119 protein-coding genes, 2 tRNA genes and 2 pseudogenes (1 of these 123 cut by a window edge) are annotated in these 110,998 nt (G+C 63.0%); 52 read left to right on the top strand and 71 right to left on the bottom strand.

The features are described from left to right. Both YUA_RS0131945 and YUA_RS0131940 read left to right on the top strand, forming a co-directional pair. Nucleotides 1-552, top strand: the 3' portion of a protein-coding gene (locus YUA_RS0131945) for a C1 family peptidase (protein ID WP_027534353.1). Its footprint begins 135 nt before the window's first position; only the last 552 of its 687 coding nucleotides appear in the window; its start codon lies off the left edge, out of view; it ends in the stop codon at nt 550-552. Beyond that, complete coding sequence (locus YUA_RS0131940; protein WP_027534352.1) at nt 524-1,306, top strand: hypothetical protein; 783 nt, start codon at nt 524-526, stop codon at nt 1,304-1,306. The genes YUA_RS0131945 and YUA_RS0131940 overlap by 29 nt, the downstream gene beginning before the upstream one ends. Here the strand turns inward: YUA_RS0131940 and YUA_RS45610 are convergent. Genes YUA_RS45610 through YUA_RS0131925 form a run of 3 tightly spaced genes read right to left on the bottom strand, consistent with a single transcriptional unit; the run spans nt 1,279 to nt 3,361 of the window. Next, nucleotides 1,279-1,986 carry a uracil-DNA glycosylase gene (locus tag YUA_RS45610; RefSeq protein WP_035972325.1) on the bottom strand — a complete coding sequence of 236 codons (708 nt, stop codon included), beginning with the start codon at nt 1,984-1,986 and terminating at the stop codon, nt 1,279-1,281. The two genes, YUA_RS0131940 and YUA_RS45610, sit on opposite strands and share 28 nt — an antisense overlap. Beyond that, nucleotides 1,983-3,158: a nucleoside triphosphate pyrophosphohydrolase family protein gene (locus YUA_RS0131930; RefSeq protein ID WP_027534351.1), complete on the bottom strand. Its 1,176-nt coding sequence runs from the start codon at nt 3,156-3,158 to the stop codon at nt 1,983-1,985. Before YUA_RS0131930 ends, YUA_RS45610 begins: the two co-directional genes overlap by 4 nt. Then, nucleotides 3,155-3,361, bottom strand: a complete 207-nt coding sequence (locus YUA_RS0131925; RefSeq protein WP_027534350.1) for a hypothetical protein — start codon at nt 3,359-3,361, stop codon at nt 3,155-3,157. The genes YUA_RS0131930 and YUA_RS0131925 overlap by 4 nt, the downstream gene beginning before the upstream one ends. A gap of 308 nt (nt 3,362-3,669) precedes the next feature. On the opposite strand from YUA_RS0131925, the gene YUA_RS0131920 reads away from it, so the two are divergent. Next, nucleotides 3,670-4,491, top strand: coding sequence for a hypothetical protein (locus YUA_RS0131920; RefSeq protein ID WP_156947380.1), 822 nt, complete (start codon nt 3,670-3,672; stop codon nt 4,489-4,491). Between the two features lie 109 nt (nt 4,492-4,600). Here the strand turns inward: YUA_RS0131920 and YUA_RS47180 are convergent, their stop codons facing one another. The 7 genes from YUA_RS47180 to YUA_RS45595 form a co-directional block, all read right to left on the bottom strand. Next, nucleotides 4,601-5,026 (bottom strand): hypothetical protein, encoded by a 426-nt coding sequence (locus YUA_RS47180; protein ID WP_051383480.1) that lies wholly within the window; start codon nt 5,024-5,026, stop codon nt 4,601-4,603. Between the two features lie 63 nt (nt 5,027-5,089). Next, the gene (locus YUA_RS0131910; RefSeq protein WP_027534348.1) at nt 5,090-5,557 is read right to left on the bottom strand and encodes a hypothetical protein; all 468 of its coding nucleotides are present in this window, start codon (nt 5,555-5,557) and stop codon (nt 5,090-5,092) included. A 297-nt stretch (nt 5,558-5,854) separates the two neighbouring features. Further along, nucleotides 5,855-6,997: a P63C domain-containing protein gene (locus YUA_RS0131905; protein ID WP_084292998.1), complete on the bottom strand. Its 1,143-nt coding sequence runs from the start codon at nt 6,995-6,997 to the stop codon at nt 5,855-5,857. Nucleotides 6,998-7,347: 350 nt separating this feature from the next. After that, nucleotides 7,348-8,337 (bottom strand): DUF2971 domain-containing protein, encoded by a 990-nt coding sequence (locus YUA_RS0131895; protein ID WP_027534346.1) that lies wholly within the window; start codon nt 8,335-8,337, stop codon nt 7,348-7,350. 10 nt (nt 8,338-8,347) lie between these two features. Continuing rightward, nucleotides 8,348-9,232, bottom strand: a complete 885-nt coding sequence (locus tag YUA_RS51280; RefSeq protein WP_051383479.1) for a hypothetical protein — start codon at nt 9,230-9,232, stop codon at nt 8,348-8,350. Nucleotides 9,233-9,246: 14 nt separating this feature from the next. Next, nucleotides 9,247-9,528 (bottom strand): hypothetical protein, encoded by a 282-nt coding sequence (locus tag YUA_RS0131870; protein ID WP_027534343.1) that lies wholly within the window; start codon nt 9,526-9,528, stop codon nt 9,247-9,249. Nucleotides 9,529-9,532: 4 nt separating this feature from the next. Then, the gene (locus YUA_RS45595; RefSeq protein WP_035972320.1) at nt 9,533-9,808 is read right to left on the bottom strand and encodes a helix-turn-helix domain-containing protein; all 276 of its coding nucleotides are present in this window, start codon (nt 9,806-9,808) and stop codon (nt 9,533-9,535) included. Between the two features lie 514 nt (nt 9,809-10,322). Between YUA_RS45595 and YUA_RS0131860 the strand changes: the two genes are divergently transcribed. Continuing rightward, nucleotides 10,323-10,976, top strand: a complete 654-nt coding sequence (locus YUA_RS0131860; protein ID WP_027534342.1) for a helix-turn-helix domain-containing protein — start codon at nt 10,323-10,325, stop codon at nt 10,974-10,976. On the opposite strand, the gene YUA_RS47170 is transcribed toward YUA_RS0131860, so the two are convergent. From YUA_RS47170 to YUA_RS0131840, 4 genes are all read right to left on the bottom strand, one after another. Next, nucleotides 10,969-11,847, bottom strand: coding sequence for a hypothetical protein (locus YUA_RS47170; RefSeq protein WP_051383478.1), 879 nt, complete (start codon nt 11,845-11,847; stop codon nt 10,969-10,971). The two genes, YUA_RS0131860 and YUA_RS47170, sit on opposite strands and share 8 nt — an antisense overlap. A 20-nt stretch (nt 11,848-11,867) precedes the next feature. Continuing rightward, nucleotides 11,868-12,746, bottom strand: coding sequence for a toll/interleukin-1 receptor domain-containing protein (locus YUA_RS0131850; protein WP_027534341.1), 879 nt, complete (start codon nt 12,744-12,746; stop codon nt 11,868-11,870). A gap of 178 nt (nt 12,747-12,924) precedes the next feature. Continuing rightward, nucleotides 12,925-13,572, bottom strand: a complete 648-nt coding sequence (locus tag YUA_RS0131845) for a DUF1780 domain-containing protein (RefSeq protein ID WP_027534340.1) — start codon at nt 13,570-13,572, stop codon at nt 12,925-12,927. A gap of 24 nt (nt 13,573-13,596) precedes the next feature. Continuing rightward, nucleotides 13,597-14,040 carry a hypothetical protein gene (locus YUA_RS0131840; RefSeq protein ID WP_156947378.1) on the bottom strand — a complete coding sequence of 148 codons (444 nt, stop codon included), beginning with the start codon at nt 14,038-14,040 and terminating at the stop codon, nt 13,597-13,599. 381 nt (nt 14,041-14,421) lie between these two features. Here YUA_RS0131840 and YUA_RS0131835 point away from each other — a divergent pair, with 381 nt between their 5' ends. Both YUA_RS0131835 and YUA_RS0131830 read left to right on the top strand, forming a co-directional pair. Then, the gene (locus YUA_RS0131835) at nt 14,422-14,982 is read left to right on the top strand and encodes a hypothetical protein (protein WP_156947376.1); all 561 of its coding nucleotides are present in this window, start codon (nt 14,422-14,424) and stop codon (nt 14,980-14,982) included. Then, nucleotides 14,942-15,400, top strand: a complete 459-nt coding sequence (locus YUA_RS0131830) for a hypothetical protein (RefSeq protein WP_156947374.1) — start codon at nt 14,942-14,944, stop codon at nt 15,398-15,400. Before YUA_RS0131835 ends, YUA_RS0131830 begins: the two co-directional genes overlap by 41 nt. A 217-nt stretch (nt 15,401-15,617) precedes the next feature. Here the strand turns inward: YUA_RS0131830 and YUA_RS0131825 are convergent. Both YUA_RS0131825 and YUA_RS0131820 read right to left on the bottom strand, forming a co-directional pair. Further along, nucleotides 15,618-15,692, bottom strand: a tRNA-Glu gene (locus YUA_RS0131825). 102 nt (nt 15,693-15,794) lie between these two features. Continuing rightward, nucleotides 15,795-16,139, bottom strand: a complete 345-nt coding sequence (locus YUA_RS0131820; protein ID WP_027534336.1) for a hypothetical protein — start codon at nt 16,137-16,139, stop codon at nt 15,795-15,797. Between YUA_RS0131820 and YUA_RS0131815 the strand changes: the two genes are divergently transcribed. From YUA_RS0131815 to YUA_RS0131805, 3 genes are all read left to right on the top strand, one after another. After that, entirely contained in the window at nt 16,138-17,145 is a 1,008-nt protein-coding gene (locus YUA_RS0131815; protein WP_027534335.1) for an RluA family pseudouridine synthase, read from the top strand. The genes YUA_RS0131820 and YUA_RS0131815 overlap by 2 nt on opposite strands. A 219-nt stretch (nt 17,146-17,364) precedes the next feature. Continuing rightward, complete coding sequence (rpoH, locus tag YUA_RS0131810; RefSeq protein ID WP_027534334.1) at nt 17,365-18,264, top strand: RNA polymerase sigma factor RpoH; 900 nt, start codon at nt 17,365-17,367, stop codon at nt 18,262-18,264. A gap of 183 nt (nt 18,265-18,447) precedes the next feature. Further along, a complete protein-coding gene (locus tag YUA_RS0131805) occupies nt 18,448-18,789 on the top strand; it encodes a hypothetical protein (protein WP_027534333.1) in 342 nt (113 codons plus the stop codon). A 55-nt stretch (nt 18,790-18,844) separates the two neighbouring features. Here the strand turns inward: YUA_RS0131805 and YUA_RS0131800 are convergent, their stop codons facing one another. The 4 genes from YUA_RS0131800 to YUA_RS0131780 all read right to left on the bottom strand — a co-directional run bounded on the left by YUA_RS0131800 (nt 18,845) and on the right by YUA_RS0131780 (nt 22,370). Further along, nucleotides 18,845-19,465, bottom strand: a complete 621-nt coding sequence (locus YUA_RS0131800; protein ID WP_035972318.1) for a peptidoglycan recognition family protein — start codon at nt 19,463-19,465, stop codon at nt 18,845-18,847. A gap of 37 nt (nt 19,466-19,502) precedes the next feature. Then, the gene (locus tag YUA_RS0131795; RefSeq protein WP_027534331.1) at nt 19,503-20,705 is read right to left on the bottom strand and encodes a GGDEF domain-containing protein; all 1,203 of its coding nucleotides are present in this window, start codon (nt 20,703-20,705) and stop codon (nt 19,503-19,505) included. A gap of 588 nt (nt 20,706-21,293) precedes the next feature. After that, nucleotides 21,294-21,905: a LysE family translocator gene (locus YUA_RS0131785; RefSeq protein WP_027534330.1), complete on the bottom strand. Its 612-nt coding sequence runs from the start codon at nt 21,903-21,905 to the stop codon at nt 21,294-21,296. A 90-nt stretch (nt 21,906-21,995) separates the two neighbouring features. Beyond that, nucleotides 21,996-22,370, bottom strand: a complete 375-nt coding sequence (locus YUA_RS0131780) for a response regulator (RefSeq protein ID WP_027534329.1) — start codon at nt 22,368-22,370, stop codon at nt 21,996-21,998. A gap of 130 nt (nt 22,371-22,500) precedes the next feature. Here YUA_RS0131780 and YUA_RS0131775 point away from each other — a divergent pair, with 130 nt between their 5' ends. Further along, the gene (locus YUA_RS0131775) at nt 22,501-23,346 is read left to right on the top strand and encodes an SDR family oxidoreductase (RefSeq protein WP_027534328.1); all 846 of its coding nucleotides are present in this window, start codon (nt 22,501-22,503) and stop codon (nt 23,344-23,346) included. 44 nt (nt 23,347-23,390) lie between these two features. Here YUA_RS0131775 and YUA_RS0131770 read toward each other — a convergent pair whose 3' ends face one another. Continuing rightward, nucleotides 23,391-24,197 (bottom strand): lytic murein transglycosylase, encoded by an 807-nt coding sequence (locus YUA_RS0131770; RefSeq protein ID WP_027534327.1) that lies wholly within the window; start codon nt 24,195-24,197, stop codon nt 23,391-23,393. Between the two features lie 809 nt (nt 24,198-25,006). Here YUA_RS0131770 and YUA_RS0131765 point away from each other — a divergent pair. Further along, the gene (locus tag YUA_RS0131765; RefSeq protein ID WP_027534326.1) at nt 25,007-25,243 is read left to right on the top strand and encodes a hypothetical protein; all 237 of its coding nucleotides are present in this window, start codon (nt 25,007-25,009) and stop codon (nt 25,241-25,243) included. Between the two features lie 442 nt (nt 25,244-25,685). Then, nucleotides 25,686-26,843 (top strand): pentapeptide repeat-containing protein, encoded by a 1,158-nt coding sequence (locus YUA_RS0131760; RefSeq protein ID WP_027534325.1) that lies wholly within the window; start codon nt 25,686-25,688, stop codon nt 26,841-26,843. Between the two features lie 129 nt (nt 26,844-26,972). Here the strand turns inward: YUA_RS0131760 and rpoD are convergent, their stop codons facing one another. Further along, the gene (gene rpoD, locus YUA_RS0131755; protein WP_027534324.1) at nt 26,973-29,129 is read right to left on the bottom strand and encodes an RNA polymerase sigma factor RpoD; all 2,157 of its coding nucleotides are present in this window, start codon (nt 29,127-29,129) and stop codon (nt 26,973-26,975) included. 373 nt (nt 29,130-29,502) lie between these two features. Beyond that, nucleotides 29,503-31,533, bottom strand: coding sequence for a DNA primase (dnaG, locus tag YUA_RS0131750; RefSeq protein WP_027534323.1), 2,031 nt, complete (start codon nt 31,531-31,533; stop codon nt 29,503-29,505). 332 nt (nt 31,534-31,865) lie between these two features. On the opposite strand from dnaG, the gene YUA_RS51985 reads away from it, so the two are divergent. The 3 genes from YUA_RS51985 (at nt 31,866) to YUA_RS0131735 (ending at nt 33,274) form a co-directional block, all read left to right on the top strand. Further along, the gene (locus YUA_RS51985) at nt 31,866-32,186 is read left to right on the top strand and encodes a BrnT family toxin (protein ID WP_063627833.1); all 321 of its coding nucleotides are present in this window, start codon (nt 31,866-31,868) and stop codon (nt 32,184-32,186) included. Nucleotides 32,187-32,205: 19 nt separating this feature from the next. Then, a complete protein-coding gene (locus tag YUA_RS51980; RefSeq protein ID WP_035972341.1) occupies nt 32,206-32,442 on the top strand; it encodes a BrnA antitoxin family protein in 237 nt (78 codons plus the stop codon). Between the two features lie 268 nt (nt 32,443-32,710). Next, nucleotides 32,711-33,274, top strand: a complete 564-nt coding sequence (locus YUA_RS0131735) for a chlorite dismutase family protein (RefSeq protein WP_027534320.1) — start codon at nt 32,711-32,713, stop codon at nt 33,272-33,274. On the opposite strand, the gene YUA_RS0131730 is transcribed toward YUA_RS0131735, so the two are convergent. Then, a complete protein-coding gene (locus YUA_RS0131730; RefSeq protein ID WP_027534319.1) occupies nt 33,271-33,669 on the bottom strand; it encodes a gamma-glutamylcyclotransferase in 399 nt (132 codons plus the stop codon). The genes YUA_RS0131735 and YUA_RS0131730 overlap by 4 nt on opposite strands. Nucleotides 33,670-33,714: 45 nt before the next feature. Then, a complete protein-coding gene (locus YUA_RS0131725; RefSeq protein ID WP_027534318.1) occupies nt 33,715-34,626 on the bottom strand; it encodes a transglutaminase family protein in 912 nt (303 codons plus the stop codon). Nucleotides 34,627-34,718: 92 nt separating this feature from the next. Between YUA_RS0131725 and YUA_RS0131720 the strand changes: the two genes are divergently transcribed. Beyond that, complete coding sequence (locus YUA_RS0131720) at nt 34,719-35,540, top strand: N-formylglutamate amidohydrolase (protein ID WP_027534317.1); 822 nt, start codon at nt 34,719-34,721, stop codon at nt 35,538-35,540. A 24-nt stretch (nt 35,541-35,564) separates the two neighbouring features. Here the strand turns inward: YUA_RS0131720 and YUA_RS0131715 are convergent, their stop codons facing one another. The 3 genes from YUA_RS0131715 to YUA_RS0131705 are packed head-to-tail and all read right to left on the bottom strand — an operon-like array spanning nt 35,565 to nt 38,227. Beyond that, entirely contained in the window at nt 35,565-36,182 is a 618-nt protein-coding gene (locus YUA_RS0131715) for a LysE family translocator (protein ID WP_027534316.1), read from the bottom strand. A 51-nt stretch (nt 36,183-36,233) separates the two neighbouring features. Further along, nucleotides 36,234-36,779 carry a hypothetical protein gene (locus YUA_RS0131710; protein ID WP_027534315.1) on the bottom strand — a complete coding sequence of 182 codons (546 nt, stop codon included), beginning with the start codon at nt 36,777-36,779 and terminating at the stop codon, nt 36,234-36,236. Between the two features lie 2 nt (nt 36,780-36,781). Continuing rightward, complete coding sequence (locus tag YUA_RS0131705) at nt 36,782-38,227, bottom strand: LVIVD repeat-containing protein (protein ID WP_027534314.1); 1,446 nt, start codon at nt 38,225-38,227, stop codon at nt 36,782-36,784. Between the two features lie 115 nt (nt 38,228-38,342). Here YUA_RS0131705 and YUA_RS0131700 point away from each other — a divergent pair, with 115 nt between their 5' ends. Genes YUA_RS0131700 through YUA_RS0131690 form a run of 3 tightly spaced genes read left to right on the top strand, consistent with a single transcriptional unit; the run spans nt 38,343 to nt 39,629 of the window. Continuing rightward, complete coding sequence (locus YUA_RS0131700) at nt 38,343-38,657, top strand: helix-turn-helix transcriptional regulator (protein ID WP_027534313.1); 315 nt, start codon at nt 38,343-38,345, stop codon at nt 38,655-38,657. Beyond that, on the top strand, nt 38,650-39,120 hold the full coding sequence (locus YUA_RS0131695) for an SRPBCC family protein (protein ID WP_027534312.1): 471 nt from the start codon (nt 38,650-38,652) through the stop codon (nt 39,118-39,120). Before YUA_RS0131700 ends, YUA_RS0131695 begins: the two co-directional genes overlap by 8 nt. Next, nucleotides 39,117-39,629, top strand: coding sequence for an SRPBCC family protein (locus YUA_RS0131690; RefSeq protein ID WP_027534311.1), 513 nt, complete (start codon nt 39,117-39,119; stop codon nt 39,627-39,629). The genes YUA_RS0131695 and YUA_RS0131690 overlap by 4 nt, the downstream gene beginning before the upstream one ends. Nucleotides 39,630-39,671: 42 nt before the next feature. Here the strand turns inward: YUA_RS0131690 and YUA_RS0131685 are convergent, their stop codons facing one another. From YUA_RS0131685 to YUA_RS0131675, 3 genes and pseudogenes are all read right to left on the bottom strand, one after another. Next, nucleotides 39,672-40,445, bottom strand: a complete 774-nt coding sequence (locus YUA_RS0131685) for a DUF2189 domain-containing protein (protein WP_027534310.1) — start codon at nt 40,443-40,445, stop codon at nt 39,672-39,674. A gap of 94 nt (nt 40,446-40,539) precedes the next feature. After that, nucleotides 40,540-41,194 (bottom strand): annotated as a pseudogene (locus YUA_RS45575) (AMP-binding protein); the annotation flags it as partial. A 114-nt stretch (nt 41,195-41,308) separates the two neighbouring features. Next, nucleotides 41,309-41,764, bottom strand: coding sequence for a GatB/YqeY domain-containing protein (locus tag YUA_RS0131675; protein WP_027534308.1), 456 nt, complete (start codon nt 41,762-41,764; stop codon nt 41,309-41,311). 230 nt (nt 41,765-41,994) lie between these two features. On the opposite strand from YUA_RS0131675, the gene carA reads away from it, so the two are divergent. Both carA and YUA_RS0131665 read left to right on the top strand, forming a co-directional pair. After that, nucleotides 41,995-43,185, top strand: coding sequence for a glutamine-hydrolyzing carbamoyl-phosphate synthase small subunit (carA, locus tag YUA_RS0131670; RefSeq protein WP_027534307.1), 1,191 nt, complete (start codon nt 41,995-41,997; stop codon nt 43,183-43,185). Nucleotides 43,186-43,314: 129 nt separating this feature from the next. Further along, nucleotides 43,315-43,839 (top strand): cupin domain-containing protein, encoded by a 525-nt coding sequence (locus YUA_RS0131665; protein ID WP_027534306.1) that lies wholly within the window; start codon nt 43,315-43,317, stop codon nt 43,837-43,839. Nucleotides 43,840-44,017: 178 nt separating this feature from the next. Here YUA_RS0131665 and YUA_RS0131660 read toward each other — a convergent pair whose 3' ends face one another. After that, nucleotides 44,018-44,542, bottom strand: a complete 525-nt coding sequence (locus tag YUA_RS0131660; protein ID WP_027534305.1) for a Dps family protein — start codon at nt 44,540-44,542, stop codon at nt 44,018-44,020. Between the two features lie 104 nt (nt 44,543-44,646). Between YUA_RS0131660 and YUA_RS0131655 the strand changes: the two genes are divergently transcribed. Continuing rightward, nucleotides 44,647-45,342, top strand: a complete 696-nt coding sequence (locus YUA_RS0131655) for a class I SAM-dependent methyltransferase (RefSeq protein WP_027534304.1) — start codon at nt 44,647-44,649, stop codon at nt 45,340-45,342. Between the two features lie 168 nt (nt 45,343-45,510). On the opposite strand, the gene YUA_RS0131650 is transcribed toward YUA_RS0131655, so the two are convergent. Beyond that, a complete protein-coding gene (locus YUA_RS0131650; protein ID WP_027534303.1) occupies nt 45,511-45,861 on the bottom strand; it encodes a helix-turn-helix transcriptional regulator in 351 nt (116 codons plus the stop codon). 110 nt (nt 45,862-45,971) lie between these two features. Between YUA_RS0131650 and YUA_RS0131645 the strand changes: the two genes are divergently transcribed. The 4 genes from YUA_RS0131645 (at nt 45,972) to YUA_RS0131630 (ending at nt 51,980) form a co-directional block, all read left to right on the top strand. After that, the gene (locus tag YUA_RS0131645) at nt 45,972-47,141 is read left to right on the top strand and encodes an MFS transporter (protein ID WP_027534302.1); all 1,170 of its coding nucleotides are present in this window, start codon (nt 45,972-45,974) and stop codon (nt 47,139-47,141) included. Nucleotides 47,142-47,284: 143 nt separating this feature from the next. Beyond that, nucleotides 47,285-50,749, top strand: coding sequence for a carbamoyl-phosphate synthase large subunit (gene carB, locus YUA_RS0131640; RefSeq protein ID WP_027534301.1), 3,465 nt, complete (start codon nt 47,285-47,287; stop codon nt 50,747-50,749). 227 nt (nt 50,750-50,976) lie between these two features. Then, nucleotides 50,977-51,450 (top strand): transcription elongation factor GreA, encoded by a 474-nt coding sequence (gene greA, locus YUA_RS0131635; RefSeq protein ID WP_027534300.1) that lies wholly within the window; start codon nt 50,977-50,979, stop codon nt 51,448-51,450. Nucleotides 51,451-51,581: 131 nt separating this feature from the next. Continuing rightward, nucleotides 51,582-51,980: a DoxX family protein gene (locus YUA_RS0131630; RefSeq protein WP_084293002.1), complete on the top strand. Its 399-nt coding sequence runs from the start codon at nt 51,582-51,584 to the stop codon at nt 51,978-51,980. A 33-nt stretch (nt 51,981-52,013) separates the two neighbouring features. On the opposite strand, the gene YUA_RS0131625 is transcribed toward YUA_RS0131630, so the two are convergent. Continuing rightward, a complete protein-coding gene (locus YUA_RS0131625) occupies nt 52,014-52,493 on the bottom strand; it encodes an Lrp/AsnC family transcriptional regulator (protein ID WP_027534298.1) in 480 nt (159 codons plus the stop codon). A gap of 267 nt (nt 52,494-52,760) precedes the next feature. Between YUA_RS0131625 and trxB the strand changes: the two genes are divergently transcribed. The 4 genes from trxB to YUA_RS48950 all read left to right on the top strand — a co-directional run bounded on the left by trxB (nt 52,761) and on the right by YUA_RS48950 (nt 56,639). After that, a complete protein-coding gene (gene trxB, locus YUA_RS0131620; RefSeq protein ID WP_027534297.1) occupies nt 52,761-53,726 on the top strand; it encodes a thioredoxin-disulfide reductase in 966 nt (321 codons plus the stop codon). A gap of 5 nt (nt 53,727-53,731) precedes the next feature. Further along, nucleotides 53,732-54,655: a LysR family transcriptional regulator gene (locus YUA_RS0131615; RefSeq protein ID WP_027534296.1), complete on the top strand. Its 924-nt coding sequence runs from the start codon at nt 53,732-53,734 to the stop codon at nt 54,653-54,655. A 447-nt stretch (nt 54,656-55,102) separates the two neighbouring features. Next, nucleotides 55,103-56,011: a 4-hydroxy-tetrahydrodipicolinate synthase gene (locus YUA_RS0131610; protein ID WP_027534295.1), complete on the top strand. Its 909-nt coding sequence runs from the start codon at nt 55,103-55,105 to the stop codon at nt 56,009-56,011. A gap of 481 nt (nt 56,012-56,492) precedes the next feature. Beyond that, nucleotides 56,493-56,639 carry a hypothetical protein gene (locus YUA_RS48950; RefSeq protein WP_198029538.1) on the top strand — a complete coding sequence of 49 codons (147 nt, stop codon included), beginning with the start codon at nt 56,493-56,495 and terminating at the stop codon, nt 56,637-56,639. A gap of 77 nt (nt 56,640-56,716) precedes the next feature. On the opposite strand, the gene YUA_RS0131595 is transcribed toward YUA_RS48950, so the two are convergent. Continuing rightward, nucleotides 56,717-57,394, bottom strand: coding sequence for a ParA family protein (locus YUA_RS0131595; RefSeq protein WP_027534294.1), 678 nt, complete (start codon nt 57,392-57,394; stop codon nt 56,717-56,719). Nucleotides 57,395-57,803: 409 nt separating this feature from the next. Next, nucleotides 57,804-58,163, bottom strand: a complete 360-nt coding sequence (locus tag YUA_RS0131590; protein ID WP_027534293.1) for a hypothetical protein — start codon at nt 58,161-58,163, stop codon at nt 57,804-57,806. Nucleotides 58,164-58,458: 295 nt separating this feature from the next. On the opposite strand from YUA_RS0131590, the gene YUA_RS0131585 reads away from it, so the two are divergent. Beyond that, complete coding sequence (locus YUA_RS0131585) at nt 58,459-59,385, top strand: AEC family transporter (protein ID WP_027534292.1); 927 nt, start codon at nt 58,459-58,461, stop codon at nt 59,383-59,385. Nucleotides 59,386-59,491: 106 nt separating this feature from the next. On the opposite strand, the gene YUA_RS0131580 is transcribed toward YUA_RS0131585, so the two are convergent. Then, a complete protein-coding gene (locus YUA_RS0131580; protein ID WP_156947372.1) occupies nt 59,492-59,788 on the bottom strand; it encodes a hypothetical protein in 297 nt (98 codons plus the stop codon). A gap of 527 nt (nt 59,789-60,315) precedes the next feature. Here YUA_RS0131580 and YUA_RS0131575 point away from each other — a divergent pair. The 3 genes from YUA_RS0131575 to YUA_RS0131565 all read left to right on the top strand — a co-directional run bounded on the left by YUA_RS0131575 (nt 60,316) and on the right by YUA_RS0131565 (nt 63,100). Continuing rightward, nucleotides 60,316-61,551 carry a hypothetical protein gene (locus YUA_RS0131575; RefSeq protein ID WP_156947370.1) on the top strand — a complete coding sequence of 412 codons (1,236 nt, stop codon included), beginning with the start codon at nt 60,316-60,318 and terminating at the stop codon, nt 61,549-61,551. A 208-nt stretch (nt 61,552-61,759) separates the two neighbouring features. Beyond that, on the top strand, nt 61,760-62,095 hold the full coding sequence (locus YUA_RS45565; protein ID WP_198029537.1) for a hypothetical protein: 336 nt from the start codon (nt 61,760-61,762) through the stop codon (nt 62,093-62,095). Between the two features lie 432 nt (nt 62,096-62,527). Continuing rightward, nucleotides 62,528-63,100, top strand: coding sequence for a PEP-CTERM domain protein (locus YUA_RS0131565; RefSeq protein WP_027534289.1), 573 nt, complete (start codon nt 62,528-62,530; stop codon nt 63,098-63,100). A 317-nt stretch (nt 63,101-63,417) separates the two neighbouring features. Here the strand turns inward: YUA_RS0131565 and tenA are convergent, their stop codons facing one another. From tenA to YUA_RS0131550, 3 genes are all read right to left on the bottom strand, one after another. Further along, complete coding sequence (gene tenA, locus YUA_RS0131560) at nt 63,418-64,092, bottom strand: thiaminase II (protein WP_027534288.1); 675 nt, start codon at nt 64,090-64,092, stop codon at nt 63,418-63,420. Nucleotides 64,093-64,333: 241 nt separating this feature from the next. Then, a tRNA-His gene (locus YUA_RS0131555) sits at nt 64,334-64,410 on the bottom strand. Nucleotides 64,411-64,753: 343 nt separating this feature from the next. Beyond that, nucleotides 64,754-65,188 (bottom strand): phasin, encoded by a 435-nt coding sequence (locus tag YUA_RS0131550; protein WP_027534287.1) that lies wholly within the window; start codon nt 65,186-65,188, stop codon nt 64,754-64,756. Between the two features lie 663 nt (nt 65,189-65,851). Between YUA_RS0131550 and YUA_RS0131545 the strand changes: the two genes are divergently transcribed. Continuing rightward, nucleotides 65,852-69,202: a PAS domain S-box protein gene (locus YUA_RS0131545; RefSeq protein WP_027534286.1), complete on the top strand. Its 3,351-nt coding sequence runs from the start codon at nt 65,852-65,854 to the stop codon at nt 69,200-69,202. Here the strand turns inward: YUA_RS0131545 and YUA_RS48945 are convergent. The 13 genes from YUA_RS48945 to YUA_RS51275 all read right to left on the bottom strand — a co-directional run bounded on the left by YUA_RS48945 (nt 69,199) and on the right by YUA_RS51275 (nt 81,465). After that, the gene (locus YUA_RS48945; protein WP_084292994.1) at nt 69,199-69,462 is read right to left on the bottom strand and encodes a DUF1127 domain-containing protein; all 264 of its coding nucleotides are present in this window, start codon (nt 69,460-69,462) and stop codon (nt 69,199-69,201) included. The genes YUA_RS0131545 and YUA_RS48945 overlap by 4 nt on opposite strands. 196 nt (nt 69,463-69,658) lie before the next feature. Next, complete coding sequence (locus tag YUA_RS0131540) at nt 69,659-71,203, bottom strand: FAD-dependent monooxygenase (protein WP_027534285.1); 1,545 nt, start codon at nt 71,201-71,203, stop codon at nt 69,659-69,661. 275 nt (nt 71,204-71,478) lie between these two features. Then, nucleotides 71,479-72,651 (bottom strand): acetyl-CoA C-acyltransferase, encoded by a 1,173-nt coding sequence (locus YUA_RS0131535; protein WP_027534284.1) that lies wholly within the window; start codon nt 72,649-72,651, stop codon nt 71,479-71,481. A gap of 219 nt (nt 72,652-72,870) precedes the next feature. Then, the gene (gene serA, locus YUA_RS0131530) at nt 72,871-74,460 is read right to left on the bottom strand and encodes a phosphoglycerate dehydrogenase (protein WP_027534283.1); all 1,590 of its coding nucleotides are present in this window, start codon (nt 74,458-74,460) and stop codon (nt 72,871-72,873) included. Between the two features lie 174 nt (nt 74,461-74,634). After that, a complete protein-coding gene (locus tag YUA_RS0131525; RefSeq protein ID WP_027534282.1) occupies nt 74,635-75,807 on the bottom strand; it encodes a phosphoserine transaminase in 1,173 nt (390 codons plus the stop codon). Between the two features lie 79 nt (nt 75,808-75,886). Further along, entirely contained in the window at nt 75,887-76,078 is a 192-nt protein-coding gene (locus tag YUA_RS0131520) for a hypothetical protein (RefSeq protein WP_245285309.1), read from the bottom strand. A 173-nt stretch (nt 76,079-76,251) separates the two neighbouring features. After that, nucleotides 76,252-76,716, bottom strand: coding sequence for a GNAT family N-acetyltransferase (locus YUA_RS0131515; protein ID WP_027534280.1), 465 nt, complete (start codon nt 76,714-76,716; stop codon nt 76,252-76,254). A 45-nt stretch (nt 76,717-76,761) separates the two neighbouring features. After that, on the bottom strand, nt 76,762-77,352 hold the full coding sequence (locus YUA_RS0131510) for a glutathione S-transferase family protein (protein ID WP_027534279.1): 591 nt from the start codon (nt 77,350-77,352) through the stop codon (nt 76,762-76,764). A 73-nt stretch (nt 77,353-77,425) separates the two neighbouring features. After that, the gene (locus YUA_RS0131505) at nt 77,426-78,250 is read right to left on the bottom strand and encodes an outer membrane protein (protein ID WP_027534278.1); all 825 of its coding nucleotides are present in this window, start codon (nt 78,248-78,250) and stop codon (nt 77,426-77,428) included. Nucleotides 78,251-78,419: 169 nt separating this feature from the next. Then, entirely contained in the window at nt 78,420-79,301 is an 882-nt protein-coding gene (locus YUA_RS0131500) for an outer membrane protein (RefSeq protein WP_027534277.1), read from the bottom strand. A gap of 124 nt (nt 79,302-79,425) precedes the next feature. Further along, on the bottom strand, nt 79,426-79,674 hold the full coding sequence (locus YUA_RS48940; protein ID WP_198029539.1) for a hypothetical protein: 249 nt from the start codon (nt 79,672-79,674) through the stop codon (nt 79,426-79,428). Between the two features lie 60 nt (nt 79,675-79,734). Then, nucleotides 79,735-81,078, bottom strand: coding sequence for a phosphoglucosamine mutase (glmM, locus tag YUA_RS0131495; protein WP_027534276.1), 1,344 nt, complete (start codon nt 81,076-81,078; stop codon nt 79,735-79,737). A 219-nt stretch (nt 81,079-81,297) separates the two neighbouring features. Next, nucleotides 81,298-81,465 carry a hypothetical protein gene (locus YUA_RS51275; RefSeq protein ID WP_198029536.1) on the bottom strand — a complete coding sequence of 56 codons (168 nt, stop codon included), beginning with the start codon at nt 81,463-81,465 and terminating at the stop codon, nt 81,298-81,300. A 102-nt stretch (nt 81,466-81,567) separates the two neighbouring features. Here YUA_RS51275 and YUA_RS0131485 point away from each other — a divergent pair, with 102 nt between their 5' ends. Next, complete coding sequence (locus YUA_RS0131485) at nt 81,568-82,710, top strand: alpha-hydroxy acid oxidase (protein ID WP_027534275.1); 1,143 nt, start codon at nt 81,568-81,570, stop codon at nt 82,708-82,710. Nucleotides 82,711-82,857: 147 nt separating this feature from the next. Here YUA_RS0131485 and YUA_RS0131480 read toward each other — a convergent pair whose 3' ends face one another. The 7 genes from YUA_RS0131480 to YUA_RS0131450 form a co-directional block, all read right to left on the bottom strand. Next, nucleotides 82,858-83,484: a hypothetical protein gene (locus YUA_RS0131480; RefSeq protein ID WP_027534274.1), complete on the bottom strand. Its 627-nt coding sequence runs from the start codon at nt 83,482-83,484 to the stop codon at nt 82,858-82,860. A gap of 56 nt (nt 83,485-83,540) precedes the next feature. Then, entirely contained in the window at nt 83,541-84,380 is an 840-nt protein-coding gene (locus YUA_RS0131475) for a shikimate dehydrogenase (RefSeq protein WP_027534273.1), read from the bottom strand. 66 nt (nt 84,381-84,446) lie between these two features. Further along, a complete protein-coding gene (locus tag YUA_RS0131470; RefSeq protein WP_027534272.1) occupies nt 84,447-86,189 on the bottom strand; it encodes a SulP family inorganic anion transporter in 1,743 nt (580 codons plus the stop codon). A gap of 98 nt (nt 86,190-86,287) precedes the next feature. Next, the gene (locus YUA_RS0131465) at nt 86,288-86,560 is read right to left on the bottom strand and encodes a helix-turn-helix domain-containing protein (RefSeq protein ID WP_027534271.1); all 273 of its coding nucleotides are present in this window, start codon (nt 86,558-86,560) and stop codon (nt 86,288-86,290) included. Between the two features lie 303 nt (nt 86,561-86,863). Further along, a complete protein-coding gene (locus YUA_RS0131460) occupies nt 86,864-88,912 on the bottom strand; it encodes an elongation factor G (RefSeq protein ID WP_027534270.1) in 2,049 nt (682 codons plus the stop codon). 168 nt (nt 88,913-89,080) lie between these two features. Beyond that, nucleotides 89,081-89,560: a DUF992 domain-containing protein gene (locus tag YUA_RS0131455; RefSeq protein WP_027534269.1), complete on the bottom strand. Its 480-nt coding sequence runs from the start codon at nt 89,558-89,560 to the stop codon at nt 89,081-89,083. Nucleotides 89,561-89,724: 164 nt separating this feature from the next. Beyond that, nucleotides 89,725-90,927, bottom strand: coding sequence for a pyridoxal phosphate-dependent aminotransferase (locus YUA_RS0131450; RefSeq protein WP_027534268.1), 1,203 nt, complete (start codon nt 90,925-90,927; stop codon nt 89,725-89,727). 544 nt (nt 90,928-91,471) lie between these two features. Here YUA_RS0131450 and YUA_RS0131445 point away from each other — a divergent pair. From YUA_RS0131445 to YUA_RS0131420, 6 genes are all read left to right on the top strand, one after another. Beyond that, nucleotides 91,472-92,122: a glutathione S-transferase family protein gene (locus YUA_RS0131445; RefSeq protein WP_027534267.1), complete on the top strand. Its 651-nt coding sequence runs from the start codon at nt 91,472-91,474 to the stop codon at nt 92,120-92,122. Between the two features lie 155 nt (nt 92,123-92,277). After that, entirely contained in the window at nt 92,278-92,454 is a 177-nt protein-coding gene (locus tag YUA_RS51270; protein ID WP_198029535.1) for a hypothetical protein, read from the top strand. Between the two features lie 73 nt (nt 92,455-92,527). After that, nucleotides 92,528-92,686 carry a hypothetical protein gene (locus tag YUA_RS48935; RefSeq protein WP_084292992.1) on the top strand — a complete coding sequence of 53 codons (159 nt, stop codon included), beginning with the start codon at nt 92,528-92,530 and terminating at the stop codon, nt 92,684-92,686. 129 nt (nt 92,687-92,815) lie between these two features. Further along, nucleotides 92,816-93,628: a PAS-domain containing protein gene (locus YUA_RS0131430; RefSeq protein WP_027534266.1), complete on the top strand. Its 813-nt coding sequence runs from the start codon at nt 92,816-92,818 to the stop codon at nt 93,626-93,628. A gap of 73 nt (nt 93,629-93,701) precedes the next feature. Beyond that, entirely contained in the window at nt 93,702-94,157 is a 456-nt protein-coding gene (locus YUA_RS0131425; RefSeq protein ID WP_027534265.1) for a GNAT family N-acetyltransferase, read from the top strand. Between the two features lie 260 nt (nt 94,158-94,417). Beyond that, nucleotides 94,418-95,359: an aldo/keto reductase gene (locus YUA_RS0131420; RefSeq protein ID WP_027534264.1), complete on the top strand. Its 942-nt coding sequence runs from the start codon at nt 94,418-94,420 to the stop codon at nt 95,357-95,359. A gap of 3 nt (nt 95,360-95,362) precedes the next feature. On the opposite strand, the gene YUA_RS0131415 is transcribed toward YUA_RS0131420, so the two are convergent. The 3 genes from YUA_RS0131415 to YUA_RS0131405 all read right to left on the bottom strand — a co-directional run bounded on the left by YUA_RS0131415 (nt 95,363) and on the right by YUA_RS0131405 (nt 98,623). Further along, nucleotides 95,363-95,686: an antibiotic biosynthesis monooxygenase gene (locus YUA_RS0131415; protein ID WP_027534263.1), complete on the bottom strand. Its 324-nt coding sequence runs from the start codon at nt 95,684-95,686 to the stop codon at nt 95,363-95,365. Nucleotides 95,687-95,822: 136 nt separating this feature from the next. Beyond that, nucleotides 95,823-97,040, bottom strand: coding sequence for a DUF1501 domain-containing protein (locus tag YUA_RS0131410; protein WP_035972333.1), 1,218 nt, complete (start codon nt 97,038-97,040; stop codon nt 95,823-95,825). A 2-nt stretch (nt 97,041-97,042) separates the two neighbouring features. Beyond that, complete coding sequence (locus YUA_RS0131405) at nt 97,043-98,623, bottom strand: DUF1800 domain-containing protein (protein WP_027534261.1); 1,581 nt, start codon at nt 98,621-98,623, stop codon at nt 97,043-97,045. Between the two features lie 114 nt (nt 98,624-98,737). On the opposite strand from YUA_RS0131405, the gene YUA_RS51975 reads away from it, so the two are divergent. Beyond that, nucleotides 98,738-98,941, top strand: a complete 204-nt coding sequence (locus YUA_RS51975) for a cysteine-rich CWC family protein (protein ID WP_084292990.1) — start codon at nt 98,738-98,740, stop codon at nt 98,939-98,941. Here YUA_RS51975 and YUA_RS0131400 read toward each other — a convergent pair. The 3 genes from YUA_RS0131400 to YUA_RS0131390 form a co-directional block, all read right to left on the bottom strand. Beyond that, nucleotides 98,938-99,636 (bottom strand): glutathione S-transferase family protein, encoded by a 699-nt coding sequence (locus YUA_RS0131400; protein ID WP_027534260.1) that lies wholly within the window; start codon nt 99,634-99,636, stop codon nt 98,938-98,940. The two genes, YUA_RS51975 and YUA_RS0131400, sit on opposite strands and share 4 nt — an antisense overlap. Nucleotides 99,637-99,735: 99 nt before the next feature. Next, nucleotides 99,736-99,966: a hypothetical protein gene (locus tag YUA_RS0131395; protein ID WP_027534259.1), complete on the bottom strand. Its 231-nt coding sequence runs from the start codon at nt 99,964-99,966 to the stop codon at nt 99,736-99,738. Next, nucleotides 99,963-100,742 (bottom strand): sulfite exporter TauE/SafE family protein, encoded by a 780-nt coding sequence (locus YUA_RS0131390; protein WP_027534258.1) that lies wholly within the window; start codon nt 100,740-100,742, stop codon nt 99,963-99,965. Before YUA_RS0131390 ends, YUA_RS0131395 begins: the two co-directional genes overlap by 4 nt. Before the next feature lie 140 nt (nt 100,743-100,882). Between YUA_RS0131390 and YUA_RS0131385 the strand changes: the two genes are divergently transcribed. The 4 genes from YUA_RS0131385 (at nt 100,883) to uvrB (ending at nt 105,481) form a co-directional block, all read left to right on the top strand. Continuing rightward, on the top strand, nt 100,883-101,794 hold the full coding sequence (locus YUA_RS0131385) for a LysR substrate-binding domain-containing protein (protein WP_027534257.1): 912 nt from the start codon (nt 100,883-100,885) through the stop codon (nt 101,792-101,794). Between the two features lie 107 nt (nt 101,795-101,901). After that, the gene (locus YUA_RS0131380; protein WP_027534256.1) at nt 101,902-102,129 is read left to right on the top strand and encodes a hypothetical protein; all 228 of its coding nucleotides are present in this window, start codon (nt 101,902-101,904) and stop codon (nt 102,127-102,129) included. A gap of 61 nt (nt 102,130-102,190) precedes the next feature. After that, nucleotides 102,191-102,421 carry a hypothetical protein gene (locus YUA_RS0131375; protein ID WP_027534255.1) on the top strand — a complete coding sequence of 77 codons (231 nt, stop codon included), beginning with the start codon at nt 102,191-102,193 and terminating at the stop codon, nt 102,419-102,421. A gap of 93 nt (nt 102,422-102,514) precedes the next feature. After that, nucleotides 102,515-105,481, top strand: coding sequence for an excinuclease ABC subunit UvrB (gene uvrB / locus YUA_RS45555; protein WP_084292989.1), 2,967 nt, complete (start codon nt 102,515-102,517; stop codon nt 105,479-105,481). Between the two features lie 123 nt (nt 105,482-105,604). Here the strand turns inward: uvrB and YUA_RS0131365 are convergent, their stop codons facing one another. Next, nucleotides 105,605-105,841 (bottom strand): hypothetical protein, encoded by a 237-nt coding sequence (locus tag YUA_RS0131365; protein WP_027534254.1) that lies wholly within the window; start codon nt 105,839-105,841, stop codon nt 105,605-105,607. 466 nt (nt 105,842-106,307) lie between these two features. Here YUA_RS0131365 and YUA_RS0131360 point away from each other — a divergent pair, with 466 nt between their 5' ends. From YUA_RS0131360 to YUA_RS51265, 4 genes are all read left to right on the top strand, one after another. Then, nucleotides 106,308-106,748, top strand: coding sequence for a nuclear transport factor 2 family protein (locus YUA_RS0131360; RefSeq protein ID WP_027534253.1), 441 nt, complete (start codon nt 106,308-106,310; stop codon nt 106,746-106,748). 211 nt (nt 106,749-106,959) lie between these two features. Further along, nucleotides 106,960-107,874: a hypothetical protein gene (locus YUA_RS0131355; RefSeq protein ID WP_027534252.1), complete on the top strand. Its 915-nt coding sequence runs from the start codon at nt 106,960-106,962 to the stop codon at nt 107,872-107,874. A gap of 174 nt (nt 107,875-108,048) precedes the next feature. Beyond that, nucleotides 108,049-108,474: a hypothetical protein gene (locus YUA_RS0131350; protein ID WP_027534251.1), complete on the top strand. Its 426-nt coding sequence runs from the start codon at nt 108,049-108,051 to the stop codon at nt 108,472-108,474. Between the two features lie 282 nt (nt 108,475-108,756). Then, entirely contained in the window at nt 108,757-108,894 is a 138-nt protein-coding gene (locus tag YUA_RS51265) for a hypothetical protein (RefSeq protein WP_187437467.1), read from the top strand. Nucleotides 108,895-108,959: 65 nt separating this feature from the next. Here the strand turns inward: YUA_RS51265 and YUA_RS51260 are convergent, their stop codons facing one another. The 3 genes from YUA_RS51260 to YUA_RS0131330 form a co-directional block, all read right to left on the bottom strand. Beyond that, entirely contained in the window at nt 108,960-109,106 is a 147-nt protein-coding gene (locus YUA_RS51260) for a hypothetical protein (RefSeq protein ID WP_027534250.1), read from the bottom strand. Between the two features lie 201 nt (nt 109,107-109,307). Beyond that, nucleotides 109,308-109,787: a MaoC family dehydratase gene (locus tag YUA_RS0131335; RefSeq protein ID WP_027534249.1), complete on the bottom strand. Its 480-nt coding sequence runs from the start codon at nt 109,785-109,787 to the stop codon at nt 109,308-109,310. Continuing rightward, complete coding sequence (locus tag YUA_RS0131330) at nt 109,787-110,239, bottom strand: MaoC family dehydratase (RefSeq protein WP_027534248.1); 453 nt, start codon at nt 110,237-110,239, stop codon at nt 109,787-109,789. Before YUA_RS0131330 ends, YUA_RS0131335 begins: the two co-directional genes overlap by 1 nt. Nucleotides 110,240-110,398: 159 nt before the next feature. Between YUA_RS0131330 and YUA_RS0131325 the strand changes: the two genes are divergently transcribed. Beyond that, on the top strand, nt 110,399-110,695 hold the full coding sequence (locus YUA_RS0131325) for a DUF4282 domain-containing protein (protein WP_027534247.1): 297 nt from the start codon (nt 110,399-110,401) through the stop codon (nt 110,693-110,695). Between the two features lie 158 nt (nt 110,696-110,853). On the opposite strand, the pseudogene YUA_RS51970 reads toward YUA_RS0131325, so the two are convergent. Then, nucleotides 110,854-110,998, bottom strand: a pseudogene (locus YUA_RS51970) (IS701 family transposase); the annotation flags it as partial.

The following is a 110,998-nucleotide window of genomic DNA, read 5'->3' as shown; positions in this document are numbered from 1 at the left end:
TCCTGCGAATATGCCTTCTTTCAAGCACAGCGGCGTGCGGGCCGGATGCCGAACACCGGCGCACTGTTGTCCTCGATGCTGGAGGCGCTCCGTGAGGACGGGCAACCCGAAGAGAGCGCCTGGCCCTATCTATCGGCAACGCCCGCAGATGCAGCGTCATGGGCGCCGCCACGCAAGATCGGCAAGCTGTTCGGCCGCAACGGCGCGGCCGCCACCCACTCGATCGACCGCGTCATGCAGGAATTGGATCAGGGGCGCCCTGTGATCGTCCTGACGATGCTGTCGCGCGCCTTTTATCAACGGAACCCTCAAGGCGTCGTCGATCCGGCGCCCGGCGAGCAACCGGAACCTGACCGACGCCATGCCGTCATTGCGGTCGGTCACGGCAAGGTTGACGGCCAGCGTGCCGTCCTGGTGCGCAATAGTTGGGGGCCGAGCTGGGGCGATGCGGGTTACGGCTGGCTCACGGAGCAATTTCTTGGCCCACGCATTTATGCGGCCGCAACTTTGTTGGAGGAGGTCGATGTACCTGCCGATCCCATCGCAGCCTGACTGCGCGAGCGCTTGGCGCGAAGCCGTGCGCGCCGTCGATGATCGACCGGGCCACTCGGCCTACAATGTGATCATCGACATCGCAAATCCGATCGCCCATGCAACGCTGGCGGATGCCCGAATAGCGGTCGTCGACGGGTTCCTGTCCGACTGCGACAAGTCGGTGGAGACGGTGGCGAACACCATTTTTCCGGTCGGCCTTTATCGCCGCTACGGCGCACCTGCCTTTTTCGACATTTTCCGCGACAATGTTCTGAAGAAGGTTCGGCGAAGCGAACGCTGGTCCGGTTACTATTTCGAGCGCATGATTCAATACCCGGTGGCCGAGGGTGACGCGCCCAATCAGCTCTGGGATATCGTCGGACGCCTGAAAAACGAGGGCGTGCGGGCTCTGAACAAGTTCGAACTGTCGCTGTTCGATCCGGTCAGGGACGTCGATAATTCGCCTTATGGCGGACAGTGCCTCAGTTTCATAAGCTTCAAGGTCATACCTGGCACAGAAAAGACGCTGACCTTGACCGCGATGTATCGCAATCACTTCTATATCGAAAAGCTGCTGGGCAACCTGATCGGCCTTGGCCGCCTGATGGACTTTGTCGCTCACGAGGCGGACTTAAAAGTCGGCGGGCTCACCGTCATTTCCACCCATGCCGAAATCGACCAACCCCGCCGCAACGGAAAGGCCGCGAGCCGGTCCGACATTACTGCGATGATCGCAAAGTTCGATCAGGCAGCAGTCCCTCTTGCGGCTTGAGGCTCGCAGAAGGGAAGCTCGAGCGTCTGTTCGTCGTCATCGTCGGCTGCGAGACCGTAGATGTGATTGACGCCCGAGATGAACTCGGCCTGGCCGCCATAACTTGGATGGCGGATGATCTCGACCGCTATATCAAGCCCGTTTAGCGCCATGCCGGCGTCGCGGCCGATCGCGACAATCCGGCGCGGCTTGATCATTGCAATGAGAGCCGTGAGCAACGGCCACGTGGCTTCGCGCTCGACCCTTGTGTGGCAGCGATTCGAGAAGGGGTCATCGGCCTCGTGCGGATGAAGAGGAAATATATTCCACAACACGGCGGGTTCGCCGATTCGAGTTAGCACGCTCCAGACGATGGCGGCGGTCCGCTCAGCAACCACCGGACCTTTTGTCGCGCGATCCAGTACTATCCCGCCCATCAGCGCCGCAGCCTGGGCCAAATGGACCTCGTCGGTCAGCGGTACGCCCGTTCTGCGGCCGCCGCGATAGCCCAAATCGCGGGCGATCCAGATCGTGTCGACATGCGCTGTCAGGGCTGCGTCCAGACAGCGCACAAGATTCCGCCGCCGGATGCGCGCCGCATCTGCTCGATCATGAGCAGGACAACAATCGGCATAAGGGTTGAACACCGAAGGGAGGTGGGTTTCGGCGAGGGCTTGCGCAAAGGACTTCGGCGTTTTCAAGGTAGTGCCTCGATTGTCAGGCGACGGTTATTCGTATCGATGTGGAGACGCCCGCGCCGATGCTCGCGCAGGAAGCGGAAAGCGGCATAGCCCTGCAAGATCGCCTCTTCCCAAAGCCACAACGGAATGTGCTCCGCTTCATACCCGGCGACGAACTGGCGGACATGCTTGAGCATGTCGAACGGCAACTCACCAACCTTGACGTCGGCGAAGCAATTCAGGGCCACGGCTTGCCCAAATATCCATGTCGTCACGCCCTCTTCGATCAGCGTGGCGCGTGCTCCATCCTGTGCCTCGTCGATCTTGGGATCGCTTTTGCGCTTGAGGCGGAAAAGACTGCGGACGACAGGTGACCACGTCAAGACCGCCACGTAGGCGTAGTGAAAAACGTCGTGAAAGCGGTAGTCATCGGCGGTCATGGCGTTGTCGGTCAGACGATCGCCAATGTTCAGGCCGTTGCAGCGTTGAAAAACGTAGGTCTGGCCACGAACTTTGCGTTCGAACACGTCGACGTAGAGGTCGCGGGGCAACTGCTCCTCAGCTTCCGCGGACTCGTCAAGCGGCGTCGGATAGATACGTTCGCGAGGCCAGCGATCGAAGATCTTATTTAGATTCTTGATCGCCGCCGCCTCAAGCGTGACGCCCGCTTCGTTCGCGGCCTGAATCAAAGTTCGCATGATCGCAACCAGGCGGCCCGCCAAAGCTGCTTGGTTATTGGTCAAGCGGCCGGCTTCGTGGTCGGTCACCAACAGGCCGACTTCGCCTGCGAGCTGGAGCATGGTCTTCTCGAATTCCGGCGACGGCTCCAACCGGCGCGTCATTATCGCGGGTTGGAGGGAGGCGAATGAAAGCGGACCATCGGGCGCGTGTTGCCAGTCCGCATATCCTCGATTTAGATTCCCGGCGATATCGCCGAGAGACAGCCCGCCGCGCGCGGCTACTGCAGTGAGATACCAAAGTACGTCACCCAATTCCTCGACGACCGCGCCTGCATAGCCGAGATATGAGGCTCGATCTCGCTGCTTCTTCTTGACCTCGCTGAGTAGGCTGCCGGTCTCGCCAAACAGACCGAGCAGCGGAAACGTGAGCGAACCGCTGTCGCTTCGCTGGTCGGTGGTCGACGCCTGCGAGACGTAGTCCTGAATGCTGAGCGGGGTGAACTCGTCCGTCATGCCGGCCGCCTCTTTCGACGGTCGGAGATCGCTTCGTCGGGGACGGTCACGCCATACGCCTTGAGCGCACGAAGGACGACGACCCGGATCGGCTCGCGCGTCTCCGCAGCCCGAATGCCGAGGTGGTGCTTCGTGACCGACGGCACCTGAATCTGCAGGTACTCATCGATCTCGTCGCGTGACTGCGAGAAAGTCGCTTTCATAAGATCACAATACCATATATTTCATGAAATTACTATATGATGAAACTATAAATTCTGGCGTTATCAGAGATTGAGGACCAGCTGGATGCTCCGAGGGCTCAGTTGCTTTTGCCCCAAGGAGGCGGCGAGTCACGCATGCGGGCGACCGGCCCGGCCGTAGCGAGGCGTCGCGAAGGGATTGCACACGCGCGACATCCATATCTCTGACTTCGTGTTTGACGCGACCAAGGTCAGGGTACAGGACCGCAGATGAGGGAAGCTCGCGTGGGTCGGGTCAGCAGATCCGCACCACCGAAGAGGGGGAGCACATGACCGATAAACGGCCCGAAATGGACGGCGATTCAATCACAGGCGCTATAATGAAGGGCGACGTTGTGGGGATCCGAGACGCACGATTAAATCAAATCATTCACGATATAACCGAATGGGCTCGGCGTCGTTGGACCGCTGAGGATTCGCCGAACCTGGTAACATATGAAATCATCGAGCTCACATACAGCTACCCCAAACGCGCGCATGACCTTATTGAAAGCATGCGCGCATTGATGCAGGCGGATCGCGTTGTCCCGGCAGTCATTCTGGCGAGAGCGCTTGTTGAAACGATTGCAATGGGCCGACACTTCATCGACAAGATGGAGAAAAGTTTGTCTGATGGAGACTTCTCTCGATTGGAGGCGCAGTTCTTCAGGTTCTATGCAGGCTCCAAGCTCGGGGAGGCAAAGATCAAGTCGGTCCATGTCAATGATGCACTTCGCGAACTAGAGTCTGCGGATGTCGACTACGTCTCCCATCTTGTCAATAAATATCCATTTCTTTGGAGCATGGCGGGGCCGAACCCAACCGAAGCGTTCAAAGGCCAGGCGTCGCTGCTCCAGACCTACGACAAACTGAGCGAGATTTCTCACCCCAACGGCCTCGGAACTCAATACCTCTATCCGGCTGACGACGCGCCGGACAATTCGGAGGTTATGGCTTTCTATCGCTACATGACCGGTGCTGCGATTTGGCAGGCTCATCACCTGCTCGCTGCACTCGATCGGATGGAAACATTCCCAGATCGTTTCATCGCGAAATTCCCCGATAGGACCCAGTTCTCCGATGACAATCCGCTCCGGAGCAACTCGGGCTAGCAATTGTGCTTACGCATCCTGCTGGCGGCATTTAGCTGGGTATGTCAGCGGAAATCCGGCGACACTGGCGCTCAAAGGACCGAATCTTCTGTCAGATTCTTAGGCGTGATCAATCCTGGCGAATGCCGCGCGGCTTCGGCAATTCGTTCACTATAGGCAGTGTCCGCGAGGGCAATGATCGCGCGCCCGGCCGAAAGATGCTTTCTGCCGCCAAGGCCGATGCTTCGGCAACTCCGGCACTGATCAGCGAACCGGCTACGCCGCCCACGGCTCCTCCCGTGATCGCGCCGGTCAGCGCGGCGGCGACCGGCCCGACAACGAGTAGTGGTCCGAAACCGGGAATCACCAGCAGCCCTAGACCAGCGAACAACCCTCCCGCCCCGCCGGCGAGCATCGAAACACCGGCGCCGACTACGCCGCCGACATCGATGTGATGATCGAGCGCGGCGTCCTGCCGACGATCACGCGCGGGTTCTGAGAGTACAAAGAAGACAAGGCGTTGCTTCGCCGGTTTGTTACAGAGTGGCGATGACAAGCGTCATATTCGCAAAATCGGCCTCATCGCCCTCGTTCGCCTTCGGCACGGCAGTGGTGCTTCCTAAGCCGCGTTAGCCAGCTTCCTGGCTGCGTCTGCCTGGGAATTAATTGCAGGCCGGCGCTTCCGAATAAATCTTCCCAGATGCGTATACGTGGTCGGACTCCGAATCGATTGCTCGATATCGTCGTGCCACTGGGGCGTGATCATCACTTCAACTATCGAGTCGACGATCTTGTCTTCGACGATTTCGCGCGCCACGCCGACCAAGAGCTTGGTGTTGACCGCAGCAGCATAGATCTCAAGAAAATTCATGAACTCAACGAACGCGTGACGCTGCTTTGCGAGATCATCCTTCGTCGCGGAAAGCGCCGCCTCGCGTTCATTCATCGCTTTCATGAATTCCTGAAGATGCTGCAGGGTAGCAACCTTCCGACCTCGCCATGCCTGATACGCGCTGATCCACAAGCCCAAAGCGGCGGCGATGGTACCGACCGCTTGTGCATATGGGAGCAGACTGGACGCGGACAACTACGTCTTCGATGCAGGCGGCGCGCTGGGCGCGGGCGCCTGTTGCGAAGCCTGCGTCGGGGCGGCCGGGCGGCTGGCGAGAGCAGTTGCTAGATTAGAAGACGATGCTCCCCGTTGCTCAAGCGATCCCCGGAGATTGCCCGAGCTTACCCCATTCAAGCTGGTGGCCGGCTGGGCGGTGCCTGTCGTGCCCGGTCGAACGGACGCACCATATTCCTTGGTCATGATTGCACCTTAGAACTGCTTGCCGGTAATACAAAGCTGCTGAACGACGCGTCCGCACTCATCGCATTTCTCTCACGCCGCTTTCGAAGAATTTGCCTGTTTCTCCTCGCCAAGGTCGAGTGTTAGTTGCTTGCCGAAGACACGTTCCAACAAGATTTGAAAGGTCGCCTTGTCAGGCGAGGCACGCAGAAGCGTCATCACGCTCACGACTTGTGTCTTGAAGTGCTCCAGCCCGATCTTATCCGTCAGGAATTGATGATGCTTGTACTTGCGGCGATGTTTCTCATTCGAGGGATTGCGCGCATCTAAGGCCGGCAAAACGGGAGACGGCATCTTCTCGTAGATCAACTTTCGAATGAGCGTTCCCGCATAGCGGGGGCCGCGATTATTCGACGTATGCTTCCAGCCGTGGACCCGATGAAGTTCTTTCATGAAGTCGGGCGGGATCGCGGTGGTCCATGGGCGATGCTCGGGAAGAACATAGGCTTCCAGGATTCGCTGAAGCTCGTCGCTCTCACGCTTGTACTGGTATCCCGTCGCCTCATCGATCAGCGCGATAAGACCGATCCGCGTCAGGCTTGAGGTGATCAGCCGGCATTGAAATGCGATGGCAGACTGCTGGCGTTGCAGGACGCCGGCGCCGTCGGCACGGATCACGGCCTCCGCAATGTCGATCAACGTGTCGGAATCGAAGCCGTAAGCGACAACTCGGTTGATCTTGAACTTTACCGGATTGCGAACCCTCTCCAGCAGATCCTCGGAAACGAAAGACCTAATGAGCTTTCCGGAGACAAAAAGCTCAAGTCGGCTCATGCCCTTCTTCATCGAGCCGCCGCGGGCGATGTTCAGGGTGTCTGTCATGCCGGCCGTTGTTATCACCCGACGGCCATCGTCCAGCACGTAGCAGGGGACTTTGGTGTCGCCGATCCGGATCGGGCGGTCTGGGCTTCCGAAGACGGCCTTCGGCGCAGGCTCCCAGCGCGAGTTGGCGGCCTCCCGGGCAATGGCCACGCGCTCTTGCGGGCTCAGACGCTCCGCCCGCAGCTTGCCGCCTTTGCTCTGAGGCGTCTCGGGCAGCGGCAGTGCCGCAGCGTCGTCTTCGTCACGCCAGGCCAGTTTTTCAGCGGCCCGCAACAAATCGTGGTCGTCCGAATGCATACGCCCCTCCAGTGCTTGCTGGTCAGTGGATAGAAATGCTTGCTGATTCGCAAGCATGAAGGGAGGTTTCCACCCAGATGCTTGCTGACCGCGCCGCACTGAAGGCGAGCGTCTGGCCGATATTTACGGTCCTTGTGAACCACCCTGCTCAGGCGCTAGCGGTTGTCTTCGCAGAGCAAACATGCCCGGTTGAGAAGGCGTAGGCGATGACGCCTGCAGCCTATCACTCGGACGAATGTCCACTGCATACCGTCGAAGGTCGGGTGTCCCGCCCCGCGGAAGTGTCAACCAATGATATCGCGCGGAGCTTCTTGTCTTCTTTAGCCAAGGACCGCTCAACGCTGGGACATGCTCTGGCGATCGGCGATTGAACGCCCTTCCCCCGTCTCCATACTTCCCGGACCGGCTTAAGATGCCCTGTATGGAATGTCGGATCGGCTGATCGGGAAGTTCCAGTCGATGCCGGTAGAACGGAGCATGGTGCGCAAAGTCCGCTCCGTATCAGGCGGCGCCGCGGGACCGACAACGATTTCGGCGATCTTGTGCTGGACGCGGAGCGGCATTGGTTGGGCGATGTAGGGAACGATCTCGCTGCCGCGAAAGCGCGTAGTAACGAAGGGCGAGACGACAGTCGGCGTTCCCATCATCACCAGGCGGACTTCCTGCTCGTGTTCATAAGCGGGGTGCTTCGAGGTCAGGCAGTTCCAGACGAGCGGCGAAGCGATGATTTCGCGGACGAACTGGTCCATGAAGGGGATGCCGATAGATTTTTCAACCAATAGATCGGCGTTGGCGTCAGCGGCCGCGAGAAAGATCGCCGCGGCTTCTTCGAGACAGGCTTCATGCCGGCCGCATACATCGGCGAGACTGTAGCGCACCGGCCCGACAAACTCCGGGAGTTGACCGTGCGGCGGGGCATCGGCGACAGCGAACAGCGAGGGGGAGAGCCCGATTGCGACGCCGCGTCCATTGTCCGCATAGGCGCGCCACTGCCCGAGATCGTCCCGTGCGCGGCTGAAACAGGCGATGAAGAATTCCAGGTTCGGTGCAAAATTATCGTGCCGAAAGAGATCGAGGAAGTAGTCGAGAAACAACCGGACCCGGCCATCTGCTCCGGTGACGATGTGGTGCACTACATCGCGGGCCATATCGATGCCGTGGGTCAGTTCGCTGGGATCGTTGAGGTGGCGGTAGTCGGTGAACCAGATCTGTCCGGTTTCGAGGATGCCCTTAAGGCCGCGCACGTCGGTGTAATGATAAAGTGTCTGCGTAATCGTGCTGTTGTTCTGCTCGGATAGCAGATGCTGGCTCGTCCAGCCCTTGAAGGTCTCGATGGCCTGTTGAAGCTGCGGCGGCAACGGCACACGGCTGTAGTCGGGAGGGTTGGTTTCGGACATGGGATCGCCGTCAAGTTGCTGGTGTGAGGAGACGGCCGCTGGCGTCCATCTCGAAATGGATGGGGTGGCTGATCGCCGCGAGGTCGAAATAGCTCCGGCCATCGACCAAAACCGGCCAGGCGTACCAGGGCGACGTGCAGGTCGAGACCAAGTAGGTCTCGTCCGGAGCGTCGGCGCGGACGGTGGCGAGCGGCAGGTAAGCCTCAGTGACGATGGAGACATTGGTGAGCTGCACGTCATTGTCCTCGAACACGAGAACGGTCCGGGCGGCATCCGACTGTTTCCAGCGGGCGAGCTTGGGAAACTTCTTTTCGCAGGCGCGCGCGATGCGCTCTACCCGTGGCGTCTCGACGCCGCGCGTCAGACGCTTGAGCTGGAAGCGGCCCCCCATGCCGGCGATGCCGTCGAACCGCACCAGTGACACCTGGAACGGCACGCCGGTCGGCTGGGCTGTCGTCAGCGTGCCCCGATAGTCGGCATAGCGTCGTGGCGGCAGCGTCGGCGCGGTGGCGGTGATCCATGTGAGCAACGCGGTCTGAATGGCGCGGACCTCGGGCATCTTGCGGTTCGTGAAGGCGTCGATCGGCAGATGCATTTCGATGACGACGCCGTCGGCCAGCATGGCGCTCAGCGATGCAGCCGCAGCCGCCTGAAGCGGCGCGAATAATGACGATCCGCGATTCTGGTGTGCCATGAAGCCGTCGAAAGGCTCGATGCCGGTGTGCTCGAGGGCATAGAGCTGGCCGCCCAGACGGAACGTCATCTCGACGCGGGCATCCGCCGACGTCTCGCTCCCCCGGTCGCGGATCTGCACGTCCGAGCGCGGTACGCGCTCGCGTTGCTCAAGGTGCTGGATGATGCCCTCGCACGTCTCGGTTTCGTGAAAGGCCAGCATCGCCCAGCCCCTCCTCACTGACGCTGGAAAGTACCGGGCTGGTTGCCGCGATTGCTGCAGACGTAGGTCCGCCCAGTGGACTCGCTAGAGATCATCACCGATCCGCGACGGGGCTGCAGTGCAGCGCGGATCGCACGCTTGAAATCGGTCCACGACATATCCTCCGGCCGCTCGATCCGCAGCGCGGTCTTGTGCGGAATCGATTCGGCGTCGAGACCCCAGGATCGCAAAATTCTCTTTGCGTTGCGGATGCTGTCGCCGACGACGCGGTTAAACTCTCCAAAATAGGTACGCATGACATCACTCCTCATCTGAATCATCGGCGGCAAAAGCGATCGACACCGTCGCCAAGCCGTTGTTGCGGCTGAATCCAATCAAGACCCCTTCCCGATTCAGGGCAAGACGGATTGCTTTCAGGGTCTCAGGTCTGGAATCCCGCCCACGCTCGACGTTGGAAACCGTGCCTGCAGAAATGCCGGCTTGGGCCGCGAGCCCTCCTTGATCCAGACCCGCCATCATACGCGCGGCCGCGTAGGTGCGGCCGAGCGCCTGGCTATTGGAAAGATTGAGCGGCATTTCCCATCCTCGGTTCCACTTAAATTTTATTACCTTAAGTATGGCCAAAATATGGCATATATCTTATAGCTAAAGTTTAGGACCGCTATGGGCTGCGTCTGCAGATCTCATCAACGGCGGTCCCCTTCCCGTCCAGTCTGCTCGTTGCTACTTGGCAAGGATGGATGACGACAGCGCCCTGCGCGGATGTAGCGCCCTATCACAATCGCCAGATCGTGGTGCTCCGATCCGAAGATTGGGCGGCTTGGATTCACCCCACAAAACCTGAGGACGAACCGCTTCGACCGTTCACCGCCGGCTCGCTGGTGGTCCAGACTGTACGCGAGGGGCGCGCATGAGCTTTGAGTTTCCCACGCCTGAAGGATTTTTCGGGCTCTTTTGGCCGGCGAGGATCGTGCATCCTTTCGGCCATGAAAGGAGCCCATGCCGATGACGACCCAAGACCTGTTGGACAAGATCACACAACTACCGGAGAGGCCAATCGACGTCCCGACGGCGCCGCCCGATCGAACTGGTGGCGTTCGTGGTGCGCTGGAACCGCGGCCTGCGGCAATGGAAGACGACGACACTCGCCTACTTCGCGCGTGTCTCGGTCTCGACCGTGGAGCGCATCGAACGCGGCGAGCGCGTGAGCGACGACGCCCTGGACAGGATCGCCCAGGCATTCGGCTATGAGGCGGGATATTTCACGACGCCCCGCCTGCCATTGGGCGCCGAGCAAGCGGCGGCCAGCCTGGTGGACACCTATTCCCATCTTGAAATCGTCCCGGTTGGGCCGATGACGACGCATCGCGCCGTTCGCGACGCTGCGCGTTGTGATGCCGTCCTGATTCATCGTCCGGAGGGGTCCGACGTCTATGACGATGACATCGCAGGTTTGCAGGAATGGCTCGATCTCGCGTCATTTATCCTGTCCGATCCCCCGCCGTCCGAGCGGGGTCGGCGCGACCTCTACAACGACATCCTAGCCTGTGTCGCCGACCTCGAACGACGGGGCCTGACCGTCCTGTCGGGAGTGATGCCGGCTCCGCAAGATCGTTTGCCCGACTGGAAGGTCGCGGTCGTCTCGATCACGCCGCGGCTCACCGACCCGGGCGCGGCGAAGCGGCGGCACCTGATGGTCGATCGCCGCGTGGTGACGTTACCGTCCGGGCCGAAGACTACGTGAGGCGCCGGCCTCTCCGGCCGACGATGATTGCGAGCATGTTCACGACCGACCAAGTCCCTTCGGCGCAGAGCGCGGCGGTTCTAAAATCGGCGAACCGCTTGTGCTGGAGCGCCAAGGCCAGGCGGACCGCCGCCTTCGCGTGAGCGCGGGCCTCTTCGTTGCTTGAGCCTTTCAGCTCCGCTTCGAAAATTGCCTCTAGCATCCGCTTGGCGTCGGTGTCGCTCGGGGTCTTGTCGTCGATGAGCGGATGCCGGGTGGGATCGTAAACCTCCTGCGCCACGGAGATCAGCGCCTCGCGGCAGAGCAGCCCGACGCCTTGATATTGCTCCTCCGTCTCGGCGCTATCGAGCCGAAGCCGCATCTCCTGGAGCTGGCGGTCGACTTTCTGCCAGCCAGTCGGCTCCTCGAAGACGACCGCGCGGCGGGCGGATTGCGCGACAAAGATCGGTTTGCCGGAAATGGTCTTTCCGGCCACCACTTGATAGCCGTCAGGCGTCAACGCCTCGTTATAGACACGCACGAGCGTCGATACTTCATCGTCGGCGGGCCGTACGACCGGGTGCACGGTCTCGCAGAGAAAGCGGAGAAATTCGGCATCCGGTCCGTACATCAAATTGAACCGGCGATCGTAGAAGACCCAGTCGCTCTCCCAGTCGCAATTGCGTACACAGTGCTGATAGATGTCGCCGGCGGCATCTTGATAGCGATGGTCAAAGGACGGCAGCTTCGATAAGTCGTAAAGCCTTGCCAGAAATTCGTCGTCCTGCAACCGGCCGGCCCAACTCAGCTTCGCAATGCTGAAATGGTCGATAACGGCGCGCCGCGTAACCTCCGAGAGTTCCTTCGGCGCTTCATCTACATCGGAGGTCATCGGTGTCCTGTCCATAGTGACTAGGCGGGGGCAAGCACGGCCAAGCGCTCGCAGATGAATTGTGCGATCTGCGCAGGGCTGAACCTGCGCGCGTCGACGTAGCCGTCGGTCTTGAAAACGCCGTCGACAGCGCCGTCGTCGGTTCGCACGAACATGATGCGGGCATTGTCCCGCTCCATGATGATCTCCCTGATCGCCCGAAACTCGATGCCGCACCAGTCCTTCCTCTGATAATCGGAGCCCAGGAACACGACGATGAGCTTGGAACGATGCCGATAGATCTCCTGCAATAAGGTGTCGAGCGATGGCCGCGCCAGTTGCGACACGTAGTTGCTGTCGTAGAAGTAGGAGTTCGGGCCGATTCTCGCCTCCAGCTCGCGCGCGACTTGTTCGACGATCGCTCTCACCTCTCCCGGAAAAGAAAGAGCCACGTCGAAATTATGCCTGGTGATATCGACAGTCTTGGTGGCCTGCCCGGTCCATGACGGCAGCGTAATACGCCGCGCGGCATGCAATTCCTTCGCAAGATTGACGTCCTTGACCGCCCAATGCGTCCGGTTCATCTCCCAATTACCGATGTCGAGCTCGAAGGTGAGCTGTTCCAGATCGTCGGCGGACAGAAATGGATCAATCGCTTGGAGCTCGTATTCGATCCGAACCTGTCCCTGCCGTTTCGCGATATCACGGATCAGGCCGAATTTCGGCGCGAGCTGGTTGAATGCTTCGTAGGCGAAGATACACGGCAAACGTTTGAGTTCCGAGACCGCGGCCTCGTCCAGTGCTCCGAACCGCTCGGTGATCGCGTTTTCGGTGTATTCGCGGACACAGCGCGAGAATTCGATCTGCCAGGGCTCGCCGTTCCAGGCCTGGGCATTGGAGGAAACAAGAAGATTGTACATCGAGACGACCGCTGTTGCCGGTTTCGGGATTGGGCTTCGTGCTTTGGAGGTGTTACCGGCGGTTTTATCGGAATTTTCACGCCGGCGCACTGATCCGATCGCGCAAGGTCCGACGAAGATGAGCAGAAATACCCGCTGAGGCTTTCGGCAAGAACAAGCGCAGATCGCCAGTGGCCTATCAGGGGTCAAATAGCCCAGCGAGTCCGGGCCATTCGTTCAGAACCCTTCCCGCTCTCGCGCTTATGACCGCCGGAGCTGTCGGCGCTGCCAGCAGCACGACGCCATAGGGCACAAAGAGCATGGAGACCGATCTCCAGCCTTGGGTTTGAAGCACGGCAATGGCATGCCCATGGCCGGTCGACTCAAGCGGCCATAGATGCCGATTGTGAAGATCAATGTAGATCAAAGCATCCAAGCTCGCGCAGGTGGCGGCGCCATAACGCGCGGCTTTCGCCGACAGGCGGTGGGCGACGAGCTGTGCCGCGTCGTCGAACGACACCGGCTGCGAGGGCGTGTACGGCTCCAGTACATCTGCGACACGTTGCGCATCGCGATATCGGTCCTGACGCTGACGCCACTCTAGTCCGCGTCTCTTGTTGCCAACGACCTCCATGATTTGGAAATCGGCGGCTCGAAATCTGACGTCGATCGGCTCTTCGTTGCTCGCAATGATCTCGCCGTCCTCGAAGGCTTCCCCGGCACAACGAAGGAATGCGCGCACGATCATGCGCTCACGCTCCGGCTTTTGCGGATTTGAGAAAAGGCGCCGGGCGCGATCAGCGTATTCGCGCAGTTTGGCGAGAATTGCGTTGTCGGAAAGGGTCATTGTCTCCAAAGATAGCGCGCCTGGTCACCCAGTTTCTGTGACTTCTTCTTCAAATGGCACGGCGGTCGCGGCAATCGCATCGCGCAACTCGGCTAGCTCCTGATGAATCCCGGCGCAGCGCTTGGTCGCGTCGCGCACCTGCTGGACGTCAAAGACGTTTGGACCGTGTTCGGCGCGCTCGAATTCGTCGAGATATTCAAGGTTCTTTTTCACGAGCCCGACCCGATAGGGCTGGTGCGGCTTGCCCTTGAAGGCGCCTTCCCATGTCTCGCCATGGACCAGGAAATTGCGTATCGGCCGCAACTCATCCAGCTCCTTGTAGAGGCGTTGCAGCGTCGCCTTGTGTTCATCGGGCACACCCCCGAAGTCACACCATTTCTTGAAGATCTTGATCTTGTCTGCGAATGTTCGCCCGGAATATTCGTCGAACAGCGCTTCGAGCGGTGCCTCATTGATGAGGTCCATCAACAGGAGCATCCTGAACTCGACGCGGCCCATCTCGGTCAAAAACTCCCCGAGCCCCTGATGTATCGCATCGGACGGCGTTCGTACCCCAGACTTGAGGCGGCGCCGCCATTTCCGTCGCCGTTGAGCTTTTCTTGAGTTCCTCGACATAAGTATCCCTTAAGCAGGACCGAGGCCCACTGGCCGGAGCGTGTTCACTCCGATATCCCAGCCCGGGGGTGCCGCAATTCCGCGATCCCCCTTTCAGTAGCAGGACAATGCCGGGCGACGTAGGGCTTAAGCTCGCGGCGGCGACGGTTGGTGACAATGGCTTGGCATAAGACTTCAGACGGTTCGTTCCTGGATCATAGCGGTAATGTTCTGTTCTTTAGCAAAGATCGGTTCGTGAACGATATCTGTTTTGGTCGCTGCTGCTTTATCTGCGGCGCGCAGCCTGGGTCAAAAGTGTTCAACGACGAGCATGTTATTCCCGAGTGGGTGCCGCGGAAATTCAATCTGTTCGACAGGACGATCACCCTGCCGAATGGCGGGATCGTCAAGTATGGACGCTTCAAAGTCCCCTGCTGCCAGGACTGCAACTCGCTGATGGGACGCCAGATCGAAGAGCGGATCAGCAAGGTCGTCAATGCCGGCCCGGAGGCCGTGCAGAAGCACATCGCCGAGGGCAACGGGTTGGAGTTATTCGTCTGGTTGGGCCTGATCTTTCTCAAGGTCCATCTCAAGGACAGGGAGTTTCAAATACACCACGATCTTCGCAAACCAGATGACAAGATCGGAGACCTATATGACTGGCAGGCACTGCATCATATGCACTGCCTCGTGCGGTGCTTTGTGAACGGAGCTTCTCTGGAGAAAGAAGTGTTTGGATCGCTGGGGGCTTTTGCAGCGAAGACCGAAGCATGGCGTGAGCAGTTCGACTATCGACGCCCAGACCATGCTTCTTAGGCTCGGAAATGTTGCGCTGGTCACGACCTTCAACGACGCATGCGGGGCAATAAATGGCGCGATGCCAAAACTCGAGAAAATCGAAGGATCGTTGTCAGAGATCCAAGCGCGCGAGGTCATGGTTGACTTCGCCTTCATGAATCTGAGCCTGAAAGAACGACCACTTTTTTATACCGAGTGCGACATGGGGAACGAGACGATTACCGAGAAGGCCGTGATGCCAGATCACTTCGAGTTGGGTGAACTTAACTTTGCACTGCGAGGACGCCTGCTGCGCGACTCGTTCGGCGAAAGCGTGAAGCAGATACGAGTCGCAGGGAGGACGCAGCAGGAAATCGAACAGGCGATCGACGGTGGACGCTTCAGCGTTTTGGTTGACGAAAATGGCACGTTCATCAGGAAAAATTTTCACGCCTGATTCACCGTGACCGGCGCGGTGTGATGATTCCCGCAGCAGGTGCTCGTGACGATCTCAACGTACGCAGAATGCGGCGAACGCTAGCCGGCGATGGAAGGGAGAATAAGCTGCGGCTGGACCTACTGAGTAGCGCGGCGGAGTTCGCCAAAGTTCGCCGACGTTTATTCAACGGATATTCGACGACTTCTCCAAATCGGGTCTAAGTCATTGAAATTTCTGGCGCTCCCTAGGGGAATCGAACCCCTGTTTCAGCCTTGAGAGGGCCGCGTCCTAACCGCTAGACGAAGGGAGCGTGAGGGAGAGGACATAGCCGCGAATTTTGTCGGCGGCAAGCCTCGATCGGGGGTTTCGAACGGCCGCTTAACCGTCGTCTTGGCGAGTTCCGAAGCCGGCCTTACGGCTCATTGGCAAATTTCAGCTTTCCGGCCGGCTTCAAAGTGTGCGCATCGAAGGTGCGGATCTCGGTGACGCCGCCGATATCGAGCGTGACCACAAGGCGGTCGCCGGCAACCCCGGTCGAGACGATTCTGGCGCCCTTCGGCAGGGTGGCGGTGACGTCGCCCACGGTCTCAGGCGCCCTTCCCTCCGACTTGAAAAGGCGGTAGCCCACCGCGATCAGGACGGCGCAGATGGCCAGCGCCGAGGTCAACCCCGCGATCAGCATCATCCGCCGCACCCGCGCGAACAGCGCGGCCTGCTCGGGGGTCGGTTCGGGAACAGCGGTATCAGACGTCGTCATGGAAATTATGGGCTCTGCGCAAAGGTTGGAGGTCACGGTCGAAGGCGACGAGGGCTCGGCCCGGCTCGACCGCGTGCTGGCGGCGCGCCTTCCCGACCTGTCGCGATCAAGGCTCAAAACCCTGATTCTGGCGGGCGCGGTGAGCCTGAAGGCCGCCGCGGTCCGCGACCCCGCTTATCACGTCACATCCGGCGATACGATCATAATCGACGTGCCGGAGGCGGCCCCGCCAGAGCCCAAGGGCGAGGATATCGCCCTCGATATCGTGTTCGAGGACGACGACATCATCGTCATCAACAAGCCGAAGGGGCTGGTGGTGCATCCCGCCGCCGGCCACGAGACCGGCACCTTGGTGAACGCGCTGATCGCCCATTGCGGCACCTCGCTGTCGGGCATCGGCGGGGTGCGCCGACCCGGCATCGTGCACCGGCTGGACAAGGACACGACCGGGCTGATGGTGGTCGCCAAGAACGACCTCGCCCATGCCTCGCTCACCGCCCAGTTCGCCGACCACGGCCGCACCGGGCCGATGCGGCGCGGCTACATGGCGTTCGCCTGGGGCCTGCCCGGCCGCCATCGCGGCACGGTCGACGCGCCGATCGACCGCCATCCGCATGCGCGGGAGAAGATGGCGGTGCGCCAGGGCGGCCGCGAGGCGGTGACGCATTGGGAGCTACTCGAGAGTTTTGCCAGCCGCGACGGCAAGCCGATCGCTTCGCTGCTGGCCTGCGAGCTCGAGACCGGGCGCACCCACCAGATCCGCGTCCACCTCGCCCATATCGGCCATCCCCTGATGGGCGACGCGATCTATGGCCCGCATTTCAAGACCAAGGCGAACCAGCTCGGCCCCGAGTCGCAGGCCACTTTAACGGCGCTTGGGCGGCAAGCCCTGCATGCTTATTTGCTGGTACTTGAGCACCCCCGGACCGGAGAACTTCTTCACTGGGAGGCGGGCCTGCCGGAGGATTTGCTTCTCCTGGAAAGCGCGTTGAAAGCGGCGCTATGACGCAGGGGCTTTGAGAAAACCCTTACCTTACAAAAAGTTATAGCTGCCACACGGGGACGTGACGTCAGCAATCCTTCCCTTTTTGACCCCCCATGGGGTATATTGCGGCTGCGTTGGAAATGACCAACGCGGAACATCGCAGCTACGGCCGGCTTTAACCAAGCGGTCGTCTGCCTGGCCCGCCGCTATCGGGGGCCTGAACCTTTGGAGGGCTTCACAATGGCCCGTACCGCTGCTCTGCCGGTCCTCAATGGAGAATCCGGCCTTTCACGCTACCTCGGCGAAATCCGCAAGTTCCCGATGCTGGAACCCCAGCAGGAATACATGCTGGCCAAGCGTTGGCGCGAACACGATGATCGCGACGCTGCGCACCAACTCGTCACCAGCCATCTCCGGCTCGTGGCCAAGATCGCCATGGGCTATCGCGGCTACGGCTTGCCGATCTCCGAGGTCGTCTCGGAAGGCAATGTCGGCCTGATGCAGGCGGTCAAGCGTTTCGAACCCGAAAAGGGCTTCCGTCTCGCCACCTACGCGATGTGGTGGATCAAGGCGTCGATTCAAGAGTACATCCTGCGTTCCTGGTCGCTCGTGAAGATGGGCACCACCGCGAACCAGAAGAAGCTGTTCTTCAACCTGCGCAAGGCGAAGAGCAAGATCAACGCGCTGGACGAGGGCGATCTCCGCCCCGACCAGGTGAAGATCATTGCCAAGCGCCTCGGCGTCACCGATCAGGACGTGATCGACATGAACCGCCGCCTCGGTGGCGACGCGTCGCTCAACGCTCCGATCCGCGACGACGGCGAAGCCGGCGAATGGCAGGACTGGCTGGTCGACAATACGCCCAACCAGGAAGCCATGCTGGCCGAGCACGAGGAATATGATCACCGCCGCGACGCCCTCACCGGCGCCATGGGTGTGCTTAACCCGCGCGAACGCCGCATCTTCGAGGCCCGTCGCCTCGCAGATGAGCCGATGACGCTGGAAGACCTTGCTGCCGAGTTCGGCGTGTCGCGCGAGCGCGTCCGCCAGATCGAGGTCCGCGCCTTCGAGAAGGTGCAGTCCGCGGTCAAGGGCACGATTGCAAGGGCCGAACAGGCCGCGCTGGAAGCCGCGCACTAAGCGCAGACTTCCGCGCCAAGAATTGGCGGATCGACAAGAGACGAAAAGCCGGCGGCAACGCCGGCTTTTTGTTGTGTGAGCTGCGGCACGTTCGTGGGATGCGCCGGCGGGGCATCTTGAACGCCTGTGACGGGTCAACCGACCAAGGATTATCGGGCCACATTCAGAGAGCGGACACACGCCGTGTCGATCATCCTGCAATCCACCGTCGGCGGCTTCTCCGCCCAGTTCATGCGCAAGCTTCCGCTGGTCGAGCAGGCCATGCGCGACCACGGCCTCGACCCATCGGAGTTTGTGATCTCCAAGGACTATGCCTCGACCGCAACGATCCCGATCATCGGGCCGTTCTTCTTTAATTACAGCGTGTATTTCGGCGAGGAGGAATTCACCGTCACCGAGCCGAACGACATGGTGTTCCTGGACTACTTCTTCAAACGCGTGCTGGCCGCAGACGGGCCGCCGGAATTGCCAGAGCAGCCGGGATTGATCCGGCGCTTGTTCGGCTGGATGGCGCAGCCGGTGTAGGGTCACGGCGCCTCTTCTTCACTCGGCCCGCTTGCGGGGAGAGGGAGCACACCTCCTACTCCCCCCACATCCGCGCCAGCGTTGCGAGCCAGCAGCCCTCGCAATAGCGGGCGTCCTTGAAGTCGATCCAGTTGTGGGCATAGACGTGGTCGAGCGGGATGCCGTAACGCGCGCGCAGGACCTGGACCAGGATCTTCCAGGCCGCGACCTGCGCCGCCGTCGGGCCGATCGCGACATCGGGATAGTTGCCGGCGAACTCGACGCCGATCGAATTGTCGCGCACGACCTGATGATAGGTCGCGCTGTTGTCGACATATTTGTTGTCGTTGCGGTTGGCGCCGTCGGTATGGGTCGGCACCAGATTTTCCGCGACCGACCAGTAGACCGTGCCGTCGGTCTCGACCCAGATCATCACGCCGCGCCGGGTGGGATTCTTCGACTGCGCCTGCGCGCCGCCGCGCGCTGAGCCCGTTGGCCCTTCGGTCTGGTGCACGATGATGTTGCGCCAGGCGTGGGCGTTGGCGACATCGCCCCATGGCGCGAGCCAGACGATCTTCAGGCCGGGAATGTCGGGCGTGCCGCTGCTGCGTGCGAGCTTTGCGAGCTCGGCATCCATTGCGGCGGCGGGAACGATCAGAAGAGCGGCGACAACAGCCGCGAACAGGCGGGACAGCATCACGGGGATCCAACAACAGACCCGAGCGTAGCAGGCTTCAAGCGAATTTTCGTGCGGCTTCGACCGGCTCGGGCGAGAGCGGCGGCGCCGGGTCATAGACCGCAAGGTCGTTCTTGCCGTTCTTCTTGGCGGCATAGAGGGCATGGTCGGCGTGGGCAATCAGCCTATCAGGGAATTGGCCGATGCCGCGATCCCATTCCGCAACCCCGATCGAGATCGCGATCGGAATGTCGTTGCCGGAGCAGCCCGCGGCATCCTGGCGGCAGACCTCGAGCACGCGGCGGGCGATCAGCGCGCCTTCGCGCATGGAGGAGGACGGCAGCACGACGCAGAACTCGTCGCCACCGGTGCGGGCGAGCATGTCGCCGGGCCTTAAGCGCGTCTGCGCCATCAGCGTGAAGTGTTGGAGGCAGGCATCGCCCGCGGCATGGCCATGGGTGTCGTTGATGGTCTTGAAGCCGTCGAGATCGATCACCAGCAGCGAGAACGGCTCGCCGCTGCGCTCCGAACGGGCGCATTCCTCCGACAGCCGCTGCAGCAGATGGCGGCGGTTGGCGACGCCGGTGAGATCGTCGAGCAGCGCGAGATCCGCGACCTCGTTGCGCAACCGGTCCATCGCCATCAGCAGGAAGCCGAAATTGAGCGTCATCGAGAGGAAGAGCAGCGCCAGCACCATGACGGCATGGCCCTGACCGCCGGCCACCGCGGAAAAATCGCCGCCGAGCGAATTGCCGACCGCGCGCGCCACGAAGATCGCGATGATCGTGAGGATGACTATGCCGGACAGCCGCGCGCCCGGGCTGACGCGGCCTTCCGGCGGCGACAGCAGAAGACGCAGCGACAGCACCAGCGGCAGGCCCTGCCCGACCGTGTAGCTGAGCATGCGCAGCTGCATCTGGTCGAAAGCGATCTTGAAGAGCACGACACCGGCGAGGCTCGCCACCCCAGTCGCGATCATGAGGCGCAGATGCACCGGCCGGTCATAGAAGCGCTGAATGCCCATGGCGGCCAGGCAACTCGCCGCGATAATGCCGGCGGCTCCGACCACAAGCGGCGCAGGAGAATCGACGAACATGCGGACCAGAGCCGTCATCGCCCCGGCCGCACCGACGAAGGCCGATGCCATCCAGTACCGCGCAGCCTCGAATTTCGGATAGGAGCGCGTGACATAGGCCCAGATCAGGCCGAGTGCCGAGAAGTTGACGACGAAGACCATCCAAAGCGTCGGTACGTTCAGCATGACGCCCGCAGCACGCGCAGCGTCCCGCCCCCTGTCTTTGGCAGCCGATCGTCCATGACCCGTCCCCGTGTTCTTGCGGAGGATCATGTGCCGGTTGCACTTAACGGATCCTCACTGCGATCGTCGAAAGCGCGCCCTTGGTTTTGGATTCATGAACGGCGTCTCTCGATTATCTGATCGTTAGGCACATCGCCGGCGTGCATCGCGATCGCGTCGATGCGCGTCGCGATGCGGATTCGCCGACCAAAATCACCCGAAAATGCATCTGAGCTGTGGATAACGTAATGACACAGATGTGACAGCACGGGGCATAGACCTGCGAATCTGCTGAGTTTGTCATTGAGGATGTTGCGAGGCTGGCCCTCCGCCGAGCGTTCCTCGTGTCGCGTTTCACCATTAACCCTTAAGAGGATCCTATGGCTAAGAAAGCGAAGAAGGCGAAGAAGGCGACGAAGAAAAAGGCCAAGAAGGCCGCGAAGAAGAAGTAGCGCAGCATGTTCTTTGCCCGGGTGGAGTACGCTCCGCCCGGGCGTCGGGTCAGGTTGAGAGATTGAAGGTGGCGGGCCGCGAGGCCCGCTTTTTTATTGGCTACCGCTCGGCGAACGCCAGCTTGGCACCTAGCAGGGCAAAGCCTGCCGCAAAGGAGCGGCGCAGCCAGGCCATCACGCCGGGACGGGAGATGACGCGCTCGCGCACGGAGGCTGCACACAGGCCGTAGACGACGAACACCCCAAAGGTCATCGCCATGAAGGCGCCGCTCAATTCCAGCATTCGCGCCAGCACATGCGCCTCGTCCGCCGCGATGAACTGCGGCAGGAAGGCGAGGAAGAAGATCGAGAGTTTTGGGTTGAGGATGTTGATCAGGAAGCCGGTGACGATGACCCGGCGGCCGGAGCGCTCCTTGATCTCGCCATCGACCGCAAGCGCACCTTGCTCGCGCAGCGCCTGCCAGGACATGTAGAGCAGATAGGCCACGCCGCACCATTTCAGGGCGGCGAAGGCGAGCGCGCTGGTGTGCAGCACGGCAGCAAGCCCAAGCATAGCCGCGATCATGTGCGGCACGATCCCGAGCGTGCAGCCGAAGGCCGCCGCCACGCTGGCGCGCGAGCCGCGCGTCAGCGCCGCCGCCAGTGTGTAAAGCACGCCGGTGCCGGGCGAGGCGATGACAATGAGCGAGGTGAGCAGGAAGGACCAGGACATGCCTGATCCTTACCACTCCCGGCCATGGCGGAGAAGTCACGACACGGTCAGCGCCGCCAGATCGAGCAAGACCTGAAGCGCGAACGCGCTTTAGTTTAGCAGGGCGATCTCTGCTTCCCGCAGCACGTCAAGCGGCGCCCACGGCTTGGCCCAGAATTTTGCGCCGTCGGGCAACGGCTGCATCAAGGGGCGGCCCGAGGTCACCACGACGTCGAGCTTCGGATTGCGATCCTTGGCGACATGGGCGAGCTCGACGCCATTCATGCAGCCGGCGAGTTGCACGTCCGTCAGCATCAGGCAAAGCGCGCCGGCGTTCTTGTCCAGCACGCGTTCGGCGGCTTCCGCACTTTCGCACTGGATGACCAGATACCCGCTCTCTTCAAGAAGGAGACTCAGCATCTCCCGCTGCATGACATCGTCTTCAACGATCAACGCGGTCGCTTGAAATGGTTGTGCCTGACCCATCTGGCTGCTCCAAAAATGCTCGCATCCGCTTAAGTACCGTGGGTTAAGGACACAAGATGCGATATGGTTCGGTTCCATTCTGAAAAAATGTAAATCCTTATTCCCGATGAGGGACTTGACGGGAGGCATCATGACGGTGATTCGCGGCGCCGCCATCACGGGAGCGGCAAGCGGCATCGGCCGTGCGCTCGCAATCGAACTCGCGCAACGCGGCTGTGACCTCGCGCTCGCCGATCGCGACGAGGCGGGGCTGAAGACGCTCGCCGCGGAGATCGGCCAAGGAAACGACAAAGCGCGCAAAATCAGCGTGCATCGCGTCGACGTCAGCGAGCCCAGTGATATTGCGCAATTCGCGCGCGACGCGATCGTGGCGCATCCCGCGCTCAACATCCTCGTCAACAATGCCGGCGTGGCGCTGCTCGGACAATTCGAGGAGATCGACCAGGCGCAGATGGACTGGCTGTTCGACATCAATTTCTGGGGCGTGGTGCACGGCACCCGCGCCTTCCTGCCGCATCTGAAGACGCTGGCCGAGGCGCATATCGTCAACGTCTCCTCGATCTTCGGCATCATCGCGCCGCCCGGACAATCGGCCTATGCGGCGGCAAAATTCGCGGTGCGTGGATTTTCCGAGAGCGTTCGCCATGAGCTTGTGGTCGCGGGCAGCCCGGTCAAACTGTCGGTCGTGCATCCCGGCGGCGTCGCTACGAGCATCGCGCGTTCATCCCGCACCGGGGTTGGCGTCGCCGACAATGCGCGCCGCGCGCAAATGATCGATCGGTTCGAGACCGCGGCGCGGACGACACCGAAGAACGCAGCGCTGCGGATCATCAGAGGCATCGAGAAAAACGAGCCGCGCATCCTGATCGGCAACGACGCAAGGTTCATGGACATGTTGCAGCGCTTCCACCCGGGGACCTATTGGGCGCCGCTGCAGCGGCGGCTGGAGAAGATGGCGAAGGGGGCTGCGAAGTAGGTAAGTGGCGTCCGCCCTGCCTCCACGCCGCCATTGCGCCCGCCTTACTGTCCCACCAGCCGATCTGCAAAGTACCCAATCGTCTTGCGATAGATCACCGCCCTGTTCCACTCACGCATGGCATCGAAATTGGCTGAGCCTTCTTCATAGGGCTGGCCCATCTTGAAGCCGTTGCTGTGCAGCAGGTTGGCGGTCGAGGCGAGCACGTCGGAAACGCTGTGGCGGAGGTCGACGTGGCCGTCGCCGTCGAAATCGACGCCGTATTTGATGTAGGACGACGGCAGGAACTGGGTCTGGCCGATCTCGCCGGCATAGGCGCCGATGAGGTCGCGCAGCGGCAGGTCGCCGCGCTGGACGATCTTGAGCGCGGCGAGCAACTCGCCCTGGAACAGCTCGGTGCGGCGGCAATCATGCGCGAGCGTCGCAAGCGTGCGGATGACCGGCAGCTTGCCGATGTCGCCCTTGCCGAAATCGCTCTCCAGGCCCCAGATCGCAACCAGGATCTGCCGGGGCACGCCGAACTGCTGCTCAATGCGCGACAACAAGGCCGCGTGGCGCTGGAGCAGTGCACGGCCTCCATTGATGCGGCCGGCACCGACGCGGGTCGAGACATACTGCTCAAAGCTCTTGTTGAAGGTGTAGCGCTGGCGCCGGTCGAAGGCGAGCACGGCGCCATCCTGGGTGATGCCGCCAAACGCCGCGCTGGTCACGCCTGCCGAGATGCCGGCTGCCTGCGCTTCCGCCGTCATGCCGGCGACAAAGCTGTTGAAGTCGCCGCCGCAACGCGCGGCCTCAGCCGACCCGCCGGCCAGACAAACGATGGAAGCGACGGCGAGAGCGTATCTCAACATGCGGGAAAATCCTTGGGAACCATGCGCGGAAGGCAGCGGGCGATCATGCCCGGGAACAGGATTCGCGTCAAAGCGGCAAACCACGCCAGAACTGATCTCGCGTGCGGAGGCGTTCGCGGCTGGAGTTTGTGGCGCTGTAACCTCTGCCGTCATTCCGGGGCGCGACGAGTCGTGAGCTATGGTGCGCAATTGCGCACCTGAGAATCCACTCCTCCACCAACTCTGCTGCTCAATGGATTCCGGGTTCGCGCTTCGCGCGCCCCGGAATGACGGAAGAGAGCGCACAGACAGCCAATGTGATGTGTCCAACGCACGAACGACATTGATCTGCATGCGCGGGATGAGAGCTTGTGCACGCAGCACGACGCTTGCCCGATCACCTTCACAACGCATGCGCGCGTTCTCGTTGCATTGCGAGAGCGCTGCAAGATGAACAAACTATTTCGATGATCCAAGCATCTGCTTCGCGAAATTGCGGGAACGGGCAGCGACGCTCGCCGCATATCTGATGCGCTCACTGCGACATCAACACCACTACGATTTATCTTGCCATCGCAGGGCGCAAGCTATAGCCTTCTATCTCAGGTTGTCGCCCTGCCAGCCCCGGGCGACGCTGAAGACCAAAAATAAACGGCGGGCTTATCGGCCCGCCGTTTATTGAGGGTGAGGGTCGCATCGGACCTTCCGGGGCGCTCGGCGCTCCGATCGGGCAAACAAATCGCCAAACGACTGCACAGAAAGCTGCCAGATTGACGCTGGCGGCTGTCGAAGTCATTTGACTGCGGCGCCCTGATCGACGACAAGCCGCCATGGCCAAAAAACCTGGAACCAATCCCAAGGGCGAATTCGCCTTTTTCAACGTCTTCTACGAAGACGGCTCCCAACGCTCCAACCGGCGCGTGCCCTCGGAGCTGCTCGGAGGCCTCGACGGCGACGAGCCCGCGCGCGCCTTCATCATGGAGCAGGACCGCGAGATCGCCGAAAAATCCGGCCGCCCGCCGCTAGAGATCAAGAGCCTCGACCGGGTCGGGGCGAAGAAGAAGTAGGCTCGCCTAGGCAGGCGCTCACCAACGTCCTCTCCATTTATTCCAGGCAAGCAGCAGATCGGCAAACCGGTCATAGAAGCACCGCGTGAACGGCAATACCACGCGATGCCCAGCAGCGCCGCAACCGCCCGTCTCTCGGCGTTAGCCGCCACAGCGCGATCGCAGCATCCGCTCCCACAAATGATGAGCCGCCGGGCCTCGTCAGTGGCATCGAGGCGTCGCCTGAGGTCGTCGAGCGAGGCACCAATATGCGCTAGCGCGTCGGGTCGCTCGTTGATGTCCCTGCAGGCAGCTCTTCACATGCAGCCGAACTCGTCTGGGGTGTCGATTTCATCTGCAAGCTCCCCTGAAAGATTCTCCTTCAAATAGAATATTTCTTCATATTATACTTCCGGTATCAGGCTGATCTCATTTTACGAAGACATCATACTGGAGAGAAATTATGGAAACAGCGTTGTGGTTGTGGGGATATCAAGTCTCGGCGAGGACCGCGGCTATCTCGATCGCAATTTACATTACCGCGAGCGTGCTGATCATCTGGCTCTGGCCGAAGCTCTCCGTACCTTGGTCAAAGGCGAAAGCTAATACACAAACCAACAAGGTTGATCTCGACGCGCTGACGAAGTTGATTGAAACCCGCAGCAAGGTACGCGGATCCATCATTCAGGTGATTGGCGGTGTTGCTGCCCTTCTAGCCTTCATTACGGCTATCCAGCAACTCAACAGCAATGAGGATGCCTTCAGGGAAAAGAAGGCTGATCTGTTTGCTAAATCAGTCAAGGAACTCTTGGCGTCAGACTCGAAGGCCGATGCCCGTGCTGAAGCACTCTATGTACTGTCCTATGTCGCGCGAAGCGATCGAACCTATCATCGCGCTGTCTACGATGCAGTTGCAGCTTTCCTGACCGATGGCGCAGAAGCGGCGTGTGGCAACTATCGCGGCGAGAGCTTTCGACGCGAAAAGACCATACAACTTGCCATGCGGATTATTGGCGAAAGAAGAAAAGACGATGACCCGACAGGGAAACGGCTCAATTTGGAAGGAGGCTGCTTTGTCGGACTGGACCTTCTCGATGAGTGGGGGGTGATCGGGGGCTTTGCCAAGGCACGGCTTTCAGGATCGAAAATGCTCCGAGCCGACTTTGGTAAAGCTGACCTCTCCTATGCACAGTTGATGGGCATCGACGCGGGTGATTACCTCAATCCCGGCTGGACTGAGGAAATTGGCAATCGCCTTCATAAGGGGACCGATGGAGACGACAGAAAGGGTACCGATGACGGAAACGAGCGGAGGAGGTTCGTTACTCACTTCATTGACGCAAATATTGAAGGGGCAGACTTTAGCGGTGCCGGGCTTCAAGGCGCCGATTTTTCCGGCGCAGTCTTGAAGGATGCCAGCTTTGCACGAGCTGTCATATCCCGCGCTAGCTTCAAGGGGGCACAAAAGCTGACTGCAAAGCAGCTGGAAACGGCGTGCGTCGGCAAACCGAACATGACGCCCGAACAACTCAAATCTGAACAGCCCTATTTTTCGCTGGATCTCCGCAAGGAGATACAGAGTAATCCGTTCCTGAACGGGAACATCCCTGCGTGCAAATAAGTGACGTTCGGAGCCCGAACCAGCCCGACGACGGCATCGCTCGCATCCGATAAAAAAACGGCGGGCTTTTGGGCCCGCCGTTTTCGTTTGGATGGATGCCCGGGTCCGGCCGGGGCATGACGGTCCTAATTAGTTATCCAGGAACGACCGCAGCTTCCGGCTCCTTGACGGATGCTTCAGCTTGCGCAGCGCTTTCGCCTCGATCTGACGGATACGCTCGCGCGTCACGCTGAACTGCTGGCCGACTTCTTCCAGCGTGTGGTCGGTGTTCATGCCGATGCCGAAGCGCATGCGCAGCACGCGCTCTTCGCGCGGGGTGAGCGAGGCGAGCACGCGCGTGGTGGTCTCGCGCAGGTTCGACTGGATCGCGGCGTCGATGGGGAGGATCGCGTTCTTGTCTTCGATGAAATCACCGAGGTGTGAATCCTCTTCGTCACCGACCGGCGTTTCGAGCGAGAGTGGCTCTTTCGCGATCTTGAGGACCTTGCGGACCTTCTCGAGCGGCATTCCGAGCTTCTCGGCCAGCTCTTCCGGGGTCGGCTCGCGGCCGATCTCGTTGAGCATCTGGCGCGAGGTGCGCACGATCTTGTTGATCGTCTCGATCATGTGCACGGGGATGCGGATGGTGCGCGCCTGGTCGGCGATCGAGCGGGTGATTGCCTGCCGGATCCACCACGTGGCGTAGGTCGAGAACTTGTAGCCGCGGCGGTATTCGAACTTATCGACGGCCTTCATCAGGCCGATGTTGCCTTCCTGGATCAGGTCGAGGAATTGCAGGCCGCGGTTGGTGTACTTTTTCGCAATCGAGATCACGAGACGGAGGTTGGCTTCCACCATCTCCTTCTTGGCCTGGCGGGCTTCGCGTTCGCCCTTCTGCACGGAGTGCACGATCTTGCGGAACTCGATGATCTCGAGACCGGTCAGCGCAGCAAGCTGATGCACCTCGTGACGGAGGTCCTTGATCCGGTCCTTCTCGTGGTGAACAAAATTCTTCCAGCCCTTGGCCGAAAGCTTCGAGACACGGTTGAGCCAGCGCGGATCGAGCTCCGAACCGGTGTAATTGCGCAGGAAGTCCTCGCGCGCGACGCCATGGCTATCGGCGAGGCGCATCAGGCGGCCCTCATGCGAGACGAGGCGCTTGTTGATGTCGTAGAGCTGCTCGACGAGACTGTCGATACGCGCCTGGTTCAGGCGCAGCGACTTCACCTCGACGATGATCTCGTCCTTGAGCTTGCGGTACTTGCGCTCCTGGTGCGGCGACAGCGAGGGCCCATGCGAGGTGCTCTCGAGCTGGTTCTGGATGTCCTGCTCCTGAAGCTTGCGCAGCTTCTTGTAGCTATCGGCGATCTTGTCGAAGATCTCGACGACCTTGGGCTTGAGCTCGGCCTCGATGGCCGCGAGCGACATCTGGTTCTCGAACTCGTCGTCCTCGTCCATGTCGGCTTCGGCGGCGGACTCCGCAGGATCCTTCTCGGCCTCACCGGCATTGCCGCCGGCAGGCGCGGCACGGAACGGGGTCGGCGCCGGGGGAGCGGCGGGCGGCGCGACATGCGCGGGCGCACCCACGGCCGCTGCAGCCGGACCTCCCTCGGCCGGCGCTTCACCATTCTCACCGTTCGGACCGGCGATCATCGCATTGTTCATGCCAGCCTTGGCATCGGGCCCGGCATAGGTGGCTTCGAGATCGATGATGTCGCGAAGGAAGATCTTTCCCTCGTTGAGCTCGTCGCGCCAGATAATGATGGCCTGGAAGGTCAGCGGGCTTTCGCAGAGGCCCGCGATCATTGCCTCGCGGCCGGCCTCGATGCGCTTCGCAATGGCGATTTCGCCTTCGCGGGAGAGCAGCTCGACCGTACCCATCTCGCGCAGATACATGCGCACGGGATCGTCGGTGCGCTCGCCCGGCTCGCTCTTCTTGACCTCGGTAACGGCCTTCTGGGTGACCTCGACGAGCTCGTTGTCGGTCTCGTCCTCGCCGCCCTCGTCCTTGTCCTCCTCGCCTTCGCTATCGTCGGCTTCGGTGACGTTGATGCCCATGTCCGAGAGCATGGACATGATGTCCTCGATCTGCTCGGGCGAGGTCTGGTCGGACGGCAAAACTTCGTTGAGCTGATCGAAGGTCACGAAGCCGCGCTTCTTGGCCTGCTTGATCATCTTCTTCACGGCCGCGTCGGACAGATCGAGCAACGGCGACGGCGCGTCCTGGGAGTCCTTCTCCGGCGCGTCCGCTGCCTTGTCGTCCTTTTCCTTGTCCTTCGCCTGCAGCGTCTTTGCCTTGGTGGCCATCCATTGCTCCTAAACGCGTTTCATGCAGACGTGCGCGCGCCCGCGTGAAATCACTTGAACCTGTTGCTCGACGCTCTCGCTTCGCCAGATCTCGACACGGAAAGGGCGGCGCGCACATCTCTCGCCACCCCGACCTTTCTCTCGCCGGATTTGCCTAACGCTTCGTGAGCCTCTTTGTCGCAGCGGATGCAGGTGAAGTGCCAACAGCTATTGCGCGGATTCATTCCTGACGCGTCTGTTCTGCCTGCGGCCGCCTGGGGGCCAAAGTGCTACAAGACCGTTAAGCCTCGATTAACCCTGTTTTTGCCGCCAAACCTTGGATTTGGCGAGTCTTTTAGCGGTTCCGGCCCCGGCCGTCCGCATGATTCTTTCATCACACGCTCTTCTGGAACCGGCCCGACAGCTCGCCAAAACCCTCGATCAGGGCCTCGGTGCCGTCGACTTCGCCTATCCGAGCCTTGACGTCACGCAGCCACGCCAAATTGGCCTCGCTGGGGTCCTCCCCCAAGGCCAGCTCGGCGTCCTTCAACTCTCTAAGTAGTGAATGCCATTGCCGATGCAAGGTAACGAGCTGGTGCCAGGTGGCGAGAACGTCATCCCTGGCCGCGCCCTCGCGGGCGCCCCACACCGCTGCGTTCGTGATGCCATTCTCAACCCTTTGAAGAAGCTGAGAAAATCCACCCTTATCGATATCGGCGCGCATCTTCTCGGCCAGCTCGCCGGGGTCCGATGAGTGGTGATGGTCGTTGGCGAAGGCGGCGATGATGCCGGCGCGGAGCTTGTGGGCCTCGGGATGGGCCAGCTCCAGGGCAGCGACCTCTTCCAGATGATCGTGCAGCAGCCAGGGGTGGTTGATCAGGATCTGCAGAATCAGCGCCTCGCGGCGGGAGATCGCGCTGCGCTGGCCCTTCATGATGGGACTTGCCGCTAGCTGGGGGCTGGCCGCCTGGTAGGGGCCGGAGGGCAGCAGGGTCGGACCGGGCGCACCGCGGCGGCCTCCGCCAAATCCCTGGCCGCCAAACCCCTGCCCACCGAATCGATTCGCCTGTCCTCCGCCACGGGGCAGGAACGGGCGGCCGGACTGGCCGCGGAAATTGCCCCGGCCGGCAAAGCCGCCGCGACCGCCGTCGGGCGCAAACGTGCGCTGCAGTCGCACGGCGAGATCCTGGCGATAGTAGCGCCGCACCACCTCGTCGCGGATGCCGTTGGACAATTCCTTGATGCGCGCTTCCAGCGCGGCGCGCCGCTCGGGCGTAGCAAAATTGCCGCCTTCGAGCTCACGCGACCAGATCATGTCGGCGAGCGGGCGTGCCGCCGCGATCACCTCCTCGATCGCGCCACGACCGCCGGAGCGCGCGAGATCGTCGGGGTCCTGCCCTTCCGGCAGCAACGCAAAGCGCAGGCTCTTGCCCGGCGCGAGAAACGGCAGCGCGAGATCGGCGGCGCGATACGCGGCTTTCTGTCCGGCGCGGTCGCCGTCAAAACAGAGGATCGGCTCGTCCGCCATCTTCCAGAGCAGCGCGAGCTGGTTTTCGGTGAGTGCGGTGCCGAGCGGCGCCACGCTGCCTGCAAAACCCGCGGTGACCATGGCGATGACGTCGACATAGCCTTCGACCACGATCAGGGCTGCGCCGTCATGGGTGGCTTTGCGCGCGGTCTGGTGATTGTAGAGATTGTCGCCTTTGTGGAAGAGCGGCGTCTCCGGCGAGTTCAGATATTTGGCCGGAACGTCCTTCTCCAGCGCGCGTCCGCCAAAGGCAATGACGCGGCCGCGCAGATCCGTGATCGGAAACATCACGCGGTCGCGGAAGCGGTCGTAGGGCACGGGAATGTCGTTGCCGGCCACGAGGAGGCCGGTCTCGATCATGTCTTCGACGGAAACGCCAAGCTTGCCGAGATGCTCCTTGAGCGCAAAGCGCTCCGGCGGCGGCGGCGCATAGCCGAGACGGAACTGCAATTGCGTCGCCGGCGAGATGGCGCGGTCGGCGAGATAGCCGCGCGCTTTCGCACCGACGCGCGAGGCCAGCGTTTCCGAAAAGAACTTCGCAGCGAGTTCCATGACGTCATGCAGCGTGCGACGGCGTTGTTCGTGCCGCGCCGCATCCGGCGTCACCGCCGGCAGCGGCAGGCCGGCCATGCTGGCGAGCCGCTCGACCGCTTCGGCAAACGGCAGGCCATCGGTCTCCATCAAGAAGTCGATGATGTCGCCATGCTTGCCGGAGGAGAAATCGTGGTAAAAACCCTTCTGGTCGTTGACGTAGAAGGACGGCGTCTTCTCCTGCTGGAACGGCGACAGCCCCTTCCACTCCCGCCCCGCCTTCTTCAGCTTGACGCGCTTGCCCACGACTTCGGAGACCGAAAGCCGGGCACGCAGTTCGTCGAGGAATTGGGGCGTGAAGCGCATAGCCATTGTGTAGCGCGAAACCGGGTGAGTCGGGCGAAGGGATCAGGGATATAGGTGCGGCCTGCCCAGAAGTGAGGTTTAGGTGGGTTATCCGGGTTATTCGACCTATTCACAGGGCCAGAAATTTCTCTCGCAACGGAATCCCCACGCGGACCTAATAGACTGCCGTCGATGCAGCACACAGCTTCAACTTTTCCTGGTGGAACCGTAGTCGTTGACATACAACAATTACGTTTGTATATACAGAAGTGCGATGAAGTCGCGGCTACGGCTTCAGACGTCATAGCAAATCTCATGCGTGGCAAGATGCGGTGTCATCGGGATAACTTGCCATGACGGAAGATTTGCAGCCGCTGTTCGCAGGCGTTCGCGACTTTGGATGGGATCCGAAGAAGCGCGCGACAAATCTGCGAACTCACAGAATCGACTTCGAGGACGCGCGCGGAATTCTCGACGGCTATACCTTCATCCGCCGGTCGGATCGCAATGACGAAATCAGGTACCAAATCTTCGGTTACATCGACGGGCGGGAAGTCGCGTGCGCGCTCCGCGGGGCGGTCTGCTGGCTCATCTCGGTCCGGCGCGCGCAACGCGACGAGCGAGAGAAATATTACCATCGTTTCAAGGGACTTCCCCAGAAAGGGGAAGACTGACTGGGCGCGCGTCGACGCACTGACCGATGAAGATATTGCTGAGGCCGTCGCCAACGATCCCGATGCGGTGCCGATCGATGTCGACTGGTCAGACGCCGTTCTAGTCGTGCCGCCTAGAAAGAAGGCCATCTCCATCCGCGTCGACGAGGACGTGCTCGACTTCTTCAAGCGCGAGGGAGAGGGCTATCAGCGACGCATGAATGCGGTGCTGCGCTCATACATGCAGCAGAAGTCGAAGCCGAAAAAGAGCGCTTAAGAGATCGCGACTTCGCGCCTCAGTCCCGATCTCGTCGTTCCGGGCCGCAGCCCGGATACCGCCAAGAGCGATTATTTTTGACCGTCACCCTGAGGTGCTCGCCTCTCCGGCGAGCCTCGAAGGGCGACGGCCCGGCTGCATCTCGGCCGTTATCCTTCGAGGCTCACACTGCTTTGCAGTGTGAGCACCTCAGGATGACGGAACGGATAGCCCGGAATGACCGAACAGAGCCACTTGAACCCCGCACGGTTCCACGCTTCCATAGGCCATGTTCAGGACCTTTCGGGGTGGCCAGAGCGGGGGTTGGCGCGTGACCTCGATGTCGCCGGTCACAGGCGAGCCCCTGCCCTTCATGCCGGCGCTGTCGGTGATCGACGGCAACGCCGTCTCGTTGCCGCTGGTGCCCTCGCGCAACGCGTGGCGCCTGGTCGGTGTTTCCAGCACGCTGCGTTACACCGAGCGCGCCGAGAAGCAGCAGCTCACGAGTGTGCATGCCAGCCTCGGCAGGCTGGAGGCCACATACGCGGCGCTGATCCCGATCCGCAAATCGCAGGCCTGGTGGGATCTCACGCAGGAAGAGCGGCGCAAGATTTTTGAAGACAAGTCGCACCACATCGCGAGCAGTCTTCGTTTTCTGCCCGCGATCGCACGCCAGCTCTATCACTGCCGCGACCTCGGCGAGCCCTTCGATTTCCTGACCTGGTTCGAGTTCGCGCCCCCGCATGCCTCGCTGTTCGAGGAGTTGGTCGGAATGCTCAGGCGGACCGAGGAATGGACCTATGTCGAGCGCGAGGTCGACGTGCGCGTGGTGAAGGAAGTGCTGTCGGCCTAGTGGTCGAGAAAGCGGCCGGACTCGATACGCGGCAGATCAGTGACGGGCCAGTTGTAGACATAAGTCCAGGCCGGCCCAGTCGTGCCGGCCGCGCCGGTCACGTCAATCAGCTGGCGCAAATATTCCGTCGGCTCCGGAAATCCCTCACCGCAAGCTTCGTACATATCCAGCTCGCCCAGGAGCTCATCGCCTGCGCGCAAATGGAAGAGCTCGCCATGAACGACGTCCGATGACGCGTCGGACAGCAGCAATCCCGGATAATGCTTCACCAGCACGAGCCGGCCACGACAGGTCGCCTCACCCAGAAAATCCGCATGCTGCGCCAGCAGCCGCGCCATCGGATGGTCGAAGCCGCGCATCAGGGTGCCGTAGACGAAGAGACGATCGGAGGTCATGGCCTTCTATAGCCGCCAATCAGCAACGTGCAAATCGCGGCAGATTTACAAAACCTCCGCTTCCAGCTCCTCGCCGCTGCGTTCCTCGTCCAAGACCACCCTGATACTCACCTCCATGACATCGAAGGCGTCCTGGGTGCCGATGTAGATGCCGTGCAGCGGGATGGCCTGGCGCGGGTCACGCGCCACGGCGACGCGGATGAGATCGCGGGTGCCGACGATGCCGTTGGTCGGATCGAACTCGATCCAGCCCGCGCTCGGCAGATAGACCTGCACCCAGGCGTGGGTCGAGCCGCCGCCGACATGGTGCTGCGCGATGTCCTCGGGCACGAAGATGTAGCCGGAGACGAAGCGCGCGGCGATGCCGAGACGGCGCAGCGCCTCGATCATGAACAGCGCATAGTCGCGGCAGGTGCCGGTGCCCCACTGCAACGTATCGCACGGGGCTTGCGTGCCGGGCTCGTGACGCCTGCGGTATTTGAACTGCTTGCGGATGGCGTGCGTGATGCGGCTCAGGATTTCGAATGTCGGCGACGGCGCGGTGCCATCGAGAAAGCCGCGCGCCCATTCCGCGATCTTGCCCTCGGGATCGGGGTATTGCGGCGAGATGTACTGGACGACATCGGGGAGTTCTGCGTCGGCATAGACGAAGGGATAGAAGTAGGCGGGATCATCCGGCGTCAGCGCGAACTCTTCCACCGGATTGTGCTCGACAGTGACATGCCAGTCGAAGATCAGCCTATCCGCGCGCCCATCGAAATCAGCGATCGCGACCGAATTGCCGAACACGTCGTGGATCCAGCGCAGCGACATCGGCTCCGGCGAGATCCTGAGCTTGGAGTCGAGCACACGCAAATCATGACCGTCGCTTGGACGCAGCATGAATCTGTGTTCGCCAAAGGCCACGGGACGATTGTAGCGATATTCGGTCTTGTGATGAATCGTCAGCAGCGGCATCGTCTGGAGATCATGGTGATTTTGGGCAGGCCCATTTATAGCGATTCTTTGCCCAATTTCCGGGGCGACTGCTTTTTCCATAGGCAATCGGGATGGCTTTAGACACAGCCGAGGCGACGGATCAACTCCTTGGCGAAGGCGATATTCCGCCAGTGCATGAGGTGAATGCGGTGGGAGCATCACCCTTCCTGCTCACATCGGACCATTACGGCCGGATTTTGCCGCGCGCGCTCGGAGATCTCGGCGTCTCCGACAGCGAATTGACCCGGCACATCGCCTGGGACATCGGCATCGCCGGCGTCGTCGAGCGACTCGCAAAAATGCTGGATGCACACCTGATCGCGCAGCGCTACTCGCGGCTCGTGATCGATTGCAATCGCTCGCCTGGCGTTGCGAGCTCGATCCCTGTCATTTCCGAGGCGACGGCGATCCCGCGCAACGAGGGCATTTCGGACGGCGAGCGCGCGGCAAGGCGGCGCGAGATCTTCGAGCCCTATCATCATCGCATCGACGCGGCGATCGACAGACGGGTACACGCCAAGCGGCCGACGGTGCTGGTGTCGCTGCATAGTTTCACGCCTGTTTATGCCGGCGTCGCGCGGCCCTGGCACATTGGCGCGCTCTACAATCGCGACACCGTGCTGCCGAAGCTGCTGCTAAAACATCTGCGCGCCGAGGGCGATCTCGTCGTCGGCGACAACGAACCCTATGCGGTGAGCGATCTCAGCGACTACACCATCCCCGTCCACGGCGAGGCCCGCGGCCTCGTCAACACCGGCATCGAGATCCGCCAGGATCTGATCGCGGATCAATCCGGCCAGCAGCAATGGGCGGAGCGGCTGGCGCGGATCTTTGCGGAGATCGAAATCGAGCTGCGCGCGGAGCGGCTGGTCCCTTGGACGCACCGCCCGTGACGAAGATTCAACTGGGCTGCCAGCTCATTTGGCCCGGGTCAGCGCCAGCCAAATGCCGCCGCCGATCATGAAGCCGCCGGACACGCGCGACATCATGCGGGTGCGTCGGGCCGAGAAAAAGCTGCGGGCCTGACCGGCAAGCAGCGCGTAGATCCCGTCCGTCAAGCCGGCGAGCACCATGAAGGTGATGCCGAGCACCAGGACCTGCGACAGATGATCCTTGCTCATGTCCATGAATTGCGGAATGAACGCGCCGAAGAACACAAGCAGCTTGGGGTTCAACAACGCCACGACGAAGCCCTGCAAAAGGAAGCCACCGCGAGGGGGAGGCGGTGGCGCGTCGGTGTCGACGCCCTCGACCGGAGAGCGGATCAGCTTGATGCCGAGCCAGACCAGATAGGCCGCGCCGGCAAAGCGCACCCAGTTGAACCAATAGCCCATTGTTGCCATGAGCGAGGTGAGGCCCACCGCAAGGATGCCAATCACGATCAGCAGCCCCACCTGCACGCCGAGAATGTTGGTCAGCGCCGCGCGCGTGCCGTGGCGCAAGCCGTTGGCGATGACGAGGGTGACGATCGGCCCCGGCAGCAGCGCGAGCGCAATGCAGGCGGCGACGAAGGCGAGATAGGCTTGCATGGACATCATGATGGGGACTCAAGCTGGGGGGCGCTTGCTCGTATTAATGCATGGCACTCAGTTTCCGTCCAGCGCCGCTGTCACCCACGCCTTCATCTCCTGCGTCTCCAGGAATGCGAGCGCCGCATGCTGCATCGCGTTGGCGTCGCCCCGCCCCTGCGCCGCCGCAACGAAGAGATCGCAGCGCCGTGAGACGGCGATACCAGCCGCGGCGTGGCTGGCTCCGTCATAGATGGCGAGATCATAGCGCCGCGCACGACCGCGCAGCTCGCCGACATGCACCACCTCGCCCGGCGCGGTCGCCGCAAAGCGCGGCGTGATCAGATCGATATCGGCCACACGATCGACCTCGTCGTCATCGGCGACGCCGCTATCGCAATTGCAGAAGCCGCGCTTGGCGCGGACATAGAGCTCGGCGCCGTCGCAAGCACCTCCCTCGCAGCGAAACGCACGGCCCGCAGGCCAGCCATCGCGCGGAAACGGCCAGGCAAGCTCACGCCAATGCGCGGATGTCGGCGTAGCCTGCGGCGCAAGCTGATAGGCCCCGACGCCGGACGCGCCTAGCGCGGCAAGGACAAGCGCTATCGTCGCCGCGCGCCGCATCGTCAGTTCTTCGGCAGGCCGGCGACGGCGCGTGCCGGCCCGGTCAGCTCGAGAATGTGCAGGCCGGTGTTGGCGCGGTCGACGATGTAGATGTAGCCGCGGTCGTCGGTCTCGACATTGTTGGTCTGGATTGCGACCTTGCAACGCTCGCCGCCCTCGACCGGAATGCAGCGCTTGTCGGTGGCCGGCGTGATCGCAGGAATGAAGTAGCCGATTTCCTTGGGATGATAGGGATCGCGGATGTCGAGCGCGCGCACGCCTGCATTGAAGAAGGCGATGAAGGCCATTTTCTTGTAGTAGACCGGCGCCATGCTCTCGTTCGAGGAATGCGAGCCGAAGCGGCCGCCGCGCTGGCAGAACTGCCCGCTCGCCTCCGGCACCGTGTAGCTCGAGATCATCATCGGCCGCGTTTCGGTGGTGACGTCGGCGAACCACACCATCTGCCGCGCCTCGCCGCATTCGTTCAAAATCGCCTCGTCGACGATCATGACGATGTCGCGGGTCTTGCCGTCCTTGTCCGCGGCGAATTCCGCAACCGGCATGTCGAGCATCGGAAACGTGGTGTGGGCGCCGTTGAACGCCGACATCGGCAGCCGCGAGATCTCGGGATAGCGCAGATTGTCCGGCGTCGGCTCCTTCGGTCCGTTCAAGAGCTTTTCGCGATCGACGATCTGCAAGATGCCGCCCTTGTTGGTGCCGTAACCGAAATAGACGCGGTTGCCGTTCGGCCCGGTCGAGATCGGCCCATGCAGTTCGGTCGGCACAGCGCCGGTCGATCCTGGCTCCTGACCGGGCAGACCGAAGTCGCGGATTTTTTGCGGATGCGCGGGATCAGAGAGATCGTAGATTTGCGTCATGCGCCGCGTGCGCCAGTCCGGCGCGCCCGAGACGAGATAGGCAATGCCTGTGTCGCATTCCCACCAGCTCTTGTGCGTATCCTTCAAGCCGCCGATGCGCGTAATCAGCGCAGGATTGGCGGGATCGGCGACGTTCCAGATCTCATGCGCCTCACTGCCGAAGGTGCGCAGCATGTAGACTGCGTTGGGATCGCCCTTTGGCAAGGTCTTGCCGTCGCACACGCGCACCATCTGTGCTCCGCCGGATTCGTATTTTCCCTCCTGCCCCGGCAGATGCCTGAGATATTTGGGATGCGCGGGATCGGTGACATCGACGATCGAGGTGCCGTTCGGCTCGGCGTTGCCCGTCATCGGATTGACGGGCGCCGGCACGTCATCGGTGCCACCGTGGTGGCCGATATAGGCGATCCAGCGGTCGCCCTGGTGATGGATGGTCGGCTGATAGGCGCTACGCGCCTGGAGATCGTTGGTGCCCATGAGCTTCATGTTGGACGCCTCAGGCGGCGCACCGATGCTCTGCTTCTGGGCGTGAACGAAAGCGCTACCGGCGAAAAGGACGAGGGCGGCTGCAGTCAAGACGCAACGGAACATCAAAGTCCTCCCGGAACCAATCTGCGTTGGCTGAGCTTCAAGGTTAGCACAGCCATTTGCGGGCGCCAAAGACACCACTTGACATGCAACCATATGGTTGCCTATTATCGCTACCATGGATGAGGTCTTCAAAGCGCTCGCCGATGCATCGCGACGGTCGCTGCTGGACCGACTTCACGCCAGGAACGGCCAGACGCTGAACGAGCTTTGCGAAGGCCTGGAGATGACGCGCCAGGCGGTGACAAAACACCTGGTCATCCTGGAAGAGGCCAATCTGGTCACGACCATCAAGCGTGGTCGCGAGAAGCTGCACTATCTCAACCCGGTGCCGATCCACCAGATCGGCGAGCGCTGGATCAGGAAATTCGAGCGCGGCAAGCTCGCCGCGCTCAGCGAGTTGAAACGCCAGTTGGAGAAGCGTGATGAGTAAGCCGCAATTCGTCTATGTCACCTACATCGAGACCACGCCGGAAAAGCTGTGGCAGGCACTCACATCGAGCGAATTCACCAGGCAATACTGGTTCGGCGCCGAGGTTCGCTCCGACTGGAAGGTCGGCGCGCCCTTTGCGCTTTCGCTGGACGGCGAGGTCACGGATTCCGGTGAAATCCTCGAGGCCGATCCGCCGCGGCGGCTGTCCTACAGTTTCAAGCACCACAAATATGAAGAGCTGCGCCATGAGCCGATCTCGCGCGTCGTCTTCACACTCGAACCCTTCGGCCCGGTCGTGCGTTTGACTGTGCTGCATGACGGCTTCATCGAGGGCGGCAAATATCTCGGCGCCGTCTCCAACGGATGGCCCGCGATCCTGTCCCAGCTCAAGAGCCTGTTGGAGACCGGCAAGCTGCTCAACATCACACGCGCGGCCCTCAACAAGGGATTTGATGCAAAATGAACCTCGATCAGTTCAAGCCGCTCACGGTCTACACCATCTACATCGCCTCGACGCCGGAGAAGGTGTGGGAGGCGCTGACATCGGCGGAGTTCAGCAAGCAATACTTCTTCGGCAATGCCGTCGAGGTTGAGCAGCGCCTTGGCGGCGCCTTCATTGTGCGCAACCCCGATGGCGCGTTGCACATCAGCGGCGAGGTTCTCGCATACGACCCGCCGCGAAAGCTCTCGGTCACGTTCAACGTGAATTGGCCCGAGCTGATCGAGAAGCTCGGCCCGACGCTCGTGACTTACGAGATCGAAGAGGTCGGCGATGCGGTTCGCCTCACCATGAGCGAAGGCCATGACCGGCCGCTCAGCGACGACATCCTCTCCGGCGGCCGCACCGGCTGGCCCGCAATCCTGTCGGGACTGAAGAGCCTGCTCGAGACGGGCAAGGCGCCGCAGATCAAGATGTCGCCCCCGGTAAAGATGCTGGAGGCGCTGAAGGCGATGGGGATCAAAACGCCGTAGGCGCCGCAACCGTCCCGGCGAAAAGCCGGGACGACACTGCAACTACGACACCGGCGCCACCAGCCGCCGATAAAGATGCCACGTCGTATGCCCGAGCACGGGCAGCGTCACCAGCAGTCCCAGGAAATACGGCAGCGCTGAGACAATCAGCAGCATCACGATCACCGCCGCCCAGCCGATCATCGGCAGCGGGCTCGTCACCACCGCACGCACGCTCGTCACCATGGCCGTGACGAAATCGACCTCGCGATCGAGCAGTAGCGGAAACGACACCACGGTCAGCGAAAACAGAATCAGCGATAGCGCGGCACCCACCGCGTTACCGATCGCGAGGAACAGCAGCCCCTCGTTTGTCGTCAGCACCACGGTCATGAACTCCTGCAGGCTCGAGAATGACGCATGCAGGCCAAGCAGCAGCGCGATCAGAAGCCGCACCTGGTACATCCAGATCACGAACACGAACAGCGTGACGAAGGCCATCCAGCCGATCTCGCTGCGCGAGCGTATCGCCGACCAGATCGCCCCGAAGGAGACCGGCTCGCCGCGCTCGCGGCGGCGGCTGACTTCATAGAGCCCGATCGCCACGAACGGCCCGATCAACGCGAAGCCCGCCGCCAGCGGATAGACGAGATAGACCATGCCGAAGGCGGTGAGGCAGAGCATGATGGTGATGCCGCCGGCGGCGTAAAGCGCGCCGAAGCAAAGCCCGTAAAGCGGCAGCGCCTGGAAATCGCGCAGGCCTTCGACCAGCGCCTCGGCGATGTCGGTCGCCGCTGCGGGACGCACCACCGGATCGACCTTGCCCGAGATGGACATAACTCCTCCCACCGGATTTCCTGCATTAGGCCCAGACGACTTCGTCCCCATGTTGATCTGGGTCAAAAGCAGCGCTCAACGCGTCGCTGCACCATGGCTGACGCACGCCAATCATGCCGCGCTGCCCCCCTGGGTAGCTCCTCGCCCTTGTCGTTGACGATGCGGACATCAAAACCCGGCGTCGCCTTGCCGTCGAACCGGGGCGGATCGGAAACAGGTTCGAGTTGCTGCCGATCACGAGATTGCACTCGGTCTGGCCGAACACTTCGTGCGCGTCGCGCGCTCGCCCATGACATAGACATTCTTCAAATCCGGCAGCCGATCGCGGATCCTTGCGAGCTTGTCCCAGCCACCCTCGTCGGTGACGATCGCCTTGGCCTGCGAATTCGACAGACGGAATTCCAGCGCGTCCTCGCCGAACAGCGCGAACAGCGGGATCGAGATCATCGCCGAACGAAATGCCGCCATATGCACGATCGGCAGTTCCAGCGACTGCGACAGGAACACCGCGACGCGGTCGCCACGCATGAGGCCATCCGCCTTCAGCACATTGGCGAAGCGGCGCGACGCCTCGGCGACCTCGTCGAAGGAGGTGCGCGTGGTGGCGCCGTTCTCGTCGACACCAGCGCGAGACGACCGCTGCCGTCGGCGTGGCGATCGCAGCACGCCTCCGCGATGTTGAAGCGCGCCGGGATATCCCAGCGGAAGTTGCGAGTGAGCTCGTCGTAGCTGGCGGCTTCGGACAGCATGGGCCTGGTCGCTTCCCAAGAACGTCGTCATGACCGGGTTCGCCGGTCATCGCGGCCCTCCCGATTTCCTTGTCATTCCGGGCGCGCCACTTGGCGCGAGCCCGGAATGACAGCTTAACCCATCAGTGCAGCCTTCACGAGACCGGACGCCTTACCAAAATCCATCTGGCCGGCGTACTTCGCCCGCAGCGCCGCAATCACCTTGCCCATGTCCTTCATGCCGGCGGCACTGGTTTCAGTGATGGCGTCCGCGATCGCGTTCTTCACCTCGCCGTCCGACATCTGCTTCGGCAGGTACGCCGAGATCACCGCGATCTCCTCGCGCTCCTGCGCGGCGAGTTCGGCGCGGCCGCCCTTGTCGTAGAGCTCGACCGATTCCTGGCGCTGCTTGATCATCTTCTGAAAGACGCCGAGCAGGTCGGCGTCCGAAAGCGGCGGCTTGCCGTTGCCGCGCGCCTCGATATCGGCGTTCTTGATCGTCGAGTTGACCATGCGCAGCGTCGAGAGCTTGCGCTCGTCCTTGGCCTTCATGGCCTCCTTGACCGCATTGTTGATGTCGTCGCGCAGCATGATCGTGATCCTCTCAATCCATTGCGCCTGATCTAAGCCCTTCCCGGGAAAGAGGCCATACCGGACCTGTCGTGCGAGGTTTCATTGTTCCCCGCCGGAGGCCAAAATGGCGCAAAATTGCCAGATCCAGCTTAAGTGCCTGAGGAGACCTGTCAAATATGCAAAAACGCATGTGAATCCGCCGTTTCCCGCTTTGACGGGCGCGCGCGGGGCGACTATGAAACGCGCTCATGACACAACATGAAAACGATACCGCTTGGCCGGACCACAAACCGACCGCGCTCCTCGTGCTCGCCGATGGCACGGTGCTCGAAGGCTTTGGTCTCGGCGCCGAGGGCCAGGCCGTTGGTGAAGTCTGCTTCAACACCGCGATGACCGGCTATGAAGAGATCCTCACCGATCCCTCCTATGCGGGCCAGCTCATCACCTTCACCTTCCCGCATATCGGCAACGTCGGCACCAACGACGAAGATATCGAGACGGTGAACATGGCCGCAACGCCCGGCGCGCGCGGCGTGATCCTGCGCACCGCGATCACCGACCCTTCGAACTACCGCGCCACCAAGCATCTCGACGCCTGGCTGAAGGCGCGCGGCATCATCGGTCTCTCCGGCATCGACACCCGCGCATTGACCGCGCTGATCCGCTCCAAGGGCATGCCCAACGCCGTGATCGCGCATGCCAAGGACGGCGAGTTCGACCTGCACGGCCTCAAGGAAGAAGCGCGCGAATGGCCCGGCCTCGAGGGCATGGACCTCGTGCCGATGGTCACCTCCGGCCAGCGCTTCACCTGGGACGAGACGCCCTGGCTGTGGGACAAGGGTTTTGGCCGCCAGGACAATGCCGAGTTCAACGTCGTCGCCATCGACTACGGCATCAAGCGCAACATTCTGCGCCTGCTCGCCGGCGTCGGCTGCAAGGTGACGGTGGTGCCGGCGACGACGTCGTCCGAGGACATTCTGGCGATGAAGCCGGACGGCGTGTTCCTGTCCAATGGTCCGGGCGATCCGGCAGCGACCGGCAAATATGCCGTGCCTGTCATCCAGGACGTGATCAAGTCGGGCACGCCGACTTTTGGTATTTGTCTCGGCCACCAGATGCTCGGCCTCGCCGTCGGCGCCAAGACCAGGAAGATGCATCAGGGCCATCACGGCGCCAATCATCCCGTCAAGGACGAGACCACCGGCAAGGTCGAGATCACCTCGATGAACCACGGCTTTGCCGTGGACGAGAACACCCTGCCGAAGGGCGCGACGCAGACCCACATCTCGCTGTTCGACGGCTCCAATTGCGGCATCCAACTCGACGGCAGGCCGGTGTTCTCGGTGCAGTACCACCCCGAGGCCTCGCCGGGCCCGCGCGACTCGCACTATCTGTTCCAGCGCTTCGCCGATCTGATGCGCCAGAACAAGAGCGCGTAAGGCGCGCTATCGCAGTGCACGGAAAAGCCCGGGCTCGTCCCGGGCTTTTTCGTCAAGGGAACGTCGTCTCACGCCACCCGTTGAATACTGCTACGTTTGAGCAGGAGCCTTGTGAGCAGGAGCCTTGCCATGTCCGTCGTCCGCGACTATGCCGAGCCGCTCGCGATCGTTTTCGAGGATGACGGGCTCGTGCCGAACAACATCCTCCCCTTCCTGGTCTACCAGGGCGCGGTGACGCTCGATCCGAAGCAACCTGAAGAGACCATCGAAAACCTGTTCGAAACGAACAATTGGGGCGGCACGTGGCGCAACGGCGTCTACGATTATTTGCACTACCACGCGACCGTGCATGAGGTGCTCGGCGTCGCACGCGGCCATGCCCGCGTTCGCTTCGGCGGCGATCACGGCCAGGAGCTCGACATCAAGGCCGGCGATATCGCGATCCTGCCGGCCGGCACGGGGCATCAGCGCATCAACGCGAGCGATGATTTCTGCGTGATCGGCGCCTATCCGCCGGGCTCGCGGATGGAGATCACGCGAGCAACACCAGAGAACCACGCCAAGGCGCTGAAGACGATTCCGAACGTCGCGCGGCCGCCGGCGGACCCGGTGACCGGCAAGCACGGGGCGCTGATGCGGTTGTGGCGGCCGTGAGTCGGGAACGCTAGCTGCACATTCCGCCGTCGTCCCGGCGAAGGCCGGGACCCATAACCACGAAAGCTAGTTTGGCGAAGATAGGCAATCGCGCATCTCGCGCCACAACTTCTCACTGGGGGTATGGGTCCCGGCCTTCGCCGGGACGACATTGCGGGGGCATTTGCGCCCAATCGAGTTACGCCTCGTTGCCGCCTTCCTGGCGGGTGGCTTCGAACAGGAACCAGGTGCGGCGCTCGGTCTCGTCGATGAAGACCTCGAGGATGCTGGCGCTGGCGACGTCGCCCGCGTTGTCGCAGACCTCGTGCGCTTTACGCATCGCAGCCGCGACATGCTTGTTGTCCTGCATCAGCTCGCGCAGCATTTCGCGCGGCGGGACGTAGTCCTCATTGTTGTCCTTGATGGTCTGGAGCTTCGCGATCTGGCCGATCGACTTGACGGTTGCGCCGCCGATCTTGCGGACGCGCTCGGCGAGCTGGTCGGTGGTGGCGAAGATCTGATCCGACTGCTCGTCGAGCAGCAGATGATAATCCCGGAAATGCCGGCCGCTGATGTGCCAGTGAAAATTCTTGGTCTTGAGGTACAGCGCGAACGCGTCGGCCAGAAGCACGTTGAGCGCCTCCGAAACCTTGTTGACCGCCTGGGGCTGCAGATCGGTGGGAGTATCGAGGTCGGGCGAGACTTTGCTGGGGGCTTTGCTCACGAGAAACCTTCCTGTTAGGACGCGGACATTGACGGCGAGCCGTCGCACCCCTAACGCAAGGCGGGCAGCACGGTTCCAAGACAGGAACCGCCGGACGGGATACCATGGACGATTGGATCGATTATTACGACTCGACGCATACGATCTATGTCAGCAAGCTGCATCGCGATTTGCACTTCCAGATCATCGCGCGGGACATCATCGGCTACATCACCTCGCCCGACGCGACCGTGCTCGACTATGCCTGCGGCGAGGCGCTGTCGGCGAGCCAGGTGGCGGCCGCCTGCGGTCAGCTGATCCTGGCCGAGCCCGCGCCCGGCGTGCGCGGCCGGCTGATCGCTCGATTTGCGCCCAACACCAAGATCCGCGTCCGCTCGCTCGACGACATCCGCAATATGCAGGACCAGTCCATCGACCTCGTCGTGATGAACTCGGTCGCGCAATACATGACGGCGGAGGAGCTTGATGCCGCGCTCCTCAATGTCCGGCGCATCCTGAAGCCGTCGGGCAAGCTCGTGCTCGGCGATATCCTGCAGCCCCATGTCGGCATGGGCCGGGACGTGACGGCGCTGCTCTCCTTCGGCCTCCATCACGGCTTCCTGAAAGACGCGCTGATCGGGTTAGTCAGCACCGCGCTGTCAGATTATCGTCATCTGCGCGCGCGCATCGGGCTCAAGCGCTATAGCGAGGACGAGATCGCGGTGAAGCTGAAGGCGGCGGGCTTCGCGAGCCAGCGCGCCAACACCAATATCGGCCACAACCGCTGGCGCATGACCTTCATCGCGCGGCCGCCTCGTTAAGCATAACGATTGGCTGAGGTGGCTTGTCGCATCTCGATCGGACATGATCGCCGCGGCCCGGTGGCGGAAGCGTCTACGCGAGAGCAGTGCATCGCTCTTCATCCTGGTTCAAATCCAGGCCGGGTCTCCACGCTTTGGACTGCCCGCCCAAACCTCAATCCGCCTCGACTACGTGGATAGCAACTGAAGCCTGTCCGCGTCCTTTGCCGCTGACTTGAGCACGGCATCGAGCAGGCCGGGAAACCGCGCCTCGAGATCCTCGCGGCGCAGCCGCATGAAGCGGTTCGTACCTGCCACGCGGGTCTGCATCAGCCCACAATCGCGCAGCTTTGCGAAGTGATAGGTGAGATTCGACTTGCCGGAGAGGCCGTTGAAGTCGCCGCAGCAAAGCTCGCTGCTGACACGTTCCTGCTGGGCGAGCTGATACACGATCGCCAACCGGATCGGATCGCTCAGACAATCCAGAACCAGCGGCAGCTCGATCTGCTCGCGGGTGGGGTGGGGAGGCGTGCGGCTCATGATGCCTGAATCATAGCAAGTTGGCCGCAATGTTCAATAGTTCTTGAACCAATTGACTCTCGAATCGTCATATTCGATAATTCAATAAACATTGAACATAAGGATTTCCGATGAGCGTGTTCTGGCTGGCCCTGGGGGCCTTTGCGATCGGCACCGAAGGCTTTGTCATTGCTGGGCTTTTGCCGTCGATCGCCAGCGACCTCTCGATTTCGGTCTCCGCCGCCGGCCAATTGGTTACCGCCTACGCCCTCACCTACGCCGTGGGCTCGCCGATCCTGGCGGTGACGCTGAACAACATCGACCGCCGCACCGTGCTGGCCTTGGCGCTGACGACCTTCATCGCCGGAAATCTCGCGGCGATGGTGGCGTCGACCTACGCCCTGTTGCTGGCCTCGCGCATGTTGATGGCACTCGGCTCGGGATTGTGCATGCCGACGGCGCTGGCGGTGTCCGTGGCGGTCGCCTCGCCGGAACGGCGCGGCCGCGCGGTGGCGCTGGTCACCTCGGGCCTCACGGTTGCGACCGTTATCGGCGTGCCCCTCGGCAATCTCGTCGGCAGCCTGCTCGGCTGGCGCGCGACTTTCGCCATGGTCGCAATGATCGGCGCAGTGGCGCTCGCCGGCCTGCTATTCGGTCTGCCCCGCGGCCTGCCGCGCAACACGGCCTCGCTCAGCGAAAGGCTGGCGGTGGCGCGTCACAGCAATGTCTTGATCGCGCTTGTGATCACGATTTTATGGGCGCTCGGCGGCTTTACCGTATTCACCTACTTCGCGGTCCCGCTGCGCGGCCTCGGGTTCGACGCTTCGCAGATCAGCCTGGCGCTACTGGTGTTCGGCGGCGCGGCTGCGATCGGCAACATGCTCGGCGGCGTCCTGGCCGACCGACTCGGCACACTCGCAACCGCAGCCGTCGGCCTCGCCGGCATGGCGAGCGCGCTGATCCTGCATTCGCTGGTCCTGAAACTGTTGCCCGGACAGGCCCATTACGCGGTGCTCGGCGCGATCTTCCTCTGGGGCCTCTCGGGCTGGGCGTTCTATCCGGCCCAGATCGCCAGCATCATCCGAATCGAGCCGCAGGCCTCGATGATCGCACTCTCGCTCAACGCATCGGCGATGTATTTGGGCTTCGCCATCGGCGGTGCCCTGGGCGGGGCCGTGCTGGCCGCCCTCTCGCCAAACGACCTCGGCTGGATCGGCGGAATGAGCGTTGCGGCCTCGCTTCTGGTGCATCTCGCCCGAGGCTGGCAGGTGCGGCCGAAACCCGTCAAAATTGCTGGTTGACGGGCGTTTTTCGGGGTTTCGCCGCCCCAAAAACTGGTCTAAGACCCACCCGCGCGCGAGGGCGACCAACGCGCTCTCGGCCACAGGGACGCGCAGCAAGCGCGCCCTTTTTTTGTGCCCAAATTCCACTTCGGCGAGAGTTGATGCCCAAACGTACAGACATCACCACCATCCTGATCATCGGCGCCGGTCCCATCGTGATCGGCCAGGCCTGCGAGTTCGACTATTCGGGCACGCAGGCGGTGAAGACGCTGAAGGAAGAGGGCTATCGCATCGTCCTCGTCAATTCCAATCCGGCCACGATCATGACCGACCCGGAATTGGCCGATGCGACCTATATTGAGCCGATCACGCCCGAGATCGTCGCCAAGATCATCGAGAAGGAACGTCACGTCATTCCCGGCGGCTTCGCGCTGCTGCCGACCATGGGCGGACAGACCGCGCTGAATTGTGCGCTATCGCTGCGCCAGCAAGGCACGCTGGAAAAGTTCGACGTCGAGATGATCGGCGCCACCGCCGACGCGATCGACAAGGCCGAGGACCGCCAGCTGTTCCGCGAGGCCATGACCAAGATCGGGCTTGAGACGCCGAAGTCGCGGCTCGCCAACGCCTCCGCCCTGAAGAAGTCCTTCCGCGACAAACGCCAGGCCGAACGCGAGAAGCTCTCGGGCGCGGCCCTCGAAGAGCACGATCGGCAATGGACCCTCGGCGAGAGCGACCGCCGCAAGCGCTACCAGGAATACGCCTTCGGCCAGGCCATGATGGCGCTGTCCGAGATCGGCCTGCCCGCGATCATCCGCCCCTCCTTCACCATGGGCGGCACCGGGGGCGGCATCGCCTACAACAAGGAAGAGTTCCTCGACATCATCGAGCGCGGTCTTGATGCGTCCCCCACCAACGAAGTCCTGATCGAGGAATCTGTCCTCGGCTGGAAGGAGTTCGAGATGGAGGTGGTGCGCGACAAGAAGGATAATTGCATCATCGTCTGCTCGATCGAGAATTTCGATCCGATGGGCGTGCACACCGGCGACTCCATCACGGTCGCTCCGGCGCTGACGCTGACGGACAAGGAATACCAGATCATGCGCGACGCCTCGCTGGCGGTGCTGCGCGAGATCGGTGTTGAGACCGGCGGCTCCAACGTGCAGTTCGGCGTCAATCCGGAAGACGGCCGCATGGTCGTGATCGAGATGAATCCGCGCGTGTCGCGTTCGTCAGCACTGGCCTCGAAGGCCACCGGCTTCCCGATCGCCAAGGTCGCGGCCAAGCTCGCGATCGGCTACACGCTCGACGAAATCGCCAACGACATCACCGGCGGCGCGATACCGGCCTCGTTCGAGCCGACGATCGATTACGTGGTGACCAAGATCCCGCGTTTCGCCTTCGAGAAATTCCCCGGCGCCTCCTCCACGCTGACGACCTCGATGAAGTCGGTCGGCGAAGTCATGGCGATCGGTCGCACCTTCCAGGAGAGCCTGCAGAAGGCGCTGCGCGGGCTCGAGACCGGGCTGACCGGCCTCGACGAGATCGAGATCGAAGGTCTCGGTCGCGACGACGACAAGAACGCGATCCGCGCCGCGCTCGGCACGCCGACGCCGAACCGCATTCTTCAGGTGGCGCAAGCGATGCGGCTCGGCTGGTCGAACGAGGACATTTTCAACTCCTGCAAGATCGATCCGTGGTTCCTCGGCGAGATGCGCGGCATCGTCGAGATGGAAGAGAAGGTCAGGAAGCACGGCCTGCCTGGCAATGCCTTCGGCATGCGCATGCTCAAGGCCATGGGCTTCTCCGACGCGCGGCTTGCGGTGCTGGCCGAAACGACGGAGGCGGAGGTCACCGCGAAGCGCCACACGCTCGAGGTCCGTCCGGTCTACAAGCGAATCGACACTTGCGCGGCCGAATTCGCCTCGCCCACCGCCTACATGTACTCGACCTACGAGTCGCCGTTTGCAGGCAAGGTCGCCGACGAAAGCACGCCGTCGGACAAGAAGAAGGTCATCATCCTCGGCGGCGGCCCGAACCGCATCGGCCAGGGCATCGAGTTCGACTATTGCTGCTGTCACGCCTGCTTCGCGCTGCATGACGCCGGCTACGAATCCATCATGGTCAACTGTAACCCGGAGACGGTGTCGACCGACTACGACACCGCGGACCGGCTCTATTTCGAGCCGCTCACCGCCGAGGACGTGCTTGAGATCATCGCCAAGGAGCGCAGCAACGGCACGCTGCATGGCGTGATCGTGCAATTCGGCGGCCAGACCCCGCTGAAGCTGGCGCATGCGCTGGAAGCCGCCGAAGTGCCGATCCTCGGCACCTCGCCCGACGCCATCGACCTCGCGGAAGACCGCGACCGCTTCAAGCGCGTGCTCGACAAGCTGCGGCTGAAGCAGCCGAAGAACGGCATCGCCTATTCCGTCGAGCAGGCACGGCTGGTCGCGACCGATCTCGGCCTGCCGCTGGTGGTGCGCCCGTCCTACGTGCTCGGCGGCCGCGCGATGCAGATCATTCGCGAGGAGAACCAGCTCAGCGACTATCTGCTCGGGACGCTGCCGGAGCTGGTGCCCGCGGACGTCAAGGCGCGCTACCCGAACGACAAGACCGGGCAGATCAATACCGTGCTCGGCAAGAACCCGCTGCTGTTCGACCGCTATCTGTCCGATGCCACCGAGATCGACGTCGACTGCCTCTGCGACGGCAAGGACACCTTCATCGTCGGCATCATGGAGCATATCGAGGAAGCCGGCATTCATTCCGGCGACTCTGCCTGCTCGCTGCCGCCGCACTCACTCGACGCCAAGATGATCGAGGAACTGGAGCGACAGACGCGCGAGCTCGCGCTCGGCCTCGACGTCGTCGGCCTGATGAACGTGCAATATGCGATCAAGGACGGCGAGATCTACGTGCTCGAAGTCAATCCGCGCGCCTCGCGCACGGTACCGTTCGTCGCCAAGGTGGTCGGCACGCCGGTCGCAAAGATCGCCGCCCGCATCATGGCCGGCGAGAAGCTTGCCGATTTCAAATTGAAGAGGGCCGACTTCAAACATGTCGGCGTGAAAGAATCGGTGTTTCCGTTCGCCCGCTTCCCCGGCGTCGACACGGTGCTCGGTCCGGAGATGCGCTCGACCGGCGAGGTCATGGGCATCGACCGCTCCTTCGCGGTGGCATTCGCCAAGAGCCAGCTCGGCGGCGGCACGCGGGTGCCGCGCAAGGGCACGGTGTTCGTCTCGGTGCGCGAGAGCGACAAGACGCGTATTGCGGAAGCCGTACGCGAATTGCATTCGCTCGGCTTCAAGGTGCTGGCGACCTCGGGCACGGCGCGCTTCCTGGCCGATGAGGGCATCCCGACCGAGAAGGTGAACAAGGTGCTGGAGGGGCGGCCGCATATCGTCGACGCCATCACTAATGGCGACGTTCAGCTGGTCTTCAACACCACCGAAGGCCCGCAGGCGCTTGCCGACAGCCGTTCGCTGCGGCGCGCGGCCCTCTTGCATAAAGTGCCGTATTACACCACTCTTTCCGGGGCCGTGGCGGCCGCGCAGGGCATCCGCGCCTACCTTGGCGGAGACCTTGAGGTTCGTACCCTGCAGAGCTACTTTTCGGAAACCTGATCGCGAGCGGAAGGCCAAGCCTTGAGGGGTTAAGCCTTGCGCTAAGTGATTGGCAATGAAGCCACAATGGCCGGAGGAACTGTCCGGGCATTGCGGTTGTTCTGTTCCGGCGGCAGACCCACATAACGCTCCGGCGGCGGCGTGTTCAGCCCCCGGACATACTGACGAATCAAGGTTGACGCGCCCTATGTCGTTGTGGGGCGCGCGATCGAAAGACGAGAGAAGAGATGGAAAAGGTTCCGATGACTGCGGGCGGCTTTGCCGCACTCGGGGAAGAATTGAAGAAGCGCCAGTCCGAAGACCGTCCGCGCATCATCGAGCATATCGCCGAGGCGCGCTCGCACGGCGACCTGTCCGAAAACGCGGAATACCATGCCGCGAAGGAAGAGCAGTCCCACAATGAGGGCCGCATCGCCGAGCTCGAGGACAAGCTCGCGCGCGCCGACATCATCGATATTTCCAAGCTCTCCGGCGACACCATCAAGTTCGGCGCCACCGTGACGCTGGTCGACGAGGACACCGAGAAGAAGGCGGTGTGGCAGATCGTCGGCGAGGTCGAGGCCGACGCCAAGAAGGGCCGCATCTCCATCACCTCGCCGCTGGCGCGTGCGCTGATCGGCAAGAAGAAGGGCTCAACCGTCGAGGTCAACGCCCCCGGCGGCGCCAAGGCGTATGAAATCACCAAGGTGGAGTGGCGGTGATCTACCCGCAAAGGCTGCCTGACAAGCCGCGCGCTCTGCGGCTTTTTGTTTCGCGATGTTTCTAGCCACGATTGTGAACCGCACCATCCTCCGTCATGCTCGCCGCTGCCGTCCGAGCAAGGGAGGACACGATGGACATCGATCGCATCACCGCGCGGAGCCAGCCTTATCTGCTCAGCCTCTTCCGCTTCATCACCGGGCTAATGTTCTTTCACTACGGTGTGGCCAAGCTGTTCAAATTTCCGCCGGTGGAGATGTTTTCCGACGTCACGCCGTTGTCGCTCTGGGGCGTTGCCGGCATGTTCGAATTCGTGCTCGGCGGTCTCCTGATGATCGGCCTCTTCACGCGGCTGGCCGCCTTCATCCTTTCGGGTGAGATGGCCTTCGCCTATTTCATCGAGCACCTGCCGCACAGCTTCTTTCCCGTCGCCAACGACGGCGCGCTGGCGATCGTCCTGTGCTTCGCCTGCCTCTTCCTCGCCGCCGCCGGCGGCGGTCCGATCAGCGTGGATGGGCTGCGGCGGACCTGACGACGCGCCACCCACGCGCGAATGGACAGAGAGCTACCGCCGTCCCTTCACGTCGAGGGGCACGGCCGCTTCGTATTTCGAGTTATGCAGCACCAGCGACGTCCGCACATTGCGCACGTGGGGGGCGGCGGTCAGGTGCGTCACAAAATCCTGGAAAGTCGCCATGTCGGGGGCGACGCATTTCAGGATGAAATCGACCTCGCCCGACAGCATCCAGCATTCCCGCACCAGCGGCTCGGCGCGAACGAATTCCTCGAAAGCACGCAAATCCGCTTCCGCCTGGCTGGAGAGGTGCACTGCGGCGAACACCGTGACGTCGAAGCCGAGCTTTCGCGCATCCAGCAGCCCGCGGTAACCATGGATATAGCCCTCCTCCTCCAGCGCCCGAACCCGGCGCAGGCACGGCGGGGGCGAAATTCCGACCCGTTTGGCGAGCTCGACATTGGTGATTCGACCGTCGGCCTGGATCTCAGCGAGAATTTTGAGGTCGATCTCGTCTAGGTTCCGCGACACGTGATTGGAACTCCTGGCCTTTATGGCGGTATCGGGTGGATCTGATGCAATCCTCATTAGCCAGTCACGCCCTCCAGCGCAATTTTATTGCGCGTTCACTCCATCCGACTTTTGTTCCTTGTTGGAAAAATCCGCCGATTGGGAATGCAATTCTTGCATAGCTCACCAGAAGGCTTAGATTAGCTCTGATATTTCAGCGCCTCCGCGAGGCCTCCCGGCATGTTCCGCGCCCGCGCTGCAAATCCCCCGTGAAAGGCGTCCATCGAAATGTCCGCTCCTGTTCATGCAAAGGTTGTCATCATTGGCTCCGGCCCCGCCGGCTACGCCGCGGCGATCTACGCCGCGCGCGCGATGCTCGAGCCGATCCTGATCCAAGGCATCCAGCCGGGCGGCCAGCTCACCATCACCACCGACGTCGAGAACTATCCGGGCTTCGCCGACGTGATCCAGGGCCCCTGGCTGATGGAACAGATGGAGAAGCAGGCGGTCCATGTCGGCACCAGGATCGTCACCGACCTGGTGACCAAGCTGGAGACCGCGCAGCGGCCGTTCCGCCTGACCTGCGATTCTGGCGACGTCTATCTCGCCGAAACCGTGATCCTCGCCACAGGCGCGCAAGCGCGCTGGCTCGGGCTGCCGTCGGAAGGAAAATTCCAGGGCGGCGGCGTGTCGGCCTGCGCCACCTGCGACGGCTTCTTCTACCGCGGCAAGGACGTCGTGGTGGTCGGCGGCGGCAATACCGCGGTCGAGGAAGCGCTGTTCCTTACCAACCACGCCTCGCGGGTCACCATCGTGCATCGTCGCGATCACTTCCGCGCCGAGCGCATCCTGCAGGAGCGTCTGTTCAAGCACCCGAAGATCAAGGTGGTCTGGGACTCCGCCGTCGACGAAATCTGCGGCACCGAGAACCCGAACAAGGTCACCCATGTGCGACTGAAGAACGTCAGGACCGGCGCCTTGACCGATCTGCCGACCGACGGCGTCTTCATCGCCATCGGCCATGCGCCCGCGACTGAGCTCGTGGCCGGGCAGGTCAAGCTGAAACCGTCGGGCTATGTCGAGGTCGCCCCGAACTCGACCGCGACCTCCGTGCCCGGCCTGTTCGCCGCCGGCGACGTCGCCGACGAAACCTACCGCCAGGCCGTGACGGCCGCCGGCCTCGGCTGCATGGCAGCCCTCGAGGCCGAACGATTCTTGGCCCTGCGCGCCAGCGAGCGCGCTGCAGCGGAATAACGATCATGCCTCGAACACGCGACGGATTTACGGATATGGATTGGGACAAGCTGAAGGTGTTTCACGCGGCGGCGGAAGCGGGCAGCTTCACGCATGCGGGAGAGCAACTCGGCCTGTCGCAATCGGCGGTGTCACGCCAGGTCTCGGCACTGGAGCAGGAACTCTCGGTCTCGCTGTTCCACCGCCACGCCCGCGGCCTGATCCTCACCGAGCAGGGCGATCTCCTGTTCCGCACCGCGCATGACGTGTTCATGCAACTGCAAGCGGCGCGCGCGAAACTGACCGACAGCCGCGAGCGGCCGAGCGGCGATCTCAAGATCACCACCACCCCCGGCGTCGGCATCAACTGGCTGATCCCGCGGCTCGGCGAATTCACCGCGCTCTATCCGGAGATCCGGATCTCGTTGATCGTTACCGACGAGGAGTTGGATCTGTCGATGCGCGAGGCCGACGTCGCGATCCGCACCCGCAAGCCGACGCAGCCGGATCTCATCCAGCGCAAGCTCTTCGCGATGGGCTTCCACGCTTATTGCTCGCCGGATTACATCAAGCGCTTCGGCACGCCGCGGACGCTGGAGGAGCTCGACTCCCATCGCATCATCACGCTCTCCGATGGCAACTTCGCGCCGCACCTGCAGAACCGCAACTGGCTGGTCGAAGCGGGCCGCAACGGCAGCGGTCCTCGCGAGGCCTATTTCAGGGTGAACAACATCCTCGGCCTGGTACGCGCCTGTCAGCAGGGCCTCGGCATCGCCGCGCTGCCGGATTACCTGATCGAAGAACAGAGCCGCCTCGTACAACTGTTCGGCGAATCGGATTCGATCCAGCTCGATACATATTTCGTCTATCCGGAAGAGCTGAAGACGGTCGCGCGTGTGCAGGTGTTCCGCGACTTCGTGGTGAGCAAGGCGCAGCGCTGGCCGTCCTGATTTCCGCATGACTGACATGCGGCCCCGGCTGTTGCTGCATGCCGCTCGTCAAGCCCATACTGGTTGCACGCTGAGCCTTCGCGTTGCGCATTTGTCCCCCTCCTCCAGTGGCGCGGGAGTTCAGTAATCCCTCTTGGAAGGTGATTGTGTCGGCCTCACGTGGCCAATACCTAAGCCGGGCCCTTCGGGTCCGGCTTTTTTTCTGTTCAATTCGGCTTTCGCGTTCCGCGTGTATTGACAGTTTTGAGCATACCCCACATCATTTCCAAATGATCACGAAGTCGTGCGCAATCGTCTCGAAAAAGGGCCCCCATCCGGGGACCTCGGATTTTTGCGCGCGCTAGGCTGACTTCGTCGTCGCGAGCCAATTCCGAAAACCCCGCCACCTGGACGGGGTTTTTTCATGTGCCCTCCGTCTCAGGTTTTTCTTTGAGAAGGAGATAAAACATGACTGATTTGCGAACCCATATGCACGGGCTCTGGCTGCCGCTGGTGACGCCGTTTCGCGACGGGCGTCTCGATGAGGTATCGCTGCGGCGGCTCACGCGGCACTACTGCACACAGGCGATCGACGGCTTCATCCTGGGCGCAACCTCCGGCGAAGGCATGACGCTGCGCGACGCCGAGCTGGAACGCCTCGTCGCCATCGTGCGCGACGAGATGGCGGCCGGCCGCCGCAGCGTACCGATTGGCCTCGGACTATCAGGCGCGGACACGTCGAGGATGAACGAACGGCTCGATGAGACCGCTGACTGGCCGATCGACTTCTATCTGATCGCGAGCCCCTATTACGTGCGGCCGTCTCAGCGCGGCATCCTCGCGCATTTCGAAGCGCTGGCCGATCGCGCCGCCTGGCCGCTCGCGCTCTACAACATTCCCTATCGCTGCGCCGTCGGCATCACCAACCAGACCCTACTGCGGCTCGCCGAGCATCCCAACATCATCGGCTTGAAGGATTGCGGCGCGAGCCGCGAGCAGTCGATCGCGCTTCTGCGCGACAAGCCAAACGGCTTTCGCGTGCTGACCGGCGAGGACGCGAACTATTTCGACGCGCTCAGCGACGGCGCCGATGGCGGCATTTTGCTGTCCGCCCATCTTGAGACCGCGACCTTCGCGGCCGTCTACAGCGAGCTGAAGCGCGGCAACTCCGATGCGGCGCTGGCGCGCTGGCAGGAGGTCGCGGAGCTGACGCGGCTGTTGTTCGCTGAGCCGAGCCCGGCGCCGGCGAAGTACTGGCTGTGGCGAAGCGGCCTGATCGACAGCCCCGAAGTGCGGCTGCCAATGGTGGAAGTGAGCAGCGAGCTCGCAGCCCAACTCGATCGCGAGATCGAACGACGGATGAAAGTCGCGGCATAAGGTCTCCCCTCACCTCTTGCCCCATTTGCGGAGGCAGCCCCTCGCCTCTCCCCGTCAAAACGGGGAGAGGGTGCGAGAGAGCAACGCCGTGGTTAACCGGGCGCGAATGGTGTTCGCTGCTGTGGCATGGCGCATCCATGGCTCGTTTACGCAATGGAGCCTATCGTTCCCTGGGCAAAGTCTTCAAACAGGGGGAATGACCATGGGGCAACGCGTTCGCCCGACCGCGGCGGAAATGTTCGTGCCTGCTGATCTTTTGCAGGGAATTCTGGTGGTCTCGTCGTTCGGCTTCTGGGCCGTGATGCTCGGCTTGATCCCGGTGCTGCTGTTTCGGGTCTGGCTCGCCTGACACGGCTTCTTGCACGGATGGTTAAGCCGTGGTCGCAAATGCGCTCAAAATGCGAGCGGAGCTGCAAGCTGGAATCTTAAAGCATCCTGCCTAACGTTCACGTCCATAAGCGAAGAAATCGCGGGGGCGATCTTGAACAATCAGAATGATGCGGCGTCACATTATGACGCCGGACAGCAGGGCTTTTCCACCGAAGACATCATCTGGGCCGTCGGCATCTGGTCGGTGATCCTGACGCTGTCGCCGGTCATCGTGTTCTACATGCTGATGATCGCGTAGCTCATCTTCACCGGATCCAGAAACGCAAAACGCGCGGGATACCGCGCGTTTGTCGTCCGGGGAAATGATTGATGAAATTATGCCGCCTGCTTGTGCATTGCGCCGGACGCCGACGCGGTGCCGCGAATAGCTTTCACTGAACGCTCGATCGCCGCCCACAGCCTTGCGATTTCCTGAGCTGCACGGCTCTCGGCCTGATACTCGCGCGCGCCTTCGCCGTGGCTGAGTGCCATCAACAAATCCGAACGATTGGTGATCTGACCGCCCCACACCGGAGCGCGGAACTTGGCCAGCGCCTCGCGCGCGATGGTGACGATCGGGCTTTCGGACTCGTCGCGGCGCGCCGGCGCACCGTTGAGCACGACCGCGTAGGGCTTGCGCGCCGCGCGGCACATCTGAATGGTTTCCTGCACCGCGTTGACGTCGAACACGCCGGGCCGTGCCGGGATGACCACCATCGTCGCGTTCTTGATCGCGTCGTCGACCACGGCCGAGAGATTCGGCGGCGTGTCGATCAACACCCATTCGTAGCCGTCGCGCTTGGCAGCGGAGACGATGCCGCTGACAGAGTTCACGGCCGCCTTGATCGGCGGTTCGTTGGTGCCACGCAGCTTGTGCCACAGCGTGAGCGAGCCTTGCGGATCCGCGTCCACAAGCATCACCTGCTTGCTCGACTTGATCTGCGCAGCGAGATGTGCGGCCAGGGTACTCTTGCCCGAGCCGCCTTTACGCGATGCAAAAACAATAACGTTCATACCTCTGGCCTCCAGATTGACCCCAGGCCACGAAAATGAATCACTGCGCTGATTCGTGAAAGAAAAATTTATCAGGAGCGGCGTCTCAGCCACGAAATAACAAGGCGTGCTGGCTTTTGAGTCACACTGCCTGGTGCGACGACGGACACGAACCGTCATGAATCGCTGTTCACGCGGATAATCGCGCATTTTCCAGTCAATCACCCGGGAAAACCGGACTACAACCTCGCCGCGCAAATCCTGACGCGGCTTTTTCGGTCGCGTGTAATCGCAATAGCTGCAGGCTCGCGCGCGAGCCGTGCGAACAAAACGAGTCCGGTGGCTGTCGCGTGGCTGACGCCCCCTGAGTCACTTTGACGCGCGGGGCCGTGATGGAGTTTCGCGAAGGGAACGCGCGGAAGCGAGCGGCCTAACCGTCCTCGGTCTTTTTCTTCTTGGTCGCCTTCGGCTTGGTCGAGGTCTTCTTCGCCGTCCTGGGCGCGATGTTGGTCGGCTTGCCGGCGCGGGGCGCGGCCGCCTCGCGCGGCTCCGGTCCGCGGCGGAAGAACGCCGCGCATTGCGGCGATAGCTGCGACTTCCTCTGGATCATGCAGGCGGTGATGGCATCGACGTTCGGCACGAACTCGCCGCACAGCCGCATCGCATCCGGCGTGCAGGCCTGCTCCTGCTCGGGCGTGTAGGCGAAACCTGTGCCCGGCTGGACCAGAACGGCGAGCGCCATTCCAAACGTTGCAGCAGCCAAGGATGTCCTCAAGCGAGATACCGGCATCGATGCCCCCAGAAATGTCGAGTCGGAGAGATAGTGGGTGAACGGGCGTTCGTTGGCAACGAGGCCCGAGGCGAAACCCGGGAGCTGTGCGGTCTCGGCAACAGGGCCGCTCCGGCCAAACGCGCGAAAACAACCCCATGCACAGTAGCCAGGGTCCTGGGGGGCGTCGCGAATTTTCGCGCCTTGCGGATTTTACGAATTTACTTTGACACGTCGGGCAAAACACCGGCATGATGGCATCATCGAGAAGCGCGTGGGGTGGTGGGCCTGATCTCCCCGTGAGGGGGAGGACCGCATGGCCACAATGTTGATCGTCGCGCCGGTGTTTGCGCTGATCACGGCCGGCTACGCGTCGGCGCTGTTTCGCTTCGTCTCCGAGGGCGCGCACAAGGGCATCTCCGAATTCGCCTTCAGCATCGCGATCCCCGCGCTGCTGTTTCGCACCATCGTCGTGTCGGAATTCCCCGATGTCAGCCCGTGGCGGATGTGGGGCGCCTATTACGGCGCGCTCGCGCTGACCTGGATCGCGGCGCTCCTGATCTCGGCCATGCGGCGCGGCGCCAGCGAGGACGGCGTCGTGTTCGCGATCGGCTCGGTCTACGGCAACATCGTGATGCTCGGCATTCCGCTCGTGCTCTCGGCGCTCGGCAACGAGGCCGCCGGCCCCATGTCGCTGATCCTGTCGGTGAACACGCCGCTGCTCTGGCTCTGCGGCATTTTGCAGATGGAGCTCGTCAGCCGCAAGCGGACCGGCTCCACGCTCGCGGTGATCCGGCCCGTGCTCGCAGATCTCGCGCGCAATCCGCTGATGCTCGGGATCGGTTTTGGCGTGGTCTGGCGTTTCACCGGCCTCGGCCTCAACCCCGTCGTCGACAAAACGGTCGAGCTGCTCGCGCAGGCGGGATCGCCGGCCGCGCTGATCGCGCTCGGCATCACTCTGTTCCGTTTCGAGGTGAAGGGCGAGATGCTGAGCGTCGTCGTGATGAGCGCGCTCAAGCTTCTGGCGATGCCGGCGGTGGCGTTCGTGCTGGCAAAGCTGTTGAACCTGCCGCCGATCGTGACGGGCGTCGTCGTGCTGTTCGCGGCGATGCCGACCGGCGCGAACGCGTACATCTTCGCGGTTCAGTATCAGCGGCTGGTGAACCCGGTGTCGGGCGCAGTGGCGTTGGGGACGCTGCTGGCGGCGGTGACATTGCCGGTGGTCGTGATGGTGGTGAAGTAGCGGCGGTGACATTGCGCCACCTGGTCCGCATGGAGCCAGGCCACCTACGACAGCGGCGCGGCCGATGTGGGCCGCGCCGCGCACTGCGCCATGGCGTCAGGTTCGATTACCAGTAATCCGGCTCCACGACCGGTGCCCCCCAGGCGGGCTCGGCATAGCCATACGCATAGCCGGGGCTCCGGTAGCCGTAGGTTCGGTAATAGCTTCCAAAGTTCCGGCATTGGCCGACACCGGCTGCCAGCTGGCCGCCGTTCATCGCGGGGCCTGCGGCTCCAACAGCGTGTCCGGCGGGGGGCGTGCACGGGCCGGGTCCGCGTCCCTCGGCGAAACTCGGGCTTGATGCGGCGAGCGGTACGATCGCGGCCATCACGGCAGCCACGCTCAGTCGTTTCAAGTGCGTCATCGTCTTCTCCATGTCTGCGATTGACACGCGACCAATCCCTGCCGCCGACGGTCGTTCCTCCTGCGCCGTTCGCGATTGCGCGAGCCAACAAAAGGTTTCAATCGCGTTTCCCGGGACGCTGCGGATCAGTTCCACGTCGTATATCCAGGGGAACATGATTTGCAGCGACAGTGCTGTACTTGCCAAAAACGCTGTGCTTGCCAAAAAGGATTCCCTCAGGAAGCAGCCTCGATCACCGCCCCGCGCTGCGGGCCGCGAAGATCGCGCCCTACATTCAAGACACGGATGCAAGACACGGATGCGCGCCGCGTTTCGCGAAGAGTGTCAATAACGGGAAGAACAACCGGACGCGCAGTTTCCGCTTGACGCGTCACGGCGACTTGGACACGCTAGAGCTGCATGGTGCGCGCCAGCTCGCGTCATGTGTTGGCCGGGGGGCTAGCGCGACAATTTGGGTCACGTCAATCCTTCATCCCGAGGGGTGCATGTGCGCGCGGGCCGGCTGTTTGAGTTGAGTGGGGGCAAGGATGCGTACGATCAATTGGCTCGGATGTATTTTTGCCGCGTGGCTCGGAGGTTGTTCTTTCTACCCCGTTCCCGACGATGTGAGCCCATACAGAACCGAGGACATCGTTCGCTTCGGCCGTTGCGAGGTGAAGTCTGCGCTTCTTCGTCATCTGGAAAGACGTCACATCATCACCGACCAAACCGGACCGGATAAGATCCGATCCAGGATTGAAGCGCTCAAAAGGACCAAGAGAAAACTCTCGGACGATGAGTTACACCTCCTGAGGCTGACGAAAGTTGCGATTGTCTATTCCTACGATTTCAATATCACCGAGAGCAACCATGCCGGCGCAGCCGCGGGATTCAGGCTTCCGTGGGCGGCAAATACGCTCGACGTCGGCGGCACCGGCGGGCTCGATCTGACGCGTGTCGGCTGGCGCGTCTTCGGCACCGAGGACAGCTGGGACGACCTGGTCACCAATACGAAGCTGTGCGACAAGTTGCCGGGGCCACGGCCGGAGAATATCATTTATCCGATGACGGGCTCGCTCGGAGTTGATCCCGATCCACTGATCGGATCGATCGGAATTGGCCGGGTCGTCGAGACATTCATCGATATCGACGAACAGCGGGGAGCCAAGGACAATTTCGTCGACACCCTGACCTTTACGACGAGTGCCAGCGGCGGAGCCACTGCCACCGTTCAACTCGATCCCGTGCCGAACCAGTTCCGGCCCGTGTCAGGGTCGGCCTCGGTCGGCGCGTCGCGTGTCGATATTCACAAGCTCACCATCAGCCTCGCATTTCCGCAGCCGGAGCCTCCCGCCGCGCCTGACGCGATTTCAGGCGTCAAACGTACCGAGGGAGACCTGAATGCGTCCCCGTTCGAGCGCCCTCCGGCCTGGCGGGCGCGCTACAATCTTTGCGTTCAGGATGCCCGCACCCGGGAGGCGTCGTTCAAACAGCTGCGTCTCACCGATCCTCTCGTCTATTGCATCGCCTACGCGGACGAATTTGCGCCCAGATATGGACGCGTGGGAGAGCAGCAGACTGTCGCAACGACCACGACTACCACCACAACAACGACAACGCCAAAGCCAAGGTCCGCTGCGCCTGCGGCGAAAGGTGCACAGTCAGATGCAGCAGTTGAACCAACCGCGCCTTCGGAAACCGTAACCAAGACGATGACCGCGCCGACGACCACGACGACAACCACGCCACGGGTGCGTCCCAACTTGCGTCCGTATTTTCAATAGATACATTTTCAATAGAGATTTGGGAATCGCTGACGTCGCGTGACGTTGCCGGTGATGGTGGTGGGGTGAGGTAGCTCGGCAGATACCCCGCAGCGGATGTCCGTTTGGCCTGAGATTCTAATCGCCGCAGAGCACGTGCCCGCCACTTGATAGCCATTTTGATCTGGCTCAACTCAGCCTGAAAAACCCGTCCCTATGGTCGGCTTTGGTGATCACCCCGGGCAAATACTCCGTTTGGTTCAAAACGCCCGTCGGCGAAGGCGCTGGCGTGGTCGAGTTCGGCGCTGACGGGAAACTGGGCGGCGGCGATTCCACGTTTGCCTATGCGGGAATCTGGACGCAGCAGGGCGAGCACTTCAGAGCCAGTCTTTCTGCCCGACGCGTGGCACCAGGGCCGCCCGGCGTCTTTGGATTGGATGAGATCGACATCGTCGTGTCAGGCCGCTCGGTCGATGGCTCATCCACGTCCTGCACGGGCTTTGCAAAACAATCGCCCGGCTTGAAGCTCGAAGTGGAGCTTGTGCGGATTCTTGGCGATTCCTGACAACGCAGCGTTGCCCCAGGTGCTCGCTGCATCGCAGCGAGGATTGGCGCGCGCCGGTCGCCACGCGAATTCGGCTATTGAGTTACGAGTTACGGTGACAGTGCACGGTTACGGTGACAGTGGACAAAGTTGGCCTTGGCCAGCGTTTTGGCAGCACCCGCTCCGCAGCGATCGAGAGTTTAGTGCACTGTCACCGTAATCTCGATGACATCGTCGCGTTTCTCAAAACCCTGAGCGACGCAGATGGTACCGGTCGATGAGCTTGGCGGTTGCGGCGTTGTACGGCGACAGTGCACCAAATCGGCTTTGACCAGACATCGCTTGTTGTGTGATGCGGCGAAGCCGGTCATCCAGCTTTCACAGTCGCAAGCTAGTTGTCTGCTGCCTGAGGCGCTCGCTCCGATAGCATGAGCTAATATTTTCGAGGGGCAAATGAAGAATATTGGTATTCCTATTCTGGTTGCACTGATAGCGCTCACAATGCCCGCGCTTACCGTGCCTGCCGCAATGGCGTCAGTCGTGACCTTCGACATTCGGGGGCAGGCCACATATACTGCCGATAACTCCACTCAGTCTTTTTCGGGCACCATCGGTGTCGATACCGCTACTGGTTCAGTCACTGCGTTTGACGTTCAGATACCATTCTTTTCGGACTTCACTACCGCAGGGATTCCATTCGGACCTATCATATTCGACGAGATATTCTTTTTTCCGGATTATCTCGTTGGTTCGGGCCACCGCTACGACTTTCCCGGCGGTATAGTTGCATTTGAAATGATCGAGCTCCTGTTCAGGATAACAACTCCCGGATCACTAGTCGGATTCAGCGGCGGTACCATTGATGGCGGAGACGTCTACACAAACAACGGCAACAGCTATACTAATTTCAGCGGCACAATTTCCGCCGTCCCCGAAGCCTCAACATGGGCGATGATTATGCTCGGCTTCTGCGGCCTCGGCTTAATGGCATATCAGAATCGAAATAGAGCTGAGCTCCCTGCCTGACTTCACCAATGGAATTTGAGAGACCCACGCGAGGCGGGAGTTACGGTGACAGTGCACAAAATTGGCCTTCCAACGCTGTGGATGGCCCGCGCCCTGCAGGTCTGGGAGTTTAGTGCACTGTCACCGTAATCCCGTAATCCTGCTGAGTACGTTGCATGTCTGGGTTTGGCTCACAGCTGCAATTGCGCAGCGCCTGGCTCGGGTCTGCTCAGCGAGGCATAGCGAACCACATTAGCTTAGGTCGAGTTCTTCGCATTTTGACCCTAAGCGGAGTTACGGTGACAGTGTCACCGTAATCCTGACGATTGCCGAAAGGGTTATTCAACACGCTGGCCCGCGCGCCAGCCCATCTCCCAGAAGTCTGCCTCAAGTCGGGTGGCTTCCTTGAAGATTGTAATCAGCTCTGCCTCGCGGGCCGGCGTGGCGTAGAGATTGGCGAGATGCTCCATGTGCGCCCGCGCTTTTGCCGCGACCTCTTGGTACTGCACGCCGGCGTACTCGGCGATCCAAACGCGATAGGAGTTCGTCGCAGCGTCCGCTTCGAGTCGCGAGGCGAGCCGCGTTGCGATCTCGGCGTACCCGATCACGCAGGGGGCAAGCGCCACGTTGAGCGCTAGCAGATCGCCGCGCATTCCTGCGTCAAGCACGTAGCGTGTATAGGCCAGCATCTCGACCGCCGGAGGGGCTTGTTCCAGGTCGCTCGGGGATAGACCCCAATCGGCACAGAGCTTCACATGTAGGTTCATCTCGACATCAAGGATGGCCGAAAGGCCGGCCGCTGCTTCGCGCATGTCGGCAAGTTTGGGCGACTTGTAGACCGAGAGCGCGTAGGCGCGAGCAAACTCGATGAGGAACAGGTAGTCCTGAACGAGGTAGTGGCGAAACGCCGCTTCGGGGAGGGAGCCGTCTGCCAATCCGTTTGTGAAGGGATGCTCGGTGTAGGCCCGCCACTCAGCGGATGCTTCTGTCTTTAGACGCTCGAAGAAGCTCACGATCTTTTTCGCCTGGCTTGCTTTTCCATGAACGTCTTTGGCTCGCTACCGATAGCGCATTGCGAACCGGGTAGACGCTGACCTTGACAGGCCGCCGCGATCAGCGGGTACAGGGAGGTGACCCCCGTCATTACGAATGACTGCTTTTAGAACCAGACCGCGTTTCCGTCGTCGTGGTAGCTATCTGGTAGCTAGTGGTCGTTGGCTTCCAGCGAAGATTGGAATAAGTTATTGATTTCGCTGGTACAGTTGGGTGGGCTCGAACCACCGACCTCCTGTTCCACAGACAGGCGCTCTAACCAACTGAGCTACAACTGCATCCTTGCGAGCCGCCTTGGGCGCCTTAAACAGGCCGGTCACCGAGGGGGCTGGACGGGGCGGAAACTAGGTGCAACGGCCGTTTTTGGCAAGGCCGCAAACAGACGAAAAACCGGGGTAAGTCGCCCTCAGCGCGATGAAATCGGGCCGGTTGGCGATCATAAGGGTGTTGCGCTGCTTCTCCGGCCCGCGGGGAAACTCCCCGTGGGGAGAGAGCCCTCACCCGGCGCGCGGGACGTTGCCTCGCATCGCCCGGAGCGCCGACCTCTCCCGCAAGCGGGAGAGGTGAAGAAAACCCGGGCCGCGGGGCCCGGGTTTCTTGATCAATTCAGACCCGATCCGTTCAGGCGGCGGGCGGCGCGAACTTCGCGGCGCTGGCCTTGATCGGCTCGGCGGTCTCGGCGGCGATGCGCTGGGCGATCTCGGCGAGCTCCTTGGCCTGGGCCTGGAAGGTCTCGAGCTGGGTGCGGGTGTGGTTGGTCCACAGCTGGAACGCATCGGTCGGCGACTTCAGCCCGAACAGCTGCTGGGTGAAGTCGAGATGGGCCGTGATGTTGGCCTTGGCGAACTCCATCAGCTTGGCGGTGTACTCGCTCGCGCCCTTGGAGGCGCAGGCGAACACGGCCTCGACGGTGCCGTTGTGGGTCTCGGCGGCGTCCTTGAACTTGGCGTAGTTCTCGCGGGCCTGCGACACGCCCTTTTCGGCGAACGCACGCATCTGCTCGGGGACCTCGAACGGAATGATCGAGGCAGAAAACGGATCAGTCGCACCTGTCATGGTTGTCCCTCACGATAAAAGTAAAATGGAGTGGGCCTTCTGGCGCGCCCGCCGACCCGATCGGGGCCATTTCTTGTTACGACTTGGCGGGTACGAAAGACTGGAAACGCAAAACAAACGAGATGGCTCGTCCAGCGCCCACTACTATTCCTGCCTAACATGTCAACATTGTGCAGCGCACCGCGATCCGGGGATGCGCCGCGAAATTTAATCTCGGTGAGGGTGAGGTTCCCGGGATGGGGAACCAGGGGGTGTGCCACGAAAGGCGGTCTGCGCCCTCTCCCGCCTGCGGGAGAGGGTTGGGGAGAGGGTGCCTCCACTCGCGAGAGCCCCCAAGAGGAGAGAGCCCGCGCCTTGGCGCGACCTCTCCCGCAAGCGGGAGAGGTTAGACCGAGCCCGCGGCCCGATCAGTTCAAGCCAAGGGACGGCGGGAGCTAGTGCTTCGGCTTGGTCGCACGCCCGGCCCTCTTGCGAATCCTGCGGATGCAATGACGCGGCGGCTTGCGGGTTCAGCCGGATTAAGGTTATCGCGGCATTAGGGCTCCCCGCCTAGGCTGGAGCCGTGGACCTGCCCGCGCCCGCGGGCGATAGTAACCCTTTCTTAAGGCTGTCATTCCCGGCAGCTTTGGCGTGAAGCGTGACAGCGAGATACAAGCCGGTCGGATGACGAATTCGGATTTCCAGTTGCGAGGCGTCGGTGATCCGCGGTTGTCCGTGCATGCGACCTCTCCGCTGCCCGCCTGGCTCTGGTCGCTCGACGGCACCCGCGTGCTGTGGGCCAATGCGGTCGGCGCAAAATTCTTCGGCGCGGCCAATGCGGCTATCCTCGCGCAAAAGACATTCGGACCCGCCGACAGCCATCGCCGCCAGGTCACCCGGCTCGCCCGCCAGCTGTCGGCCAGCGGTGCGGTCAGGCTCGAGCGGCTGCGCGGCTTTGGCGCCGCGCTCGGCACGCTGATGACCTGCGCCTGCGCGCGGCTCTCCTTTGCCGATGGCCGCGAAGCCGTGCTCGTCACCGCGATGGATGCAGGCAGCCGCACCATGCCGCTGGTCGAGCGGCTGCTTCGGCTGGTCGACGGCGCGACGGTGCCAATGGCGGCCTTCGCGCCCGACGGCCTGTTCATCGGCGCGAGCGAGGCGGCCCGGCCCCTGCGCGGCTTTCGCAATCTCGGCGAGGCCGGCCTCGAGCAGGCGCGCACCGATGCGCTGGCGACAGGCCGCGTCGAGTTGCCCATCGGCATCGGCAACATGGTGCTGCAACGGGTCGGCACGGGTGCCGATGTCGGACTGGTCGCGCTGATCGAGCCTGTGGTTGCGCAAGCTGCGCCTGCGGCTGAGAGCACGCCGGTTGCTGCGCCAGTTGCGGAGCCTGAAATGGCGCCGGCCCCTGCCCCGCCAGCGCCGGTCGAGCCCATGCCGCAGGCCGTCGAGACGCGGCCCGCGAACGAATCGGCGGGAATCGACCTGTTCGACGCCTTTGCCGAGCTGGAAACAGCGGTTGAAAACCCGCCCGTAGCCATCGTGCCGCCGCAACCCGCGCCGATCACAAGCCACATGGTCGAGTCGCCCGCCCAAGCGGAGACACCGCGCCAGCACCCGCTGCGTTTCCTGTGGCAGATGGATGCGGAGGGACGCTTTGTGCTGGCGTCCGGCGAATTCATTCGCCTGATCGGCGCGCACACCGCGGCCGGCTTCGGGCGGCCCTGGCGCGAGATCGCCGACGAATTTGCGCTCGATCCGGACGGGCGCGTCGCGCAGGCACTCGCCAGCCACGATACTTGGGCAGGCATCACCGTGAACTGGCCGGCCGATGGCGGCGAGCATCTGCCGGTCGAGCTTGCAGGCCTGCCGGTCTACGACCGCGCGCGCAATTTTGCGGGCTTCAAGGGTTTTGGCGTTTGCCGCGATCTCGACGGGCTCAACAGGCTCGATGCGTTGCGCCGCTACGAGCTGTTCGCCGAGCCGCGCGCGCAGCGCCGCCTTTCGGCGGATGCGGTCGAGCCTGATCCGGAGCCGGAGGCCAAGTCCGAGGCAGAGGCTCCGCCTCCGCCGGTCGAGCCGCCCGCGCCTGAGCCTGAACCAACAATTGAGCCTGTAGCCGAACTGCCCGAACCAACAACCGAAGCGAATTCACACCCAACCGATCCGGAAACGCCAGTGGAAACGCCTCCGAATGTCGTGCCGTTCCGCGCCCCCGGTGATCTTAGATCACTTAGTGATCAGAGATCACTTAGTGATCAGAGATCACTTAGTGATCAGAGATCACTTGGTGATCAGAGATCACCGACGCTGACGCCGGTCGAGAACAGCGCGTTCAACGAGCTCGCGCGGCAATTGTCCGAGCGGCTCGAACGCGAGCGCGAACAGATCGCATCCGCTGCGGCCGAGCCGCCGGCGGACGAGATCGCGCAGGAAGTGCCGACGCCCGAGGCGCCGCCGGCCGCAGCCGAATGGCTGACCGAACCCGCGCCGCCCGCGCACGGCCACAGCACGCGCGACCGCGCGCTGCTCGATCTGGTGCCAACGGGCATGCTGATCTACCGGCTCGATCGCCTGCTCTACGCCAATCCCTCCTTCCTCACCCGGATGGGCTATGCGAGCCTTACCGCGCTGGAAGATGCCGGCGGGCTGGATGCGCTCTATGTCGAGCCGGGCGTCTCCGCCGCCAGCAGCACGTCGCAGGCCGGCACGCCGGTGACGATCAGCGCAGCGATGGCGAACGGCGAGCAGCCGCTCGCGACCACGGAAGCGCATCTGCACACGATCGACTGGGACGGCACCAGCGCCCATGCGCTGATCTGCGCGCTGCCGCAGGCTGCGCCTGTTGTCGCGGCGCCTTTGATGGCGGAGCCGATGGTGGTGATCCCCGACCTGCCGGAGCCCGAGGCCGAGCAGGAGGCCGGCGATGCCGACGCGGAAGATCTCGCCGCGATCCTCGACACCACGGCCGAGGGCATCGTGATGTTCGATGCCGAAGGCAACATCCACGCCTGCAACCGCAGCGCCGAAGCGCTGTTCGGCTATGACGGCGAGGCGCTGATGCAGCAGAATTTGCTGACGCTGTTCGCGCCCGAGAGCCAGCAGATCGTCATCGACTATCTCGAAAGCCTCAAGAGCCAGGACATTGCGAGCCTGCTCGACCATGGCCGCGAGGTGCTCGGACGCGAGAAGAAGGGCGGCGTGCTTCCGCTCGCCATGATCATGGGCCGCACGCGGCCCGATGGCCCGAACTTCTTCGCGGTGTTCCGCGATCTCTCGCACAGCAAGAAGGGCGAGAGCGAGCTGACGCAGGCGCGGCGTCTGGTCGACGGCGCGGCGAACGCCAAGGCCGACATGCTGGCGCGGATCAGCCACGAGATCCGCACGCCGCTCAACGCCATCATCGGCTTTGCCGAGGTGATGATCTCCGAGCGTTTCGGCACGCTCGGCAACGAGCGCTACGGCGAATACATGAAGGACATCCGCGCCTCCGGCGAGCGCGTGATCACCATCATCGATGATCTGCTGGAGCTGTCGCGGATCGAGACCGGCAAGCTCGATCTCAATTTCGCGAACCTCAACCTCAACGATCTGGTCGAGGCCTGTGTCACCGTGATGCAGCCGCAGGCCAACCGCGAGCGCATCATCATCCGCACCTCGCTCGCGCATGCGTTGCCGCAGGTCACGGCGGACGCGCGCGCGCTGCGCCAGGTCACCATGAATTTGATCTCGAACTCGATCAGGCTTGCCAGCGCCGGCGGCCAGGTCATCGTGTCGACCGCACTGTCCGATCGCGGCGAGATCGCGCTGCGCATCCGCGACACCGGCCATGGCCTGAGCGAAAAGGAAGTCGCCGCCGCCATGGAGCCGTTCCGCACCCCGCCGCCGGGCGATGCCTCGGACAGTTCCGCACTCAGCCTGTCGCTGACCAAGGCGCTGGTCGAAGCCAACCGCGCCCAGTTCAACATCAAGAGTGCGGCGAATTCCGGCACGCTGATCGAGGTGGTGTTCACGCCGGTGGTGGCGCGGGCTTAAAGCGCTCTCGGCAGACTTTGTTCGGCGGACCGGACGCCTCGCGGGTCGGACCCCTGGTTCGAGGCGACGTAGTCGATCTCGCCGCGCGTGGTGCCGATATCCAAGAGCTCCCTGTCACTGAGATTGCACAGGTCGGCTCGCAGCCTCTCACGGCTGCGCCATTGCTGAACCGCACGCCAATATCGCCGGAGGAAGCTGGAAACGTGCCGCGCCCTTGTCGCGGTCCGTCCTAGTCCTGTTGCACCATAGGTTATGCTCATCACAGCATCTTCCCCGGGTGTTGATTCTCATCGGATCTGCCAGGCCATGCGAGACAATTCTCGACATTCGGCCGACCTTTGAATGGTACTGCTGCCGCGGCGCTGCCCTGTGTGAACGGGTTCACATTCCCCGCGCGACTTTTTGCACTACATGGGTTTACCGGCGCTAATGTCGCGCGTTGGATCTTCCGCCGACTTAGCTGCGCGCTGTGGGTTCTCCAAACCAACGCGCCGCGGCCTCAGCAGCCTCCGTGTCATTCGGTGCGCCGTCACTAGCCCAGGCGACAAAGCCGTCGGGGCGCACCAGCACAGCACTCAGGCCGAGCCGATCCCTTGGCTCACGCGCGACATACGCGACCCGATCACCCCAGCGGCCTGCAAACGCCAGAAGCGGCGCACGCGCGTCGAAGTCCAGCAGGATGCCTTGCGCCTGCCTTAAGCGTTCTCCGACCATCGTGCCGTCAGGCCATTCGAAATCGGGAACGCTGCGTCCGATCAGCGGATGGCGGCCGCCAAGGTCGTAGCGCAGCGAAACGCCGCGCACGCGCTCGGCGAAATAGGTCGCACCATCACGGGTCTCGATGAGATCGCGCATGATGGCCTGGAGCGCGCGCGTGCCCGGCGTCGGCCGCATGATCGCGACCTGCGCGCGCGACCAGTCGAGGATGTGCGCGCCGACGGGATGGCGCTCGTGCGAATAGGTATCGAGCAGTTTTGCCGGTGCGTGGCCGCCGATTGTCGCGGCCAGTTTCCAGCCGAGATTCATCGCATCGCCGAGACCGAGATTGAGGCCCTGCCCGCCCAGCGGCGAATGGGTGTGCGCGGCGTCGCCCGCGAGCAGCACGCGCCCCTTGCGGTAGGTCGTGGCCTGACGGGCACGATCGGTCCAGGTGGCGGCGAGGCGAAGTTCGCTGATGGTGACGTCGGTGCAGGAGACGCGGCGCAAGACGCCCTGCACATGCTCGATCGTGATCGGCGCGGTGCGATGGAACGCGCCAGCATCGAAATCGACCAGCGCGATCGTTCCGGGCAGCGCATAGGTGTACATGCCGGTGGCCGTATAGTTGCGGCCTGGGTTTAGTTTCTCCGGATCGGCCAGCTCGGCCTCGATGGAGTAGCCGGTGAATTCGGGATCGGTGCCGACGAAGTCGAAGCCGCACAGCTTGCGCACCGTGCTGCGGCCGCCGTCGCAACCGACAAGCCAGCGTCCGCGAAAAGTTTCGCCGGCCGCCTGCACGGTCACATCGTCTTCTGAAACGGCAATCGCGTTGACACCAAAACCACGCCGGATCTCGACGCCGAGGCTGCTTGCGCGCCCGGCCAGCACGGTTTCGAGCGTTTCCATATCGACCGCGACGCTGGCATCAGCCGGCGTCGGCAGACGCCAGGACCATTTCGCGGCATCGAAATCGTCCTGATAGAACTGGATGCCGGCGAAATGACCTGCGGGCCGTCGCGTCTGCTGCATCCAGTGCGCAGCACTCTTGATCGCGCCTGACTTCGTGGACTGTGCGGCGATGATTTCGTCAAGCAGACCACGCCGGTGAAAGGCCTCGGTTGTGGGAATCGAAAGGCCACGCAGGCCGAATGGCAGTTGCTTCAAGGCCGAATGCGGATCTTGCGCTTGCTCCAGCACCAGCACCGAGACACCGGCGAGCCGCAGCTCGCACGCGAGAAACAGGCCGACGGGGCCGGCACCGGCGATGACGACGTCGTAAAGATTCGTTGATTGAGTTTGCATGAGACGCTCCTGTGGTCGATGTTCGACCGGAGCGTTCCCAGGGCTGCGAGAATCACACGGACGAACGATTGAGCGCCTGCTTGGCGCCCGATGTTCGTCGCGGGGATCTCGTGCACAAGGCCAAAGACCAGAGCTTTCGTTACCGAAAGGATTTGGGCTTACCAGACCAAATCTGCCTTTTCCGACGGGGCCTATATAGTTTCGCGGCGCTGGATGCGCAACGAAAAAGGCACGGCTCTTGGGGCGCCGTGCCTTTCACATGTCAGGCGTTCAGATCAGCTGTAGATCTCGAACAGGCCGGCGCCGCCCTGGCCGCCACCGATGCACATGGTGACGACGCCCCACTTGGCCTTGCGGCGGGCGCCTTCCTGCAGCAAATGGCCGGTGAGACGGGCGCCGGTCATGCCGAAGGGATGGCCAATCGCGATCGAGCCGCCGTTGACGTTGTATTTCTCGGGATCGATGCCGAGCTTGTCGCGCGAGTAGAGGCACTGGCTGGCGAAGGCCTCGTTGAGCTCCCAGAGATCGATGTCGTCGATCTTCAGGCCGTGACGCTTCAACAATTTTGGCACGGCGAAGATCGGGCCGATGCCCATCTCGTCCGGCTCGCAGCCTGCGGCTGCCCAGGCGACGAAGCGGCCGAGCGGCTTGAGGCCGCGCTTCTCAGCATCCTTGGCTTCCATCAGCACCACGGCGGCGGCGCCGTCGGAGAGCTGGCTGGCATTGCCGGCGGTGACGAACTTGCCGGGCCCCTTCACCGGCTCGAGTTTTGCCAATCCTTCCAGCGTGGTTTCAGGGCGATTGCACTCGTCGCGATCGACAACGTAGTCGACAATGCTCTCGGCCTTGGTCGCCTTGTCGACCACTTTCATCTTGGTCTTCATCGGGACGATCTCGTCCTTGAACTTGCCCGCCTGCTGCGCCGCGGCCATGCGGCGCTGCGACTCCAGCGAATACTCGTCCTGGTATTCGCGGCTGAGCTTGTAGCGCTCCGCGACGATGTCGGCGGTGTCGATCATCGCCATGAAGATGTCCGGTGCTGTCTTGAGCAGCTCCGGATCAATCGACTCCTTCGGCGTGCCGCCGCCCGGCATCGAGATGCTCTCGACGCCGCCGGCGACGATGCAGTCGGCACCGTCGGAGCGGATCGAGTTGGCGGCCATCGCGATGGTCTGGAGGCCCGAGGAGCAGAAGCGGTTCACCGAGACGCCGCCGGTCGACGTCGGCATGCCTGCGAGCAGCGCGGCCTGACGGCCGATGTTCGGCGCGCCATGGGCGCAATTGCCGAGATAGCAGTCCTCGACATAATCCTTGTCGACGCCGGCGCGATCGACTGCGTGGTGAATGGCGTGCGCCGCGAGCGACATTGGCGGCGTGATGTTGAACCCGCCGCGGCCGGATTTTGCCAGGCCCGTGCGCGCGTAGGAAACGATGACGGCTTCACGCATTGTTTTCTCCCTTACCGAACGTTTTGAACGGAGCGTCCTCTGAACGAATTGTCCTGACGCCATTGGTACACAAGTCCGGGCCGTCGGGAAAATAAAAACGCCGCCCTCGCGAGAAGGCGGCGTTGTTCCGCGCGTCGGAATATGTCGGAGACAGGCGCGATAAAATCCGACTCTATCGACTTTCTGCGTCACCTCGCCCCAGCGGGGAGAGGTGAAGGATCAGAACGTCAGCGCCTTGACCTGCTTGACCTGCGGCAGCGCCTGCACCTTGGCGAGCACGTCCGCCGGCACCGCGCCGTCGACCTCGACGAGCGCGATGGCGTCGCCGCCCTGCTCGACGCGGCCGAGATGGAAGGTCGCGATGTTGACCTTGGCGTCGCCCAAAAGGCCAGCGAAATGGCCGATGAAGCCCGGCTTGTCCTCGTTGGTGACGTAGATCATCGACTTGCCGAACTCGGCGTCGACGCGGATGCCCTTGATGTCGACGAGGCGCGGCTTGCCATCGTGATAGACGGTGCCGGAGACCGAGCGCTCCTGGCGTTCGGTCGCAACCGTCACGGTGATCAGGCTTTCATAGTCGCTCTGCGCGGCGCGCACGATCTCGTCCACCACCATGCCGCGCTCCTTGGCGACGACCGGCGCGGACACCACGTTGACCTCGCCCAGCATCGGCCGCAGCAGGCCCGACAGCACGGCCGACGTGATCGCCTTGATCTTCATCTCGGCGACGTGGCCCTCATAGGTGATCTCGACCTTGAGGATGCCGGTCTCGGTGAGCTGGCCAGCAAACGAGCCGAGCTTCTCGGCAAGCGCGATGAACGGCTTCAGCTTCGGCGCTTCTTCCGCGGTGATCGAGGGGAAGTTCACCGCGTTCGAGATCGCGCCGGTGAGCAGATAGTCCGACATCTGCTCGGCGACCTGCAGCGCGACGTTTTCCTGCGCTTCCGTGGTGGAGGCGCCGAGATGCGGGGTGCAGATCACGTTGGGATGGCCGAACAGCACGTTGGTATTCGCCGGCTCCTCGACGAAGACGTCGAAGGCGGCGCCGGCAATGTGCTTGGAATTGAGCGCATCGACCACCGCCTGCTCGTCGACGAGGCCGCCGCGGGCGCAGTTGATCAGGCGCACGCCCTTCTTCATCTTGGCAATCGCCGATGCGTCGATGATGTTCCTGGTCTTCTCGGTCAGCGGCGTATGCAGCGTGATGAAGTCGGCGCGCTTGAGGAGATCATCGAGGTCGACCTTTTCGACGCCGATGTCCTTGGCGCGCTCCGGCGACAGGAACGGATCGAACGCAACCACCTTCATGCGCAGGCCGAGCGCGCGATCGGCGACGATCGAGCCGATATTGCCGCAGCCGACCACCCCTAACACCTTGCCGGTGATCTCGACGCCCATGAAGCGGTTCTTCTCCCACTTGCCGGCCTGGGTCGAGGCGTCGGCCTGCGGGATCTCGCGGGCCAGCGCCAGCATCAAGGTGATGGCGTGCTCGGCGGTCGTGATCGAATTGCCGAACGGCGTGTTCATCACGATGATGCCCTTGGCGGTCGCGGCCGGAATCTCGACATTGTCGACGCCGATGCCGGCGCGGCCGATCACCTTGAGGTTGGTGGCCTTCTCCAGGATCTTGGCGGTCGCTTTCGTCGCGGAGCGGATCGCGAGGCCGTCGTAATTGCCGATGATCTCGGCAAGCTTGTCCTTGTCCTTGCCGAGATTGGGCTGGAAGTCGACCTCGACGCCGCGGTCTTTGAAGATCTGCACGGCAGCGGGCGAGAGCGCGTCGGAAATGAGAACTTTGGGTTTGGTCATGGGAATGTGTCTTCCTTCACACCCTCCCCTGGAGGGGGAGGGTCGGCGCGAAGCGCCGGGGTGGGGTGAAGCCGCAACAAAGAAAATTGCCGGTGCGCGGTGTGGAGAGATCACCCCCACCCCGACGCACCTGACGGTGCGTCGACCCTCCCCCTCCAGGGGAGGGTCAAAGACTTAGGCTGCCTTGGCGAGCTGCGCCCTGGTCTCGGCAAAAGCCCAGTCGATCCACTGCGTCAGCAGCTCGACGTCCTTGGCCTCGACGGTGGCGCCGCACCAGATGCGCAGGCCCGCCGGCGCATCGCGGTAGTACGCGAAGTCGTAGCCGGCGCCTTCCTTCTCGACCAGCGCGACCAGCTTCTTGGAGAACTCAGCTTGCGCGTCCTCCGAGAGCGAGGTGATCGCGGGATCGGTGAACTTCAGGCACACCGAGGTGTTGGAGCGGATCGAAGCGTCCTTGGCCAGGAAGTCGATCCAGGGCGTCTTTGCCTTCCAGTCGGCCAGCACCTTGGTGTTGGCGTCGGCGCGACCGATCAGCGCCTTGAGGCCGCCGATTGACCTCGCCCAGGTCAGCGCGTCGAGATAATCCTCGACGCAGAGCATCGACGGCGTGTTGATGGTCTCGCCGACGAAGATGCCTTCGTTGATCTTGCCGCCCTTGGTCATGCGGAAGATCTTCGGCAGCGGCCACGCCGGCTTGTAGGTCTCGAGCCGTTCCACCGCGCGGGGCGACAGGATCAGCATGCCATGCGCAGCCTCGCCGCCGAGCGCCTTCTGCCAGGAGAAGGTGACGACGTCGAGCTTGGCCCAGTCGAGAGCTTGCGCGAAGGCGGCCGACGTCGCGTCGCAAATGGTCAGGCCTTCGCGGGTTGCGCTGATCCAGTCGGCGTTCGGCACGCGCACACCGGAGGTGGTGCCGTTCCAGGTAAAGACGACGTCGCTCTTGGGGTCGACCTTGGAGAGATCGGGAATCTCACCGTAAGCCGCGTTCAGCTTGGTGACGTCCTTGAGCTTCAATTCCTTGACGATGTCGCTGACCCAGCCCTCGCCGAACGATTCCCAGGCGAGCGTGGTGACGGGCTTTGCCCCGAGCAGCGACCACAGCGCCATCTCGACCGCGCCGGTATCCGACGCCGGCACGATGCCGATGCGATAATCGGCCGGCACTTCAAGCACTTCGCGCGTCAGATCGATCGCGAGCTTGAGCTTGGTCTTGCCGACCTTCGCGCGATGCGAACGGCCGAGCGCTGCGTCCTTGAGATTTTGGGCGTTCCAGCCGGGGCGCTTGGCGCAGGGGCCGGAGGAGAAATGCGGCACGGTCGGCCGCGAAGCGGGCTTCGCTACAGTCATCATCTACCCTTCCAGATAGTAAGCCTCCCGTTGGGGGGAGGTGTCCCGCCGCGGCTGATACGGGAAACGGGAAGACCAGTCAAGGAAGTTCAGGGGCCTCACGCGCGAGTGATGGCGCCTCCGGCGCAATGTCCGGCGCTTCGACCACGGCGAGTGCATTCAGCAAGTCCGTGGCCTCGCTGATCAATTGCGCGGCGCGGCGGCGGCTGCCGACTTTCAAAATGCATTTGTCGTTGGCCTGCACAACGTAGTCGTTGCCGACCTTGATCATGGAATAGCTGTTCATCGAAATCCCCGAACCGACCGAGCCCGGTTTCAGACGCAGCGGTAGCACCGTTCGTTCCTCGATCAACGTGAACGACGAACGGGTAGTTTATCAGCTGTTAAGATGAATGAACGCGCGATCCGATTATGTAGCTTGCGCAACGCTCGCCACGACCTGCATCAAAAACGCACAGTCATGCCCGCGTGGCTCAGCGCAAATCCGAGACGCTTGTAGAAGCGCTGCGCGTCGGCTCGGCTCGAATGCGTCAGCAATTCGACCAGATTGCAGCCGCGCGCTTTGGCTTCCGTGATCGCCCATTGCACCAATTGCTCGCCGATGCCGCGGCTGCGGCAATCGGTGGCAACACGGACATCCTCGAGCAGACCGCGGATGCCGCCCTGCGAGCTGATGCCGGCGAGCACCGCGAGTTGCAGACAGCCGACCACCCTGCCCTCGCTTTCGGCAACCACGAGCGTGAGGTTCTGGTCGCGCTCGATCCGTTCGAACGCATGGTAATAGACGGCAGGCAGCGGATATTCGACGCGCTCGCGGGCGCGGCCGAGATGATCGTCGGCGAGCATCGCCACCATCGCGGGAACGTCCTCGCGGCGCGCGGGACGGATGGAGACGGACTTATCGTTCATAGGGGAAACTCCAGGACTCAGCGCCAGCGACTCGGCGCGCGGGACTCAGCGTGCCGGCGATAGACCGAGATAAGCCTCGGCCTCAGTGATCCAGCGAGAGATGGCGGCATAACGGCCGAGATCAAAATCGCCTTCATGCGCGAGGCGGGTATAGGCGAGCAGCGAGACGTCAGCGAGCGAAACCTCATCGCCCGCGAAAAAGCGGCTCGTGGCCAGATGCGCCTCCATGCGGTCGAGCGCCGCATAGCCGCGCTTGACCTTCTCTGGGTCGAGCTCTGAGGCATCCTTGCCGAGATAGACCAGCTGAAAGCGGCACACCGCGATGTAGGGCTCGTGGCTGTACTGCTCCCAGAACAGCCATTCGTCCATCTTGGCGGCAGCAAAGGCGTCGCCCGGAACGAGCGCGCTGTCGCGGGCGAGATAGCGAATGATCGCGTTGGACTGCGCCAGCGTGCGGCCGTCGTCGAAGGCTATGGTCGGGACCTGGCCGGCACCGTTCATCTTCAGGAACTGCGGCGTGCGCGTCTCGCCCTTGCGGGTGTCGATGTCGATCCACTGGTAAGGCAATGCGAGCTTGTCGCAGACCCACTTCACCTTCAGACAATTGCCGGAATTGCTGTCGCCGTAGATCTGCATCGCCTCGCCCTGTGTTGGGGCGACAGAGCATCAGGACGGCGCGATGCTGTCAACCGACGGCGTCGCAGAACCATCAGAACTTATAGCCCAACCCAATCCTGGCGGTATTGATGCTGGTATCGATCACCGACGAGAAGCGGACATACTCCCATTCTGCGCGCATGAACAGACAGGACGCGAGCATCACGTCAACACCGATACCTCCCGAATAGCCGTAGATGAGATGGCTGTTCAGCGAGTCCGTCGCGCTCACGTCGAAAGGGACATTGGTGAAGCCGGGCGCGGCACTGGGATTGACCTGCGTACCATAAATGTGTGCGGTGCGGGTGATGTTCGCCTGGCCCAGCGCGACACCTCCGAACACATAGGGAAGAAACGCGTTCCAGGCATATCCGGCGCGGGCGCGAAGCGTTCCCATATCCGAGATCGCCATCGTTGCCGTGCCCTCGTAGGTCACGCCGTCGGTGTAGCCGGAGCTGAGAGTGAAGAAGCGCGACATGCTGTCGGTTTGCGAGCCGCCGAACTTGCCATGGATATAGCTCAGCTCGAGGCCGTACACGACATCCTCCCATTGGGCATTGTAGCCGGCAAAGCCGCCAAAGCCGCTACCGTGAACGGATACCTTGCCCATGATGGGCCAAGAGGAGATCCCTTGCTGCTGCTCCATCTCGAGGCCCGACATGAGATGTGCCGCGACGGTCTTCGTCGAACCCTTGAAGTTCATGTCCGACGTGCCGTAGCCGCCCTGGCCTCCAATATAGAAGCCCTCCCAGTTGACGTTGGACTTGCTCAGACCGTCGGTGAAGCCGCCGCGCAGGATCGGCAGATCCGGCATGTCGGCCGCGTGCGCGGCAGACACCGTCCCTAACAACACCGCCGCCAACCAAAGCCTACGCATTGCAACGCTCCATCGAACTCGAACTTTCATTCGTGATCATGGCTCGTTAACCTTAACCAATGGTTGCGCCGGAGGCTTTCGTCGCCGTCGGACCATGAAAAATGCGCAAAGCAAAACGGCGCGGGATCATCCCGCGCCGTTAAGAGACTTTAACCGATGAGGCCGGTGATCAGCCCTTGGTGACGAGCGGCGGCGGCATGTAGGCCGGCGGGCTGCTGAGATCCCAGCGCACGCCGAGCTTCAGGTCGTGCGAGGTGATGTCGTTCAGCTTAAAGGTGTTACCCCGATTCAAACCGGTAAAGTCCGAAATGACTCCGGTCGTTCCGCTTCCAAGATCGACGTAGCTGTAGGCCAACTCAAGAGTCAGGCTTGGGTTGACCTTATAAGCGAGACCGGCGTGCGCAGCCCAAGCAAAATTCCACTTCGAGCCGTTCAAAGTAGTCGCGCTGCTCGCTACCGGTGGCCCTCCGACAAAGTGATTCCCAAGCGCGTCGACCTGGAGATTGTTGAAGCCGACGTCGGTGAAGCCAGAGATCGCTACCCGGGATGCGCCAACGCCAGCACCAATGAACGGCGTAACGCACCACCAGGTGCCAAGGTCAACATAGGCATTGGCGAGGAACAGAAGTTCGGACTTGCTCGCGTTATAGTTGTCCACGCCATTGTAGTTGAGGCCGAATGCTGAAGCCGTAAAGACGTCAGATCCCTTTAGATTGGACTTGCCCCGATATTGCGCAGTGATGTCCGTCCGGAACCAGTTGTTGACGCGATAGCCGACGCCAACGCCGAAGACGCCTGCAGTGTCGAAATTGGACTGCTGCGTGAGAGAGCCAATCTGGGAATATGCCGCCTCGTCCGACTTCCGGATGTTCTTCACGCTCTGATTGCTGAAGCCGATGTCGCCGCGGAGATACCAGCCGCCGAAGTCGGCGGGCGGGGCGGGCGGGGCGTACATGGGAGGCGGAGCCGCGATCGGCATATCGGCGGCGAACGCCATCGACGAGATCAGTGACGCCGCACCCGCGGCAAGGAGAGACTTAACGCTACGCATTGGCTTCGTCCTTATGGCCGGTGAGACAAAATGCAGATGCCTCACGTTCTGGAAACTCACAGGCGGACGATGGCACCAAATGCTTAAGCGCCACTTAACCCTAATTTTTAAGGTTGATTTTTTCTCACTGTACACGCGGATGCGGCGCAAGCGTTGCAAAAATGCGGCAGCTGCACACCGCAATTGCTAACGATGTGTGAAGCCGCAATGCAGCGAAAGAAGATTTGTTAACGCGCGTGCTGCGGCAGCTTGGGCAAGAACACCGCAAGCAGCCGCCGATGCGCCAGAGGATGACGATCGCGAGGAACGCGATCGAGGAGAACCAGGCGATGCTGCCCCGCCCGAACGGCACGACGATCAACGCGGCGAGCACACAACCCCTCATCCGGCGCTCCGCGCCACCTTCTCCCACAAGAAGGGGAGAAGGAAGAGCTCAAGCCGCGGCCTGTCCCAACGCCGACACGATGGTGTCGACGATGTCCTCGACCAGGACGCGGTCCTCGCCCTCGCCCATGACGCGGATCACGGGCTCGGTGCCGGAGGAGCGGATCAGGAGGCGACCGTGGCCGTTGAGCCGCATCTCGCCGTCGGAGATCGCCGACTTCACCTCGGAATCGTCGAGCGGCTTGCCGCCCTTGTAGCGGACGTTCTTGAGGATCTGCGGCAGCGGGTCGAAGCGGTGGCAGACTTCGGACACCGGCCGGCGCAGCTTCTGCACCACGGCCAACACCTGCAAAGCGGCCACAAAACCGTCGCCGGTGGTGGCGTAGTCGGACAGGATGATATGGCCGGACTGCTCGCCGCCGAGATTGTAGCCGCCGTTCAACATCTGCTCGAGCACATAGCGATCTCCGACCGGCGTGCGCACGAGATCGAGCCCCTGCCCTTTCAGGAAGCGCTCGAGGCCGAGATTGGACATCACGGTCGCAACGATGCCCGGACGCGACAGCCGTCCGTCATCCTTCCAGCTCTGTGCGATCACCGCCAGCAGCTGGTCACCGTCGACGACATGGCCCCGCTCGTCGACCAGGATGACGCGGTCCGCGTCGCCGTCCAGCGCAATGCCGATATCGGCGCGCATCTCGCGCACCTTCCTCGACAACGCTTCCGGCGAGGTCGAGCCGCAATCCTTGTTGATGTTGAAGCCGTCGGGCTCGACACCGATCGGCACGACGTCGGCGCCCAATTCCCACAGCGCTTCCGGCACCACCTTGTAGGCGGCGCCATTGGCGCAATCGATCACGACGCGGAGGCCGTCGAGCGAGAGATCGCGCGGCAGCGTGCGCTTGGCGAATTCGATGTAGCGGTCATGTACGCCGTCGATACGACGGGCGCGGCCCAGGCTCGCACTTTGTGCGAGCCTCTTCTCGATGGGCTCATCGAGCAGTTGCTCGATCTGCTTCTCGACGTCGTCGGAAAGCTTGAAGCCCTGCGGGCCGAACAGCTTGATGCCGTTGTCCTCGAACAGATTGTGCGAGGCCGAGATCATCACGCCGAGATCGGCGCGCATCGACTTGGTGAGCATCGCCACCGCCGGCGTCGGCATCGGGCCGACCAGCAGCACGTCCATGCCGACCGAGGTGAAGCCAGCAACCATCGCGTATTCGATCATGTAGCCGGACAGGCGGGTGTCCTTGCCGATCACGACCCGGTGGCGGTGGTCACCGCGCTGAAACGCAAGACCTGCGGCCTGGCCGACCTTGAGCGCGAGCTCCGGCGTGATCAGTCCGTTGGCGCGGCCCCTGATCCCGTCCGTCCCGAAATATTTGCGGCTCATATCGTCCCCCACGCAACAACCAGGGATTCCCCGATCAACCTCCGGGTGCCCGAACGGGACCCGCATCCCTGATTTGCTACGATCTTATAATGCCTGCGCCGCCAAATTGGCTTCAAAAAATATGATAAATCATTACGGAACCGGGGCCGCCAGCGTTCTAGTAACCTGCTGTTAACACTATATTTCCGGTTTGAGGGCCCGAACAGAGCGGAACCGCGCTCAAGGCTTTCGCTTCACATGACTGTCCCCGCGGCTTGGCGCCGGCTGGATGACGTTGACGGGATCGGAGCCCGGAAAGGTCTCTTCCAACCCCTCCTCCAGCGCGTCGTCGAGGTCCTGCTTCTCCTTGATTTCTTCCGGCGAAGGTCGTGTGTGCGGCTTGGTCATGGCACCCCTCTCGCAAACGATTTGGCTGTGCATCCAACCATGGTAGATGACCCCTCAATCTTCCGATGCAAGACTTTTGATAAGACGGGCCGGGGAACGTTCATGAAGCACATCACCTGTATCGACGATCTTCGGGCGCTGCATAAGCGCCGCGTGCCGAAAGCGTTCTTCGACTACTGCGACCGCGGCTCCTATGCCGAGGAAACGCTGCGCGCCAACCGCGAGGACATGCAGGCGATCAAGTTCCGCCAGCGCATCCTGGTCGACGTCTCCAAGCGCGACACTTCGACCACGATCCTCGGGGAGCAATCGACCATGCCGCTGATGCTGGCGCCTGTCGGCCTGCTCGGCATGCAGCATGGCGATGGCGAGATTCACGCCTGCCGCGCGGCGCAGGCCGCCGGCATCCCGTTCACGCAGTCGACCATGTCGATCTGCTCGATCGAGGATATCGCCGCCGCCGTCGAGAAGCCGTTCTGGTTCCAGCTTTACGTCATGAAGGACCGCGGCTTCATCAAGGAGCTGATCCAGCGCGCGATCGCGGCGAAGTGCAGCGCGCTCGTGCTCACGGTCGATCTCCAGGTGATCGGCCAGCGCCATGCCGACATCAAGAACGGCATGACCATCCCGCCGGAATGGTCGCTGTCGAAATTCATCGATTTCGCGACCAAGCCGGCCTGGGTTTCCGGCGTGCTGCAGGGCAAGCGCCGCACCTTCGGCAACATCGCCGGCCACGTGAAGAACACCGAGGACCTCAACCGCCTCGCCGAATGGACCGCCTCGCAGTTCGACACCTCCTTGAACTGGAAGGACGTCGAATGGGTCCGGAGCATCTGGCCGGGCAAGCTCGTCATCAAGGGCATTCTGGACGTCGAGGACGCCGAGGAAGCGGCCAAGACCGGTGCGCAGGCCCTGGTCGTGTCCAACCATGGCGGTCGTCAGCTCGACGGCGCACCGTCCTCGATCGAGGTGCTGCCCGAGATCGCGGACGCCGTCGGTGAGAAGATCGAGATCATGTTCGACAGCGGCATCCGTTCCGGCCAGGACGTGATGCGCGCACTCGCGCTCGGCGCCAAGTCCTGCATGATCGGCCGCGCTTATGCCTATGGGCTCGGTGCCGGCGGCCAGGCCGGCGTCGCCAAGGCGATCGACATCATCCAGAAAGAGCTGCTCACGACCATGGGCTTGTGCGGCGTCAACAGGATCGACGAGATCGACGATCATATTATTGCGGTGGCGCCGTAACGATACAGGTGCCGTAGGGTGGGATAGCTCAGCGGCTGCGCGAAGCGCAGTCCGTCGTGCGTAACCCACCAACTTCAGTTGGCATTTGCGGAAGCATGGTGGGTTACGGCTACGCCTAACCCACCTACAAGTTCGGCACCCAGTCGATCACATCGGCGGGGTCAGGCCATCGCGGCCGACACTGACGCGATTGGTCTGGAACGAGCCGTCAGGCAATTGCTTCATGAACGCAATGACCTTGGCGCCGGCCTTCAGCTCGGACTTGTCTGCGGGCACGAAGGTCACGACCGGTGTCATATCGGAAACGAACACCTTCTTCTCGCCGTCCTTGTATTTCACGAGCAGCGTATGGCCGTCATTGCCGACCACGCTTTCCGACACCGTCGCATTGGTCATGCTGGAGTTGGGCTTCAGATCATAGGGCCGCGAGCCTTCGCCGGTGCCGCGCATGCTCTCTGGAAACACATGCACCTCGACGGCGTTCTCGCCGCCATCCGGCCCCGGCACGGTGGTGGCGCCGACGAACGAGCCGACCTTGATGTCGGTGAGCGAAATCTTGGTGACGCCGGCTATGCGGACGTCGGACGCGATGTGAAGCTTGACGTCCTCGCCGCTCCGCGACTTGACCTGCATCGTGTCACCATCGACGCTCTCGATTGTGCCGCGGACGCGGGTCGGCACTGGCGCCTTCTGTGCGACGGCCGCGAGGGTGGAAGCAGCCACCATCGCGATGGCGATGAGCGGGCGCGTGAAATTTGCACGTTGGATCGTCATGACAGTCTCCGATTGTCCCCACGGATAGTGAACGCCGGAGACCGCGCACTATTCTCTCAAGTCTTTGTGAGGTCGGCCTCGACCAGCGCGCGCAGCTCTGTGGTCACCTCAGGCCTCTGGCCAAACCACAGCTCGAAGCCGCGCACCGCCTGGTGCAGGAGCATGCCGAGCCCGTCGGCGGTCTCCAGCCCGCGGGCCCTGGCAGCTGCCAGCAGCGGCGTTACGAGCGGGACATAGACGAGGTCGGCGACGACGGCCCCTGGCGGCAGGCGCGCCACATCGATCGCGAGCGCAGCCTGGCCGTGCATGCCGAGCGAGGTCGTGTTCACGAGAAGTTTTGCCCGCGGCAGGACCTCGTTGATCCCGTCCCAGGCCAGCGGATGCACGTTCGGCCCGAATTGCGCGGCCAGCGCCTCGGCCCGCGCCAGCGTGCGGTTGGCAAGATGAACGCGCGTGAAGCCGCGTTCGAGCAGGCCGAACACGACCGCGCGCGAGGAGCCGCCGGCCCCCAGCACCAGCGCCTCTTCGGCCTTGTGCCAGCGGGGCGCGCTGGCGTCGAGATTGCCGAGAAAGCCCTCGACATCGGTATTGGTCGAGCGCAGCTCGCCGTCGGCGAACCACAGCGTGTTGGCGGCACCCACGGCCTTGGCACGCGCATCGGGCGTCGACAGCGCCAGCACACCCTCCTTGTGCGGAATGGTGACGTTGGCTCCGACAAAACCACGCAGCGACAGCCGCAGCACGAAATCGCGCAAATCCTCGGGCGGAACGGCCTCGATGACATAGCCGCCGGCGATGCCGAGCGTGCGCAGCCAATAATGATGGATCAGCGGCGAGCGCGAATGCGCAGCCGGCCATCCGATCAAACAGGCTGCTGGAGCCTTGGTCACCGTCATCCTTCCCTCGGGTCGTGTTCGAGGCGATCCATTTCGCGTCCGGCCGGTCCTGTCAAGCAGGTGGGGCTACACAGTGGCTTCGGTCGCGCCGGGGGCTGCCTTGATATCCGCGACCGCGCGCTCGATGGTCTGACGATAACGCGCGCGTCGCGGGCTCACACCGTGCGTCAGCAATGCACGGCGGACCGCGGGCGAAGCCCCCGTGATGAACAGCCGGATGCCCTGGCGCTGGGCCTTGGCTGCGACGCGCCCCAACACATTCGCCGCTGTGGAGTCCAGAAACGGCACCGCCGCGAAATCGACGACGAGAGCCTTGCGCTTGTCGGCGATGCCATCGAGCACGCCTCCGATGGCCGAGGCCGCGCCGAAGAAGAACGCGCCGGTGATGCGGTAAACCAGCACGTCGCGGTCGACCGCCAGCGCGGAATCGTACGGCACGCGCTCGCCATTGCCGTCATCGGGGCGATCGGCCGCCACCAGCGGCGAGCGCTCCTCGATGCCGGTCATCTCCGCCATGCGATGGATGAACAGCACCGCGCCGAGCGCGAATCCGACCAGAATGCCCTCGGTCAGATCGCGGAAGATGGTGAGCAGGAAAGTTGCGAGCAGCACGACGGCATCGCCCCAGGAGGAGCGCAGCAGCGTCGCGAATTCCTGCTTCTCCGCCATGGTCCAGGACACCACCACGAGCACGGCGGCGAGTGCGGCAAGCGGGATGTAGCTTGCGAGCGGCGCTGCGACCAACATGAACAAAAGCAGGAAGACGGAGTGCAGCATGCCCGCCAGCGGCCCGCGCGCGCCGGCGCGGATGTTGGTCGCGGTGCGCGCGATAAGGCCGGTGACGCAGATGCCGCCAAACAGCGCCGCGCCGATATTGGCGGCGCCTTGCGCGACCAGCTCGCAATTGGAGCGGTGACGGCGTCCGGTCATGCCGTCGGCCACCACCGCCGACAGCAGCGATTCGATCGCCGCGAGCAGCGCGAAGGAGATCGCATCGGGCAGTACCGCCTTCGCTTTGGCAAGCGAGAACGCCGGCAGCGCCGGCGATGGCAATTCGCGCGGGATACCGCCGAAGCGGCTGCCGATGGTCTCAATCGGCAGCGACAGCACGGCAGTAGCGACCGCCGCAAGCACGACGGCGATCAGGATGCCGGGCCAGGACGGCCGCCAGATCCGCAAAGCGCCGATGATGGCGATACTGACGATGGCTACCGCGACGGCGGAGGGATTGATGGTGTTCAGGCCGTCGGCGAGCGCGACGAGTTTCGGCACGAACTCGCTCGGCTCTTTGCCTGCGAGCGTGATGCCGCCGAGATCGCGCAACTGGCTGGCAAAGATGATCACGGCGATGCCGGCGGTGAAGCCGACTGTGACGGGATAGGGAATGAACTTGATATAAGTGCCGATGCGCAAAAAGCCCGCGGCGACCAGGACCATGCCTGCCATCATGGTGGCGAGGATAACGCCATCGACGCCGTGTCGCTCCGCGGTTACCGCAACCAGCACGATGAAGGCACCCGCGGGGCCGCCGATCTGGAAACGGCTGCCGCCGAGCAGCGACACGATGAAGCCACCGACGACGGCCGTGTAGAGGCCGCGGTCCGGCGTCACGCCCGAGGCGATCGCGATCGCCATCGACAGCGGCAGCGCGACGATCGCAACGGTGAGGCCCGCAAAGACGTCGGCGCGGAAATCCGTAAGCCCATAACCTTCGCGCCAGACGGTGACGAGCTTTGGCAAATACAGTTCGGCAAAGGTCGGCTGACGCAGCCGATGCAGCCCGCTTGCCCGCTCGCCGGTGATGCCCATGCTCCGCCGCCCCACAATGCTCCACCGCATCGTGCGGCCGCGATCTCGGACGCGACGGTGCGGTTAGGCCATCTGCTTTCCGGGCACGACCAACGCGATCATGCCCCGACGCTGCGCGGCGGCCCCGGCTCCTTGAGGCGAACGCCCCGCCCGCCGCTATCGCTGCGGGCCTGCTCGCCGATCAGCTCGACGCCGGCCCGGTCGAACGCCTCGACCACCTTGATCAAGGTCTCGACCACGCCGCGCACATTGCCGGTGCTGGCCTCCATCCGCTGGATGGTCGGCAGCGACACGCCGGCAAGCTCGGCCAGGGTTCTCTGGTCGATGCCAAGCAGCGCGCGGGCTGCCCGCATCTGGAATGACGTGATCACCTTGGCCTCACGTATCAACGCTTATAAGTGATATCTGATGCATATACAATGATGTAAAATACATCATTCAGAGGCGAACGCAAGCGCCTCCGTCATTGCGAGGAGCGAAAGCGACGAAGCAAATCCAGACTACTTCCGCGGAGACAGTCTGGATTGCCTCGCAATGACGCGTGGAGAGGGCGCGTCCCAGATGAAATGTCGCACGCATGGAGGCAGCCCCTCACTCCCTCTCCCCGCAAGAGCGGGGAGAGGGAGTGAGAGAGCAGTGCCGCACTTACTGCGCGCCTTACCTCGCGAAGCCGATCACGCCGCGTGCTGATGCGCGGCGATGATCTGGTCGGCGGCGCGGCCCGTGACTTCGGCCATGTGGTCGAACTGACGGGTGAAGCTGCCGGCGCCGGCGGTGGCCGAGCGTAGCTCGACGATCAGCTCGCCGATTTCGGCTTCCGGCATCATGGCACGGACGCAGTCCCAGCCGCTCCAGCCGTCGCGGGTGTCGAAGCCGAGGATCTGGCCGCGCCGCGCCGACAGGATCGCGTTGATCTTGGCGGTGGCATCGGTCGGACAGACGATCTCGACCACGTGGATCGGCTCGAGCAACACCGACTGGCACTGCGGCAGGCCTTCGTTGAGCCCGACCCGCGCCGCCGTACGGAAGGCGAGGTCGGAGGAATCGACGCTGTGATAGGAGCCGTCGGTCAGCGTCACCTGCAAATCGGTAACGGGGAAACCGAGCGGGCCGCGCGCGAGCCCGTCGACAACGCCCTCCTCCACTGCGCCGATATAGTTACGCGGCACCGCGCCGCCGACGACCTTCTCGGCGAACTTGAAACCCTCGCCGCGCGGCAGCGGCTTGATGTCGAGCACGACATCGCCGAACTGGCCGTGACCGCCGGATTGCTTCTTGTGGCGGCCGCGCTGGGTGATCGGCTTGCGGATGGTTTCCTGATAGCCGATCGCGGGTGGATGCGAGGAGATCTTGACGCCGAAACGATCGCGCAGCCGCTCGCTCGCGACACGTAAGTGCATCTCGCCCTGCCCCCACAGCACGGTGTCGTGGGTCTGGGGGTTCTGCACGACGACGAGCGAGGGATCCTCCTCGTGCAGCCGCATCAACGACTGGCCGAGCTTGACGTCGTCCTTGCGGTCGGCGGACGCGACCGAAATCGCGAGCACCGGTGGCGTTGGTTCTGCGGCGGCGAATCCAGCGGGCGGCGCCTTGCCGCTCGAGACCGTGTCGCCGGTCTTGACCGGATCGAGCTTGGCGAGCGCGACGGTGTCGCCGGCTTCCGCAGCCGCACGCTTGGTCTCGTAAGCGCCGTTGACGGCGAGGATGCCGGAGATACGGCCCGTCCCTCCGGAAGACGATTGTAGCGTGGCGCCGTCGTCGAGATGGCCAGCGAGCAACCGCGTCAGCGACAGCTTTCCGCCGTGCTGTGAGTGCAGCGTCTTGAAGACGAAACCGAGCGCGTCCTTGCTTTCGGGCACACCGAGACGTTTTGCGGTCTCCGCAATGCCGGGCGCCTCGTGGCGCAGCGCCTTCATCAGCCGCAGCACGCCGTTTTCGCGCGCGGCCGCGCCGAGGAGAACAGGGCAGATCAGTCCCTCGCGCAGTTCGCGGGCGAGGTCGTCGAACACGGCATCGCGCGGCGGCTGGATGTCCTCCAGCAATTGCTCCATCAGGGCGTCGTCGTGATCGGCGAGCTTCTCCAGCATCGAGAAGCGTGCCTCCTTCTCGCGATCGAGATCGCCGCCTGCGAGCGCGATCACTTCGGACGCCTTGTGCTCGCGATAGACGAACGCGCGCTCCAGCGCGAGATCGACGAAGCCCTCGATCAGATCGCCCTTCCAGATCGGGATCTGGCGCAGCACCAGCGGCACGCGCGAGGCGGGCTGGAGCATCGCGAGCGTCTCGCGGATGCGCTCGTTGGCGCGGTCGATCTTGTTGAGGAACAGGAAACGCGGAATCTTCAGCTCCTCCAGCTCGCGCAGGATGATCTGAAGCTGCGGCAGCTTCTTCTCGTCGGCCTCGCAGACCACGATTGCGGCATCGACGGCGGGCAGCGCGGCGCGCATGTCGTGGGCGAACTCGACGGAACCGGGACAATCCAGGAAGGTATAGCTGTCGCCCATGAAACTCGTGGTGGCGGCAGTGAGCCCGACGGTCATCTTGTGATGACGGGCCTCTGGCGTGGCGTCGCCGACGGACGTTCCGGCGTCGACGCTGCCGGCGCGCGGAATTGCGCCCGTCCGCGCCAGGATCGCTTCGAGAAGTGTGGTTTTACCGCTTTGGAAAGGGCCCACCAGCGCTATGCACCGTGGACCTCGGGGACTTCTGACGTCTTGTCCCATTTCGCCGCCTCCTTGGTGTGGAGCTCGGCCCATGATTGGGTCGGCAAACGCAGATGCTCTGCCCGTCCCCCAGATTTGGCAAGCATCAAAACGTCGCTGCGGTGCGTCGGCCGGTGTTCCACCTCTCCCCGACGGGGAGAGGTGAAACGGCACCTTCGCTGGCGCGCGTTAACGGCCCGGACGGAGTTCCAGACTCTCCAGGCCAGCAGCGACGTTGAGGCCGACCTGGCCCTGCACGCTGAGCGGCTGAAGCGCGATCGAATTGTTGGAGCCGCCGACCAGCGCGTTGCCGCCGAGGCCGACGCCGATCGAGGCGCTGCCCTGCGCGCCGGCGTAATTGCCGGAGAGATCGCCAGGGCCGAGTCGATTGACGGGTGCGAACACGCCCCAGGCCAGCGCCGTCTCCTGGGTGATGCCGAGGTCGAGGCCGACTTTGTGGATCGTGGCAACGTAGCGGTCTTCGGGAAGGCCGTCGGCACGCAGCACGCAGCCGAGATTGGTCACCGATCCCACCACGAAGCCGATGCTGGCGCCGCCGCGGCATTCGAGCACGCCGACCTGCACCATCCGCGACTGCGCGCTGGCGCCCGCGATCGAGGCAACGAGGCTCGCGGCAGTGAGCCCGGCGAGAAGGAGTGAGCGGCGCATGAAATTTCTCCGGCGATGAATGTGATGCGAGCATTGGAGGGCGCGGCACGAAGCCGCACGAGGGTCTATGCCACATTCGTCGGGGGCGTGCCAGATCGCGCGGACGTGAAAGAAAAAGGGCCCGCTCTGCGCGGGCCCTTTCATGTCGGATCGTTACTGCGAGCTTAGCGCAGGTTGCCGCAGAAGCGCTGGATGCGCTTGCAGGCGTCTTCGAGGTCCGAGGTCTTGGTCGCGTAGGAGATGCGGAAGGCCGGACCCAGGCCGAAGGCCGAACCTTGCACGACCGCGACGCCTTCGGTCTCCAGGAGCTCGGTGACAAACTGCTCGTCGTTGGAGATCACGTTCCCCGACGGCGCGGTCTTGCCGATCGTGCCGGCGCAGGACGGATAGACGTAGAACGCACCCTCTGGACGCGGGCACTCGATGCCCTTGGCCTGGTTGAGCATGGAGACGACAAGATCGCGACGCTCCTTGAACACCTTGTTGTTGGCGGCGATGAAGTCCTGCGGACCGTTCAGTGCTTCCACCGACGCCCACTGCGAGATCGAAGACGGGTTCGAGGTCGACTGCGACTGGATCGTCGACATCGCCTTGATCAGCTGCGCAGGACCACCGGCGTAGCCGATGCGCCAACCGGTCATGCAGTAAGCTTTCGACACGCCGTTCACGGTGAGCGTGCGGTCGTAAAGGCTGGGCTCGACCTGCGCGACGGTGGTGAACTGGAAGTCGTCATAGACGAGGTGCTCGTACATGTCGTCGGTCATCACCCAGACATGCGGATGCTTGACCAGCACGTCGGTGAGCGCCTTGAGCTCGGCCCTGGTGTAGGCCGCGCCGGTCGGGTTCGACGGCGAGCACAGGATCACCCATTTGGTCTTCGGCGTGATCGCGCGATCGAGCGCCTCGGCCTGGAGCTTGAAGCCGGTCGCGGCGGTGCAGACCACCGGCACCGGCTCGCCGCCGGCGAGCGCCACCATCTCGGGATAGCTGACCCAGTACGGCGCCGGGATGATCACCTCGTCGCCCGGATTGATGGTCGCCATCAGCGCGTTGTAGAGCACCTGCTTGCCGCCGGTACCGACGATGATCTGGTTCGGCTTGTAGACGACGCCGTTCTCGCGCTGAAACTTCGCGATGATCGCGTCCTTCAGCTCGGGTATGCCGTCGACCGCGGTATACTTGGTCTTGCCGGATTCGATGGCGTGGATCGCCGCCAGCTTGATGTTGGCGGGCGTGTCGAAGTCGGGCTCGCCGGCGCCGAGGCCGATGACGTTGCGGCCCGCCGCTTTCAGCGCGCGTGCTTTATCCGTGACCGCGATGGTCGCGGACGGCTTCACACGGTCGAGCGCAGCAGCAAGGAAGGCCATCGTCATCTCCTGACAAGCGTCGTGAACCCTTTGGCCTCACGACTCTGATTGTGGGAATGAGGACACCCTAAAACGTGTGCCGCTGCATCGCAAGAAACTTCGGCCCGATCTGCAAAAAGTTTACGGGATCTGGAGCGTTTCAAGGCTCGATTTCCCGCAATTTTCCGCAACTTTGCCGGGCAAACCGCTCATATCCGGCAAGGCTTGTCCTCGGAGCAATTTTGCGCGTTTGCGTGCTGAAACGTCTGCACCGTTATGGCCGGGCTTGTCCCGGCATGACAATGTGGAGGTCTTGAGTATTCCAACTCCGATCGCCCTGCTCCCACACGATTGCGCGAAGCGATGCGTCGTGCATGTTGACGCAAGCGTGATCTGATTTGCAGCGTCGCATGAAAATGATCTTCCGCAGCGTTGCAGTGCGGTAGGGTTTTCGAGTTTTTCTATGGGGCAGCCCTTGCGGCGGATTCGCATCGGCATCATTGTTACCCGCGGTGCGGGGCAACATGCACCACACCTTCCCGTCCTTCGGAATCGAATTCCCAGAATGTACAAGCTCTATTCGATGCAACGCTCGGGCAACAGCTACAAGGTCCGCCTTGCGCTGGCGCTCTTGAACGTACCCTACGAAGCGGTAGAGGTGGACATTCTGCGCGGCGAAAGCCGCACGCCGGACTTCCTGACCAAGAACCCGTCGGGCCAGGTGCCGCTGCTCGAGGTTGGCGACAACCGCTTCCTCGCCGAGTCCAACGCCATTCTCTGGTACGTCGCCGTCGGCACGCCGCTGGCGCCGGAGAACCGCATCGACCGCGCCGAGGCGCTGCAATGGATGTTCTTCGAGCAGCACGCGCTCGAACCCAACATCGGCGCGGCCTATTTCTGGCTGTCGCTGGTCAGGGGCGGCCGCGACCTGCAGACCCACTCGCTGGAGGACTGGATGGAGCGCGGCTATGGCGCGCTCCAGGTGATGGAGAATCACCTCAAAACCAGTGCCTACTTCGCCGCCCGCCAGCTCACGGTCGCCGACATCGCGCTGTACGGATACACCCACCTCGCCGACCGCTGCGACTTCGACCTTTCGACCTTCCCGGCGATCCGGGACTGGCTGAAGCGCGTCGAGGCCGCGCCTGGCTTCGTGGCGATGGACTGGCGCCCGGCCGACGTGGACGACCCCGCCATCATCGCTGCCGGGGCCTGAAAACCGGTGCGGCGTTAAGAAATAGCGGGCATAGCGTTAACCTTTGCCGCAATCCCGCCGCTTTCAGCGGGCTAGCCGCCGCAATATTGCCAGTTGAAATTGTGAGGGTGTCCGGCGTCGCGGGTGATTCGCTCGCACGTTGAAGGATTTAGACCATGATTCGGGCGTCCGGCACGGCAGGCTTTCAGGGCCAAACCGATACCGTTTCGTCTTCCCGGCTGACCAACGCGGTCGCGGCCTCACTCGCCGTCGCCGCCCTCTCGCTCTGCCTGATCGTCACCCTCACTGTGCTGACGACCAAAGCGACCATGGCAATGGGCCTGCCGGTCTGATCCCCGTTTCATCCTGGACCTGCCTTCAAGGTGCCGCGCGGCCCGCGCCGACCGGCATCGCGACGGGACATCGATGAAATCGCCTGTGGTCATCGTTGCAATCACCCTGACTGCGGCCATCCTGGTCGCGGCATCGCTGTTGATATTCGTCGGCACCCGCAAGGGCCCGGGCACCTCGACGCTGAATACGCCCGCGCCGCAACAGCGCATCATGCACGCGCATTTGGTCTAAAATCATCCGAAAGCTTTGAGCGCACAGGCAAGCGCCCGTTAAGCGCATCGCGTGAAATCGGATTGCGCTGGCGCAACCATCGGTCAGTCTGACGGCCTTATCTCGTGCAGGGAGGAACGAGCCAGGCCCATGCGGTTCGGATGGCGTGCCATTTCCGGTCCCGTACTGACGGCAGCGATCGCACTGCTGGCGATCCTGCTCGACCGTCATGCTCCCACTCTGTCGCTTGCACCTCTGTTCGTCTGCATCGTGGCGTTGGCCGGCTCGCTCTCGGGCTTTGCCTCTGCGCTTGGCAGTGCCGCCATCGCCGTGATCGGCGCGGCGCTGCTCGCGCTCAGCCATCGCACCGCTCCCGGCTTTGACGTGACCGATCTCGCGCCGCTCGGCCTGCTCGCGCTCACGACCGCCTGTACCGCTGGCATCACCGGCCTGATGCGCGAGCGTCTGCTCGATGCCTTCGCCACCGAGCGGCACATCCACGCCACTGCCGCGCGGCTGTCCGCGGCGCTCGACCAGGTCGATATCGGCATCGTGCTGCTCGATGCCGAGACCCGCGCCGAATTCATCAACCGCGCCTTCCGCGATTATTTCGCGCTGCCGGACGAGAAGGCCGACGACAAGCCGCCCTTCATCGCGCTGATGTATCACGGCCGCGACACCGGCGCCTTCGAGCTGCCGGAGGATGAGCTGGGCGTCTTCATCGCGCAGCGGATGGAGATGGTGCGGATCGGCGACGCCACGCCGATCAATATCAATTTGCGCAATGGCGAGGTGCTGCGTTTCGTCTGCGCCGCACTGCCCGACGGCGGCCGCATGCTGAGCTACACGCCGGTGACCGACCTCGTACGCCACACCGACGCGGCCGCCCGCGCCGACTATTATCGCTCGCTACGCGATCCCACGGCCCGAAAGCTGATCCGGTATCTCCGCATGGCGCAGTAAGCGCGACGCGGCAATTGATCGATGCGCCCATCATCACGTATGAAGGACGCTTCATCGATCGCGGATTTTCCAGATGTCGCTCACCATTCGCTCCGTCACACGGCAGGATTACGATCAATGGCTGCCGTTGTGGGACGGCTACAACGCCTTCTACGGCCGCTCGGGCCCAACCGCACTTGCGCCCGAGATCACGCGCGTGACATGGCAGCGCTTCTTCGACGCCTACGAGCCAGTGCACGGGCTGGTCGCCGAGAGTGAGGGCCGGCTGCTCGGCATGACGAATTATCTGTTCCATCGCAGCACCACCGCGATCGAGCCATCCTGCTATCTGCAGGATCTTTTCACGTCGGACGCTGCGCGCGGCAAGGGTGTCGGCTCTGCGCTGATCCACGGCGTGTACGAGCGCGCAAAACTCGCTGGCGCGCCGCGGGTCTACTGGCAGACGCACGAGACCAACACCACGGCGCAGAGCCTGTACGACAAGGTCGCGGAACGTTCCGGCTTCATCGTCTACCGCAAGCTGTTCTGAGCCCCTTGTCGCAACCTTGTGGATAACTCCGCCTGTCACCGGCGCGTAACACACCGGGATTAAGTTGCGGTTGCGTCTGATCAGGCCCCCCGTCACCGATCAAGCGCCCCAAGCGGTCCCCGTCAGTCGCCGCGTCTGACAGGGGCCGCATTTTTTTGTCTGCAATTCTGCGCCAGCATGGCTGCAACGCGGGCAAGTGCTTGCCGCTGCGTCGCACCGCGGTCACAATGACCGTCTGCTCTCTTCTGACAGGATCTCCTATGGAAATTCGTAATCTCGGCGGCTCCGGCCTGCGCGTGTCCGCCGTCGGGCTCGGCTGCAACAATTTCGGCCAGCGCACCGATCTGGAAACCTCGCGCAAGGTGATCCACCGCGCGATCGATCTCGGCATCACGCTGTTCGACACCGCCGACATCTATGCCGGCCAGGGCGGTTCGGAGACGGTGCTCGGCACCGTGCTCGGCGACCGCCGCAAGGACATCGTGCTCGCCACCAAATATTCCAAGCCGATGGCGGCCGACGGCACCAAGCAGGGCGCCTCGCGCCGCTACGTCATGAACGCGGTCGAGGCCAGCCTGACGCGGCTCAAGACCGACTACATCGATCTCTACCAGCAGCACGATTACGACCCGCTGACGCCGATGGAAGAGACGCTGCGCGCGCTCGACGATCTCGTCCGTCAGGGCAAGGTCCGCTACATCGGCCATTCCAACTTTCCGGCGTGGCGCGTCGCCGAGGCCGAGTTCACCGCGCGCGCGATGAATGTCGGCCGCTTCGTCTCGGCGCAGGACGAGTACAGCCTAGTCGTCCGCGACATCGAGAAGGACCTGCTGCCGGCCGCGCAGGAATACAAGCTCGGCCTGCTGCCGTTCTTCCCGCTGGCGAGCGGCCTGCTCACCGGCAAATACCAGCGCGGCGCAGCAGCTCCCGCCGACACGCGGTTTGGCAAGGCGCCGGCGCTGCGCGACCGCTACGTCACGCCGCGCAACGAGGACATCGTCGAGAAGCTCCAGGCTTTTGCGCAAGCGCGCGGCCATTCGATGCTCGAACTCGCCTTCTCATGGCTCGCCGCGCGTCCGCAGGTGTCGAGCGTGATCGCCGGCGCCACCCGCGTCGAGCAGGTCGAGCAGAACGTCAAGGCGATCGCCTGGCAGCTCGGCGCGGATGATCTTGCCGAGATCGACAAGATCACGAAGGGCTGATCTCTACTTCGCGCCGCGTCCCACAGTCTGCATCACCTCAAAACCCTCGAACTGGGGATGGCCGAGATACAGCGGCTTGTTGTCGCCGGCCTTGTGATGCGCGGCGCGAAACGCCTCCGACTTGGTCCAGGCGTCGAACGCGGCATGGTTCGCCCACACGGTGTGCGAGGCATACAGCGTATGGTCCTCGAGCTCCGGACCGCGCAGCAGATGGAATTCGACGAAGCCCGGCACCTTGTCCAAATGGGTGTCGCGCGACAACCAGACCTGCTCGAAGGCGGCCTCCGATCCCTTGGCGACGCGGAAGCGGTTCATGGCGATGTACATGGGTGGTCTCCTGATGCTCGCTCATCATGTCGTCATTCCGGGATGCGCCGCAAGGCGCAGACTCGGAATCCATGTTTCCGCGGATGAATGGATTCCGGGTTCGCGCTGATGCGCGCCCCGGAATGACAGCCTCAAGTCAAACAACCAGCCCCTTCATCGGCCTTGCGCTGGCGCTATCCGGGAACACCATCTCGGCCAGCACGCGATCCGACAGGCCGAACTGGCTCTGCAGCACGCCCTTGATCACGGAGCGGAGATCGGTGGTGGGCTTGAGGTCGCGGGCCTCAAAGAGGTTGGCGGGCTTGAGGCCGGGCCAGTCGGAGATGACGCGGCCGCCTTTTACGGCGCCGCCGGCGAGCAGCGCGATGGTGCCGGTGCCGTGGTCGGTGCCGTCGGTGCCGTTGATGCGCGCGGTGCGGCCGAATTCGGTCGCGACGATGACGACGGTATCGCGCCAGCGATCGCCGAGGCCGCTTTCGAATTCGGCGAGCGCGCCGTCGAGACCGCCGAGCAGGAAGGCAAGCCGTCCCACGGGGCCGCCCTCATTGGCATGCGTATCCCAGCCGTCGAAAGCGAGTGCTGCGATGCGCGGGCCGTCATCGGCCGCCATCAGTTTGGCGGCGCCACGCGCGACCTGCCGCATCTGGGCGACCGCGTTGCCGGGCTTCGGCTTCATGTCGTCGCCGCTCGCGGCCTTCTCTAACTGGAGACCTTGCGACAGCGCCGAGGCCAACGCGGGATCGCGGTGACGATAGAGCTCGACCAGCCGCATCGCGGTGTCGTCGTCCGCCTGCGGCAGCGCGACCGGCGCCCAGCCGACTGTCGGCGCATTGCCGCGCAACACCAGCGGTGTGGTCGGGCCGACCGCAAGTCCGCTCGACACACGCTCGCCGCGCGGCAGCGCTTCCAGCGCGCGGTTGAGCCAGCCGGACTGCACGCGGCCCGGCCCGGCATAGCCGCTCTCGAGCACATCCTGGCCGTCGAAATGCGAGCGATCGCGATAGGGTGTCGCGACGGCATGGATCACGGCGGCATGCTGGTCGCGATACATGCGCGCAAATTCCGGCATCGACGGATGCAGCGCGAAGAAGCTGTCGAGCATGGGCGCAGGATGCGCGCCATCGGCCGTGAGCGCGATCGAACCGTGCAGGCCGGCATAGTCGGGATCGCCGACCGGCGCGACGGTCGCAAGGCCGTCGAGCGCGCCGCGCAGGATCACCACGACCAGCCGGGGATCGCGTCCGTCGGCCGCGCGCGCGAATTTCGGCAGATAGGCCCAGGCCGCGAAGGAGGCACCGCCGAGCAGAAGGCCGCGGCGCGAGGTGAGGAGCCGGTTTTCGACACAGTCGATCATCATCATCTCCTCTGCAATTCCGGCGACATCAAGAGCAGCGCCAGCGCCTGCTGGCGCGATTCCGCGCGCTCGATGGTCCGCCGCGTTTCGACTGAAGCCGCATCGGCTGCCGCGAATTCCAAGAGGTCGAGCGGATCGATGTTCGGCCCGAGCCGCGCGCCCATCTGCGAGGCGATGTCGAGCCGGAGCTTCATGCCCTCGGGCGCGGCCCAGGCCGCAGACGTGTCGGGGAAACCGTTCGGTCCGGCCGGTGTCCAAAGAGGCTGGCCGAGCAGATTCAGATTGTTGAGATAGCCACCGGGATCCTCCGGCACGCGTGCGAGCAGCCGGCCGCTCGCGACCAGGAAATCGTAGGGCGAGCGCATCTTGGTCAGCGGCGCCTTCCAGGCTTCGTCGGAATCGACCAGAGCTGTGGCAAGCGCCTTGAGATCACCGTCCGTCCTGACGAAGACATCGCGCAACCGCGCAACCAGCGCCGGCGGCGGATCGTCGGCAACGAAGTGCCGAGCGAATTTGGTCGCGACGAAATTCGCAGTCGACGGATGGCGCGCGATATCGGCGAGCGCGGCCTCGCCTTGAGCAAGGCCAGTCGCTTCATAGGTCTTGCCGAGCAGCACCTGCCGCCCGGGCTGATGCGCATTGGCATTGAAGGCGAAGGAGCCGGGCGCCCCGAGCTTCCCCTGCCGGCCGGCGAAGGTCCATCCGGTGATCATGCGCGCGAGCGAGGTGACGTCCTCCTGCGTATAGCCGCCGCCGACGCCGAGCGTATGCAGCTCCATGATTTCGCGCGCGAGATTTTCGTTCAGGCCGCGCTTGCGGTTCTGGCCCGCGCGCGAATCCGGTCCGAGCGATTGCTGGTTGTCGAGGAAGAACAGCATCGCCGGATGCTGCTCGACCGCCTTCAGCATGTCGGCGAAGCGCCCCAGCACATGCGGGCGGATCGCCTCGCGTTCGAACGCGCCGGCCCACATCCGCGCCAGCTCGCCCTTGCTCGCAGAGATGCAAAAATGATTGGACCAGAACACGACCAGCCGCTCGGTGAAGCCGCAATCGACCATCATCGCGCGCTGCAGCCGCGCCAGCGCCTCGGCGCGAAAGGTCTTCTGGATCACGTTGAGCGGCTGCGGCGACGGTTTTGCAGCAGCCGGCGCGGCGGCGCTGGGCTGCATGCCGTCGGGCTTCATCGCGTTGTCGGCGGGCTTGCCGTCGGCAGGTTTGGCCTCCGCCATCTGACCTGCGATCTCGGTCATCACCGTGTTGAGCGAGAGATTGCGCCGCAATGTGTTGTCGGGCTTCGGGTCGGCGGGCGGTAGTGGCGCGGGCGCTTCGGTCGGCGTAGCGGCCTTGGTCGCCTCGCGCGCCTGCTTGACCTGGTCCTGATAGGCGAACGCAGCCTGGCCTAGCTGTGGCGTCGATTGCAGGCCCGGCGCCTCCAGCAGCACGGCAAAGGGACGCGCCAGATCCGCCTTCACGAAGCCTCTGGGATCGGAGGCCGCATTGATGAGATCGCCGGAGGCCCCACCGCGGGCGCCGAAGCCGAAGCGGTTCAGCGCAACGAGGGCGGCTTGCGAATCGCGGGCCATCGATTTGTCCTCCGCACAGTGCCAACCGCTTCCCTGGTCTATGCGCGGCGCCTAATATACCGCAGCGACAGATGAACCCGACATGAAAACGACGGCAAAGCTTTTGCGTAAATCATGACAAATCCGAAAGAAATCACGCTCACGCAACCGGCCCCGCGCCGCCTCGCCTGTTCCCGATGCGGCACCGAGTTCGGCTGCGACCTCTCGGGCAATTGCTGGTGCGCGGAGGAGACAGCAAAGCTGCCGATACCGGTCAAGGGCGAGGATTGTTTGTGTAGGGAGTGTCTGCGCAAGGCGGCGCAGGCAGCGCAAGCCTAGACCGCGAACCCCGGCGACTTCCGCGCCATGCCGTCGAACGCATCGAGCAGCTTCTCGCGCCAGGCATAAACGGGATCATCGGCTTCGAGCAGCTTGAACGGGCTCACCACGCGCGCCCACTGGAAACCTCCGAACACAATGTAGTCGGCATAGTTCGGCGCAGCCCCGCCGATGAAGGGCTGCTTCTTCACGGTCTGCCGCATCACCTCCAGCGATTTGCGAAAGCCGATCACAGCGCTATCGCGGCTCGCCGTCACCTCCTCCAGCGTCTTGCCGCCAAAACGCGCCTCGCGCGACTTGCGGAAATAGGCGGCATCGGTTTCGTCGAGATTCTCGGGGATGTCGGCGACGATCAGTGGGAAGATGCCGCCGACGATGGCGATGTCGCCCCACGCATTGAGCATGCGCGCCATGGCACGACCGCCCTCGCCGCCGAACAGGGACGGGCGATCCGGAAAATTGTCTTCGAGATGATTCGCGATCGCCCAGGAATCGACCACCGGCCTGTCGTGATGCAGCAGCACCGGAACCTTCTCCGAGCCGTGCGGCGCGATCGTGCTCTTCTCGGTGAAGCGCCAGGGCAGCGATTCCGCGGCCAACCCCTTATGCGCAAGTGCCATCCGCGTGCGCCAGCAATAGGGGCTGAAGGGACGCGAGGCATCGGTGCCGACGAGTTCGAAGAGTTTGAGCGACATTTTGGTGTTCCGTCATTGCGGGCGCAGCAAAGCAATCCAGTCTGCCGCTGCGGAGACATTCTGGATTGGTTCGCTTGCGCTCGCAATGATGTTGTGGCGCTACCGCCCGTTGGTTCGCAGCAGCCTTTCGCCGTCTTCCGTCACCGCGATGATCAGGCCGATGCCGGGCAGCGTCTCGCGCGCGACGAAGCCGCGATCGGCGGCGTCCTCCCAGATGGTTAGGCGCGGGCACGAGGTCTTCCAGGTCGAGATCACCTCGGCATAAGCGCGCGGCTCGCGCGCGATCCATTCGACGAAGTCCAGCACCAGCGGGTCGGCCATCTCGCTCATTGCAAAGCTCCCTTGCCGAAGGCGGCCAGCACCGGCGTCCGAACCAGCAGCCAGCCGCCATAGGCGATGTAGTAGCAGGCGATGGTGGTGATCAGCTTGTTCGACCAGGCCACGAATTGCTGGTCGGTCATGGCTTCGAGAATGCGCCGCGCCAGCGTGGTGCCGAGCATGGAGGCTGCGATCGCGACGCCCGCGAGCACGGGATCGAGCGTGGCGGCCTGGTCGATGACGCCGCCGAAATAGATCAGCTTGGTGAAGTGACTGACGAGCTGGCACATCGCCTTGGTCGCGACCTTCTCGCGCCGGCCAAAATCGCCGCCGAGGAAGAAGGTGTCGAGCAGCGGACCGGAGACGCCGGTCATCAGCATCAGGCCCATGCAGATCGTGCCGTAGACGGTGCCCTGCCAGAGGCGGTCGGGATCGGGCTTGATATTGGTCGGCAACAACCGTGCCATGAACGGCGTGGCACCGAGCATCAAGAGCGCCGTCGGCTTGTCCGGCACGTAGCGGGTCAGCGACCAGGCCGCGAGCGCGATGGCACAGCCGACCAGATAGTTCGCGACCGGCCGCCAGCGGATATGCGCGCGCCACAGCAGCGCGCGCCAGCCATTGGAAGCCATCTGCGTGATCGCATGCAGCACCATCGCGGTCGGCAGCGGCATCAGGGCCAGCAGCACGCCGATCAGGATCAGCCCGCCCGCCATGCCGAACAGCCCCGACAGGAACGCGGTGGCGACCATCAGCAATCCAAGGGCAGCGATCATGATGGGCGTCACGAAGGGATTCTCCTGTGGGCAAGGGACGCAACGCTGTTTCTCCGCACGCGGGGAGAGGCAAAGGGAACGTGCCTTGCTTGCCGTGTCGGCACAAACTGAGTTATCTTGGCCTGGCATCAGCTTTCCTGAGGGTCCTTCGTTTGCGGCGGCTGCTCTTTCTCAACGGCATCAAGGCATTCGAGGCCGCGGCGCGGTCCGGCAGCTTTGCTGCGGCGGGCGTCGAGCTGAGCGTATCGGCGGCCGCCGTCAGCCGCATGGTGCATCTCTTGGAAGAGCGGCTCGGCGTCGCACTGTTCGAGCGCAAGGCCAACAAGCTCGTGCTGACGCAGGCAGGGCGCGCCTATCAGGGCGGGCTGACGCCGATCTTCGACGCGCTCGCCAGCCTCACCGCGCAGGTGACGGCGCCGTCCGCCGTCCGCGTTCTCACCATCGGCGTCGGCCACACCTTTGCGATGCGCTGGCTGATCCCGCGGCTGTCGGAGTTTCGCAATGAGGAGCCCGACATCGAGGTGCGCTTCACCACCGGCGGCGCCTCCGTGCCGTTCGGCGAGGACTGGAGCTGCGGCATCAAGCTCGGCACCGGCGACTGGCCGGGGCTGGTCGCCGAGCCGCTGTTCGCGGGCGACCTGACGCCGGTCTGCGTGCCCCGCTTCGCCAATGGCCTGAAGCGGCCGGCCGATCTCAAAGCGCCCGGCCTGATCCGCGTCACGCATTCGCCCGAGGACTGGCCGATCTGGCTGAAGGCCGCGAACCTTGCCCGCATCAACGCGCGCGGGCCGGAGTTCCAGTTCTATGGCCAGGCGCTCCAGGCCGCCGCCGACGGGCTCGGCATCGCCATGGGGATCCGGCCCTATATCGACGACGATCTTGCCGCCGGACGCCTGGTCGCGCCATTCGACCTCTCGGTGCCCAAGGGCATGCGCTGGTACCTGCTCTACCGCAGTTTTCAAACCGAACAGCGCGACTTTGCCGCGTTCCGTCGCTGGATCATGCGGGCGGCGGCGGAACCCGCGGCCCGGCCACGGCGGTCCGCTCGCGCCGGACGGGGCTGACATCACCCTTTCGGGTGAAAAAGCCGGCTGCTTGTGAACCGCTTCACATTTCGAAATTCGCAAACGTGGTCCTTTAACCCTCCGACAAGCGCATTTGGGGACTACCAATGACGACCCTCTACGACGGCTTTGACATCGAATCCTTCGAAGCTGGCAAGGGACTGTGGCATGCCCGGATCCGGCGCGCCGATTTCAGCCCGGTTGCCATCGACGGCGTGCTGTTTCCGGCCATGGAAGTCGGCTTCGCCTGGCCCGATCCCGACGCTGCGATCGCCGATGCCAAGCATCACATCGATCGCTTCCGCCGGCGCGCCGACGACAGCGACGACGAATAGGCCCAACGAGACGGCAACAGGACTGAGCGACAGCGTGGCGTAACAGGGGGGACACCGGTTCATGTCAGTCATCGAATGCGACGACGCTCCGCGGCCGCGAATTTATTCGCGCAAGGTGCTGGCGATATGCCCGGAGTGTGACGGCGATCTCACGGTGCTCCGTGTGATCGGCGGCCGTGCGGGGTGCGAGTACTGGACCATGCGCTGCACCGATTGCGGCGGGATCCATCTCGACATCCTCGAGCCGCGCCTGACGGTCGTGGACGGCGAGGGACCGCTGCCGGCGGCGTAGTCGCAAGGCCTGCTGCCAACCTGCTGTCAGCAGCCTGCGCACAGGCCGGCTTTCGCTCTTTTCTAGGCGGCGGACTCGTCCCATATTCGGGGCATGGCGAAGAAACCTGCTCCCCCAAAATCCCCGAAATCCAAGGCAGCTAACAGGGCTCCAAACTCGAAGGCGCACCGCCCTGACGTGCAGCCGATCGGGCCTGCGCTGGCCGAATTGCTCAATCCCGCGATCAATCGCGGCGATGCCGGGCTTGGATCCGGCACCGGGCTGCAGCCGCCGCCCGACAATTCGCGCGACCGCCGCGCCGGGGGCGAGGCCGCCGCGCATCGCGCGCGCGCCTCAACGCCGAAAGAGTTTCCGCAGGATTCGGCGCGGCCGATGCCGCTGCGGCCCAATCCGCCGCCGGGCGCCCGTGAGGGCGGCAGCTTCGACGAGGCGCCGCAGGCCAATTACGGAACCGCGGCCACGATTCCGACGCTCGATCCGGAACTGGCCCGCCAGCTCGGCCTTCCCACCGAGGAGGACGACGCCGAGGCGCTGGCGCGCCCGCCCCGCACCAAGATGGAGGCGCTCGGGGTCAAGGCCACCGCCGATGCGCTGGAATCGCTGATCCGCGAGGGCCGGCCCGAGTTCCGCAGGGATGACGGCTCGACGAAGGTGTGGACCCCGCACCGTCCGCCGCGCCCGGAAAAGTCCGAAGGCGGCGTGCGCTTCGAGATCAAATCGCCCTACCAGCCGCGCGGCGACCAGCCGACTGCGATCGCCGAGCTGGTCGAAGGCATCCAGCGCAACGACCGTTCGCAGGTGCTGCTCGGGGTCACCGGCTCCGGCAAGACCTACACCATGGCCAAGGTGATCGAGGCGACGCAGCGCCCCGCCATCATCCTGGCGCCGAACAAGACGCTCGCCGCCCAGCTCTATGGCGAGTTCAAGAGCTTTTTTCCTCATAACGCTGTCGAGTATTTCGTCTCGTACTACGACTACTACCAGCCGGAAGCCTACGTCCCGCGCACCGACACCTATATCGAGAAGGATTCTTCGATCAACGAGCAGATCGACCGCATGCGTCACTCGGCGACGCGCGCGCTGCTCGAACGCGACGACGTCATCATCGTCGCCTCTGTGTCCTGCATCTACGGGATCGGCTCGGTCGAAACCTATACCGCGATGACCTTCGCGCTGAAGAAGGGCGAGCGCATCGACCAGCGCCAGCTCATCGCCGATCTCGTCGCGCTCCAGTACAAGCGGACGCAGGCCGATTTCACCCGCGGCACCTTTCGTGTGCGCGGCGACGTCATCGACATCTTCCCGGCGCACTATGAAGACCGGGCCTGGCGCGTGAATCTGTTCGGCGACACCATCGAGAACATCGAGGAGTTCGATCCGCTCACCGGCCACAAGCAGGACGAGCTCGAATTCATCAAGATGTACGCCAATTCGCACTATGTGACGCCGCGCCCGACGCTGGTGCAGGCGATCAAGTCGATCAAGTCTGAACTGAAGATGCGGCTCGACCAGCTTCACGACCAGGGCCGCCTGCTGGAAGCGCAGCGGCTGGAGCAGCGCACCACCTTCGACCTCGAGATGATGGAGGCGACGGGAAGCTGCGCAGGCATCGAGAACTATTCGCGCTATCTCACCGGGCGCCTGCCGGGCGAGCCGCCGCCGACGCTGTTCGAATATGTCCCCGACAACGCGCTGGTGTTCGCCGACGAGAGCCACGTCACCGTGCCGCAGATCGGCGGCATGTTCCGCGGTGACTTCCGCCGCAAGGCGACGCTCGCCGAATACGGCTTCCGTCTGCCGTCGTGCATGGACAACCGCCCGCTGCGCTTCGAGGAATGGGACATGATGCGGCCGCAGACGGTCGCGGTGTCGGCGACGCCGAGCGCCTGGGAGCTGAACGAGAGCGGCGGCGTGTTCGTCGAGCAGGTCATTCGCCCGACCGGCCTGATCGATCCGCCGGTCAACATCCGCCCCGCCCGCACCCAGGTCGACGATCTCGTCGGCGAGGTCCGCGCCACGGCGCAGGCCGGCTATCGCTCGCTGATCACCGTGCTGACCAAGCGCATGGCCGAGGATCTCACCGAATATCTGCATGAGCAGGGCATTCGCGTCCGCTACATGCACTCCGATATCGACACCATCGAGCGCATCGAGATCATCCGCGATTTGCGCCTCGGCGCCTTCGACGCGCTGGTCGGCATCAACCTCTTGCGCGAAGGCCTCGACATTCCCGAATGCGCGCTGGTCGCGATCCTCGATGCCGACAAGGAAGGTTTTCTGCGCAGCGAGACCTCGCTGATCCAGACCATCGGCCGCGCCGCGCGCAACGTCGACGGCAAGGTGATCCTCTATGCCGATCAGATGACCGGGTCGATGGAGCGCGCCATCGCCGAGACCAACCGCCGCCGTGAAAAGCAGGTCGAGTACAACACCGCCAACGGCATCACGCCGGAGAGCGTCAAGAAGCAGATCGGCGACATCCTCAACTCCGTCTACGAGCGCGACCACGTGCTGGTCGAGGTCGGCGGTCACGACATGACCGACGACGTCATCTCGATCGGCCATAATTTCGAAGCCGTGCTCGCCGATCTCGAAGCCCGCATGCGCGAGGCCGCGGCCGATCTGAACTTCGAGGAAGCCGCCCGTCTGCGCGACGAAGTCAAGCGCCTGCGCGCCACCGAACTCGCGGTGGTCGACGACCCCACCGCCAAGCAGCGCGTGGTGCAGGGCAAGGCCGGCGCCTATGCCGGCACCAAGAAATACGGCGACGCCGCCAACCTCCCCGTCAGTGCCATGAAGAAAAGGACCGTGAGCTCCGCGCTGAAAGCCAGCGGCGGCAGCAGCAGCGGCTCGAAGGTGCACAAGCCGCATCTCGACGAGATGCACGGCCCGGAATCGCTGCCGTACCGCGAGAACCAGGCACTCCCGTCAAGGCCATTCGGCAGCACCAGCCGGATCATCCAGCCGACGGACTCGCGGCAGTCCGGACCGGAGTTCGGCCCGGCACCGAAGTCGACGGGTGGGATGCCGGGGCGACGAGGTGGGTGGAAGAAGAGGTAGGTTGTCTGGTTACTGAGGGTGGAGTCGCGATGTTGAGATGGTTCGCGCCCCATGCCGGTGCCTGAACAAGGAGCGGAATAGATTCCGGGTTCGCGCTTTGGCGCGCCCCGGAATGACGATGGCCTACAACTTCCCCTGCCCGCTCACCTGGCCCTGCTGTTGCTGCTGCTTGTCCTGCTCCTTGGCGTGGTGACGGCCGTAGAGGCAGCCGGCGGCGGCGCCGAGCATGCCGTGATGGCCGGCATAGTGACCGGCAACGCCGCCGACGACGGCGCCCTTGATGCAGCCCTTGGCGTTGGCGGCGGGTGCCGCGGCCAGCGAGAGCAGGACGGCGGCGAGAACGATGTGCGGAATTTTCATTTTGGAAAGTGTCATGGGATTGATGTCTCCAAAAGATGTCGGCTCTCAACGAGCGCGGGCGCATCGCGGTTCCAACAGCGCTTGATCCGTATCAGCCGGTGTCGTCCTGGCGCAGGCCAGGACCCATACCGCGGAATCTTTCGGGTTGCGGACGGTGGGAGTACCGAACCACGAATCTTCGCCAAACATCTCGCTGCGGTTATGGGTCCTGGCCTTCGCCAGGACGACAGTGAAGGTGTGGCGCGTCGCGTGTGCCGAACCCCGCGCCGCCGCGACCGGGAAAATACGGGGTTCTATGGCAAATTTCACATTTCGCGCGCACTTGTGCATTGCAAAAACGTGATTTGCGTTTTGGCCGAAATCGCCTACCTGTTCGTACACCAATGAATTGAGCAAGCCCCGCCGCGCTGTTCCTGCGCATGGGGTTGTTTTTCGTTTTTGCAAGCCAGTTTCAGGACGCCCCAAAATGACAGAGCACAGCCTCTGGCGTTTCTCGCGCGCGTTGCACCGCGCGATCAACGACCGGCATTTCGAGGATATCGAGGCCCTGATCGACGAGGACGTCGAGTGGGCGATCTACGGCCCGATCGATATGTTTCCGTTCCTGGGCGCGCGCCAGGGCAAGGCGGCGGTGCTCCAGGTCATCCGCCAGCTCGCCGATAATTTCCACGTCCGCCGCTTCGACCGCGAGAGCATCATGCTGGGCGTCGATGCCGCCTCCTCGATGCTGCGCTATTCGCTCACCGCGCTGGATTCCGACAAGCCGATTAGCTTGCGCGTCGCGCAGTTCGCCCAGTTCAGGGCGGACCGGCTGATCAGCATGCGTGTGCTGATCGACACGTTTGACCTGGTCGAGCAGGCGCTCGGCCGCGCCATTCATCTGCCGAAGATGACCGGCGTCGGCTGAGGGGGACACCAACGGGCTCCGCAATTCGGGACCGGTCGATTGATGCTCCCGCGACGCGTTCTGGCCTCCAGCCCCGCCGGATGCCGTCGTGGAGATGCTCGTCATCGGGCGCGCGCCTTGCGCGCGGCCCGTTGGTTTGTCATTCTGGGTGCCACAATTTTGCAACGATAGCGCCGCATCCTGTGCGCGAACTGGGCTCGCGGGCAAGGCAATGGAATTCTCGACAGATTTTGGCTGGACCAGGCTGCCGCTGGCGGCCGCGTTCATTTTCGGCTCGGTGCTGACGGCCCAGGCACAGATCATTCCGCCCTTCTCGCCTCCAGCCGCAACGGCCGCGCCTGACGATGACACCGAGACCGCCGACGTCAACGACCCCGACGTGCTCAAGGACATCGACGTCGAGAAGCTCGACTGGAGCCAGCTCGCCATCGACGCTGGCACGCTCAACGACATCATCGCCGCCAAGAAGCGCGCACAGGCCGCCGCCAATAGCGGCAGCGGCATGAACTGGTCGACCAACGCCAACGCGAACGGCTCCTCGGCCGTTACCGTGAAGCAGTCGGTGTCCTCGTTCTGGGACGCCCGCGTCGGCGCCGACATGACGGTGGCGAAGGAGCCGACCACGATGTCGGAGCTGCTGGCGCAGAAGGCCGCCAATGGCGGCAACCTGCCGCAATCCTCCGGCAGCGCCTGGGCCGCCGCGACAGCGCCGGGCGCAGGTCCTGTCTGGGACAAGACCGCGGTCGAAGCCCGTGTCGATCCCGGCGCGGAGCAGAGCAAGCTTGGGGCATCGCTGACCAAATCAGTGCCCCTGTCGAACGATTATTCGCTGACGCTCCAGAACGGCTACAGCGTCAATCAACAGGGCACGACGGCGCTGCCCGGCGTCGGCGGGCACATCACCCGCAATTACGAAACCGACCAATCCGCCAAAGTGACGATCACCGACACCGGCACCAGCATCACCGCCGGCCAGACCATGTCGACCACCGACGACAAATGGCTGCGCAAGGTCGGCGCCGAGCAGAAGCTGTTCGACAACGTCACCGTCTCCGGCTCGGTCGGCGAGACCTCGCAAGGCGCGATCAACAAGAGCCTGACCGCGGGTTTCAAGAAGAGCTGGTGAGCCTTCTTTAGACTCCCGTAACCATACGCCACGGCAAAACCCCCGAATCGTCCGCCCTTGCCGCATCTCGGCCCCTTTGCGGTCAAAATCGGACGCCCTGATGCACCGGCCTGACACACACCGTCGTGCGGGGGACACACTCGCGCTGCGCTCAACGCGAACAGGGGAATAACGATGAACGCCATGCGTCCGGAAAAGACCGAGACCACCGAGACCGAGACGGTCGACACCAACCTCGCCGCCGCGACGGAAGTCGAAGCCGGCATCCGCGATTTCGTTCGCAACGACATCGCCTATCTGCGCCGGCCGGCCGCGGGCACCACCGCCGACGCGCCGCCGCTCGATCCAAGCGCGGAAGCCACCGTCACCAACGTCAACTCGCTGATCCAGCGCGTCGCCGGCACCTCCCTTGCCGAGATCGAGAATCTGATCTCCGAGCTCGAGAGCCTGCGCGACCTGCTCCATGCCGAAGGCCAGCGCGTCCAGCGCGAGATCTCGGGCTACGCCCAGCTCAGCCAGGCCGCGATGAAGTCGACCCGCATGATCGCCGACAACGTCTCCCAGTGGAAGCGCGCCGCCGACGGCTTGCGCAATAGCTGATCGCGAACAACAAGCATCACCAGCCGCCGCGTTCCGGAAGGGACGCGGCGGTTTTGATTCTTGGGATCGATTTTCAATGCCGGTGTCATCACCCGCGAAAACGGGTGATCCAGTATTCCAGAGGCTGCAAGGCTAGAGCCGAGACGCCGCGGCGCCCTGGATGCCCCGGTCAAGCCAGGGCATGACAGCGGAGGTGTCGCCGCCTTGAACCCTCCACCCATCCCCGGCGACCAATGCCAAGCGCCCGTGCCGCCTACGGCCGGACCTCGGGGACTTTTTCAAATGGAAAGCATTCGGCCCGATAACACGGACCCGATACCGCTGCGGCCCGCGCCGAACCAGTTCGGGACCATCATGTTGCGCTTTGTCGGGCTGCTGGCGGTTGCGATCGCGATTTTGGCGTTCGTCTATAGCCGCTGAGGGCGGAGGCCGCGTCGCGGCCCCACGCGGAGGCCACTTCGCGGCCCCGCGGAGTTAACGAGCTTTTACCGGCTTGCGTCGACGCTCGAGGCTTCCAAGGTGTAGGCGCCGTCGGCGTAACCTTTCACCACCATGCCGGCAACCAGCATCACGGCCAGCGTCGCGGTAGCGAAGATAAATCCGACCAGCTTGAGTGCGCCGCGGTCTGCCATTGTTCTCGTCCCCTGTCCTCTGCCCAGTTCGTTCAAATAGACAGCGACAGGTTCATAATTGGTTAGCAACTCGATGGTTCCGGTAACTGCTTCGCAGAGGCCAGCCATCTCGCGGAGGCTTATGGCAGCAGCCTTGAATCGCGTCCATAGCGCGCGGGCAACACTCGCGCGCTGTTTTCGGCCGTTCATCCTGGAACTGGTCTAACCGCCCTTCCGCATCGGCACGAAGGCGCTGGCGGTGATGGAGTAGACTTCCTCGCCGCGCTGGTTGGTGCCGATGGTGCGGGCCGACAGGATGCCCCAGCCGGGCCGCGAGGCGGAGGTGCGCTTGTCGATCACGGTATTGACGAAGCTGACGGTGTCGCCGGCGAGCACCGGCTTGATCCAGCGCAGGTCGCGGAAGCCGGGCGACGGGCCCCACACCGCAACCTCCTCGCCACGCGCCGCGGCTTCGCGCGCCAGGCGTTGGCCGTCGGCGACAAGCAGGCTCATGCAGGCCGAGCCGACATGCCAGCCGGACGCTGCGAGCCCGCCGAACAGCGAATTTTTGCCCTCCTCCTCGTCGAGGTGGAAGCGCTGCGGATCGAATTTCGCGGCGAAATTCTTGATGGACTCCGCCGTGAAGGTGTAGCTGCCGATGTCGCGACGATGGCCGATCTCGATCTCTTCGAAGAAAGGCATCAGACCGCTCCCGCGCGCCGCTCGATCAGGATCGGCGAGGTCATCTCGCACAGCGCTTCGCCCCTGGCGTTGCGCATCGTGCATTTGAACTTGACGATGCCGAGGTTGGGCCTGCTCTTCGAGGTCCGCGCCTCGAGCACGTCGACATCGAGTGTCAGGTCGTCACCCGCCCTGAGCGGCGAGAGCCAACGCACCTCGTCGACGCCGGGCGAACCAAGCGAGGCGGCGCGGGTCATAAAACCGTCGGCCATCATCCGCATCATCAGCGAGCAGAGGTGCCAGCCCGAGCCCGACAGACCGCGCAGCATGCTCCTAGCCGCGGCCTCCTCGTCCAGATGCATCGGTTGCGGATCGAACTCGGCGGCGAAAGCCAGGATCTCGTCGCGGGTGACATGGCGCGGGCCGAACGTTCCATAGCGGCCGGTCGGGAAATCTTCGAAGGTCAGGGTCATCTTGGAAAAGCTTTGCGGGAAGGACAGATTGTGGCCGCACTTTGCGGCAATCTCAACCCGCCTGTCCGCATGGCTCGTGCTACATTCGGCGAGTCGGGCCGAACCTGCCTCATTGTTCGATTGGCGCGGCCGGGGGTGCGATCTGCCCGGGGGAGAGAGATGTTTTCATTCAGCGATCTGTTTCAATGGGACCGCTTCATCACGCCGACGATCATCAAGACCTTCTACTGGCTGGTGATCGGCGTGATCTGCCTGTTCGGACTCTCCGGAATCTTCGCCGGTCTCACCGCGATGGCGATCAGCCCGTTCGCCGGCTTCCTGGTCGTGCTGGAATCGATCGCGGGCGTCGTCGTCGGCGTAGTATTCTCGCGCATCGCCGCGGAATTGATCCTGATCGTGTTTCGCATCAATGAGCATCTCGGCGCGATCCGGGACCAGGGCGGCGGGGTGCGGTGAAGGTGGATTCGTAGGGTGGGTTAGTCTTACTGCGTCATGGGCGTCGTCGTCCATTGGATGCTGCGCCGATGCCACAGCATGGACATCGCGGCAAGGTTTTAATGAGCATGCGGATCAATCGGGCGCGCATGGTTGCGATCGAGTTCGGGACGTGGCGTTCAGGCCGCGTGGGCGGAGCCTCTCGGTCGATAATCGTCGGGTAAGCGAGGTACCGGGACTGACGGGGCGGAACGTGGTCCTGAGGGGGGAATCGTCGCCTGCTCGGCGATCAGAAAGCCATAGGCTGCGATGCACAGGGTTGCG

This window comes from Bradyrhizobium sp. WSM3983 (assembly GCF_000473045.1).
In the GTDB taxonomy this organism is placed as follows: Bacteria; Pseudomonadota; Alphaproteobacteria; order Rhizobiales; family Xanthobacteraceae; genus Bradyrhizobium.
This window is presented reverse-complemented; position numbering and strand designations above follow the sequence as displayed.

Coding starts and splice junctions, on each gene's coding strand:
- YUA_RS0131550 (WP_027534287.1), bottom strand. CDS start 65,188: ATGACAGGTGCGACTGATCCGTTTTCTGCCTCGATCATTCCGTTCGAG.
- YUA_RS0131420 (WP_027534264.1), top strand. CDS start 94,418: ATGGAAATTCGTAATCTCGGCGGCTCCGGCCTGCGCGTGTCCGCCGTC.
- YUA_RS0131675 (WP_027534308.1), bottom strand. CDS start 41,764: ATGCTGCGCGACGACATCAACAATGCGGTCAAGGAGGCCATGAAGGCC.
- YUA_RS0131730 (WP_027534319.1), bottom strand. CDS start 33,669: ATGACCTCCGATCGTCTCTTCGTCTACGGCACCCTGATGCGCGGCTTC.
- YUA_RS0131925 (WP_027534350.1), bottom strand. CDS start 3,361: ATGAAAGCGACTTTCTCGCAGTCACGCGACGAGATCGATGAGTACCTG.
- YUA_RS0131425 (WP_027534265.1), top strand. CDS start 93,702: ATGTCGCTCACCATTCGCTCCGTCACACGGCAGGATTACGATCAATGG.
- YUA_RS0131475 (WP_027534273.1), bottom strand. CDS start 84,380: ATGACGGTGACCAAGGCTCCAGCAGCCTGTTTGATCGGATGGCCGGCT.
- YUA_RS0131565 (WP_027534289.1), top strand. CDS start 62,528: ATGAAGAATATTGGTATTCCTATTCTGGTTGCACTGATAGCGCTCACA.
- YUA_RS0131325 (WP_027534247.1), top strand. CDS start 110,399: ATGTTTTCATTCAGCGATCTGTTTCAATGGGACCGCTTCATCACGCCG.
- YUA_RS0131930 (WP_027534351.1), bottom strand. CDS start 3,158: ATGACGGACGAGTTCACCCCGCTCAGCATTCAGGACTACGTCTCGCAG.
- YUA_RS0131360 (WP_027534253.1), top strand. CDS start 106,308: ATGACAGAGCACAGCCTCTGGCGTTTCTCGCGCGCGTTGCACCGCGCG.
- YUA_RS0131380 (WP_027534256.1), top strand. CDS start 101,902: ATGACGACCCTCTACGACGGCTTTGACATCGAATCCTTCGAAGCTGGC.
- YUA_RS0131845 (WP_027534340.1), bottom strand. CDS start 13,572: ATGACCCTTTCCGACAACGCAATTCTCGCCAAACTGCGCGAATACGCT.
- YUA_RS0131335 (WP_027534249.1), bottom strand. CDS start 109,787: ATGCCTTTCTTCGAAGAGATCGAGATCGGCCATCGTCGCGACATCGGC.
- serA (WP_027534283.1), bottom strand. CDS start 74,460: ATGACCAAACCCAAAGTTCTCATTTCCGACGCGCTCTCGCCCGCTGCC.
- YUA_RS0131715 (WP_027534316.1), bottom strand. CDS start 36,182: ATGTCCATGCAAGCCTATCTCGCCTTCGTCGCCGCCTGCATTGCGCTC.
- YUA_RS0131455 (WP_027534269.1), bottom strand. CDS start 89,560: ATGCGCCGCTCACTCCTTCTCGCCGGGCTCACTGCCGCGAGCCTCGTT.
- YUA_RS0131630 (WP_084293002.1), top strand. CDS start 51,582: ATGGACATCGATCGCATCACCGCGCGGAGCCAGCCTTATCTGCTCAGC.
- YUA_RS0131720 (WP_027534317.1), top strand. CDS start 34,719: ATGGCTTTAGACACAGCCGAGGCGACGGATCAACTCCTTGGCGAAGGC.
- YUA_RS0131395 (WP_027534259.1), bottom strand. CDS start 99,966: ATGAGCGAGATGGCCGACCCGCTGGTGCTGGACTTCGTCGAATGGATC.
- YUA_RS0131365 (WP_027534254.1), bottom strand. CDS start 105,841: ATGAAAATTCCGCACATCGTTCTCGCCGCCGTCCTGCTCTCGCTGGCC.
- YUA_RS0131400 (WP_027534260.1), bottom strand. CDS start 99,636: ATGTCGCTCAAACTCTTCGAACTCGTCGGCACCGATGCCTCGCGTCCC.
- greA (WP_027534300.1), top strand. CDS start 50,977: ATGGAAAAGGTTCCGATGACTGCGGGCGGCTTTGCCGCACTCGGGGAA.
- YUA_RS51985 (WP_063627833.1), top strand. CDS start 31,866: ATGACGGAAGATTTGCAGCCGCTGTTCGCAGGCGTTCGCGACTTTGGA.
- YUA_RS0131355 (WP_027534252.1), top strand. CDS start 106,960: ATGGAATTCTCGACAGATTTTGGCTGGACCAGGCTGCCGCTGGCGGCC.
- YUA_RS0131870 (WP_027534343.1), bottom strand. CDS start 9,528: ATGCGTACCTATTTTGGAGAGTTTAACCGCGTCGTCGGCGACAGCATC.
- YUA_RS0131940 (WP_027534352.1), top strand. CDS start 524: ATGTACCTGCCGATCCCATCGCAGCCTGACTGCGCGAGCGCTTGGCGC.
- carA (WP_027534307.1), top strand. CDS start 41,995: ATGACACAACATGAAAACGATACCGCTTGGCCGGACCACAAACCGACC.
- YUA_RS0131895 (WP_027534346.1), bottom strand. CDS start 8,337: ATGTCCGAAACCAACCCTCCCGACTACAGCCGTGTGCCGTTGCCGCCG.
- rpoD (WP_027534324.1), bottom strand. CDS start 29,129: ATGGCCACCAAGGCAAAGACGCTGCAGGCGAAGGACAAGGAAAAGGAC.
- YUA_RS0131415 (WP_027534263.1), bottom strand. CDS start 95,686: ATGTACATCGCCATGAACCGCTTCCGCGTCGCCAAGGGATCGGAGGCC.
- YUA_RS0131375 (WP_027534255.1), top strand. CDS start 102,191: ATGTCAGTCATCGAATGCGACGACGCTCCGCGGCCGCGAATTTATTCG.
- YUA_RS0131580 (WP_156947372.1), bottom strand. CDS start 59,788: ATGACGCACTTGAAACGACTGAGCGTGGCTGCCGTGATGGCCGCGATC.
- YUA_RS0131795 (WP_027534331.1), bottom strand. CDS start 20,705: ATGCTGAACGTACCGACGCTTTGGATGGTCTTCGTCGTCAACTTCTCG.
- YUA_RS0131760 (WP_027534325.1), top strand. CDS start 25,686: ATGGAAACAGCGTTGTGGTTGTGGGGATATCAAGTCTCGGCGAGGACC.
- YUA_RS0131770 (WP_027534327.1), bottom strand. CDS start 24,197: ATGTTGAGATACGCTCTCGCCGTCGCTTCCATCGTTTGTCTGGCCGGC.
- YUA_RS0131500 (WP_027534277.1), bottom strand. CDS start 79,301: ATGCGTAGCGTTAAGTCTCTCCTTGCCGCGGGTGCGGCGTCACTGATC.
- YUA_RS0131815 (WP_027534335.1), top strand. CDS start 16,138: ATGGAAATTATGGGCTCTGCGCAAAGGTTGGAGGTCACGGTCGAAGGC.
- glmM (WP_027534276.1), bottom strand. CDS start 81,078: ATGAGCCGCAAATATTTCGGGACGGACGGGATCAGGGGCCGCGCCAAC.
- YUA_RS51260 (WP_027534250.1), bottom strand. CDS start 109,106: ATGGCAGACCGCGGCGCACTCAAGCTGGTCGGATTTATCTTCGCTACC.
- YUA_RS0131505 (WP_027534278.1), bottom strand. CDS start 78,250: ATGCGTAGGCTTTGGTTGGCGGCGGTGTTGTTAGGGACGGTGTCTGCC.
- YUA_RS0131695 (WP_027534312.1), top strand. CDS start 38,650: ATGAGTAAGCCGCAATTCGTCTATGTCACCTACATCGAGACCACGCCG.
- YUA_RS0131765 (WP_027534326.1), top strand. CDS start 25,007: ATGGCCAAAAAACCTGGAACCAATCCCAAGGGCGAATTCGCCTTTTTC.
- YUA_RS0131485 (WP_027534275.1), top strand. CDS start 81,568: ATGAAGCACATCACCTGTATCGACGATCTTCGGGCGCTGCATAAGCGC.
- YUA_RS51275 (WP_198029536.1), bottom strand. CDS start 81,465: ATGACCAAGCCGCACACACGACCTTCGCCGGAAGAAATCAAGGAGAAG.
- YUA_RS0131800 (WP_035972318.1), bottom strand. CDS start 19,465: ATGCTGTCCCGCCTGTTCGCGGCTGTTGTCGCCGCTCTTCTGATCGTT.
- YUA_RS0131575 (WP_156947370.1), top strand. CDS start 60,316: ATGCGTACGATCAATTGGCTCGGATGTATTTTTGCCGCGTGGCTCGGA.
- YUA_RS0131850 (WP_027534341.1), bottom strand. CDS start 12,746: ATGTACAATCTTCTTGTTTCCTCCAATGCCCAGGCCTGGAACGGCGAG.
- YUA_RS47170 (WP_051383478.1), bottom strand. CDS start 11,847: ATGACCTCCGATGTAGATGAAGCGCCGAAGGAACTCTCGGAGGTTACG.
- YUA_RS0131780 (WP_027534329.1), bottom strand. CDS start 22,370: ATGGGTCAGGCACAACCATTTCAAGCGACCGCGTTGATCGTTGAAGAC.
- YUA_RS51280 (WP_051383479.1), bottom strand. CDS start 9,232: ATGCTGGCCTTTCACGAAACCGAGACGTGCGAGGGCATCATCCAGCAC.
- YUA_RS0131705 (WP_027534314.1), bottom strand. CDS start 38,227: ATGTTCCGTTGCGTCTTGACTGCAGCCGCCCTCGTCCTTTTCGCCGGT.
- YUA_RS0131725 (WP_027534318.1), bottom strand. CDS start 34,626: ATGCCGCTGCTGACGATTCATCACAAGACCGAATATCGCTACAATCGT.
- YUA_RS0131535 (WP_027534284.1), bottom strand. CDS start 72,651: ATGCGTGAAGCCGTCATCGTTTCCTACGCGCGCACGGGCCTGGCAAAA.
- YUA_RS0131585 (WP_027534292.1), top strand. CDS start 58,459: ATGGCCACAATGTTGATCGTCGCGCCGGTGTTTGCGCTGATCACGGCC.
- YUA_RS0131350 (WP_027534251.1), top strand. CDS start 108,049: ATGAACGCCATGCGTCCGGAAAAGACCGAGACCACCGAGACCGAGACG.
- YUA_RS48945 (WP_084292994.1), bottom strand. CDS start 69,462: ATGAGCATAACCTATGGTGCAACAGGACTAGGACGGACCGCGACAAGG.
- YUA_RS0131785 (WP_027534330.1), bottom strand. CDS start 21,905: ATGTCCTGGTCCTTCCTGCTCACCTCGCTCATTGTCATCGCCTCGCCC.
- YUA_RS0131700 (WP_027534313.1), top strand. CDS start 38,343: ATGGATGAGGTCTTCAAAGCGCTCGCCGATGCATCGCGACGGTCGCTG.
- YUA_RS0131775 (WP_027534328.1), top strand. CDS start 22,501: ATGACGGTGATTCGCGGCGCCGCCATCACGGGAGCGGCAAGCGGCATC.
- YUA_RS0131685 (WP_027534310.1), bottom strand. CDS start 40,445: ATGTCCATCTCGGGCAAGGTCGATCCGGTGGTGCGTCCCGCAGCGGCG.
- YUA_RS0131515 (WP_027534280.1), bottom strand. CDS start 76,716: ATGAACGATAAGTCCGTCTCCATCCGTCCCGCGCGCCGCGAGGACGTT.
- YUA_RS0131735 (WP_027534320.1), top strand. CDS start 32,711: ATGTTCAGGACCTTTCGGGGTGGCCAGAGCGGGGGTTGGCGCGTGACC.
- YUA_RS0131330 (WP_027534248.1), bottom strand. CDS start 110,239: ATGACCCTGACCTTCGAAGATTTCCCGACCGGCCGCTATGGAACGTTC.
- YUA_RS51265 (WP_187437467.1), top strand. CDS start 108,757: ATGGAAAGCATTCGGCCCGATAACACGGACCCGATACCGCTGCGGCCC.
- carB (WP_027534301.1), top strand. CDS start 47,285: ATGCCCAAACGTACAGACATCACCACCATCCTGATCATCGGCGCCGGT.
- YUA_RS0131405 (WP_027534261.1), bottom strand. CDS start 98,623: ATGGCCCGCGATTCGCAAGCCGCCCTCGTTGCGCTGAACCGCTTCGGC.
- YUA_RS0131610 (WP_027534295.1), top strand. CDS start 55,103: ATGACTGATTTGCGAACCCATATGCACGGGCTCTGGCTGCCGCTGGTG.
- YUA_RS0131615 (WP_027534296.1), top strand. CDS start 53,732: ATGCCTCGAACACGCGACGGATTTACGGATATGGATTGGGACAAGCTG.
- YUA_RS0131545 (WP_027534286.1), top strand. CDS start 65,852: ATGACGAATTCGGATTTCCAGTTGCGAGGCGTCGGTGATCCGCGGTTG.
- YUA_RS0131470 (WP_027534272.1), bottom strand. CDS start 86,189: ATGGGCATCACCGGCGAGCGGGCAAGCGGGCTGCATCGGCTGCGTCAG.
- YUA_RS0131690 (WP_027534311.1), top strand. CDS start 39,117: ATGAACCTCGATCAGTTCAAGCCGCTCACGGTCTACACCATCTACATC.
- YUA_RS0131595 (WP_027534294.1), bottom strand. CDS start 57,394: ATGAACGTTATTGTTTTTGCATCGCGTAAAGGCGGCTCGGGCAAGAGT.
- YUA_RS0131650 (WP_027534303.1), bottom strand. CDS start 45,861: ATGAGCCGCACGCCTCCCCACCCCACCCGCGAGCAGATCGAGCTGCCG.
- dnaG (WP_027534323.1), bottom strand. CDS start 31,533: ATGCGCTTCACGCCCCAATTCCTCGACGAACTGCGTGCCCGGCTTTCG.
- YUA_RS0131410 (WP_035972333.1), bottom strand. CDS start 97,040: ATGATCGACTGTGTCGAAAACCGGCTCCTCACCTCGCGCCGCGGCCTT.
- YUA_RS0131430 (WP_027534266.1), top strand. CDS start 92,816: ATGCGGTTCGGATGGCGTGCCATTTCCGGTCCCGTACTGACGGCAGCG.
- YUA_RS0131655 (WP_027534304.1), top strand. CDS start 44,647: ATGGACGATTGGATCGATTATTACGACTCGACGCATACGATCTATGTC.
- YUA_RS51270 (WP_198029535.1), top strand. CDS start 92,278: ATGATTCGGGCGTCCGGCACGGCAGGCTTTCAGGGCCAAACCGATACC.
- YUA_RS0131920 (WP_156947380.1), top strand. CDS start 3,670: ATGACCGATAAACGGCCCGAAATGGACGGCGATTCAATCACAGGCGCT.
- YUA_RS0131710 (WP_027534315.1), bottom strand. CDS start 36,779: ATGCGGCGCGCGGCGACGATAGCGCTTGTCCTTGCCGCGCTAGGCGCG.
- YUA_RS0131820 (WP_027534336.1), bottom strand. CDS start 16,139: ATGACGACGTCTGATACCGCTGTTCCCGAACCGACCCCCGAGCAGGCC.
- YUA_RS0131480 (WP_027534274.1), bottom strand. CDS start 83,484: ATGACGATCCAACGTGCAAATTTCACGCGCCCGCTCATCGCCATCGCG.
- rpoH (WP_027534334.1), top strand. CDS start 17,365: ATGGCCCGTACCGCTGCTCTGCCGGTCCTCAATGGAGAATCCGGCCTT.
- YUA_RS48935 (WP_084292992.1), top strand. CDS start 92,528: ATGAAATCGCCTGTGGTCATCGTTGCAATCACCCTGACTGCGGCCATC.
- YUA_RS0131510 (WP_027534279.1), bottom strand. CDS start 77,352: ATGCAGATCTACGGCGACAGCAATTCCGGCAATTGTCTGAAGGTGAAG.
- YUA_RS0131590 (WP_027534293.1), bottom strand. CDS start 58,163: ATGCCGGTATCTCGCTTGAGGACATCCTTGGCTGCTGCAACGTTTGGA.
- uvrB (WP_084292989.1), top strand. CDS start 102,515: ATGGCGAAGAAACCTGCTCCCCCAAAATCCCCGAAATCCAAGGCAGCT.
- YUA_RS0131445 (WP_027534267.1), top strand. CDS start 91,472: ATGTACAAGCTCTATTCGATGCAACGCTCGGGCAACAGCTACAAGGTC.
- YUA_RS0131525 (WP_027534282.1), bottom strand. CDS start 75,807: ATGACTGTAGCGAAGCCCGCTTCGCGGCCGACCGTGCCGCATTTCTCC.
- YUA_RS51975 (WP_084292990.1), top strand. CDS start 98,738: ATGACAAATCCGAAAGAAATCACGCTCACGCAACCGGCCCCGCGCCGC.
- YUA_RS0131665 (WP_027534306.1), top strand. CDS start 43,315: ATGTCCGTCGTCCGCGACTATGCCGAGCCGCTCGCGATCGTTTTCGAG.
- YUA_RS0131450 (WP_027534268.1), bottom strand. CDS start 90,927: ATGGCCTTCCTTGCTGCTGCGCTCGACCGTGTGAAGCCGTCCGCGACC.
- YUA_RS0131460 (WP_027534270.1), bottom strand. CDS start 88,912: ATGGGACAAGACGTCAGAAGTCCCCGAGGTCCACGGTGCATAGCGCTG.
- YUA_RS45595 (WP_035972320.1), bottom strand. CDS start 9,808: ATGCCGCTCAATCTTTCCAATAGCCAGGCGCTCGGCCGCACCTACGCG.
- YUA_RS0131540 (WP_027534285.1), bottom strand. CDS start 71,203: ATGCAAACTCAATCAACGAATCTTTACGACGTCGTCATCGCCGGTGCC.
- YUA_RS0131645 (WP_027534302.1), top strand. CDS start 45,972: ATGAGCGTGTTCTGGCTGGCCCTGGGGGCCTTTGCGATCGGCACCGAA.
- trxB (WP_027534297.1), top strand. CDS start 52,761: ATGTCCGCTCCTGTTCATGCAAAGGTTGTCATCATTGGCTCCGGCCCC.
- YUA_RS0131905 (WP_084292998.1), bottom strand. CDS start 6,997: ATGCTTGCGAATCAGCAAGCATTTCTATCCACTGACCAGCAAGCACTG.
- YUA_RS0131520 (WP_245285309.1), bottom strand. CDS start 76,078: ATGATCAAGGTCGGCAACGACTACGTTGTGCAGGCCAACGACAAATGC.